The organism is Kribbella sp. NPDC005582, from assembly GCF_040605415.1.
Lineage (GTDB): Bacteria > Actinomycetota > Actinomycetes > Propionibacteriales > Kribbellaceae > Kribbella.
Genome location: NZ_JBEXCU010000001.1, coordinates 1,958,819 through 2,047,915, shown reverse-complemented (window position 1 = coordinate 2,047,915; position 89,097 = coordinate 1,958,819). Strand labels below are relative to the sequence as shown.

The following is an 89,097-nucleotide window of genomic DNA, read 5'->3' as shown; positions in this document are numbered from 1 at the left end:
GCCCGCTCGTCGACCCGCTCGGCGGGTCGCTCGTCCGCCTGCTCACGCGGTCGCTCCACTGCATGATCTGGTGCCCGCTCCGCCAGGCGCTCGTCCTGCTCCGCGAAGCGCACATCCGGCCGCTCGGTGGGGCGCTCATCCGTCTGCTCGACCGCTCGCTCGGTGGGGTGCTCGTGCGACGGCTCAACCGATCGGTCGCCTGGATGCTCCCCGGCGCGCTCATCAGCCCGCTCGACCGACCGCTCCATCGGCCCGTCGGCCGGCTGCTGCATCTGCTGCTCGTCCGGCCGTCCGACCGGACCATCCACCGGTCGCTCGACCGCCTGCTCCACCTGCCGCGGTTGCTCGGCCGCTCGCTCCACCGGCGGCTCGAACGGTCGCGCGGACTCAGCCGGATAGTCGCGGTACGCCGGCTGCTCGTCGTCGGCAGGCTCGGGGTGGTGCTGATCGCTGTTCCAGCTCGCGGTCTGGTCGGTCCGCCACTGCGATCCGGAGACGGACGGCGCAGCCGCGAAGTACGACGTACTGGTCGGCTGCTCGGGAAATCCGGTCGGCTCGGGCGCCGGGGGAGTCTGGCGCAGCGGCGGCTGGCCGGTCGGCAGCTCGGTGGCTGCTCGCTCGAGTTCGGTGCGGTATTCGTCCGGCTCGGCACGCGGCGCGAGCGGCTCGGGCATCGGAATCGGCAGCGACGGGCTGAGGTGGTTCTCCGGCCGCGGCCGGCGCGGGGCCGGCGGCGGGACCAGGAAGTCGAGCTGGTCCGGAGTCGGGGCGTGCGGAAGCTCGGAGCGGAAGTCGGTACCCGGCTCCGGACGCAGGTCGGCGTTCGTCGTACCGGGCTGTTCGCCGGAACCCAGCGTGTACCGGTTCAGCGGTGGTTCGCCGTCGCCGCGGTACTTGTCCTCAGGTTGGTCCACTCCTGTGTATTCCGCCGCCGTGTACTCCGTACCGGCGGAATGGTCCTCGACCACGCGTTGCTCCCCGAATCCATCGCTGCGGTGGCCGGTGCCCTCCGGAGGGTTCCTCCGGTGACGCGACCTTGGACCCGACACCGCGCTGTCCACACGGTTGTCCACAGTTGTGAACGACGGCTGGTTCGGGTTGGTTACCGATTGCGGAGTGCGGGACCTCTGGTGTGAGGGGCTGACGCTAACAAGTCCGCCCACGCTGCTTCAAGCCGTCATCCACAGGCTATGGACCGCAAATTGGGGGCAACCTGCGGCGTGTCGGGTGGACGCCGGAGCGTAGTCGTGGTGCGTGGTTGCAGTTGGTGATCAATCTGATCACTGTGTGACGACCCGCGTTTTCCCCAGCCGTCCACTATTCTGTCCACAGGGCCTGTGGATAATTCTGGGGATACCTGGTTTGACCTGTCCACAGGCGTCCACGTACCGTGGATCGGTCGGTGTTGAACCGGCCCTTTCGTGCTGCGCTCCCGGCGGGACCACCTCAGGATTCCGATGGCGTGCAGGACCGCATCAGCGGTAGATCCGATTCCTGGATCTACCGACCATCGAGTTCTCGAGTAACCGGAGTCATTCCAGTGAGCAAGCGGACGTTCCAGCCGAACAACCGTCGCCGGCACAAGAAGCACGGCTTCCGTCTTCGGATGCGCACCCGTGCGGGGCGCGCCATCATCGCCGCCCGTCGCAACAAGGGCCGTCAGCGCCTCGCGGCCTGAGCGACCCTCGACGGTGACCACCCCGTGTTGCCTGCGTCGAACCGGTTACGCCGGTCCGACGACTTCCGTCGCGCCGTCCGTGCAGGTCGGCGAGCCGGTCGGCGCACGGTGGTGGTCCATTTGTTGCCTCCGGCCGGACCGGACCACGCCCGGTCCGAACCCTCCCGTGTCGGATTCGTGGTGAACAAGGCGGTGGGCAACGCGGTTCTGCGTAACCGTGTCCACCGCCGTCTGCGCGCCGTGATGGCCGCGCGACTGTCCGAGCTGCCGCCCGGCAGCCTGACCGTCGTCCGCGCCCTGCCGTCGTCCGCTTCGGCGTCGTACGACGACCTGGTCGCGGACGTCGACGGCGCGCTGAGCCGGTTGTCGGGCCCACGATGACGTTCACGGCGGTTCTCCGTAATCCCGCCAAGAGTGGGATCATCGGTTTTCTGAAGTTGTACCGGCTGCTGATCAGCCCGTTGTACGGGCAGGTGTGCAGGTTCTACCCGAGTTGTTCGGCGTACGCCCTCCAGGCGGTCGAGCGCCACGGTGCGGTGCGCGGTAGCTGGCTGGCGGCGAGGAGACTCGCCCGCTGCCACCCGTGGAACCCCGGCGGCTACGACCCCGTTCCACCCACAGATGTCGACCACCGCGGAGACACGCTCTCCGCCAATCAGCCCGGGCCGTCGGCGGACGCCGGGCCTGTGCAGCGAGGTGCTTGAGTGATTGATCTGATTGTCCCCCAATTCGCCTTGTGGGACGGGATCGTAGACGTTTTCAACGCCGTCATGACGCCGCTGTACTGGGCGGTCTCGGCGTTGCTGGTCGGGTGGCACTGGCTGCTCTCCCAGGTGTTCGACAAGGACAGCGGCTGGGCGTGGGCGCTCTCGATCGCCGGTCTGACGATCGTCATCCGGACGCTGCTGATCCCGCTGTTCGTGCGGCAGATCCGCTCCAGCCGGAACATGCAGCTGCTGCAGCCGAAGATGAAGGAGCTGCAGAAGAAGTACGGCCATGACCGGGAGAAGCTCGGTCAGGAAATGATGAAGCTGTACAAGGAGACCGGGACCAACCCGTTCTCCTCGTGCCTGCCGCTGCTGCTGCAGTCGCCGATCTTCCTGGCCCTGTTCCGGGTGCTGGACTACGCCTCGAAGGGCAACGTCCACTCCGAGATCATGCGGCCGTACGTGAGCTCGCTGCAGCACGCGAAGATCTTCGGTGCGGAGATCTCGCAGACGTTCCTGAAGGCGAACGGACCGGGCGCCGGCAACGTCAAGGTCGTCGCGATCGTGCTGATCATCCTGATGACGGCGACGATGTTCACCACCCAGCTGCAGCTGATGCGCAAGAACATGCCGAAGGAGGCCCTCGAGGGCCAGGCGGCGCAGATGCAGAAGATCATGCTCTACGTCTTCCCGATCTTCTTCCTGATCGGTGGCTTCAACTTCCCGATCGGTGTGCTCATCTACTGGTTCGTCTCGAACCTGTGGACGATGGGCCAGCAGTTCTACGTGATCCGCCGCAACCCGGCCCCCGGCACGCCGGCGTACGACGCCATGGAGGCCCGCAAGCGTGAGCACAACAAGCGCGCCGGGCGTCCGGCCGACGAGGGCCTGGCCGGTGCCGCCGACGCGGACGGCGACACCCTGACCGACCGTCGTCCGGCTCAGCGTCAGCAGCCGAAGCGGCAGTCGCGGAGCACGCGGAAGACCGAGCCGACCACCGCCGCCAACGGGCAGACCGCCTCTGGTCAAAGCTCCGATGCGGAGACGTCGAAGCCTGCGCAGCAGAACGCTGCCAACAAGCCTCAGGCCGGTGCTGCCAAGAAGCAGCCGGCTGGCAAGAAGGGATCGGGTGCCAAGCGCCAGCCCGCGGCGAAGACCGCCGCGCAGCGTCGGGCCGCCCAGAAGAAGCCGGGCGGTTCGCGCTGACCCGCGCCTGCCGCTGAGCTTGCTGCTGTGCCCTTGTTGCTCTGATTGACCCTGGGTCCCCGTGGGGCGGGCCTCGACATGATGAAGGAGTTGCCGTGACCGACGGCCTGGACAAGACCGAGACGGCGAAACCGACCGCCGCGGACCGACTGAAGGCACTGGAGGCGGAGAGCGACATCGCCGCCGACTACCTCGAAGAGCTGCTGGACATCGCCGACCTGGACGGCGACATCGATATGGACATCGACGGCGACCGCGCCGCGGTGTCGATCGTGGGCGCCGACCTGAAGAACCTGGTCGGCGAGAACGGCAAGGTCCTGGAGGCGCTCCAGGAGCTGACCCGGCTGGCCGTCTACCGGGAGACCGGTGAGCGGTCCCGGCTGATGCTCGACGTCTCGAACTACCGGGCGAACCGGAAGGCCGAGCTGGAAGAGGTCGGTCGGAAGGCCGTCGACGAGGTGAAGGCCTCCGGTGCACCGGTCCGGCTCGACCCGATGACGCCGTTCGAGCGCAAGGTCGTCCACGATGTCGTGGCGGCCGCCGGCCTGACCAGCGAGTCCGAGGGCGAAGAGCCCCGGCGTCGCGTCGTCGTACATCCCGCGTGATCGTGTCGCTGTGACAGATTCCGTTTCACGTGAAACGCCGCCGCTCGTGGAGAAGTTGTATCCACGGGCGGCGGCGCCGCTTACGGCCTATGCCGAACTGCTCGCCACCGAGGGCACCCTCCGTGGCCTGATCGGCCCCCGCGAGGTCCCCAGGCTCTGGGAGCGCCACCTCCTCAACTGTGCGGTCCTCGAGCGACTGGTCCCCGAAGGCGCCTCGGTCGCCGACGTCGGTACCGGCGCCGGCCTCCCGGGCATCGTTCTCGCGATCGTTCGCCCGGACCTCCAGGTAGCCCTCGTCGAACCGTTGCTCCGCCGTACGACGTTCCTCGAAGAGGCAGTCGACGCGCTCGAGCTCGACAACGCCACCGTCGTCCGCGCCCGGGCCGAGGATCTACCTCGCGCGTCGTACGACGTGGTGACTTCGCGAGCCGTTGCTCCATTGGGCAAACTGGCAGGGTGGTGCCTGCCGTTGTGCGCCGAAGGGGGACTGATGCTGGCGATGAAGGGATCGTCCGCCGAGGAGGAGCTGGAGGCCTCCGAGCGCGAACTCGCGGCCCTGGGTGCCGAACTCTGGCACATTCATCAACTCGGCACGGATGAACTGGCCCAGCCGACGACTGTGGTGAGTATTGTGGCCGGACGTGCTGCAGGGGGTTCCCGGCACGGCGGACGCAGGAGGTGAGTGGGTTGGTGAGTCGTGCCCTCGGGTGGCCCGAGAAGAGCACCGGAGAGCCGCCGAAGTCACAAGGCATCGGCTGGCCCACCGCCCCCTCACCAACCACCCCCGACACGCCCACCTCCGGCACCGACTCGACCGCCCCCCAGGCAGTCACCCCAGAACCAACCGCGCCGGACGCCGTGACCTCCGACCCGCCCACGCAGGATCCGAACACCCCCGAGCCGGCCGCGGCGGACCTACCTGCATCAGAGCCAGCTGCTTCCGAGTCGGCTGCATCCGAGCCAGCTGCATTCGAGTCGGTTGTATCCGAGCCGGCCGCGTTCGAGTCGGCCACATCTGAGCCGGCCGCATCGGACTTACCGGCTTCAGCTGCGGCAGTGGACTCTGCGTCCGCCGATCCGGTGCCAGCCGACTTGGTGCGAATCGGCTCAACGCCGACCGACTCCTCGCCCCACGAAGGATCTGCCACGACGACAGCCGCGGACCCGACAGCACCGGGCCCCGACAGCGCCGGCCCCGCCGCACCCGGCTCCGCCTCCGCTGAGGCGACGCCCACTGAGCTTGCCTCCGCGGCGCCGGCCTCCGCCGAGGTGGTCAATGGGCAGCGCACCGTGGTCGAGCCCGCCCTCGTTCGTCCTGCCGTGGCGGAGTCCGCCGAGGCTCATTCTGCCGCCGTTCGCCCGGTCGTGGTCGAGCAGGCCGCCGTCCAGTCGGCCGTCGAGCCGGCGTCGACAGCGCCGGCGGGTGTCGAGTCGACTGAGGTTGCTTCGGCACCCGCGCCAGCAGGGCCGGCCGATGTCGCGCCTCCGGAATCGGCTTCGTCTGCCGCTGCTGACTTCCACTCAGGCTCTGATCGGTCGGCGCTTCGGGCCGCCGCGGCGAGTGGTCTCGATCTCACTCCGCCGTCCACGCCGGATCCTGTTTCACGTGAAACGGAGAGTTCGGGAGATGATGGCGTTTCACGTGAAACGGCGTCCCTTGTGGATGCCGACACGGACCTTCCCCAGTCTCCACTGCCTGTGGATGACGACCGCATGAAACTGCCCTCTTACACGGGGATTCATCCACAGAGGCCTGTGGATGAACCTGGGGGCAGACCCGCACCAACCCCCACTGACATCCTCTTCGGGCCAAGTCCCGCACCTATTGGAATGGGCGCTATGACTGCCGCACAGATCGCCGCGCGGGCCACGTCGGACGAGCTTCAACGACGACTTCTCGAGACTCCGATCGCCGCCGCCACCGAACGGACCCTGCTGGTGAATGAAGGACGCACAATGGGCCGCGAGTTCCCGCTGCCTGCCGAGACCCGGGTGTTCGTCGTGGCGAACCAGAAGGGTGGCGTCGGCAAGACGACCACGACGGTGAATGTCGCCGCCGGCCTCGCGCTGTACGGCGCGCGGATCCTGGTGATCGACCTCGACCCGCAGGGCAACGCCTCTACCGCTCTGGGCATCGACCACTCCGAGGGCACCCCCGGGGTCTACGAAGCGATCATCGAGAACGAGCCGCTGAGCAAGCTGCTTCAGCCGTGTGCCGAGCACCCCGGCATCCAGGTCGTCCCTGCGACGATCGACTTGGCCGGCGCCGAGATCGAGCTCGTCAGCATCGTGGCTCGGGAGAGCCGGCTGAAGCGAGTCCTCGACGCGCACCTGGCCGAGACCGAGGCCGCGGGCGAGAAGTACGACTACGTCTTCATCGACTGCCCGCCGTCGCTCGGCCTGCTGACGGTGAACGCGCTGACCGCGGCCCGCGAAGTACTGGTCCCGATCCAGAGCGAGTACTACGCACTCGAGGGTCTGTCCCAGCTGCTCCGCCACATCGACATGGTGAAGTCGCACCTGAACCCCGGGCTGGATGTCTCCACGATCCTGCTCACCATGTACGACGCTCGCACCAAGCTGGCCGGCGAGGTCGCCGCCGAGGTTCGTGGGCACTTCCGCGACGCCGTACTGCGGACCGCGGTCCCGCGCTCGGTGCGAATCTCCGAGGCTCCGAGCCACGGGCAGACCGTGCTGGCCTACGACCCGGCCTCGGCCGGTGCGCTGTCGTACCTCGAGGCCTCGCGTGAAATCGCCATGCGGAACAACCTCGAGGGAGCCCGATGAACACTCGACTCGGTCGCGGCCTGGGAGCGTTGATTCCCAGCAATCCCACGCCTGGTACCCCGATGACGCTCGGCACCAAGTCCAGCTCGATTCCCGGCGCACCGCCGGCGAAGCAGCCGGAGACCGAGCTGGCCGCCGTTCCGGGTGCCGAGTTCGCGGAGATCGAGGTCGGGAAGATCACCCCGAACCCCAAGCAGCCGCGCTCCGTCTTCGACGAAGAGGCGATGGAGGAGCTCGTCCACTCGGTGAAGGAGATCGGCCTGCTGCAGCCGATCGTCGTACGCCGGCTCGAGGACGACAAGTACGAACTGGTGATGGGGGAGCGCCGCTGGCGCGCCACCCAGGCCGCCGGCCTCACCACCATCCCGGCGATCGTGCGGGACACCTCCGACGACGTCATGCTCCGCGACGCGCTCCTGGAGAACCTGCACCGCAGTCAGCTGAACCCGCTCGAAGAAGCGGCCGCGTACCAGCAGATGCTCGACGACTTCGGCTGCACGCAGGAAGTCCTCGCCACGCGGATCGGGCGTTCGCGTCCGCAGATCTCCAATACTCTTCGGTTGCTGAAGCTCCCTGCCGGCGTCCAGCGTCGCGTTGCTGCCGGTGTTCTGTCGGCCGGTCACGCTCGCGCTCTGCTCGGGCTCCCCAGTGGTGACGCCATCGAGCGGCTTGCGCAGCGCATCGTCGCTGAGGGCCTCTCGGTGCGGACGGTGGAAGAGATCGTCGCCCTCGGCGACATGAACGCGGAGGACCCGACGCCGGCTCGGCGCCGCAAGAAGCCGATCGCGCCGCGCCTTGTGGAGCTCGGCGATCGGCTTTCCGACCGCTTCGAGACCCGCGTGAAGGTCGACCTGGGGAAGACCAAGGGCAAGATCACGGTCGAGTTCGCCTCGATCGACGACTTGGAGCGCATCGTCACCCTCATGGATCCCAACAAGCCTGAGAGCTAAGCCAGGCTTGCAGTAGCCGCTCGGATGGCGTGCAGACCGGTCGAGCGGCGCAACTGCGGCTCGCAGCAGCGGTGATGTGCAGCCTGCGGCGCTACTCGCCGAGGCGTGATGTGGTGCCCCCGGGCGCAGCGGCGATTCGCTTGGTCAGGGTTTGGGTCTGGGACTGATGTGTGGGGTCTGAGGCCGGGCCGGGCCATGCCGTTGGCGGGTTCCGGCTGAGCCGGTCGACCTGGTGACGATCCGGCTGCGAGTCGGCTCCCGCTTCGGCTATCGGGGTCGCGAGCTGCCGCCATCCAATTGTATCGAGCGGGCCAGCCGCCAACGGTCGGCGAGGCTGCGCAAGTCGACTGTGGCGGCGGCGGATGCGACGGGTCGGTCGGATGCGGTGGGGTGTGCTGGGGAGGTGGCGCGCTGACCTCGGCTCGCGGCCTGGCTGCTGGCCTCGGCCGCACCGTCGCCGAGTCTGTGTGTGTCGAAGTCCTTGGCCCGAGCGGGGCCGAGCGGGGCCGAGCGGGGCCGAGCGCGCTGAGCGGACTGAGTGGACTGAGTGGGCCGTGTGGGTCGAGCGGGCTGAGCGGGTCGAGTGGGCTGAGCGGGTCGAGTGGGCTGAGCGGGTCGAGTGGACTGAGCGGGTCGAGTGGGCCGTGCTGGTTTCTGGCGGACGGGCGCGCCGTACCGGGCCGCCCGCTGAGTGCGTGGGCTCTCGGGCCCTCACATGGTGGGTGGCACTCGCGGCCGAGGTGTGCGGAGGCAAGCGGGCGCGAGTCGGCTGAAGGTGAGTGGCCCGAGCGGAGTGGGGGCAGAGGCCGCGGGCACCGTTGGCGGGTAGTAGCCGGGCTGTGCTGAGCTGGTTGTGGTGGCAGCCTCGTGACCAAGCGCCTGGCCGACTTCGGCATCTCGCGAGGGCTGGTGCAACCGGCTGTGCAGGGGGTTGGTGCGCATAGCCGGCTGGTGATGAATGTCTCTGGCCGGGTCATGGGGTGGCCTGCCGATGGGCGTCCGACTGGCGACGGAGCGCTCGAGGAGGTGCACGGCGGCCTGGCGTCTCGGGTGGCTACCGAGGCACGGGGTTGGTGATGGGTCGAACGCGCAGGCTTGCGGGTCGGCGGCGGGGTGGTCTTCGGCGACCTCGGAATTCCTCTGGGAGACGGATTCTGCGGCGCCTACGACGGGTCCAGTTTCTGGCGGGCGGTTTGGTGGGGTGCTGAGGATCGCGTTCTCGGAGGAATATCGGCATCCGCCACCCTCGGTCTATATGTCGACAAAACTACTTGGTGATACGCGGCGTGGTTCCACGTGAAACATTCTTGGTGGCTCGGATGAGATAGGAGGCCGGCAAGTGGGTCGGGCTGGTGAGGCCGGCGTATATGTCGGGAACGGGAGACTCGGTGAAGTGGGTTAGGTAAAGGCCTGCCGACAGGAGGGCGGTGATGATGTCGGACGGGGGCCAGATGTAGGCGGTGAAGGTCGGCGGATTGGGAGCGTCGCGGGCGCCGGCGGGAAGCTTGGCGTTGTGGATGGTGGGGCGCGGGGTGGTGCGGCTGAAGTAGTCGGCGGTGAGGGTGAGGGTTTCGGGACCAGTGACGGCGAGGACTTCCCAGAGGGGGTGGTGGTCGGCGATGAGGACCGAGCCGTCGGGGTGGAGTCGGTCGGCGATGAGAGTGGCCCAGGTGGTGAGGTCGGGGACCCAGCAGATGGCGCCCCAGCTGAGGTAGATGAGGTCGAGGTCGGTCAGGTCGGCCGGGAGGTTGAACATGTCGGCTCGGCGGAAGTCGACCGGGATACCAGCTTCGACGGACTTCGCGCGGGCGAGGCCGATGGCGACCCCGGAGATGTCGATGCCGGTGACCGAGGCGCCCAGGGTGGCCCAGGAGAGCGCTTCGTCGCCGCAGGAGCAGGCGAGTTGAAGGACACGGCGGCCGGTCACGTCACCGGCGGCGGCGATCTCTTCGGCGCTGAGGGTCGAGCCGCCGGCGGCGAAGAACGCGGCCGGCCGGCCGGGGCGGGCGTGGTGGATCGCGTTCCAGCTGACCCTGTTAGCTGCAGTGACGTCGTGCAGTGCGGGGTGCGGTGAGCCGGTGTCGGCGGAGGGGTTCACGCCCCCGACGGTAGGGGCGTGGGCAGCAACCGCCCAACAGGTTTAGCGGCCGAGGAGTTCGTGGGTGGTCTTGCGCTCGGCGTAGAAGCTGAGGAACGGGATAGTGCCGGCGACGGCCATCAGGGCCAGGCGCGGGAGCGACCAGCGCACGCGGCGGAAGAGGTCGAAGGTGGCGAGGAGGTAGACCATGAACAGGAAGCCGTGCAGGGGGCCGATGACGTTCATGGCGCCGGGGTTGTCGGCGAAGTACTTCAGCGGCATCGCGACGAACAGCAGCAGAAGCAGCATCACGCCGACGATGTAGGCGATCACCCGGTAGCGGGTCAGCGCGCCGCGGACGGCGGGGGTGAGCTGCGAACTGGCGGTGGCGGGATCTGAAGTCACGCTGAAACGGTACCGCTCGACTCCACAGGCTCGGACGCCTGGTCCGGGTCCGGCTGGTCGTCGTCGTCCTCGGTCGAACCGCGGTGTGCGTCGAGGACCATTCGGGTCCACATCCACAGCGTGAACGCGGCGAAGATCCACCACTGGAAGGCGTACGCCACGTTGCGCAGACCGGCGTGATCCGTCGGGGGAGCGGGCGGCGTCACCGCGGCCGGCGCCGGTGCCGGCACCGAGCCCGCCTCCAGCGAGGTCTGTACGACGAAGGCGTCGTACAAGCGATAGTTGACCATGTGCACGAGCGTGGGGATCCGGAGCGATGACAGCACCCGGCCGCGTGCCGCATCACCGGATGAGTCGGCGGCCTCGGAGGCCACCACCGAACCGGACAGCTGCACCGGCCCACTCGGCGCCGTGACGGCGGGATCGTCCACCGATGCCACCCAGCCGCGGACGACCATCACGGCACCGTTGTCGAGCTTTACCGGGCTGACCACCCAGAACCCGTCCTGCGATCCGTTCCGCCGATCGGCGATGAAGACCTGGTCCGCCGCCGGACCCCAGGTCCCCGCAACGGTCACCCGTCGTCCGACCGCCTTCGCCGGCAAACCTTCATCGACGGAGAAGAGTGACTGCAAAGGGATCGGTGCAGCCAGAGCCTGCTTCGCCGTGGCCTCGGCGGTCTTCGACCGATAGACGTCGAGCTGCCACACCCCGAGCACAGACATCACCGCGGCGATCGCCAGCGCGAGCAGCAACAGCGCCGACCAGCGCGGTGACAGCGCCGTCCGCCACAGCGGCCGTGCGGGGTCGGGCGAGCTCATCTCAACGAGCCGCGGCCGCAGCCAGCAGGTCGCGGCACAGCACACCGAGCTCGATCCCGGCGGCCTCGGCGGCCAGCGGAACCAGCGACGTCTCAGTCATCCCCGGCGCCACGTTGACCTCCAGGAACCACGGCACACCGTCAGCGTCGACCACCAGGTCGGAGCGCGACAGGTCCCGCAGTCCCAGCGCCACATGCGCCGTCACAGCCGCAGCAGCGCAAGCGCCGGCGACATCAGCAGCCACCCGAGCCGGTACGACGAACTCCGTCGCACCCGCCGTGTACCGCGCCTCGTAGTCGTAAAAACCCGAGTCCGGCACGATCTCGACCGCCGGCAGCGCGCGCGGTCCGTCGCCGGTGTCGACCACCGTGACGGCAACCTCGATGCCGTCGATGTACCGCTCGATGAGTGCGACCGGTCCGTAGGCGTAGCAGTTCACCATCGCGGACGGCAGTTCCTCCGCGGAGCGCACGATCGACGCACCCAGCGCCGACCCACCGCGAGCCGGCTTCACCACGAGCGGCAGACCGATCTGCTGCACGACCGCCTCCATCAGCGCGGCCGCACCCAGCTCGCGGAAGGTGTCATGACCGAGGACGACCGACTCCGGCGTGTACAGCCCGGCCTTGCCGACCATCGTCGCCGCGACCGGCTTGTCGAAGGCCGTGCGGCAGGCGGCCGCGTCAGCGCCGACGTACGGAACGCCGTACAGGTCGAGGACCTGACGCAGGGCGCCGTCCTCACCGGTGACTCCGTGCAGGACGGGGAAGATCGCGTCCGGGGCGTCTTCGCGCAGCCGGTCGACCAGGCTCGCGTCGACATCCCGCTGCTCGACCTCGACACCGACGCTGCGCAAGGCTTCGGCGACCCGGCGGCCCGATCGCAGTGAGACATCCCGCTCATGCGACAGCCCGCCGGCCAGTACCAGCACTCGACCCAGATCACTCATCACACATTTCCCGATCACTAGAAGGCGACATCCGGCGGGCGCCGGTCCCGAGGCCCACTGGAACGGTACCGCTAGCGAATCGATGATCTCCCGCCGCCTGGAGATCCCTGGCAGAACCTTTGCCCAGAAGGGCTGACGCAGCAGGGCTAACTGAGCTCGGGCCCCGGCGCCTCGTAGCCGTGGCTCGTGCCGGGTTGCAGCGGCCCGAACGTGTGCCGGAGCTCCAGCTCCTCGTTGATCACCGCGGCCAGCCGCGACACACCTTCGGTGATCCGCTCCGGCGTCGGATGGCAGTACGACAAGCGCATGCACTGAGAGCCGAAACCGTCGGAGAAGAAGGCGGTTCCGGGCACATAGGCGACCCGCGCCGTGACGGCTCGCGGCAGCATCGCCTTCGCATCAAGGCCTTCCGGCAACGTCAGCCAGACGTAGAAGCCACCACCGGGCTTCGTCCAAGTCGTTGCCGCCGGCATCTTCTCGGTCAGCGCCGCGAGCATCGCGTCCCGGCGCTCGCGGTACATCTCGCGGAACTGCTTCACCTGGCCGAGCCAGTCGTGCCTACCCAAGTACGACGAGATGGCCAGCTGACTGAACACCGGCGGACACAGCGTGGCCGATTCCTGAGCCAGCACAAGCTTCTCCCGCACCGCGTGGGGTGCAACCACCCACCCGACCCGGAAACCCGGCGCGAACGTCTTCGAGAACGAGCCGAGGTAGATGACACCCTCACGGTCCTCGGCCCGCAACGCGCGCTGCGGCTCACCGTCGAAGCCGAGCAGACCGTACGGGTTGTCCTCGAGAATCAGCAGGTTCGCGGCCTGGCAGATCTCCAGCACCCGCTTGCGCCGCTCGTCGGACAGCGAAACCCCGGCCGGGTTGTGGAAGTTCGGAATCGTGTAGAAGAACTTGATCTTCTTGCCGGCCGCCCGCACCGACGCGATCGCCTGCTCGAGCGCCTCCGGTACGACGCCGTTGTCGTCCATCGCGACGTGGACGACCTCGCACTGGTACGCGCGAAACACGCCCAGCGCCCCGACGTACGACGGCGCTTCGCAGATCACGACGTCACCCGGATCGCAGAACACCCGCGTCACCAGGTCGACCGCCTGCTGGCTGCCGACCGTCACGCAGACGTCGTCGGGGTGCGCCTCGATGCCCTCGAGCCGCATCACGTCGCAGATCTGGTCCCGCAGGCCGGGATCGCCCTGGCCGGAGCCGTACTGCATCGCGGTGGCGCCGTGGTCGATCACCAGATCGCGGACGGCGCTACCGACGACGTCGAGCGGCAGACCGCCGATGTTCGGCATCCCGCCGGCCAGTGAGACCACTTCCGGCCGACTGGCGACCGAGAACAGGGCGCGGATCTCCGATGCGGTCATGCCCTTGGTCCGTGCTGCGTACCGGTCGACATAGCTGTCGAGACGGGTCTGCCGGACATCGGGCACGTCAGCGCTCACGGAGCCACTCCACAAAGGTCTACGAGGGGAAGGTCACCAGGCTAACCCCGATAGCCCGAACGCGCCTGGGCTGTGGAACGGCGCGACCTCTCACTACCATGCCTTATAGGGGCAGTACGGCGGAAGGTGGACAAGGATGAGCGTGGGCAAGGCAGCCGGCTGGACGCTCGGCGGGCTGCTGTTCGGGGTGCTGGCCGGCTTCGCCGGTGAGCTCTTCCGGCGGCAACCAGCCGCGAAGGTGCAGCAACGCTACGTCGCCCCGCAGGCGGCAGAGACCCCGGACGTGCGGCCTCCGGCCCCCGCTCCGGCTCCGGCGACCCGCTAGGACGACGGGCACTGAACGTGACCAACGTAACAGTCCGCAATTCGGTGACCAAGACGGAGTCCTGATGACTCGACGGCTGGAACCGCTGACACTCGCCACTCTGAGCGAGCTGCCTGCGCCATGCCGTGACTGTGTGTTCTGGGAGCTTGACCCGGTGGCCGCTCGGCAGGCCCGCCGCAACGCTGACACCGCGCTGGAGAAGGAAGCGTGGCTGTCCCAGGTCCTCCTCGACTGGGGATCGGCCGGAGTGGTGCTGTACGTCGACGACGAGCTCGCCGGGTATGCGGTCTACGCGCCGGCGGCGTACCTGCCGCGGACCCAGGCGTTCCCGACCGCGCCGGTCAGTCCGGACGCCGTCGTACTGGCGACGGGGAGGATCCTGCCGCGGTACCTCGGGCTCGGGCTCGGCAAGGTGCTGGTGCAGGCGGTCGCCAAGGACGTGCTCAAGCGCGGCTTCCGAGCCGTCGAGGCGTTCGGCGACTCACGCTGGGACGGACCTGGCTGTGTCTGGCCGACCGATTTCCTGCGCGCCGTCGGTTTCGCCGTGGTCCGCGAGCATCCACGGAACCCGAGACTCCGGCTCGACCTGCGGTCCGCGATCACCTGGCGCAGCGAGATGGAGGCAGCGGTCGAGCGCCTGATGGGCGCGATCCGGCCGGAGCCCGCCGCGCCGCCGGTGACGGTGCGCGAAGCCACACCGCCGGCCCGGACACACTGAGATGCAGTGGCGCCTCCTGGCGGACGTGATGCTGATCTTGCACGCCGCCTTTCTGCTGTTCTTCGTCCTCGGTGGCTTCCTGGCGTGGCGCTGGCCCAAGGTGATCTGGGCGCATCTGGCGGTCGCGATCTGGAGCGTTGCGATCGTGCTGATCGACTACGACTGCCCGCTGACCGGCGCGGAGAAGTTCTTCCTGCGTCGTGGCGGCGAGGACGTCTACGCCGGCGGCTACATCAACCACTACCTCGACGGCACGATCTGGCCCGAGGGCGGCACCCCGGTCGCGGAGAAGGTCGGCTTCGCGCTGATCCTGATCTCGTACGTCGGCTTCTTCGTCCTGCGCCGGCGATCGAGGGTCGCGTCAGTGGATTCCCCGAGGTGAAGAACCCGTCCAGGCCGGAGAATGGTCACCGTGTCCACGTCTGTCGATGACTACCTCACGAGTCTGGGCAAGGCCCTGCCTGGTCCGCGGCGGAAGAAGGCCGATCTGCTGGCCGAGGCGCGCGACCACCTGACCGACGCCACCGAGGCGTTCGAGGCCGACGGACTCGACCGTACGGCGGCCGAGCGGGCCGCGGTCGCTGATTTCGGCGAGCTGTCCGACGTGGTCCCGGCGTACCGGGAGGAGTTGTCGGTCGCGCACAGCCGCAACACGGCCGCCCTGCTGCTCGGAGTGATGCTGCTGCAGCCCTTGATCTGGCAGCCCGGCGTCTGGGCGTGGAACCAGGATGTGAACGGACCGAGCGAGCTGAGCGTCATTCTCGAGCAGCTGGTCCGCTGGATCGGCGGTGCCACGATCGCGGGAGCGGTGATCGCGGTGCTGGCCACGAGCTTCGGTCAGCGGTACGCCGTCGTACGGCGACACGGGACCCGCGCGACCGCAGTGTTCGCGTTCACGAGTGCGATCGTCGTGAGTCTCGGCGGAGTGTCGATGACGTTCGAGTCGAGCAAGACCTCCGGACACCTCGACGTGATCCCCGTCAGCGCGTTCGTCGTCGTACCGCTCTTGCTGGTTGCGCTGAAGTCCCTACGCCTCGTTCGGGCGTAGCACGCCTTCCACCACGGTCCGGAAGGTCAGCCACTCTTCCTTGCCAGAGGCAAGCATCTTCACCCCGGCCGGAGTCAGCTGGTACGTCCGCCGCTTCCGGCCGCCGACCGTCTGCCACTCGCTGACCAGATAGCCCGCACGCTCCAGCCGGCGCAGCGCCGGGTACAGCGTCCCGGTCGGCAGGTCGAGCGCACCGCCGCTGCGCTCGAGCAACGCCTCCATGATCGCGTACCCGTGCAGCGGCTCGTGCTCGACGACCGCGAGGATCATCGGATCCAGGTGTCCCCGCAGAACATCCGCTTTCATGTAGCCAGTCTACTCATATCGTGAGCTCCACACCCGAGCTTTGTAGATCTCCGCACCGGGAATCGTCCGGTGCGCGGTTCCCGGCACCGCGAAGTCGACCGTGTCGGTGCACCAAGTGGTCCGGCACCCGCTCTTCGGCTTGGTGCGGACCTCCTGGGCGTTCGGCATGCTGCTGATGCTCTTGATCCCGGCCTCGCTCAGCGTGGTCACGATTGTCGCGGTCGACTTGCTGATCTGGTAAACCTTCGAGCCCGTCGAGACCCACAGCAGGTCGTGATTCTCCAGGACCGGCGTGAGGTCGTGCCCGCCGGCGGTCAGCCCGGGTACCGACGTGACCTCGGTCAGCTTGGGGGCGGCCGCCGTACCGGTGATCTTCAGGGCCGCCAGCTTGCTCCCGCCGAGCACCCACAGCACCTGTCGTGCCGGATCCCACTGGACGCCGTGGGCGTCGGGCAGCGGATAGCTGACATAGGCGCCGGAGGACGAACCCTGCGAGGCTGTGTACACGCGGACGAAGCCGCCCGTGCTGGCCGCAACTGCCACGTTCCCGTCAGGAAGTAGTTCGACGCTGTGCGGATTGTTGGCCGAGCCGACGTTGACCGCCCACAGACGCTGGCCGCCGGGATAGCCGATCAGCGCGGCGAGCCCGCGCGAGTCCGACACGACGGCGACATAGGCGTCGCCCTTCATCCGAAGTTTCACGTCGGACGGCAGACCCCATGCGCCGGTCAGGCCGGAGAAGCCGTTGGCGCTAGTCGGGGACCACGTCCACTTCAGCGCGGCCGCCGTACTCCAGTCGGCCACAGCCGGATCCAGCAATCGGATCCGGGCAGCCGAGGGGTTGTCGTAGTTCTGGTCGGTCACTGCCACCAGGCGACCGGTTTCAGCGGCCTGCGCCGGTGGTGCCGCGGACAGGAGCGATGCGAGCACACAGATACTGCCAAGCAGGCGGAACATGGCAACCCCCAGGTCGGAATGTCCCGGCCAACGGTAGTGATGCCGTGACCCACTCACCACACCAACCGGCGGGGCGAGGACTCAGACGGTGAGCTGGCCGAAGCGCAGCATGCCGGTCGCGGCGTCCTGCTCCGGCGGCAGGTAGACGCGCTGGATGGCGACGACGATGGCCTCGGCGACGACGTCACGGAAGGCGGCGTCGGCCAAGCGGGCCGAGTCGTGCGGGTTGGTGACGTAGCCGATCTCGAGCCGGACCGCGGGCATCTTGGTCCGCCGCAGCAGATCCCAGGTCTTGGCGTGGGTGCGGCAGTTCAGCAGGTCGGTGCGGGCGACGATCTCGCGCTGGACGAGCCCGGCGAACTGCTCGCCGACGCTCGACGAGGCGCCGTGCAGGTCGTTGCCGTAGTAGTAGGTCGCGACGCCCTGAGCCTCGGGGTTCGCGGAGCCGTCGGTGTGCAGCGAGACGCACAGGTTGGCGTCGGTCTCGTTGGCGAAGGCAGCGCGGGCGAGCTCGTCCGGTCCCTGGTCGCGGCCGCGGGACAGATAAGCCCGTACGCCGGTTGCCCCCAAGCGGCCCTCGATCCGCGAAGCCAGGTCGTACGCGATGTCGGACTCGCGCAGGCCGTAGCCCTCCCAGCCGTAGTCGAAACCGCCGTGGCCCGGGTCGATCACCACGGTCTTGCCGGACAGCCGCGGTCCGGCGGCCCGAACGGCCTCGGAAGCGCGCAGAGCATCCGGCCGGCCGCCGGTCGCCATCGGCTTGATCCGCTGGAGTGCCTTGAACGTCGACGGGCCACAGGTGCCGTCGGCGGGCAGACCCATGTTGCGCTGGAACTCGGTCACCGCGCGCTGGGTGTCCGGTCCGAAGATGCCGTCGATCCGGGCCACGGCGAAGCCGAGCTCCTGCAGTTTGGCCTGCAGGGCCAGTACGTCGTCGCCGGTCAGCGGGTGCGAGACGACGTACGTCAGCAGCCGGTCGCCCAGCCGCCAGCGCGCGTCGTCGATCGCGCGGTACGTCTGCGGGCCGACGATGCCGTCGATCATCAGCCCGCGTTGCTGCTGGAAGCCCCGGACAGCGTGCGCTGTCGCTTCGTCGTAGACGTCATGACCGCCGGTCAGCAGCCCCAGTCGCTGCAGCTTGCCGATGATCTCGGCAACCGCCTCACCACTGTCGCCGATCCTGTACACGCCGTGCGGGCCTTCCATAGAAACTTCTCCTCGCCGTGGCGGACGGTGTCCTACCTAGTGGATCACGCCGTGAAGTCGGCGAGCTCCTTCAGCAGTGCCGCCTTCGGCTTGGCGCCGACGATCGACTTCGCGAGCTCACCGTTCACGTAGACGTTGATCGTAGGGATACCGGTGACGCGGTAGTTGCTCGGGGTGACCGGGTTCTCGTCCACGTTCATCTTCAGGAAGGTCAGCTTGTCACCGTGGTCCTGGTTCAGCTCCTCCAGGATCGGCGAGACCTGGCGGCACGGACCGCACCACTCGGCCCAGAAATCGACCAGGACCGGCTTGTCGCTCTTCAGCACGGTCTGCTCGAACTCGGCGTCGGTGACAGCGTTCATCTTCTCGCCCACGGCGATATCTCCTTCAGAGTGTTTTGTGTGAGGTTCAGACGGTGACGGACTCGGTGGCGGCCGCGGCCGCCACGGTGTGCTCGAACTCGAGGCTGGCCAGGAAGCGCTCCGCGTCCAGGGCCGCGGCACAGCCGCTGCCTGCCGCGGTGATCGCCTGCCGGTAGGTGTGGTCGACCAGGTCACCGGCTGCGAACACGCCCGGCTGGTTGGTCTCCGTGCTGCCCTCGCGAGTCAGTACGTACCCTTCCTCGTCCAGCCGAATCTGGCCGTGGATCAGTTCCGAGCGCGGGTCGTGACCGATCGCGATGAACAGGCCGGTGATCGGCAGCTCGCGGGTCTCGCCGGTCTCGGTGTCGCGCAGGACCACGCCGGTCAGCTTCTCGCCGCCCTTGATCTCGGCGACCTCGGAGTTCCAGGCGAAGTCGATCTTGTCGTTCGCGAACGCGCGCTCGGCCATGATCTTCGACGCGCGCAGCTCACCGCGGCGGTGGATCAGCGTCACCTTCGACGCGAACCGGGTCAGGAACGTCGCCTCCTCGATGGCGGAGTCACCGCCGCCGACGACCGCGATCTCCTGCTGCCGGAAGAAGAATCCGTCACAGGTCGCACACCACGAGACGCCGTGGCCGGACAGCCGGTCCTCGTGCTCGACGCCGAGCTTGCGGTAGCCCGAGCCCATCGCCAGGATGACCGAACGGGCCTGGTGCACGGTGCCGGCCGAGTCGGTGACCGACTTGATCTCGCCGGTCAGGTCCATCGACACGATGTCGTCGGCGACCAGCTCGGCGCCGAAGCGCTCGGCCTGGGTGCGCATCTCGTCCATCAGCGCCGGGCCCATGATGCCCTGCGCGAAGCCGGGGAAGTTCTCCACCTCGGTGGTGTTCATCAGCGCACCGCCGGCGGTGACGGAGCCCTCGAAGACCAGCGGCTCCAGCTGCGCACGCGCGGCGTACACGGCGGCGGTGTAACCGGCCGGACCGGAGCCGACGATGATGACGTTGCGGACCACGGACTCGCTCATGCAGGCGTTCCTCGAATCGTTGAGACGGGTACGTCGTACTCAACGGATCCTTGAGGCCGACCATTCCCACGGTACCGACTACGAGTCCGTGACGCGCGCGTGGCCCACCCGGTGTGATCAGCGGTTTCGGAGCGTCACCGTGGTCTGGTAGAACGACGTACCGGTGCCGCCACCGCCGTCACATCCGGTCAGCACGTAGACCTGGATCTCGCGCTTCGAATCGCCGATCAGGCCGACCACGGTCGCCCGGGCGCCGTCGACCTTGGCCGGCTGGACCAGCTGGAGCTGCGGGTTCGGGCGGGTGGAGGCGAAGGTCCGGGCGCAGTTGAGCTCGGCGGCGCTGCCGTTCAGCAGCGGGGCGTCGGTGTTCTCGAGCCACTTCTGCACCTGCGGGACGATCTGCGCGGTGCTCAGCGAGACGACACCGGTGGGCAGGATCGCGGTCGGGTTGGTGTTCGCCGCGTTCTCGCCGGCGCGGTCCTTGGTCGCCATCACGACCCCGACCCCGATCGCCGCGATCAGTACGACGGCCGCCGCCGCACCGAGCAGCTTCGGCACGTGCCGGCGCGGCTCCTCGCGGAGTTGCACCAGCGAGTGCACGCCGACCGTGGAGGCCCGCATCACGGCCTCGGACCTGATCACCGCGTCCAGGTGATCGGCGACGTCAGCCGGGATCGGGATGTCGGCCCGGCCCTCCTCGGCGAGATCCTCGGTCAGCTCCAGCAGCGCGTCGTACGTGAGCTGGCAGTCCGGACACGCTTTCACATGCTCACGAGCGCGGTGCGCCTCGGTGGCGGGCAGCAGGTTCTCGAGCAGATCGGCGATCGTGTCGACGTCGAGGTGCTCGAGGTGTTCGCTGGTCGGCAGACCGGAATCGGTCATCGTGAACTCGCCCCCTGACGGGACGTGCGCCTGCAGGCGCGCGTGGTGGTCATCGGAGTACTCCGGTCGAAGACGTCGGCAACGGGCCGCCAGAGTCGGGGCGAACCCCAGGCGACTCCGCTACGACGGCTGGGCCGGTCATTCGGTTCCCACGGCTTCGGCAGCTGTTGTGGCCGGAAGATCGTCGGTGCCGCCACGAGTCGTCTGCCAGTGCCGCAGCAACGGCAGTAGGCGGGCGCGGCCCCGGGCGCAGCGGGACTTCACGGTCCCGGGCGCGCAGCCGAGGATCGCGGCCGCCTCCTCGATCGAGTAACCCTCCATGTCGACCAGCACGAGCGCGCTGCGCTGGTCGGAGTTGATCTGCTTGAGCGCGTTCAGGACGTCGAGCCGACGCTCGCGCACCTCGGCGGCGTCCTCCTCGACCGGTCCGGCCAGCTCGGCCGCGCGGTCCTCGTCCTCGGGCAGCGGATCGGCCTGGCGGACCTGCCGCCGGCGGATCCGGTCCAGACAGGCGTTCACCACGATCCGGTGCAGCCAGGTGGTCACCTTGGCGTCACCGCGGAACGAATCGGCCCGGCGGAACGCCGAGATGAACGCCTCCTGCAGCGCGTCGGCCGCCTCCTCGGGTTCGCCGAGGGTCCGGATCGCGACCGCCCACATCCGGTCCCGGTGCCGCTTGACCAGGTAGCCGAACGTGTCCGGGTTGCCGGCCACGTGCAGCCGGAGCAGCTCGTGGTCGTCCAGCTGGTCGTAGCTGCCCGCCTGGACAGGCTGGGCGACCGGGTGCTGGGCGCCGATCCGGGGCGGTTGAGCCGGGTGCGGCTCCGAATCCAGGTGAGCCGTCATTTCTGGATCGAGACCTCCGCGATCGTGCCGCGGTACTTGCTACCGCTCTCCTTGGGGATCTTGGTCAGCCAGACCATGACGTACCGCGTCTCGGTCGGCGCGGACGGCGTCAGCGTCACCGCGCCCTCGGGCTGGTCCGCCTCGGTGGCGATCGGCTCCCAGCCGTTCACCGCCGCCGGCGACGTCGTCTTGTCGTCGCCCTTCGGAACCCTGATCTCCAGGCTGGTGCCGTCACCCTCGAGCGTCACGACCACCTTCGACACCGGGGTCAGCGCGCCGAGGTCGTAGATGATGCCCACGCCCGGCTTCTGACCGCCGAAGTTCGGCTTGTTGTTGTACGACTGGGTCTCCCAGACCGTACTCGTCTTGCCATCGTAGGTTTTCGGGACGTCGTCGGGATGTTCTTCGCCGTTGCCCGCGGGCTCCGGGTCGAAGTCCTTCGCGCCGACGATCTTGGCGGCCGCGCCGCTGGCCGTCGGCTTCGGCGTCGACGAGGCCGACGGCTTGCCGCCGGTCCCGGGGTCGTCGTTCTGGCCGCTGTTCAGACCGCCCTTGAGCAGGAACTGCGCCATCGCCACGACCGAGAGCAGTGCCAGGATCGCGAGCAGGATCAGGATCCGGCCACCCCAGCCGCCCTTCGGCTTCGGCTCGTCGGCGGCGCGCCGACGGCCGCCGTTTCCGTTCGACGGCGGGGGCGTCTGCCGGCGCGCGGCCGGCCTCGGCTCCACCGGCGCGTACGGCGCGGTCTCCGCGTGCCCGTTCGACGACTGGTACGCCGGGGCCGGGTCGAGCGCGGGCGGTGGCGCCTGCGGAACCACCTGGGTGGCGTCGTCGATGCTGCCGTGGTGCTGGGCGACCTGAACGGTCTCGTCCATCTGGTTCGGCGGCTCGTGCGAGCTGCCGACGACTCCGGACAGGGCCGCGGACAGGCCGGCCGCGCTGGTGATCGGCGGCGTGTGGTGCCGGGGCGGGTCGGCCAGCAGCCGGTCGCAGATGTCGTCGAGCGACCGCGGTACGCCAGCCCGAACCTGGCGCGGGCTCATCAGCCGGCCGTGCTCCAGCGGCGCCGGCTGCAGACCCCACGCGGGGGTCGTGTCGGGCCAGCGGCCGGTCAGCGAGGCGTAGAGCAACTGTCCGAGCGCGTGAACGTCCTGCTCGGCCGTGCCCGGGCCGCTCGAGCGCAGAGCGGCCTCGGTGGCCAGGCCGACCACCTTGATCGCACCGGCGTCGGTGACGACGACCGTCGACGGGCTGATCGAACCATGTGCGTGACCGATTCGGTGCAGGTTCTCCAGTGCTTCGGAGACCTCACGGGCCAACCAGCCCGCCTGCTGACCGGTCAGCGGTCCGCTCGCGAGCATCCGCTCCAGCGGACGACCGCCGGCCCACTCCCGGACGCAGTACGTGACGCCTTCGAACATGTCGCAGTCGAGCACCCGGAGGAAGCGCGGGTCGGCCGCCGCGGCAGCGCGCCGCGCGGCGTCGAAAAGCAGATTGGTCCGGGGGTCGCCGACCGGGAGGACGTCGACGACGACCGCACGGCTGAGCACCTCGTCCACGGCCCGCCACACGCGCGCACCGTCGATCTCCGCGAGGAGCTCGGCGATCCGGTACCGCCCGGCGAGCAGTGCACCAGGACTGACGGTCTGGTTCGACACGGTGTCTCTCGCCCTCCTGGATGCTGTGGTCGGCAGCCACCATCGTAGTGGCATCGTGATCCAGCGCCGGTGCACGAGTGCACAAGCTTTCCGATCAGCGGCGGCCAGGCAGCTTCGATGTGATCATGGACACCACGTCGTTGACCTCGTGGATCCTCAGTACCCGGGCCACTCCGGCGTACACGGGAAGCAGGACGATCCCGGCCACCGCCAGCTGCAGGAGTGCGCCGATCGGCCCGGAGAACTCCACGGCCTGGTCGACCGCCCACAGCACCAGCCGGCCGGCACCCGCGCCGAGTGCGGCGGCGATCACCATCGCGAGCAGCGGCAGCCCGATTCCCGCCCCGGTCACGCGCGGCACGCGCCGCCGCAACACCGGTCGCGAGATCAGTACGGCGACCGTGTACGCCAGCGCGAACGCCCCGCCGAGCATGACACCGGAGAACCGCAGGTGCTCCTTGTCCAGCAGCACCCGGACACCGATCAGCGCGGCGGCGATGTTCGTCGCCGCGATCACGCACTGCAGGAAGAACGGCGTACGGGTGTCTTCGAAGGCGTAGAACGTCCGCAACTGGAAGTACTGGATCGTGTACGGAACGACTCCGAATGCCAGCGTGACCAGCGTGTAGGCCATCAGTTGCAGGTTGTTCTTACCAGAGCCGTAGCCGGCGATCACCGTGACGATCGGGTAGGCGAACGCGATCATCGCCGCCGCAGCCGGTACGACGATCGCCAGCGTCTGGCGGATCGACCGCGCCGACAGCCGGGCCACCTCGGTGAGGTCGCGGTCCGCGGCGAGTGCCGACATCTGCGGCAGGGCCGCGGTCGCCAGCGAGACCGTGATGATGCCGTGCGGCATCAGGATGATCAGCATCGCCGTCTGGTACGCCGTCAGTCCGGCCTTCGCGCCGAGGTCGCCGGACGCGCTACCGGCGAGCGCGAGTTTCGTGACGACCACGAGCGTCACCTGGTTCACGGCGACGAACAGCATCGTCCAGATCCCGAGCTTCGCCGTCTGGCTGAGCCCGGTCCCGCGCAGCCCGAACTTCGGCCGGTAGGTGTGCCCGCTCGCCTTCAGATACGGCAGCAGCACCAGCAGCTGCACCGCGATCCCGGCCGTGTGCCCGAGACCGAGCAGCAACTGCTCGCCGTGGGTGTAGGTGGCCGGGGTGTCGCCGGTGCGGTAGACGAACAGGAACGTCACGATCACCGCGCAGGCGACGATGTTGTTCGCGATCGGCGCCCACATCATCGGCCCGAACCGGCGCCGCGCGTTCAGCACCTGACCGACCAGCACGAACGCGCCGTAGAAGAAGATCTGCGGCAGACACAGCTGGACGAACAGCACCAGGTTCGCCTTCTCGGCGATCCGGGACGGGTCGTGCAGTTCTTCGGGTGTGTAGAGGTTGGCGATCGCCGGCGCGAGCAGCACGCAGGCCGTCGTGACGACAGCCAGGATCACGAAGCCGAAGGTCAGGATCCGGTTGGTGAAGTCCTGACCGCCGTCGTCGTGGTTCTTGATCGCCCGCACCAGCTGCGGGACCAGGACGGTGTTGAACACACCGCCGGCCAGCAGGATGTACAGACTGTTCGGGATCGTGTTGGCAGCGTTGAAGATGTCGGCCCGCAGCGCGGTGCCGATGGCGGCCGCGATCAGGGCCAGCCGGACGAATCCGAGCAGGCGGGACAGCACCGTCCCGGCTGCCATCACCGCCGCGGAGCGCAGGGTGCGGTCAGCCATCCTTCGAGCCGACTCCTTCTTTCAGTGACGCGTCGGCCGGGAGACCGGCGTCGGAGTCCGTGGCGGGGGGTGCGGGGGCGGCCGGCAACGGAGCCGGGTGCAGCGGGTCGTGCTCGGGACCTGCCTCGGCCGCGGTCTCGTCGGCGGCCTGCGGGTTGCGGCGCTCGGCGCGGATCCGCCGGTAGATCCGGACGAACGACGTACCGAAGAGGAGGGCGCAGGCGGCGCCGACCAGGATCCAGCCGACGCTGCCGTACTGGCTGGCCTGGATCAGCATCGGCTGCGCGGGGCCGATCGGGTCGCCGTTCACGGTCACGACCTGCGCGGTGGCCTGGATGACACCGTTCTGCTCGGCGCTCGCGTTGATCCGGGGCGTCCACTTCTGGCCGGCGCGCAGGACGACGGTGTCGACGGTCCGCACCCGCAGGTCGGTCCGGTTCACCGACCGGACGACGACGCCGACCCGGATCGAGCGCTCCAGGTCGTTCGCGATCGTCAGCGGGAACGTGCCGTTGCTGCCGGCAAGGTTGACCTTGATCTCCTTGCCCTTGTCCAGGCTCGAGTTGACCAGGTGCACCCCGCGGAGCTGCCCGTTCACCGAGCCGAGCTCGACGTCGGCGTACTGGCCCGCCTGGTCGGCGTGCCCCTTCCAGCCGAGCGAAGCGGACTGCATCAGCCCCTTGGGCATGTCCGGGCTGACCGTGTCCGGCTCGGACAGCAGGCTCGTGTACGTCTTGATCGAGCCCGCGAGCCGCTTGATCTTGTCGAGCTGCGGACCGGTCAGGGTCCCGTTCGCCTTCGGTGCGGTCGGCGCGACGATCGCCCGCGGCCTGGGAGTGGCCTTGACGACCTGCTCGACGGTGACCGGTGTCAGCCACGGGAGGGCCATCGCCGCGGCGAGCGCAGCGGTCGACGAGCTGTCGGAATCCCACGCCCGCGGCGGTACGACGACCGCCGTGGGCGGAGTCTTGCCGGCGGAAGCGGCGAGCAGTGCGGTCTCGGCGATGAACCGCTGCCGGACCTGCAGCGCGTCCGGAGTGGGGTCCGCGTCCGGTCCACCGGCGGTCAGTCCGGAGTTGGCGACGACCGTCCGAGTCTGCTTCGCGGGGCCCTCGGGTGTCAGCACCTGGTAGACCGAGGTCCCCGGGGTCACCACCGTCGCGGCATCGCCGGTCCAGGCGGCACTGTTGACCAGATTCAGGTCCCCGGCCTCGTCGGCGCCGCGGAACCCGCTGGCGGCGAAGGCCAGGTAGCGGCTCGCCGCCGACCCGTTCTCCAGCCAGAGCCCGTTGGTCCGCACCGGGACACCGAGGTTCGCCTGCTCACTGGTCATCCGGGCCAGCCGGACCAGCTCCTTCTGCGTGCCACCGGCGTCGAACAGGCCGGCCACGTCCACGTCGCCGTACGGCAGCGCGACGACCTGGCTGCCGGCCGACTGGCTCGCCTCCAGATCCTGGAGCCAGCGCTGGGCAACCTTCCCGCCCGTGCCGGGGACGGACTGCTTGAAGCTCGTGCCGATCCGGTAGCCCGTGACCATCTGCTCGGCCGCGTCTCTCACCGCGGGGTCCAGCAGCCAGGTGACCCGGCGCTGCCTGCCCAGGTCGAGCGCTCGCCGCAGCCCGCCGCCGGGACCCATCTCCTGGGCCAGCGAGTCGTCGGCGAACAACACGCCGCCGACGAAGGTCGGCCGGTGCCGCAGCGGGATCACCAATGCAGTGCTCACCTTGGCCAGCGGCTTCGTGCCGAGCACCGGCATCAGGGTCCGGGCCCGGCCGGAGGTGATCCGTCCGCCGCCCTCGTCGTCGCGACGGAAGGTGACGCCGACGACGTACGTGCCGCTCTGCTTGCTGACCTTCCACTCGCTCCACGGCACGGTGAGCGTGAACTGCGCCTTCGCGTTCGGAGCCAGCTGGTCGCCGAGGACCTGATAGGTCGTCTCCGAGTTACCGATGCCCGAGCAGCTGTCCCGGTCCTTCATCGGGATGTCCTGCTCGTCCGGTACGGCGGCCAGTTCGGCGGCGGTGGTCAGCGGCTTGCGAGCGATACACGCGATCGCCTGCGGGTTGCGGAAGGTCGCCGTACTGGTGTTGGTGACGGTGCCTTTGATCGTGACGGTGTCACCGGCCTTCGGGGCGGCCGGAGCGAACGAGTCGATCGTCACGTCGACGGTCGGATCGTCGTCCACGGCCGCCGCCGGGACGGCCGAAATCGCTGCCGGGGCAACGATCAGCAGGCTCGCGGAGAGCACCGCTGAGAGCCTCAGTCGCCGTCTGAACACGCCGTCACCGTAACCTAGTTCCCCGTGTCACCTTTTGCCGACCAGTCAGCCCCTGCCGGATCGTTGTCCGCCGTACAGCGGCAAGGCGTCCAGTCACTGCTGGCGATCGCTCCTGTCGTGGACGAACTGGGTGCCCGGTTCGCCGCGGCCGGCCATGAGATCGCCCTGGTCGGGGGACCCGTCCGGGACATTCTCCTCGGCCGGGGGAGCAAGGATCTCGACTTCGCCACCTCGGCCCGTCCGGACGAGGTCGAGCGCCGGCTGGCCGGCTGGGCGGACCACATCTGGGACATCGGCAAGGCGTTCGGCACCATCGGTTGTCGTAAGGGCGAGTGGGTCCTGGAGATCACCACTTATCGGTCGGAGTCCTACGATCCCACCTCACGCAAACCCGAGGTGGCCTACGGCGACAGCCTCGAAGGCGACCTGGCCCGGCGCGACTTCGCGATGAACTCGATGGCTGTGCTGCTCCCGTCGCACCAGTTCGTCGACCCGTACGGCGGTATCGCCGACGTCGCGAACAAGGTGATCCGGACGCCCGGCAGCCCGGAGGACTCGTTCTCCGATGATCCGCTGCGGATGATGCGCGCGGCCCGGTTCGCCGCCCAGCTCGGCTTCACGCCGGACCCCGCCGTGGTCGCCGCGATGACGGCGATGGCCGACCGGATCACGATCGTGTCCGCCGAGCGGGTCCGCGACGAGCTGATCAAGCTGATCTGCGCCGACCACCCGCGGATCGGCCTCGACCTGCTGGTCAGCACCGGCATCGCCGACTACGTGCTGCCTGAGCTTCCCGCGCTGCGGCTGGAGAAGGACGAGCACCACCGGCACAAGGACGTCTACGAGCACTCACTGACCGTGCTCGACCAGGCGATCGATCTGGAGCCGCGACTCCCGTACCCGGCGCCCGACTTCGTGAGCCGGTTCGCCGCGCTCATCCACGACATCGGCAAGCCGAAGACCCGCCGCTTCGAGGACGGCGGCAAGGTGACGTTCCATCACCACGACGTCGTCGGCGCCAAACTCGCGCGCAAGCGGATGAAGGCACTCCGGTTCAGCAACGAGCAGATCGAGCAGGTCAGCACGCTGATCGAGCTGCACCTCCGCTTCCACGGCTACGGCGACGGCGAGTGGACCGATTCCGCCGTACGGCGTTATGTCCGCGACGCCGGCGACCAGCTCGAGCGCCTGCACGTCCTGACCCGCGCCGACTGCACGACGCGTAACCGTCGCCGCGCCGAGACGCTGCGATCGGCGTACAACGACCTCGAGGAGCGGATCGCCCGCCTCCAGGAGCAGGAGGAACTCGACTCCCTGCGCCCTGACCTGGACGGCAACCAGATCATGCAGATCCTCGGCCTGCCTCAGGGCCGTGAGGTCGGCGAGGCCTACAAGTTCCTGATGGAACTCCGCCTCGACCAAGGCCCGCTCGGCGAAGACCGAGCCCGCGAAGAACTCCTCCGCTGGTGGTCCGAGCGTAGCTAGACCGCCTGCGCCTCCTGGGAGGCGTAGGCGGCAGCGATCGTCTGCGCGGACGCCGGGTGTGGTGCGTAGGTGACCTCGCCGATCGCGGCGACCGGGAGCGCCGGATCGATGGAGTTGGTCAGATAGGCCGCATCGAAGCTGCCGAGCTCGCTGACCAGAATCCGCTGGGTCTCGAAGGACTCCAGTCCGCGCTGGAGCACCTGCTGGCGGATGCCGGCCAGCACCGGTGCGGCTGGGAAGACGATCTTGGTGCCGCGAGCGAAGCAGATGTTCCAGATCGACGCCTCAGAAACCTCACCGGCTGACGTGTGGAACAGCGCGTCGTCGTACCCGGCCGCAGCTGCCTGGCGGGCGTGGTAGATCAGGTCGAAGGTGCCGGTGTGCTTGAGGTGCGGTAGCGCGCGCTGGTGCTGGATCGGCCGCAAGCGCAGTGGTTTGGTCCCGGGCTCGACAGGATCGCTTCGGCGGATCAGCAGGTCGAGTTCGCCGTCCAGCGAGAAGACGTTGACGCGCAGACTGCAGTCGCGCTCGCGGCCGAGCGCCGTACGGAGATCTGCGCGGACGCGGTCGGCGTCGAGCGGTTGGCCGAACACCTCGCGGGAGCTGCGGTCCAGTCGATCGAAATGCAGGTCGAGCCCGTCGACCCGGCCGTCGCGGACCTGCATCGACGTGAAGTGGCCGTAGCTGGTTGCCCGAAGCAACTCACTCGTGACGGTAGGCAACAGTTCGCCGTTCAGCAGCAGGGAATCAGGCACTAGCCCAGTGTGACGGTCTAGGCTCGCGGCGTGGACGTGTGGAGCATCATCGGGTGGGGCGGGTCCGCGGTCGTGGTGGTCTCGCTGCTGCAGACGCGGATCCTGCGGCTTCGGGTACTGAATCTGGTCGGCTGCGTCGTCCTGGTCGGCTTCAACCTCGTGATCGGCGTCTGGCCGATGGTCGGCATGAACGCCGTCCTGGCGGTCATCAACATCGTCCACCTCTGGCGGCTGCTCCGGCACCGGCATGACGACGCCGAGTACGAGGTCCTCCGGGTCAACTCCGACGACGCCTACCTCGGTCACGTCCTGGCCACCCACAGCCGCGACATCACCCGCTTCAACCCCGGCTTCGTCCTCGGCGCGAGCCCGTACGCGTTCCTCGTCCAGCGCGGCGAGTCCACCGTCGGCGTCGTCCTCGCCCACGACGCCGGTGACGGCCGCGCCCAGATCGACCTCGATTACGTCCTCCCCGCCTACCGCGACTTCACCCCCGGCGAGTTCGTCTACCGCCGCAGCGACGTCTTCACCGACCAGGGCTTCCGCCAGGTGCTCGCCTCCCCCCGCATGCGCGACTCCGCGCCGTACCTCAACCGCCTCGGCTTCCACCCCGACGGCGAAGCCCTCGTCCTCGACCTGGACTAGAAATGTCGATCGGGTGCCGGTGAACTCGTCATCGTCACATGATCAGCATTTTTCAGAGCGTCACCCTGGACGGCGTCATGCAGGGCCTGGGCCGGGCCGACGAGGACACCCGCAAGGGCTTCACCCACGGCGGCTGGGGGAACGGCTACCAGGACGAAGTCTCGATGGCCTTCGCCGGCGAGGGGATGGCCAAGGAAGGCTCACTCCTGTTCGGTCATCGCACGTACGACGACCTGGTCGGCTGGTGGATCCGGAACCCGGAACCGAATCCGTTCACCGAGGTCCTGACCAACACCCGCAAGTACGTCGTCTCGCGGTCGGCGGACACGACGCCCGCCTACCCGAACTCCACCCTGCTCGTGGGAGAGGCGGTCGAGACGGTCGCGCAGATCGAGGGCGACGTGATGGTGCTGGGGTCGGGTGAGCTGGTGCGCTCGCTGCACGCCGCCGGGCTCGTCGACGAGTACATTCTGCTCATCCACCCGATCGTGCTCGGCTCGGGAACCAAGCTGTTCGGCCCTGGTGACCGGACGAATCTGAGCCTGCAGCGGACGATCCCGACCACGACCGGCGTGATCATCGCCCAGTACGCCGCCACCCGTTGAGGAGGTCGCGATGCGCTACACGCTGTTGATGCACTACCAGGAGAACGACGCGGAGTCGCTCGGCGCCGAGGTGATCGAAGCCGGGATGCAGGCGTTCGCCAGCTACGCCGCGACCCTCGAACAGGCCGGAGTGCTGATCGGTGGCGAGGTCTTGCAACCGTCGGTCAACTCCACCACGGTGACGCGCGCCGAGGGTCGGCTGCGGATCCAGGACGGCCCGTTCGCGGACACCAAGGAACAGCTCGGCGGCACGGTCGTCATCGACGTCCCCGATCTGGACGCCGCGATCCACTGGGCCGGGCAGGCTCCGCCGGCCCAGTGGGGCACGGTCGAGATCCGGCCCGGAGCGACGTACCTCGTGGACGGCGTGTGGGTTCCGAATCAGTGAACCCCGCCGAGCGAGCGGCCGCGCGGGCCGCCCGCACGTCGTACGGCCGGCTGGTCGCGTTGCTCGCCGCCACGACCGGTGACCTCGCGCTCGCCGAGGACTGTCTCGCCGGCGCGTTCGAGCAAGCGCTGCTCAGCTGGCCGGACGGAGGCGTCCCCACCAATCCCGAAGGGTGGCTGCTCACCGTGGCCCGCAACCGGCAACGCGACGTGTGGAAATCGTCCGCGCACCGCACCACCGAGCCGCTGGAGCTCGCGACCGAGCTGGGCCGCGATGCGATCTCCCCGCTCGACGACCTCGACCCCGACGCGATCGGCGACAAGCGGCTCGAACTGCTCTTCGTCTGCGCGCATCCCGCGATCGATCCGGGCATCCGTACGCCGTTGATGCTGCAGACCGTGCTCGGGTTCGACGCGGCCCGGATCGCGACCGCGTACGCCGTACCGGCGGCCGGTACGGCGCAACGGCTGGTGCGGGCGAAACGGCGGATCAAGGACACCCGGATCCCGTTCGCCGTTCCGGATCGGCACCGCATGCCGGACCGGCTGCCCGCCGTACTGGAAGCCGTTTATGGTTGCTACGCGATCAGCTGGTCGGCGCAGGACGAGATGGCTGACGAGGCGCGTCGGCTCGCGGTGACCCTGGCGAGCCTGCTGCCGGCCGAGCCCGAGACCTGGGGCCTCGCCGCGCTGATCACCTTCTCCCTCGCCCGCGCCGCGGGTCGCAGCGAGAGCTTTGTTCCGCTCGACGAACAGGACGTCAGCGGCTGGGACGCGGACCTGATCGCCGAGGGCGAGGCGTACCTGCGGCGTTCGTCGGCGACAGGTACGCCGGGCCGGTTCCAACTCGAGGCTGCGATCCAAGCCGTGCACTGCGCACGAGCCCGGACCGGCCAGACCGACTGGTCTGCGTTGCACACGCTTTACTCGGCACTCGTGACGATCGCCCCGAGCCTCGGCGCACAGGTCGCCCTGGCCGCAGTCACCGCACAGACCTCATCGCCGGAACAGGCGTTGGCAATGCTCGACAGTTTGTCCAGGGTCGATCGGTTCCAGCCGTTCCATGCGACGCGCGCCGAGCTGCTGGCGCGCGTCGGTCGCTTCACCGAGGCGGCCGCGGCGTTCGAGGCGGCAGCCGCGCTCACCGACGACGAGCAGCTCCGGGACTACCTCCTGCGGCGGGCCCGTCGTACGGACTAGAGGTCCTTGGCGAAGCAGAGCGAGGCTGTCTCGGTCTCGTACGGCGGGTACGGCGGGGTGGGGGTGTAGCCGTGGTTCGTGTAGAGGGCGAGGGCTTGGTGCTGGTGGGGGCCGGTTTCGAGGCGGAGCCGGGTGAGGCCGGCGGTGCGGGCCTGGGACTCGACCGCGTCGAGCAGGACGCGTGACAGGCCCCAACCGCGGGAGGCAGGCTCGACGTACATGCGCTTGAGCTCACCGAGGGTGGGGGTGATCGGCTGGAGGCCGACACAGCCGACGGCAGCACCGGCGACGAGGAGCAGGGTGAAGGCGATGTCGGGGTGCAGGGCGACCTGGGGTTGGTCGTCGCCGTAGACCGCGGCCAGCTCGGCCTGCTGCGCGGCGGCGAGGGCTTGTACGGCGGGATCGGTGCCCGGTACGGCGCGGAGTTCCAGGTCCTCGATCATGCGTCCGGACGGTAGCAAGACGCCGTGACGCAGCTGTTTCGGATTTCTCTCCGGGCGCTCGGAGGGCAGTGAGCACCGGAGGCTCCGATCCGGGCGGGGCAGCGCCCGGATCGGAACCGGATCAGCGGTAGATCCGGAGATCCGCCAAACTCCACCAGTGGTCGCTGGTGCTGTTCGCGGTGATCCGCAGATAGCGCGCGTACGACGGTTTCAGCTCGACCGTGGTGAGCTGGCCGGTCGACGTACCGGCGACCGGGTGCGACCAGTGCTGACTATCGTTGCTGACGGCAACTGACCACGACGCGGCGAAGTCACCGATCTGACCGCCGCTGTCGAGTGCGACCTGGCGGAAGACCTTCGACGAACCGAGGTCGACCTGGATCGACTGGCCCGGCGCCTGCGCGGTCTTGCTCGACCAGACGGTCGAACCGTCGGCGTCGATCGCTAGTGCCGCCTCGGCGTCGTTCACAGACGCCGTTGCGGTCGCGCCGGCCAGCGAGACCGGCGTCGGGGCGGACGGTCGCGAGGACGGCCAGGTGTACGTCGCGATCGAACCACCGGGCAGTTCGTACTCGAACGACTGGTCTCCGACCGCGACAGCGAACTTCCGTGGGTCGTCGTTCTCGTTGTGCACCACCAGTGCGGTCGACCCGTCCGGGTTCCGGAAGGCGGCCGACATCAGCTGCCCGTTCCATCCGGTCGTCCCGTACGACGTGCTTCCGATCCGCACCGCGCCCGGCTTCACGAACTTCGCCAGGTGGCCGATCGTGTAGTACTCGGCGTCCGTCGTGACCGTGCCATCGGTCTGCAGCGTGACGAGCCCGGTGCAGGTCCCGCAGCCGCCGAGGTGCGGACCGCCGGTGGAGTCGAGCGCGATGTTCCAGTTCACGACCGACTTCGCCCAGTTGCGAGTCGTGCCGAGCATGAGGTTGCGCGCGTGCCAGGTGAGCGTGCCGCGGAAGATCTGCGGCGGGGTGTCGTTCGGCCCGTGCGAACCGGAGCACTCGGTGAACCAGATGCCCTTGTCCGGGAAGGCGTTGTGCAACGCGGTCTGAGCCGCCGCGTTGCCCGAGTAGCAGTGGTACGCCGTACCGGCGATCCACTTGGCGGCCGAGGTCCGAAGCAGCTTGTACGGGTAGTCGGTCTCCGGGTCCTCACCGGGCGGCGTCGTACCGATGTCGCCGGGGTGGGTCGACCAGTTGTGGTCGTAGCCGAGGATCTTGGTTCGCGGGCTGGCCTTGTGCAGCAGCGGACCGAGCCGCGAGATCACCTCAGCCTCCTGACGAACCGGTACGTCGGTCCCCGGGTAGCCGCCGGGTTTGCGGTTCTGCGGCTCGTTCTGGATCGCCAGGAAGTCGACCGGTACGCCGGCCTTCGTGTACGCCTGGACGAACTTCACCAGATAGCGCGCATAGGCGTCGTACACCTGCGGGTCGTCCTTGAGGCGACCGCCGACGAGCGAGTCGCCGGTCTTCATCCAGGCCGGCGGGCTCCACGGCGAAGCCATCACCTTGAGCGCTGGGTTGAGCTGCTTGGCCCGACGCAGCAGCGGCAGCACCTGCTGCTCGTCGTGCTTGATGCTGAACTGCTTCAGCGCGAAGTCCGTCTGACCGGGCGCGACGTCGTCGAACGTGTAGTGCTCAGCCGCGGCGGTGAAGTCGGAGGAACCGACAGGCTGCCGCAGGAAGCTGACGCCGATGCCCTGGCGCGGATCGAACAGCTTCCGCATCGTCTCCTCGCGGAGCGCCGGACTCAGCCGGTAGAGCACGTCCGCCGACGAGTCGGTGATCGAGGCGCCGAAGCCGTCCATGCTCTGGTACGTCGTCCGCGGGTCGACCATGATCGTCGTCAGGTCGCTGCTGTCGCGTTGAAACGCAACCGGGGCGCGCTCATGGAGGAGCTCGGTGCGGTCGGGGGTGGTCACCCAGACGCGAGCCTGGGTGGTCGGGTGGTGCGCCTCAGCGGTCGGCACGGTCAGCAGACCGGTAGTGAGCGCCAAGGCGGTGGCGATCATCGGTGTTCGCATCGCACTCCTCAGGGGTGTGAAACACAAGTGCAACAAACGCCCTCAGGAAACGATCTGTGGCGAGCTCTGTCAATGCTCCGCCGCTCCCGGATAAGGTGCCGAGCGTGAAACAAAGCGATGTAACAAGTGCCTAGGCAGCGCGCAACGGTGCGCGAGGTCGCGGCCGCGACCGGAGTGTCGACCGCGACGGTCTCCCGGGTGCTCAACCAGCAAGGCAGCGTGGCGCCGGAGACTCGCCTCCTGGTCGAGCGTGCGGTCGAGGAGCTCGGCCTGCGCGCGCCGACTCCCCGCGGCGGTACGCCGAAGCCTGTCGCCGGCGCGGTCTACGTGCGCTGTCCGTATGTGCTGACCGACTACTTCGGTCTGATCGTCTCGTCCATCGCCGAGACGCTCGACCGGCACGGCCGCCAGGTCGTGCTCAACGCCGGCGAAGCCGCCGCCCACGAGCCGGTCCTGTCCCGGCTGCCCTCGCAGAGCGGTCTGGCCGGCGCGATCCTGATCCTGCCGCCCGAGTCGAGCGACGACCTCGTCCGCCTCGGCTCCCGCCGCTTTCCCTTCGTTGTCGTCGACCCGCGGACCTCGCTCCCGCGCGACATTCCCTCGGTCTCGGCCGCCCACCACTCCGGCGCCCGCCAACTGACCGCGCACCTGACCGCCCTCGGCCACACCCGGATCGGCGTCATCGCCGGTCCCCGCGAGTGGCTGGCCGCCGACGCCCGCCTCTCCGGCCACCACGCCGCCCTCGCCGATGCCGGCATCCTGCCCAACCCAGAGCTCGTCCGCCACGACCACCCCACCACCCCCGACGGCTACCGCGCAGCCCAAGACCTGCTCGCCCTCACCCCCCGCCCCACCGCCCTGATCGCCTTCAACGACAAAGCCGCCGTCGGAGCCCTCCAAGCCGCCACCGCCCAAGGCCTCTCCGTCCCGCACGACCTCTCCATCGCCGGCTTCGACGACCTGGACCTCAGCCGAGCCACCACCCCACCCCTCACCACCGTCCGCCAGCCCCTGGCCGAAATGGGCCGCATGGCGGTCTCCCTCCTCACCCGCCTCCTGGACCGCCACACCCTCGAAGCCCTCCACGTAGAACTAGCCACCGAGCTAGTAGTCCGCACGTCCACGGCAGGAGCCCCATAGCTACCCGCCTCCCACGTCTGTGGGCATGCGGCCGGGAGGGTAGGCGGAGCTTCTCGCCGCTGCGGCCGTTTGTTGTGTACGCGAGCCCGGCAGTTGTGGTTGCGGTGGGCTGTGGCGGGCGACGCTTCCGACGGGCGCGGGTGGTGTGAAAGGTTGAAGACATGAGGATCGGGATTGCCGGGATCGCCATCGAGTCCAGCACGTTCTCGCCGCATCGCGCCGGCGCGGACGACTTCGACGTACGGCGTGGTGACGCGTTGCTGCAGCGGTACGACTTCCTGGAGAAGGAGTGGGCCGACGGCGTCGAGTGGGTGCCGTTGGTGCATGCCCGGTCGTTGCCGGGTGGTGCTGTTGTCGCCGAGTTCTATGACGATCTGTCGGCCGAGATCATCGAGCGGATCGGTACGGCGGGTGACCTCGACGGACTGTTCTTCGACATCCACGGCGCGATGAGCGTGGTCGGCCGGGAAGACGCTGAGGGCGACCTGGCCACTCGGGTGCGGGCAGCACTCGGACCGGACGTGATGATCTCGACCTCGATGGACCTGCACGGGAACGTGTCCCGCGAGTTGGGCTCGGCCGTCGATCTGATCACCTGCTACCGGATGGCGCCGCACGAGGACGCGATGGAGAGCCGCGAGCGGACCGCGCGCAACCTTGTTGAGCGGCTGCGTTCCGGACTGGGCAAGCCGAAGAAGGCCTGGATCCAGGTGCCGGTGCTGCTCCCCGGCGAGAAGACCTCGACCCGGATCGAGCCCGCCGCCTCCATCTACAAGCGCGTCGGCGAGATCGCGGACGAGCCCGGCGTACTGGATGCTGCGGTCTGGGTCGGGTACGCCTGGGCCGACGAACCGCGGTGCCGTGCGGCCGTCGTCGTGATGGGCGACGACGAGGCGCTGATCACCGAGCGGGCGACCGAGCTGGCCAAGGCCTACTGGGATGCACGCGCCGACTTCGAGTTCGTGGCACCGACCGGGACGCTGCACGAGTGCGTCGAGGCCGGATTGAAGAGCACCGCACGGCCCTTCCTGATCAGCGACTCAGGTGACAACCCAACCGCAGGTGGCGCCGGCGATGTCTCGTGGACGCTAAGAGAGCTGCTCACGATCGAAGACCTGACCAGCGGCCGCGCGACCGCGATCCACGCCAGCATCACGGACCCTGATGCCGTTGCGGCCTGTGTCGCGGCCGGCGTCGGCAACCCGATCAGCGTGGCCGCGGGCGGCAAGGTCGACTCCGGTCCCGCGGGCCCGGTCGAGGTGACCGGCACTGTCTTCTCCCTCACCGAGGACCCGGTCGGCGGAACCGTCGCCGTGATCCAGGTCGGCGGACTGCACGCCATCCTCACCTCACGCCGCAAGCCGTACCACCACCTCGCGGACTTCACCCTGCTCGGCCTCGACCCGGCCGGCACCGATCTCGTGATCGTGAAGATCGGCTACCTCGAGCCGGAGCTCTACAACCTCGCCGCCGACTGGCTGCTCGCCCTCACTCCCGGCGGCGTCGACCAGGACCTGCTCCGCCTCGGCCACCACGGCGTCGTCCGCCCGCTCTTCCCCTTCGACCCCGACATGCCCGCCCCGGACCTCAAGCCGGAACTGATCTAGAGCTTGCGGAGGGTTTGGAGGGCCTCGAGGGTGTGGTCGACGAGTTCGTCGGCGGTCAGCGGGCGATTGGCCTCGGGGAGGCTGGACCACTCGATCGCGAGGTCCTCGGCGTAGCTGAGCCAGGCGTGGATCCGCAGGTACTCCACCGAGGAGCGGTTGTCGGCCACCTCCGGCGTACCGAGGAAGGTGAGGATCCGGCGGCAGAGGCCGACCCGGGTGTCGTCATAGACCTCGACGGCGTAGTCGTCACCGCCGGCGGCACCGCGGACGAATGAGATGTACGCCGTCCGCCGGCGCTCGATGAACGCGACAAACTGCACGAGCATCTCGCGCAGCGCTTCTTCGGGCGGCAGGTCCTCGGCGGGCTTGGTGACGCGGAGCAGCCGGCGACCGGCGGCCGAGATGACGGCGACGTAGTAGTCGCGCTTGCTCGGGAAGTAGTGGAACAGCAGGCTGCGGGAGATTCCGGCCTGGCCCGCGATGGCGTCGATCGACAGCTCGTGGATCGGCTGGTCGCGCAACATCATCAAGCCGATCTTGACGAGCTGCTTCTTCCGATCTTCCGCGGTCAATCTGTTGTCCACGCTGTTGAGCATTGCTCAAGACCTGCGCTACGGTCAAGCCGTACCCGGCGGTACCCCGCCTGGTCACCCTCGGAAGGAGTGCGATGGGGTTCGAACCGTCCGCCCGTGCGCAGGATCTGATCGGGCGGGTCGAAGAATTCATCCGGACCGAGATCGACCCGGTCGAGACGGAGCTGCATGCCGCCGTCCGGGCCGCCGCCGATCCGTGGCAGCCGCAGCCCGCGTTCAAAGAGCTGCAGGCCAAGGCCCGTGCCCAGGGTCTGTGGAACCTGTTCCTCCCACCCGCCGAGCCTGGCAACGAGCAGTACGGCGAAGGTCTGCCGAACCTCGACTACGCCCCGATCGCGGAGCTGACCGGCCGGTCGTTCATCGCGCCGTACATCTTCAACTGCAACGCGCCCGACACCGGCAACATGGAAGTGCTGCTGCGCTACGGCAACGACGAGCAGAAGAAGCAGTGGCTGGAACCGTTGCTGGACGGCACGATCCGGTCCGCGTTCTGCATGACCGAGCCCGGTATCGCCTCGTCGGACGCGACCAATATGGCCGCGACCGCGATCGTCGAGGGTGACGAGGTCGTCCTCAACGGCCGCAAGTGGTGGAGCACCGGGGTCGGCAACCCCGAGTGCGAGCTGCTGATCTTCATGGGCCTCACCGACCCGGACGCCCACCGGTACGCGCGGCACACGATGGTGCTGGTCCCCCGCAACCACCCCGGCGTGAAGGTCGAGCGGCTGCTGCCCGCGATGGGCCGGTACGACGAACCGTTCGGCCATGGCGAGGTGTCGTTCACCGATGTCCGGGTGCCGGCGAGCAATATCCTGGTCGGCCCGGGTCGTGCCGTCGAGATCGCCCAGGGCCGGCTGGGTCCGGGCCGCGTGCACCACTGCATGCGGCTGATCGGCCTGGCCGAGAAGTCCCTCGAGCTCGCGTTGCAGCGCGGTACGAGCCGGCAGGCGTTCGGCAAGCCGCTGGTCAACCTCGGCGGGAACCGGGAGCGCATCGCCGACGCCCGGATCGCGATCAACCAGGCCCGGTTGCTGGTGCTGCAGACGGCGTACCTGCTCGACACGGTCGGGCTCGCGGGTGCGCTCAGCGAGGTCAGTCAGATCAAGGTCGCCGTACCGCGGATGGCGCAGGACGTGATCGACATGGCGATCCAGCTGCACGGCGGTGGCGGACTCTCCGACGACACCCCGCTCGCGGCCGCCTGGACCAGCGCGCGAGCACTCCGCCTGGCCGACGGCCCGGACGAGGTGCACCGCGGTGTCGTCGCACGCATCGAACTGGCTAGCTACCTCGCCGTCCACAAGGAGGAAAAGGCATGAGCCGCGTACTCGTCACAGGTGGAGCCAGCGGACTGGGAGCGGCGCTGGTCGCGCAGTTTGTTGCCCAAGGCCACCAAGTGCTCCGCACCGACGTCGGTACGACGTACGACGGCGACGACGGTCCTTATCTGCGACTCGACGTCCGCAATCCCGCCGACTGGGAGGCCGCGGTCGCCTGGTGCGACGAGCACTGGGACGGTCTCGACATCCTGGTGAACAACGCCGGGATCGCGACCGGCGGCCGGATCGACGTCGAGACCCTGGACGAGTGGGACCGCGTCGTCGACATCAACCTGATGGGCGTGGTCCGCGGCTGTCGCGCGTTCACACCGGTGTTCAAGCGGCAGCGATCGGGCTACATCGTCAACACGGCCTCTGCGGCGGGGCTGGTCCACCCGCCGATGATGAGCTCGTACAACACAGTCAAGGCCGGCGTGGTCGCGCTCTCGGAGACGCTGTCGCACGAGCTGCGCCCGTTCGGCGTGACGGTGTCGGTGATCTGCCCGTCGTTCTTCCGCACCAATCTGGCCGATTCGCTCCAGGGTGCGGACGACGCCATGCGATCGGCCGCGCGCCAGCTGATCGACAAGTCGCCACGAACTGCCGACGACATCGCGGCGGTCGTGCTGGCCGGGATCGCTAAGAAGCGCTTCCTGATCATCCCGGACCGGCCCGCGCGGGCCGCGTATCTGACCAAGCGCTGGGCCCGTCCGCTGTACGACCGGCAGATGCGCAAGGTCGCGACCAAGGCTCATCGACGCGCGGAAGCTGCCGCCCCGCGCGCAGACACAGCCTCCGCCGCGGAATCGCCGACCGGCCCCACACATGGGTGATGGTGCTCGCGCGGTCCGCGACGAGGACGCCTTCGACGTCGCCGCGATGGACACGTGGTTGCGGCAGCGCACTGAGTTGGCGACCGGACTACCCGAGGTCAAGCAGTTCTCCGGCGGCGCGTCCAACCTGACCTACCTGTTGAGCTATCCCGGACACGATCTGATCCTGCGCCGCCCACCGGCCGGGACCAAGGCGAAGAGCGCGCACGACATGGGCCGCGAGTACCGGATTCAGGCCGCGTTGAAGCCGGTCTTCCCGTACGTCCCGACGATGGTTGCCCACTGCGCCGATGACGCGGTGATCGGTTCGGAGTTCTACGTGATGGAGCGGGTCGCCGGCACGATCCCGCGCCGCTCCGAGCTCGGCGTCGACCTGACGCCCGAGCGGACCGGCCAGCTCTGCCGCACGTTGATCGATCGACTTGTCGACTTACACGAGGTCGACCCCGCCGCGGCCGGCCTCGCCGACCTCGGCCGCGGTGCCGGGTACGTCGGCCGCCAGGTCAGCGGCTGGTCCGACCGGTACCGCAAGGCGAAGACCTGGAACGTGCCGAGTTACGAGAAGGTGATGGCGTGGCTCGCGGCGAACCAGCCGGCCGACGTCCGCACCTGCGTGATCCACAACGACTTCCGGCTGGACAACGTCGTACTGGCTCCGGACGATCCGCAGCGAGTGGCCGGCATCCTGGACTGGGAATTGGCCACGCTCGGCGATCCGCTGATGGATCTCGGCAGCGCGCTCGCGTACTGGGTGCAGGCCGATGACGACTGGGCGTTCCGCCGGTTCCGCCTACAGCCGTCGGACGCGCCGGGGATGCTGACCCGCGCCGAGGTCGTTGCCTACTACACCGAGCGGTCCGGGCTGAAGCCGGAGAACTGGGCGTTCTACGAGGTGTTCGGTCTCTTCCGGCTGGCGGTGATCGCGCAGCAGATCTACTACCGCTATCACCACAAGCAAACCCGCAACCCACGCTTCAAGAACTTCTGGCTCCCGGTGAACCTGCTCGAGCGCCGCTGCCGACGGATCATCCGGCAGGCCTGATGGCGGTCATCTATCTCGTCCGGCATGCGCAGGCGTCCTTCGGTGCGCGGGACTACGACAAGCTGTCCGATCTCGGTGAGCGGCAGGCGGTTGCTCTTGGCAACGTTCTGCGTACTCGCGGAGTGCGGCCGGAGCTGGTCGTCTCGGGATCGATGCACCGGCACGCGCAGACGGCCGAGCTGGCAGGATTCGCTCCGGAGATCGACCACGGGTACGACGAGTTCGACCACGACCAGGTGATCGTCGCGCACAAACCGGCGTACCGGGTGCGGGCGCTGATGATCGCGGACCTGGCCCGGACGGGGAACCCGAAGCGGGCGTTCCAGCAGATGTTCACCGCGGCGACCGACCGCTGGATCGACGGCAGCGACGGCTACACCGAGACGTTCCAGGCGTTCTGCGACCGCTCCGAAGACGCAGTACGGCGTACTGCCGGGCGGCTGGGCAAAGGGGAGACCGCGCTGGTCTTCACCTCGGGCGGACCGATCGCGGCCGTGGTCAGCCGGCTGCTGTCCGATGGCGACGGACTGTGGCCCAAGCTGAACCCGGTCACGATCAACACCGCGATCACGAAGGTCGTGTCCGGTCGCAGCGGACTGACTGTGGTCAGCTACAACGAGCACGGCCACCTCGATCAGCAGGAGCTCACCTACCGATGAGACGGAACATCTTGATCACCGGCGCGAGTGCCGGACTCGGCGAGGAGATGGCGCGGCAGTTCGCGGCCAAGGGACACAACCTCGCGCTTACCGCGCGGCGCGAGGACCGGCTCGCCGCCCTTCGCGACGAGATCCGCGGCAAGCATCCCGGGCTCACCGTCACGATCCACAAGCTCGACGTGACCGATGACGAGCAGGTGTTCACCGTCTTTCGCGAGGCCGACAAGGCGCACGGCCAACTCGACCGGATCATCGTGAACGCCGGCATCGGCAAGGGCGCGGCGCTCGGCACCGGCCGGTACGACGCCAACCGCGAGACCGCGATGACGAACTTCGTCGGCGCGCTCACCCAGGCCGAGGCAGCGCTGGAGCTGTTCCGGGAGCGGAACGCCGGGCATCTCGTGTTCATCTCCTCGATCGGCGGCCTGCGCGGCCTCCCGCGCTCGATCACCACCTACGCCGCGACCAAGGCCGGGCTGGCCTCGCTCGCCGAAGGACTGCGGATGGAGTTCCTCGGCCGGCCGATCAAGGTCAGCACCATCTATCCCGGGTACATCCGGTCGGAGATGAACGACCGGGTGCAGAACACTCCGCTGATCGTCGACACCGTGCCCGGAGTGCGGGCGATGGTCGCCGCCATCGAGGCGGAGAAGCCGAAGGCCTACGTGCCGGCCTGGCCGTGGGCTCCGCTGTCGTGGGTGATGCGCTTCGCCCCGCTGCCGTTGGTGAAGAGGTGGATGTGACTCGCTGGGGTCTGACCGTTCCGTTGACCGGGGTGCCGTTGCGTGACCACCGGCCGTTGATCACCGAGCTGGCGGCGCTCGGCTACACCGATCTGTGGTCGGCCGAGGTGGCCGGCGCGGATGCGTTCACGCCGCTGGTGCTCGCGTCCGAGTGGGACGACCAGTTGCGCTTGGGGACGGCCGTCGTACCGGTGCATACGCGGGGACCCGCTGCGCTGGCGATGAGTGCGGCGGCGTTGGCCGATCTCGCGCCCGGGCGGTTCGTGCTCGGGATCGGGGCGTCGTCGGAGACGATCGTGACCGGGTGGAACGGGATCGCGTACGACCCGCCGTACGCGCGGACTCGCGACGTACTGCGGTTTCTGCGGCAGGCGTTCGCGGGGGAGAAGGTCGACGGGACGTTCGACAGTTTCACGATCAACCGGTTCCGGCTGGAGAAGGCGCCGGATGTGCCGCCTGCCCTGATGCTTGCGGCGCTCCGGCCGCAGATGCTGAAGCTTGCCGCGCGGGAGGCCGACGGTGCGATCACCAACTGGCTGTCCGCGGACGACGTTCGCCAGGTCCGCGCCGAGCTCGGCCCCGACAAGGAGCTGGCCGCCCGGATCTTCGTCTGCGTCACCGACGACGCCGAGATGGCCCGCAACATCGGCCGCTACCTGATCGCCACCTACCTGACCGTCCCCGGCTACGCCGCCTTCCACGACTGGCTCGGCCGCGGTCCCGCGATGAAGCCGATGCGCGACGCGTGGGCGGCCGGCGACCGCAACGCCGCGATGGCCGCCGTACCGGTTGAGGTTCTCGACTCGCTGATCGTCCACGGTACGGCGGAAGAGTGCCGAGCCCACATCGATCGGTACGCGGCGAACGGCCTCGACACCCCGATCATCGCCACGCTGCCGACGGGTACGAGCCTGATCGAGACCGCCCGAGCCCTCGCGCCTAGGGGCGCAGAAGGAACGACTTCACGCACGGCCGACCAGTAATTTCCACCACGAGGATCCCGCCGGCGGCCGCATCCCTCATGCTGCCGCTCAGGGAGAACACCTCGATCGGCCCCGCCTTGCTGACCGCAGCCTTGCTGACCGTCAGCGAAGCCGGCTGCCGCACGAACTGCCGCATCACCACCGGAATCGACTGCTTGGTATCCGCACAGGCGAGCGCCGTCGCGCCGTCGGCATCGTTCGCGTTCAAGCGCGCCGCGAACCGCGCCGCGACCTGCGCCGAGTTGCTCGGAGCCGGCGTGACCGGGAGAGGCTTGACCGGAACGGGCTTCGCCGTGACCCTCGGCTTCACGGAGGTGGTCGGCCGCGGCTTGGCCGACGTGGTCGAGTTCGGTTTCGCGGACGTCGTCGGCTTCGGCGGCGGCGCGACCGAGGTGACCGGCGCCGGTGGCGGCGTCGATGGATCCGGCTTGATGCTCGAGACCACCTTGGTGGCGACATAGACGCCGGTACCGAGCACCGCGATCAGCAGCACCAGCATCAGCGCGATGAACAGGCCGGCGCGGTTCTTCCGGGGCGGGCGGCCGTAGTCGGGGGCGGCGATTCCGCCCGGCGGCGGGTAGCTCACAGGCGATGCTCCTTGAGCCAGTTGGTGGCCCGCCGGTTCGAGGCCCGCGACAACCAGGCGTCCTGAATGATCTCGGCCAGCTCCTGCTTCGACAGCTCACCGATCCGGCTCGCCCGCACCAGCACCGACGGGTGTCCGTCGAAGTGCGGCGTACTGAAGAACGGCGTCGCCGCGTCGGCGATCAACGCCAGCTTCTCGTCCTCGGACTCGGTCCAGATCATGATCACGTCGTCGTACTTCTCCCCGGTCTCCGGATCGACGGCGTCGGGCCGAGCCGTCCGGAAGAATACGAACGACTTCCCCCCGATTTGATACACCGGCCGCTCGGTCCCGTCGTCCCGCTCCCACACCGTCACGAACGGCATCGACCGAGCAATCGCATGCACGTCCGCCACCCGAGCCCGCCGCTCCGCCATGGCCCGATCGTACGGCGGGCTGTCGGTCCCGACCGCTAACCTCCCGCGCATGCTGCCCATCGCAAGACCGCTCGGTCCGGACGCCGACGGACAATGGGTACGCCGGTGGCTGTCGCCGGAGTGGAACCGCCTTGTCGATGCCTGGGTGGCGGAGCGGATTGACGGCCGGATCATCGGGGAGCCGCTGACCTACCGCGCGAGGCTTTGGTCCGTGACCAGGTGCTATCGCACGAGTGGCGGCGTGGTGTGGTTCAAGGAGAACAATCCGGGGCATCGGTTCGAGGCTGGGCTGGTGGACGAGCTCGCGCGGTTGGCGCCGGATCAGGTGATCGTGCCGCTGGCGGTTGACCGTGAGCGTGGGTGGTTGCTCGCGGCGGATCATGGGCCGACGCTGTGGCATCGCGATGTGGCGGACCAGGCGACGCGGCGCAAGGTCGTCGAGGCGCTGGCTCAGCTGCAATGCGCCGTACGGAAAGAGCTCGAGCCGCCGCCGGGGATGGTGAGGCTGGCACCGTGTGAGGCTGGCGATCGGCTGCGGGAGATCGCCCGGGCGTGGGCGGCGCTGCCGTCCGGGCATCCGCTCAAGCTGGGGGCCGGGGAGCTCCACCGGGCTGAGGCCGCGGCCGACGCACTGGACGAGCGGCTGGCGTCGCTCAGCGACAGCGTCCCGCTCGGCCTCGAGCTCAACGATGTCTACGCGGCGAACGTCTTCGCCGCCGGGCCACGCTTCTTCGACTTCGGCAACGCGATCTGGGGACACCCGTTCGTCTCCCTGCACAGCTTCCTCGCCTCGGTCGTCGAGTGGACCGGCGCGCCGCTGCCGACCAAGGATCGTGAGGAGCTGTACGCCATCTATCTCGCCCGAACAGGTGGTCCGCGTGCCGAGCTGGTGGCGACCGAGGCGCTGGAGCGCGTGCATCGGCTCGTCAGTTGGGTGCGGTTGATCCCGCACGCCGACCTGGTGGAGCTCCGCGCGCGGGCCGAGATCCCGCTCAAGTACCTCGCGGAAGCCACAGCGTGAAGACCGACCCTTCGCCGAGTTTGCTGGTGACGGTGATGCGGCCTTGGTGCGCCTCGACGAGGTGTTTGGTGATGGCCAAGCCCAGGCCGCTGCCGCCGGTCGAGCGGTTGCGGGACTGCTCCGCGCGGTAGAAGCGGTCGAACAGATGCGGGAGGTGCTGGTCGGCGATGCCGGTGCCGCTGTCGGTGACGGTGAGGTTGTAGCCGTCGGCGACGCGGCGGACGCCGACGACGACGGTGCCGCCGGTCGGGGTGTAGCGGATCGCGTTCGAGACCAGGTTGCCCAGGGCTTGGCGCATGCGGGCGCTGTCGATCGAGGCGACGGCCTCGGCCGGTACGTCGGCGGTCAGCGTGATGCCGGCGGTCTCGGCAGCCGGGCGGTGGGCGAGGACGACTTGCTGGGCGAGCTCGCTCAGGTCTCGCGGGGCCGGGTGCAGGCGGAGCATGCCGGCGTCAGCCAGCGCGAGGTCCTGCAGGTCGGCGACGAGGTGTTCGAGCAGGCCGGTCTCCTCCAGCAGCGAGGTGACGAGCTCTCCGTCGAGCGGTACGACGCCGTCCTCCGACGCGACCAGGTAGCCCTTGATATTGGCCAAGGGGGTTCGGAGTTCGTGGGCGACATCGCTCACCATGGCCTTCCGCTGGAAGTCGCTGCGCTGAATGGATTCGGCCATCGCGTTGAACGCGTGCCCGAGTCGCGCGACCTCGTCCTTGCCGGTCACCGGCACCCGCGCCGCGTGGTCGCCGTTCCGCATCCGCTGCGCCGCGCCGGTGAGCGCGACGATCGGCCGGACCAGCCGGCGTCCGGTCAGCAGCATCACCAGCGCCGCGATCAGCATCACGCCGAGCGCGGTCGCCGCGGTACGGAGCATGCCTTCACCGGAGAAGACGTTGAAGGCGCTCTTCGAGCCCAGATAGAGCTTCGCCGTCGGTGCCACGTACGGCGCCATGGCCTGTGATTGCGCGTTCGTTACGCACTGGACGAACTTGCCGTCGCGGTCCTCATACCCCTCGGCAGGCGTGACCACCTGCAGACCGTCCGGCGACGCGGCGCGGGTGAACGGAACTCCGGCAGTCTGCAGGCATTCGGAAGCCCGCCGGATCTGATCGTCGTTGACCAGCTTCGCCTTGGCGCTCGGCGCGTTCAGCTCCTTGGGATAGCAAGGATCCAGCCCGTCGTCGCTCTGCACCGCCAACGGAGCGGACGGCTGGACGGAGGCGCCGCCCGAAGCAGCGGAGTCGATCGCCACGAGCGGCCGGCCCGCACTGACCGTGATCGAGGCCCCCAGCCCGTTGGCCTGGTAGCAACGGTTCGCCGCTTCCGCGAGCAACTTGCGCTGCGCCTTCTCCGTGTCGCTGAGACCCCACTGCGAGTCGAAGGCCGAGAAGGTCGCTCGCGTGACGGTTGCCATCGGCATCATCGGTACGGCGACCGCCCGCCCCGACACCTTGGCCGACGTACCGGAGAACGCCACGCCGCCCGAGCCCCGGGCGTCAATGGTTGCCGCAGGCACCGAAGGAAGCTCCGGTGCGGCGCCGAGCATCCGGGCCGAATCCGCGATCACCGTGCCGTCGGGCTTGGTGAGCGCGATCCGGCGCCCGGTCTCGTCGGCGAGTCGATGGACCTCTTTGTCGACACCGGACCAGCTGGTGTGGTTCATCGCGTAGTCGCTCAGTTCGGCGTACACCTGACCGTCGACCTGCAGCTGGCCGGTGTTCGCGTCGATCTCGCCCTGGAGCTTCTCCTTCGTGCTGTACGTCGCGATCACCGCGGTGGCGAGCACCGCGCCGAGCGCGACCGCGAGCGAGAGGCCGAGGAACCGGACCAGCAGGCTACGACGCATCGGACACCACCTTGTCGGCGAGCTTGTAGCCCACGCCGTACACGGTCCGCAGGTACGCCGATCCGCCCAGCTTCTTCCGCAGATTCATCACATGGACGTCGATCGTCCGGTCGAACACGTAGTGGTCGAAGCCGAATGCGTGCTCGAGCAACTGCTGCCGCGAGTACGCCCGCCCGGGTGACGCGGCCAGGCACGCGAGGATTTTGAACTCCGCCGGCGTCACCTCCACCAGCTCTCCGCTCAGCCGCACCTCATGCCGGCTCGGGTCGATCTCCAGCTCACCCACGCGGTACACCTCACCCTCGCCGCGGTTCCGCGTGCGCCGCAGTACCGTCCGCACTCGGGCCACCAGTTCGCGCGGGTTGTACGGCTTGGTCAGATAATCGTCTGCACCCAGATCCAGCCCCAGCAGCAGGTCGTCCTCGGTGGACCGCGCGGTCAGCATGATGATCGGAACATCGCCGTCGGCCCGGAGCACCCGGCAGACGTCCAGACCGTCGACCTTCGGCATCATCACGTCCAGCACCAGCAGGTCGGGGCTGCGCCGGCGGGCCTCGTCGATGGCGGCCCGGCCGTCGTGCACGACGACGGTCAGATGGCCCTCCCGCTCGAGATAGCGCCGGATCAGCTCCGCCTGTTTCACGTCGTCTTCGGCAACCAGGATCCGGGCAGGCATGTTCCCCAATGTCCCTGAACATCATGAGAATCCGATGAAGATCGACTGAGAGCATCGAGTGCAAACCGGTCCTTCACAGGTTCTTCACGGCCCGGGCGGCACGCTCCAGCCCATGAGAACCTCACGGACCGCACTTGCCGCCCTGGCCGTTCTGGCGCTGGCAGCCTGCGGGAACAACCAGGACAAGGCGCCGGTCGCCGGCGACAGCAAGAGCGACAAGAGTCCGCTGGCCGAGTACATGGGCGACGGGTTCGTCAGTTCCGGCGGCGGGATGATGCGCGCGACCCGGGCCGGTGGCTCCGGAGAGTCGACCGAGGAGGATCTGGCCAAACAGCGCAAGGTCGAGGACTCGATCGTCGCCTGTATGAAGACCGCCGGTTTCGAGTACGTCGCCGTCCCGCCGGAGCAGAAGACGAAGGGCAAGTTCGCCGAGGCCTTCGACCTGCCGCCGGACAAGTTCGCCGAGCAGTACGGCTATGGCATCAGCACCATCGACTGGTCCAAGGCCGGCGCCGAGGACAACGCGAACGACCCCAACAAGAAGATCCGCGACGCCCTCTCGAAGACCGCACAGACGGCGTACGACGACGCCCTCAACGGGAAGGGCGCCGGCAACGGTACGGCGATCGCGATCTCACCGCAGGACGCGGGCAAGCCGATCGACATGGGGTGCCGCGGGAAGGCCTTCACCGAGGCGTACGGCGACCCGGCGAAGCACCAGGACGACTTCAAGAAGTACGAAGGCCTGTTCAAGGACCTCGAGGCACTGAACAAGCGGGTCAACAACGACCAGCGGGTCGTGGACGCCACCAAGGCCTGGTCGGACTGCCTGGCCGACGCCGGGCACGCCGGCTTCACCAAGATCGAGGACCCGCGCGCCTCGATCCAGAAGAAGCTGGACGAGCTGACCGGGAACAAGCCCCAGGACAAGCCCGGTAGCGGCCCGAACGTGACGATCGGCGGACCGCCGTCGTTCGACAAGGTCGACGCGGCGAAGCTGGGTGACCTGCGCAAGGCCGAGACCGAGCTGGCCGTGGCCGACCAGAAGTGCAAGGCCAAGTCGTACGACGCGCAGTTCAAGACCGTGCAGTACGAGCTGGAGAAGGAGTTCGTCGCCCAGCACAAGGCGGAGCTCGAGGCGTACCGCGACGGAATGGCGAACCGGTGACCGCAGGACCCAAGTCGCGGCGGCAGATCCTGGTCGGGGTGGCTGCGCTCGCGGCCACCTCGCTCGGGGTCGGCGTCGTGGCCGGCGCCCGGATCACCTCGCCGGAGGACGCGGCCGCGAAGACCGCCCCGCCGAAGGCGTCCCAGATCACGGTGCCGGTCGAGAAGAAGGCGCTGGCCAGCAAGGTGGTCGGCCGTGGTGACGCGTCGTTCGACGGCGCGGTGAACATCCGCGTCGAGACCAGCGGCCTGACCACTCCGGCGATCGTGACCGGTAAGGTGCCCGGGGTCGGTGCGACCATCACCGAGGCGAAGGCGCTCCTCGAGATCGTCGGCCGGCCGGTGATCGCACTGGCCGGCGTCCTGCCGATGTACCGGTCACTCACGCCGGGCAGCAAAGGGCCCGACGTACTGCAGCTGGAGCGGACGCTCGACCGGCTCGGGTTCGACCCGGGCAGTGTCGACGGCAAGTACGACTCCGGTACGGCGCGCGCCGTACGGGAGCTGTACGAGAAGGCCGGGTACGACGCGCCCGAGGCGGATCAGCAGCTGAAGGATGCCGCGGAGCAGGCCAAGAAGGCGACCGACGCCGCGAAGAAGGCGCTCCGGCAGGCACAGTCGCAGCTCGCCCAGGCCAAGAAGGCCAAGGCGCCGGACCTCACCGTCCAGAAGGGCGCGGTCACGGACGCCAAGGAAGCGCTGGAGGACGCCCGCGAGGCGCAGGACGAGGCCGAGCTGAAGGCGGAGACGCCGCTGCCGGTCGCGGAGGTCGTCTACGTGAAGTCGCTGCCGCGCCGGGTCGACAAGGTGAACGTCGAGCGCGGCGGTACGGCGAGTGGCGCGGTGATGTCGGCCAGCGGTGCGGCCCTCGTCGTCACGGTCAAGGTGGATGCGGCCGCCGCGGAGCACCTGAAGGCCGGGATGACGGCCGAGCTGACGCTGGGCGACGGCTCGACTGTGAAGGCGAAGGTGAAGCGCCTGACCCGCAAGGGCGATTCGTACGACGTTGTCGTCGGGCCGGACAAGCTCACTCCGAAGCAGCTCGAACAGCTCCGGGACGCGAACGTGAAGGTGACCATCCCGGTGAAGAGCACGAACGGCAAGGTGCTGACCGTGCCGGTCGCGGCGCTGTCGGCCGGTTCGGACGGCGGCTCCCGGGTCGAGGTCGTGCGCAACGGCAAGACCGAGCTCGTGCCGGTCAAGGTCGGGCTGACCGCCGACGGATACGCCGCGGTGACGCCGACCGGTGACGCCAAACTCGATGCGGGCGACCAAGTGGTGGTCGGCAAATGAGCACCTCGCTCGCAGTCGCGCTCCCAGCGCCCGTGGTGGAGATGATCGGCGTCCGCCGAGTCTTCCCCGGACCACCCGAAGTCGAGGCGATCCGGGACGTCGACCTCGTGATCCGGCAGGGCGAGTACCTGTCGATCGTCGGCCCATCAGGCTCCGGCAAGTCCACATTGCTGCATTTGCTCGGGCTGCTGGACAACCCGAGCAGCGGCGTCTACCGCCTGGACGGCGTCGACACGATGAGCCTTCGCGAGCGGCGACGCGCCGTACTGCGCGGGGAGCGGATCGGCTTCGTCTTCCAGTCGTTCCACCTGCTCGCCCACCGCACCGTGCTCGAGAACGTCGCGCTCTCGATGGTGTACGTCGGAGTCCCGCGCCGGGAGCGGATGGCCCGAGCCCGGGTCGCGCTGGAACGCGTCGGGCTCGCGCACCGGATGGAGTTCGGCCCGTCCACGCTCTCCGGCGGTGAACGCCAACGCGTCGCCATCGCCCGGGCCCTGGTCGCCGAACCCAGCCTGCTGCTCGCCGACGAACCCACCGGCAACCTGGACAGCGTCAACGCCGAAGCCATCCTCGAGCTCTTCGACGAACTGCACGCCGGCGGGATGACGCTCGCCGTCATCACCCACGACGACCACGTCAGCCAACGCGCCCAACGCCGCGTCCGCATCGTCGACGGGACGCTCCAGTGGTGACCCCACCAGCAGGCCCCCCGGCTGATCCCACCGGCGGGCCGTCCACTTCAGGTCATCGAGCGAAGCGGTCCAGGCCGGCGGTGCGCGACGTCCTGGACGAAGCCTTGGCGGGAGTTGCGGCTCGGCCGACTCGGCTGATCCTGACCACGCTCGGCACCGTCCTCGGCGTCGCGGCTCTCGTCGGGACGGTCGGGCTCGGGCAGACGGCGGCCGGGCAGATCAGTCAGAAGTTCGATCTGGCGCAGGCGACCCGGGTGGTGGTCGCGCCGGGGGAGAAGAACGGGCAGGAGGGCGAGGCGGCGACCGAGTTGCCGTGGGACGCGCCGGATCGGCTGGCGCGGCTGAACGGCGTCGATGCGGTCGGCACGGTCAGCGTCGTCGACGTCGGTGCCGATCTGGTGAGCAGTGTGGCCGGTCTGAACGGCGGTGAGGGCAAGGCCTTGACCGTGATGTCTGGTTCGGCGGGTCTGTTCGACGCGATCCGGGCCGTACTGAAGACCGGGCGGTTCTTCGACGCCGGGCACGACCAGCGCGCTGACAAGGTGGTTGTCCTCGGCAAGCATGCGGCCGAGCGGCTCGGAATCAACCGGGTCGACTCCGCACCCGCGATCTTCATCGGCGACGAGCCGTACACGGTGATCGGCATCCTCGATTCGGTCTCCGGCCGCGCCGAGCTCAACGACGCGGTGATCATGCCGAACGGGACGGCCAAAGCGGCGTACGGGCTGAAGTCGCCGGACGCGATCGAGATCCGGACCGCGGTCGGCGCGGCGCAACTGATCGCCGGTCAGGCGCCGAAGGCGATCCAGCCGAACGACCCGAGCACCCTCACGGTCGACGCGCCGCCGAAGCAGGGCGCCGTCCGGAAGGGGGTCGAGTCGGACCTGAACGTGCTGTTCCTGCTGCTGGGAGCGGTCGCACTGCTGGTCGGCGGTCTCGGGATCGCCAACGTCACGCTGCTCTCGGTCCTCGAACGGATCGGCGAGATAGGCCTGCGCCGAGCCCTGGGCGCCGCGCGACGACACATTGCCGCGCAGTTCCTGGTCGAGAGCGTGATCGTGGGGCTGCTCGGCGGTCTACTCGGTACGGCGGTCGGCGTACTGCTCACCGTCGGAGTGTCGTTCGCGAACGACTGGACGCCGATCCTGGACAACAAACTGGCGTTCGGATCACCCTTGCTGGGTGCGGTCATCGGCCTGATCGCCGGGACCTACCCCGCCTGGAAGGCCTCCGCCATCCAGCCGATCACCGCGCTGCGCGGCGCGTGAGTAGAGCACCGCGGTCAGCGCGAACCCGAGCACGATGAAGGCCAGCACCGGGTAGGACTTCCCGTTGTCGGGCAGGATCAGCGCACCGAGTGCGGCGGCGGAGACCTGCCCGACATTGAAGATCATGTCGTAGAGCGCGAAGACCCGGCCGCGGAAGACGTCGTCGACACCCGTCTGCACGAGGGTGTCGACGCTGATCTTCACGCCCTGCGCACAGAACCCGGTCAGGAACCCGCCGACGATCAGCGCCGGCTGCGTGAACAACCCGACCGGTACGGCGGTCACCACCGCCGCGGCCGCGAATAGCACCGTGATCCACCGCCGCAGCGTCATCACCCGCGTCGCCCACGGCGTGACCAGAGCGGCGACGAAGATGCCGGCCCCGACCATCCCGGTCGCGATCGCGAGCGCACCGAAGGCTTCGTCCAGCCGGTCCGGACCGTAGAAGTAGTTGCGGTAGAGCAGGATCATCGCGACCGTGATCAGCCCGAAGAAGAACCGCAGCGAGCCGATCGCCGCCAGCCCGAGCGCGGCCTGCCGCCGTTCCCGCAGATGCCGGCCGCCGTCGACCAGCCCGTGCGCGATCGTCCGGATCGCCTCGACCAGCCCGGGCTCGTCACCCTGCAGGTCCGGCCCGAGCTGGTTGCGGCCCAATCGCAGGGCGAGGAGCGCAGCACCGACGTACACGAGCACGGTCAGACCCAGTACGGCGAGATCCGAGTCGACCAGGAGTTTGACGCCGGCCCCGACGCCGCCGCCGACCAGGAAGGACGCCGTACCGGAGGTTGGGGTGACGGCGTTGGCCATCACCAGCTCGTCGCGCTCGACCACATGCGGCAGCCCGGCCGACAGCCCGGAGAGCAGGAACCGGTTAACGCCGAGCGTCAGCAGCACCGCCAGATAGAACGGCACCCCGGCGTTGCCCGCCGCAACGATCACGCCGACCACGCAGACCAGCGCCGCGCGGGTCAGGTTCGCGCCGAACAGGATCTGCCGCCGCGACCACCGATCCAGCAGTACGCCGGTGAACGGCCCCAGCACGGAGTACGGCAGCAACGCGACCGCGAACAACCCCGCGATCGCCGCCGCATCCGGCGCGCGCTCCGGCGAGAACAGCACGTACGACGCCAGCGCGACCTGGAACACCCCGTCGCCGAACTGCGACGACAAGCGCACCGCGAACAGCCGCCGGAAATCCCGCCGCCGCAACAACGTCCCGAGATCCCGGATGAACCGCACCCCCGAACTCTAGGCCCCCAGATAGTCGGCCAGCGCCGCCGGATGACCGAGCATCGGGAAATGCGCACCCGGCAGCTCGTCCGGTGTCACTCCTAGCCGCTCCTGGGTCACCCTGCGCAGGAAGTCCGCCGGGAACAATCGGTCGTCGCGCGCGATCGCCACCCGCGTCGGCACCTCTGGCCACGCGTCGAAGGCGCACGGATCGTCCAGCGGCCCAGCCGACTGCTCCCGCAGGTGCTGCCGGGCCTCAGCCGCCAGCGCCGGCGGCAGGTCGTGGAAGAACACGTCGCCATCCGCCGACTCGTAGCCCGTCTGCTTCCACCACTCGCTGATCCGCTCACCCGGCGCGGGAACCATCGCCGCCACCAGCACGAGCTCCCGCACCGGCAGGCGCTCACAGACGAGCACCCCGGTGAAGCCACCCAGCGAATGCGCCACCACAGTGACCGGCTCCCCATCCGGTACGGCGTCGACCACCGCATCGACGTACTGAGCCAGTCCGGCACTGGGATCGTCACACGGCAGGTCCGGCGCGATCACCGCGTGGCCGCGGTGGATGAGCTCCGCGGTGAGCCGGTGCCAGTGCCAGGACGAGCTGGCCGCACCGTGGATCAGAACCGAACGCATAAGGCCTTCCGGAGGAGTTCGCCGAACTCGGCGGGGTGCGTGGTCAGGCCAGTGTGCCCGCCGGGGAAGTGCAGAGGCTCCGTGCCGAGACGCTCAGCCAGGAAAGCGGCAGCACGATAGGGCAGCTCACCACGTGAGTCCTGGCCGCAGGCGAGCACGAGCCGGTCCGACAGTGCCTCCAGCCGGTCGAGGTCCGGGGCGTAGGACATGAAGCTGGGCACGATGTTCCCGACGAAGTACGGCAGGTTGGCCATTGTCCGCTCGGCACGTGCCGCTGCTTGCGGGGGAAGCTTGAGCTCGGCCTTCGGCTCGGTGGTATCGCTGGGCTTCTTCAGTCCCGCGGCGAACACGCCCATTGCCGGCATGAGCCCCTGGGTGCGGAGAGTTTCCTGCACGCGCGCGATGAGCGCGCGATGTACGGAGGCATCCGGCAGCACCTCCACTACTGGCGGCTCGTGCGCCACGAGGCGTTCGATGCGTTCGGGATGGGCGGCGAGTAGGTGCAGAGCGGCGATCGCGCCCGAGCTGGCGCCGAACACCCGAGCGGGCTCACCGGGCGACAGCAGCTCCAGCAGGCGGAACGCGTCGTCGGCGTGCTCGGCCACGTGCTGCTCGGCCCCGGGGTCGTCCAGTGTGCTTCGGGACATACCGCGCGGGTCGTAGGCCGCGACCGTGTACTCGGCGGCCAGGTCGTCGGCGACGCCATCGAAGGAGGCCGTGTCGCCCGCCCCGCCAGGTATCAGCAGCAGGAGCGGGCCCTGGCCGCGCACTTCGTAGTGCAGAGTCGCACCGTTCACGCGCAGGCTGCCGATGGTCGGGTCGGTCATGAGGGATCTCCTTCTCGGGATGAGGGCCAGTGCTCCAGGGTGGTGTGCAGGGCGTCGAGGACGCGGATCCAGGAATGTTGCGGCGAACGCTCGTGCGCAAACCCGCCCGCAGCCTCCAAGGCGACGAATCCGTGGAACGTGCTGCGCAGCAACCGGACCGCGTCGGTCAGATCCGGCTCGGCCAGCCCGTAACCGCGCAACATGCCGTAGGTCAGCTCGACCGCGCGCCGTGGTCCAGGCGCACTCGCGGCCAGCTCCGGGTCGATCTGGATCGGGGTCTGGGTCGCCATGTAGCGGCCCGGATGCCGATGGGCGTACTCCCGCCAGGCGTTGGCGAACGCGATCAGCGCCTCCTTGCCCGCCCGTCCGGCGGTCGCCTCCGCGATCCGGATGGTCTTGTCATCGGCGGCCAGCAGTGCGATCCGTCCGCGCAGATCCTCCAGACTGCGGACGTGCGTGTAAAGACTCGCGTCCTTCACGCCCAACCGCCGCGCCACCTGCGCCATGGTCACCTGCTCGAGCCCGATCTCGTCCGCCAGTTCGGCGCCCGCGATTGTCACCCGCTCCGCCGTCAACCCCGCCCGCGCCATGTTTCCTCCTCACCTTCCTAGGAGTCCTAGTTATAACCTAGGGATCCTAGGATACGCAAGCAGGAGACGACGCCCTTTAGGGTGGCTGGATGGACCGGGCCGGCTATCCGCACTTCCTGCCGATCACGCTGCGGTGGAAGGACAACGACGTCTACGGGCATGTGAACAACGTCGAGTACTACAGCTTCTTCGACACCGTGATCAACGACTTCCTGATCCGGGTCGGCGGGCTGGACATCCACAGCGGCGCGGTGATCGGCTTGTGCGTGGAATCGCAGTGCACCTTCAAGGCGTCCCTGGAGTTCCCGGGCGTGGTCGATGCCGGGCTGCGGGTCGAGCGGGTCGGCAACTCGAGCGTGCACTACGAGATCGGGCTGTTCGGCTCAGACTCCGCAGAGCCTGCTGCGACCGGGCGGTTCGTGCACGTGTTCGTGGATCGAAAAGACCGGCGGCCGGTGCCGATTCCGGACCGCCTTCGGGACGCGTTGGAGGGGATCACCGGATGATCGTGCGCGGCGCCGTACTGCGGGAGATGGGCCTACCCAAGCCGTATGCCGACTCGCGGCCGCTGCGCGTGGAAGAGGTCGAGCTGGCGCCGCCCGGGCCGGGTGAGCTGCTGGTGCGGATCCGTGCCGCCGGGCTGTGTCATTCGGACCTGTCGGTCATCGACGGCTCACGGCCGCGGGTGATGCCGATGCTGCTCGGCCACGAAGCGACCGGTGAGGTGGTGCAGTCGGAGGCGCCTGGCTTCGCAGTGGGCGACTCTGTCGCGTTCGCGTTCGTCCCGGCGTGTGGTGCGTGCGGTCCGTGTGCTGAGGGTCGGGCTGCGCTGTGTGAGCCCGGTGCGGCCGCCAATACCGCCGGCACGCTGCTGTCCGGCGTGCGGCGTCTGGACGGGGTGCACCACCATCTTGGCGTCTCGGGCTTCGCCGACCATGCGGTGGTGTCGGCGCGGTCCGCAGTGAAGATCGACCCGACACTGCCGCCGGAGATCGCTGCGCTGTTCGGCTGTGCCGTGATGACAGGTGTGGGCGCAGTGGTGAACACCGCGCAGGTGCGAGCCGGTCGAAGCGCTGTGGTCTTCGGGCTGGGCGGAGTGGGGCTGTCCGCCTTGCTGGGCGCCGCCCTCGTCGGTGCGCATCCGCTGGTCGCGGTTGACGTCGTACCGGAGAAGCTCGAGCTGGCCCTCGCCCTCGGTGCCACCCATGCGATTGCCGCCGGTCCGGACACGGTGGAGGAGGTGCGGGTCGCCACGTCAGGCGGTGCGGACTACGCCTTCGAGACGGTCGGCAGCGGCAAGGTGCTAGAGCAGGCGTACGCCGCCACGCGCCGCGGCGGGACCACCGTCACGGTCGGGTTGCCGCATCCGTCGCAGTCGTTCAGCGTGCCCGCGGTCAGCCTGGTCGCGGAGGAGCGCACGGTGAAGGGCTCGTACCTCGGCTCGGCGATCCCCAGCCGCGACATCCCGCGCTACATCGCCCTCTACCAAGCCGGCCGCCTCCCGGTCGACCGCCTGCTCACCGCAACTGTGGGCCTCGACAACCTCAACGAGGCCTTCGACACCCTCGCCGCCGGTACGTCGATCCGCCAGGTGCTAGTCCTCTGACCGGCGCTCGTCCAGGAGAGCGAAGGTGTGCGCCTCGCGCGCTCGCGCTTCCGGCGTGAAGTTGTCGCCGAAGTCGTCCGCCGTCGCGACCCGTCGCAGCTCGATGCCGGAGCTGTTCCCGTGGTCGGCGGCGAAGCACCGCTGCGCCCACAGCAGCGCTTCCTCGGGGGAGGCGACCTCGATCAGGCAGAAGCCGGCGATCAGCTCCTTGGTCTCCGCGAACGGTCCGTCGACCACCCGCGCCTTGCCGCCGTCGGGGACCAGCCGGAAGCCTTCCGAGCTCGGCAGCAGCCCCTCACCCGCGAGCAGCACACCCTTCTCGGCCATCTCGGCCATCACCTGGGTCATCTCGTTCAGGCTCTGTTCGCTGGGCTGCTCCCACGCCTCGGAGGCGGCGCTGGCCCGCATCATCATCACGTACCTCATGGGCCAATCAAACGTTAAATCCGCCGGAAAATGTATACACCGGGGTAACCGATCAGGCAGGCTACGCACAGTGCGGTCTCGCACACCGCTCGTGAGGCAATGTCAAGTGAGACACGCGGAGTAGTCCCTGAGGAGGACCCCTCTAATGCACACCCGCCCCCGCCGCATCGGTGCCATGGTCGGTGCCGGCGCCGTAGCGTTCGGCGCGCTCGCCGTGGTCGCCGGCAACTCGGCCGACGCTCAGCAGCAGCCCGCCCCCACTCCTGTCGAGACGTTGCTCGGCGGCAAGGAGCTCCCCGGCCGGGCCGCGCTCGGCCAGGTGCAGTCCCGGCTCGCAGAGCTCGCCGACCGCAACGGGATCGCCGCCGCCAAGCTGCAGGAGATCCTGGCCACCGACAAGACCAGCTGGCTCGACCGCGACGGCAAGCTGTTCTTCCGCGAGCCGACGACCGGTGCGAAGGCCGCGCCCACGGCCTCCCCGCGCTGGGCGACCAAGGCCGTCGCTGCCGCGACCGGTCCGGCGTTCGAGCTGCACAGCAAGCCCGGTTCGAACCGCGTGATCTACCTGGACTTCGACGGTCACACGATCACCGGCACCGCCTGGAACGGCAACGGCAAGCCCGCCACGGTCAACGTCACGCCGTACGACACCGACGGCAACACCGGCAACTGGAGCACGGCCGAGCAGGACGTCGTACGGGATGTCTGGAAGCGGGTCTCCGAGGACTACGCGCCGTTCGACGTGGACGTCACCACGCAGGCGCCGGCCGAGTCCGCGATCACTCGTTCCGGCTCGTCCGACCAGCAGTACGGCACGCGCGTCGTGATCGACCCGACCACCTGGTACCAGTCCGGCTGTGGCTGCGGCGGTGTCGCGTACGTCGGTGTTTACGACAACACCAGCCAGCACTCGTACTACCAGCCCGCCCTGGTCTTCACCAAGGGCGTCGGCACCGGCGCGAAGAACATCGCCGAGGCCGCGGCGCACGAGGCCGGTCACAACGTCGGCCTGAGTCACGACGGTACGGCGTCGGTCGGGTACTACTCCGGTCACGGCGCCTGGGCCCCGATCATGGGCGTCGGCTACTCCAAGGCGATCAGCCAGTGGAGCAAGGGCGAGTACTCCGGCGCGAACAACAAGGAAGACGATTTCGCGGTCATCGGCCAGAACGGGCTCGCCCTGCGCGCCGACGACCACGGCAACGCGACCAGCAACGCCACCGCGCTCGCCCTCGGTACGGCGACCTCCGGCGTCTACGCCAGTGACTCCGACGTCGACGTGTTCCGGATCGACCTGAACGCGGGCACGTTCAACTTCGCCGCCACGTCGGGTGGCGACCTGGACATCAAGCTCCAGTTGCTCGACTCGGCCGGCAACGTCGTCGTCACCGCCGACCCGGCCGCCGGCCAGTCGAACTCGGCGACCCCGACCGGTCTGAGCGCCAGCATCAGCCGCCAGGTCGCCGCGGGTCGCTACTACCTGCGGGTCGACAACACCGGCCACGCCAACCCGCTGAACACCGGCTACTCGACGTACGGGAGCCGTGGTGCGTACACGGTGCGTGTGACCGCCGGCTAGCAGGACCAGAGCTGCCCGGGGCCGTCGTTCCCACCGAGATCGACGGCCCCGGGTCCTGGGGGGACCAACCGCCCAACCCCTGGAGGATCCTCGATGAGGAAGCAACTTCGCCGTACCGGTGCGCTCGCGTGCACCGGCGCAGTCGTGTTCGGAGGCCTGGCCGTCGCGACCCGCGCCGACGCACAACAGCCGCTGCCGCTGCCTGAAGTCGCGGCGCGCAACGGATTGCCCACTGAGCAGCTGCAACGCATTCTGGCGACCGACAAGACCGCCGTACTCGACGCGGGTAGCCGCTTGTTCTATCGCGAACCGCAGCTCACCGCCGCGCAGAAGTCCGAAGAGGCCTCACCGCGCTGGGCCGCCGAAGCTGTCGAGGGTGCGACCGGTCCGGCGTTCGAGCTGCACAGCAAGCCCGGTTCGAACCGTGTGATCTACCTGGACTTCGATGGTCACACCATCACCGGTACGGCGTGGAACGCGTCGAAGGGCGTCGACCCGGTCAACGTCTCGGCGTACGACACCGACGGCGATCCGGCGAACTACAGCACTGCCGAGCAGGACGTCGTACGCGATGTGTGGGCGCGGGTTGCGGAGGACTACGCCACCTTCGACGTCGATGTCACCACGCAGGCACCGGCACAGTCCGCGATCGACCGCTCCGGTGCGTCGGACCTGCAGTACGGGACGCGCGTGCTGATCGACCCGGACACCTGGTACCAATCCGGGTGCGGCTGTGGCGGCGTCGCGTACGTCGGCGTCTACGACAACAGCAGCCAGCACGACTACTACCAGCCGGCACTCGTCTTCACGAAGGGTGTCGGGACCGGGGCGAAGAACCTCGCCGAGGCCGCGTCGCACGAGGCCGGGCACAACGTCGGCCTGAGCCACGACGGCACCTCGTCTGTTGGCTACTACCAGGGCCACGGCGCCTGGGCGCCGATCATGGGCGTCGGCTACTACCGCGGGATCAGCCAGTGGAGCAAGGGCGAGTATGCCGACGCGAACAACACGGAAGACGACTTCGGTGTCGTCGGCACGCACGGCCTGGCGCTGCGCACGGACGAGGCCGGCGACACGACGGCCGCCGCAGCTGCCCTGACCGTCGGTACGCCGGTCACCGGCTACATCGCGGCTGAAACCGACACCGACGTCTACAAGGTGACAGTCGATGCCGCAGGCAACTACACGGCGACCGCGAACGCCGCGGCCTCCGGTGCGAACCTGGACATCAAGCTCGACCTGCTGAACAGCGCCGGTACCGTCGTCGCTTCGGCCGACCCGGCCGCCGGCCAGACCGACGCGGCGACCCCGACCGGTCTCGGCGCCAGTGTCACCGCGAACTTGGCGGCCGGCACGTACTACCTGCGCATCGACAACGTCGGGTACGGCGACCCGCTGAACACCGGCTACTCGACGTACGGCAGCCGCGGCGCCTACACCGTCAAGCTCGCCACCTCCTGAAACCCCTGCGGCCGGCCAGCTTGCGCGGGCCGGCCGCAGGTCAGGTGAGGTGCGAGACCGCCAGCCCGGCGAGCGCCGCGGCCTGCAACGGCAACACCGCGTCGTCGAACCGGACGATGCTCGAATGGTTCGACGGCGCCTCAGCCGCCGGTACGTCGTCCGGCCGGGCGCCGAGCATGATGAACGTCCCGGGCACCTCCTGCAGCACCATCGAGAAGTCCTCGGCCCCCATCAACGGGTTTGCGATCGGCTGCACCTGCTCCGGCCCGAAGAGCGTCGTGAGCTCGGCGAGTGCGTGCTGAGTACGCTCCGCGTCATTGATCGTCACCGGGTACTGCAGATCGAGCGCGGCCTCGACGGTGCACCCGTGCGCCTTCGCGATCGACTCCGCCAGCGCGGGCAGCTCCCGGCTCAGCTGCGCGAACGTCTCGTTCGACAGCGTCCGAACGGTCGCGCCGAGCTTGGCCGAGTTGGGGATCACGTTGATCGCGACGCCAGCCGACAACTGCGTCACCGTGATCACGACCGGGTCGAACACATCCACCCGTCGCGTCACGTACGTCTGCAGCGCCGACACCAGCTCCGCCACCACCGGCACCGGATCCGCCGTCGTATGCGGCGTCGATCCGTGCCCGCCCCGGCCGTGCACGGTGATGTGCAACTGGTTCGACCCGGCCATCATCGTCCCCGGCCGGGTTTGGAACAGTCCCTTCGCCGCCAGTCCCCATACATGCACGGCGTACGCCGCGATCGGCTTCTCGCCACTCGCCTGGAGAAGGCCTTCGCGCAGCATGTAGCCCGCGCCACCCAGGCCCTCCTCACCAGGCTGGAACATGAACACGACGTTCCCTTGCAGCTCATCGCGGTGCGCACTCAACAGCTGGGCCGCGCCGACCAGCCCAGCCGTGTGGAGGTCATGACCGCAGGCATGCATGGCGCCGTTCTCGGACGCATACTCCAGCCCCGTCTCCTCGACCACCGGCAGCGCGTCCATATCCCCACGCAGCAACACCGTCGGCCCCGGGCGCCCACCCCGCAGTACGCCGACCACTGACGTCACCTCTTTGCCGGTGGAGATCTCCAACGGCAACCCGGCCAGGGCGTCCATCACCCGCGTCTGAGTCCGCGGCAAGACGAGTCCAACCTCGGGATCGCGATGCAGCTCGCGCCGCAGCTCGACCATCCCCGCGGCGTACTCGTCACTCTCGCGTACCAGCTCCATCGCCGTACCTCCACATTTCGCGCACACCGGAGCTCGCCACAGTACCTACTGCGCAGTGAGCTTCCAGAAGAAGTTCCGGAGGTCTTCGATCAGGAGGTCAGGAGCGTCCTGGGTTGCCCAGTGGCTGCCCCGGTCGTATTCGTTCCAGGACACGATGTTGGCGTGGTCCCGGTCGGCGAACCGTCGGAGCGGGCGGAAGTCGTAGGCGAAGCTGGCCAGGCCGGTCGGGGCAGTGGTCGGCTCGGTGGGGTGTTCGGCGTGGTGGTCCTCGTAGTAGAAGCGGGCCGAAGACGCTCCGGTGTTCGTCAGCCAGTAGATCGTCGCGTTGGTCAGCACGTGCTCCTCGCTGGTGCCGCCCAGGAGTTGCGCGATCCAGGCCAGCTGACCGCTTGGCGAGTCGGCCAGGGCGTGGGCGAGGGTCTGCGGCTGGGTCTCCTGCAGTTTCGCGTACGCCGACATGTCGTCCTGGAAGGTCTGCAGGAACTGCACGTACCCGAGTTCGGCTTCGGACAGGTCGGCCAGCTCGGCCGGATCGCCGGAAGGAAACGAGAACAGCTGGGTTACGTGGACGCCGATGACGTGGTCGGGGTCGATCCGCCCGAGCTCGGGTGCGACGAACGCCCCGGCATCGTTGCCGTGGGCCCCGTACTTGTCGTAGCCGAGCCGGCGCATCAGCTCGGCCCAGGCGCGCGCCGTACGGTACCTGTTCCAGCCCTGCTCGGCCGTCGGCCCGGAGAAGCCGAATCCCGGCAGGGACGGGATCACGACGTGAAAGGCCTGGCCGTCGGCAGGAGCGGTCAGCGGCTCGATCAGGTCGAGGAACTCGACCACACTGTTCGGCCAGCCGTGGGTTAGCAGTAGCGGAACGGCCGCCGGGTCCTCCGACCGCACGTGCAGGAAATGGATCTGCTGGCCGTCGATCTCCGTCACGAACTGCGGATAGGCGTTCAGGCGCGCTTCCCACTCACGCCAGTTGTACGTCGTCCGCCAGGCCTCGACGAGCCGCTGCACGTACCCGACCGGTACGCCGTACTCCCAGCCCGGCGGTACGGGCCCGGTCTGGACGGCGCCTTCGGTCTCCAAGGGCAACTCGTTCGCCCACCGGGTCCGGGTCAGCCGGTCCCGGAGGTCGTCGAGGTCGGCTTGCGGGATGTCGATCCGGAACGGGCGAATCTCGGTGTTTGTCGTCATGTCCAGAACACTATTTCGCCATTAGGCGAGCTAGCTTCCTAATGAGATGCCAGACTTTCTCCCATGATCGAGACCTCGGCACGACTGCTGAAGCTCCTGACGTTGCTTCAATCGCCGCGGGACTGGACCGGCGCCGAACTGGCCGGGAAGCTCCAAGTCAGTCCGCGCACCGTCCGCACAGACATCGAACGGCTGCGTGGGCTCGGCTATCCGGTCGACGCGACCCGCGGTTCCGTCGGCGGCTACCGCCTCGGGGCCGGCGGCTCGCTGCCGCCCTTGCTGCTGGACGATGACGAGGCCGTGGCCGTGGTGATCGGACTGCGAAAGGCCGCCGAGCTCACCGGACTCGAGGAGAGCTCACTGCAGGCCCTGACCAAACTCGAACAGGTTCTGCCGTCCCGACTGCGTCGCCGGGTCAACTCGCTCGCCACCTTCACCGTGCAGGTCCCGCACGACGAACCCGGGCCGCTGTTCGATCCCGAACTCCTCACCCAGCTCACCGCACTCTGCCGCGATCGCGAGCAGCTGACCTTCGACTACCTGTCCCACCGCGCCGACTCCAGCAGGCGCAAGGTCGAGCCGTACCGGCTCGTCAACTGGGGACGCCGCTGGTACCTGGTCGCGTTCGACCTCGACCGCCAGGACTGGCGAACCTTCCGGGTCGACCGCATCTCGCCCCGCATCCCCACCGGCCCCCGCTTCACCCCTCGCGAACTACCCGAGGACGGCGACCTCGCCAGCTACGTTTCCCGCCGAGTGTCCGCCGCCGCCTGGCGCTACCGCGCAACCGTCCTCATCCACGCCCCGGCAGACACTGTCGTCGCACAACTGCCGCCGGCCGCAGGCACCGTCGAACCACTCGACGACCACATCTGCCTGTTCAGCACCGGCTCCGACTCGGTCAAAGCCCTCGCCGTACACCTCGGCCTGCTCGACGCCGACTTCGAGATCCAGACCGGCCCACCCGAACTCCACGCGCACTTACAACAACTCGCCGAACGCTACGACCGGGCCTCTCGCGCCAGCTGAACCCGGGCGGAGTGGACAGCCGGTACCGATGCGGGTGGTGAGCACTCTCGCGCCAAGCTCGCCAGTCGGAGGTGGCCATTCACCGGTCCTAGTCATCGGAGTCCAGCACCAGGAAGTCGACGACGAGTGCGGCGATCGTGCCGTCCTCGGCCACGCCCCAGTAGCACGGGTAGGCGCCGTCGCCGTAGCCACTCATCACCATGACCGCATCGTTCACCTCGCCGGTGAGACTGAACACCACGCCCGCACCGTCCGAAAGCTTGAGGGAGTGCTCCTGAAACAACTCCTCGACCTGCTGAGCGCCGCAACGCACAAGCGTCGCGAGGTCGAGAATCGCCACGTTGCCGGCATCCACTCCGATGATGTGCGAATCGCCGGACACCTCAGCAGGATGCCAACTGACCGCCGGCGCCTCGGAGATCAGCAGCCGCAGTGCGACGTTCGTATCCGCGGCTGTGGAAACCTCGACACGGTAGGTACCACCGGGCAGCCGACGAGCCAGCGGTGCCAGGCCAAAGGCGCCGTAGCCGAAGTCTCGGACCGTCAGCGCCCCTGACCCGAAGGTCACCTCACCGAGCTGAACGACCTCGAGCGAGACCGCTTCGCCGAAGGGCGCGACCTGGCACCCGTGCGCGAACAGCCCCGCCACGTCGAGCTCCACGTCTGCTGGCAACTCGGGCAGCGCAGCGTCCAGGTTCGCTGAGTTCAGCAGGGCCTCGGCCTCGGCGGGATCGACCAGCGGCGCTCCCGGTGGGTCGAGGAAGCTGAGAAGCTGCCGGATCTTCCACTGCTCGCCCTCGCGCACCAGCCGGTATTCGTAGTAGGTCGGCATCGAACCGCCACCGCTGACCGAGCGAACGGTCGCGCGATCAGTCTCGACCTCCACCGCAGTGATGGTCTCCACCGAAGGATCGTGCGCCGCGCTCCCCTTGAGCACGTTCTCCTCGCCGGTGCTGGCTCCGGCCGTGAAATGAGCGCCGACAAGCACCGCCGGCTCGCCACGCCACGCCTCAACCACCTGGTCGATGTTCGAGGCGCTCGGTGGCTTGCCGGTCCGCTCCCAAGCTCTATAGAAGTCAGTGACGAAGGCCTCTACGCGTGCACGCACGCCATCCTGATTCACGGTCCGACGGTACTGGCCGCGGGGTGTAGAGGGTCAGGAGCTTGGGCCGGCGGCCGCGGTCCGGGGAAGCCGGAGCATCAGTACTGCGGCCAGGACATAGAGAACGACCTCGATCGGAAGGACGGCAGCGAACGCGTCGCTGAACACTTCTGCCCTTTCGCCTCCGGCGGCCGAGTCCAGCCGGCCGAAGAAGACCGTGCCCAGGACGGCGATTCCGGCTGCGCCGCCGAGTTGGTTCACGGTCGACAGAACACCACCAGCCGCACCCGCGTCCTTGCCTGGGACGCCGGCGAGGACGACATTGACCAGGATGGGGGCCGCCAGGCCGAGGCCCAGACCGCCGATGAACAACGACAACCCGATCAGCCAGAACCCGGGCGAGTTGTCGCCGCGGACGACGAACCACAGCAGCGCCTGCGATGCGGCCAGAAGGAGTGAGCCGGTGACCAGCAGCGCGCGGCCCGCTCGGGCGGCGAGGGCGACGCCGAGGCCAGAAGTGAGCATCGACCCGATCGCATAGGGCAGGATCACCAGACCGGTCTGCCAGGCGGAGCGCCCGGTGCCGCTCTGCAGGTAGATCGACAAGGTCAGAAAGAACGCGCCGATCGCGCCGAAGAAGAACAGCGACGCCAGTAGCCCGGCCCGGAAACTTCCGACCCGCAGCAGCTCCGGGTCGAGCACCGGCTGCCCGCCACGCCTGGTCACCGACCGCTCGTAGGCACCGAACCCGAGTAACAGCACGACTCCGGCGGCCATGATGGCAAAGCCCCACCAGGGCCATCCCCAATCACGACCCTGGATCAAGGGAAGCAACACCAGCAAGACGGCCACCGCCGACATCACCGCGCCGACCACGTCCAGCGGGGTGTGCGACTTGTTCGCGGACTCCGGCAGCACTCTGCGTCCGAGGATCAGCGCGATCACGGCGAGCGGGACGTTGACCCAGAAGATGGCTCGCCACCCCAATCCGAACAGATCGGCGTCGACCAGCAGGCCGCCGAGCAGCGGCCCCGCTACCGCGGCGATGCCCTGGACCGCGCCGTACGCTCCGAACGCCTTGGCCATCTGCGCGGGTTCGAACGAGGACCGAATGATGCCGAACACCTGCGGCACCATCAATCCGGCCGCCAGGCCCTGCAGCACCCGGGTCGCGATCAGCATCTCCGGCGTCGTTGCCAGCGCGCAGGCTGCCGAGGCCACGGCGAAGACGGCCAGGCTGGTGAGGAACACCCGGCGCCGACCGTAGTCGTCGCCGATCCGCCCGCCGGTGATCAGGCCCGCGCCAAGGGCGAGGACGTACCCGGCGAGCATCCACTGCAGTTGCGCTTCGCTGGACTGCAGTCCAGCCGAAATGGCTGGTGCGGCGACGGTGACGATCGTGGCGTCGAGGAGATCCATGAACGAGGCGAAGAGGATCACCAGCAGCGCGATCCCGGCAGCTTTGCCAGTCACCGTCCCGGCCTGGGAATCGCTGCGTGGAGCAGAATCAGAAGCATTGGTTGCACTCATGGGGCACACCGTGACACCGGTAGTGGACACGGGATGGCCACTACTTGATGGACGATGGCTTATGGCCAGGACCTCGTCGCGCTTGCTCGACCTGCTCTCACTGCTCGGCGCTCGTGCGATCTGGCCCAGTCACGAACTGGCCGAACGACTCGGAACCAGTACCCGGACCCTCCGCCGGGATCTGGACAGCCTGCGTGACCTCGGCTACCCGATCCGGACCGTCAAGGGCCCCAGCGGCGGCTACGCGCTCGGCGCCGCCGGAAAGCTGCCACCGCTGTTGCTGGACGACGACCAGGCCATTGCCGTCGCAGTCGCCCTCCAGACCGCACCCACCAGCGTGTCCGGCATCGACGAAGCCGTCGCCCGGGCGCTGACCAGTATCAAACAGATCATGCCCGCCCATCTGCGTGCCGAAGCCGACGCTATGCACCTCACCGCGATCCGGAACTCCTGGGAGTTCCCCGCGCCTCCGATCGCAGCAAGCACGGTGCGAGCGGTCGGCTACGCCATCCGCCTCGCACATCTGCTGGTCTTCGACTACCTCGCCGCCGACGGCCGCCGGCCCCAGCCGGGCGAGCCCGACTTCAGCCCACCGCTGCGGGTCGAACCCCATCACCTGGTCACCTGGGCCGGACGCTGGTATCTCGTCGCCTACCACCCGGCGACCGAAGACTGGGCCATCTACCGGCTGGACAGGATCCATCTCCACCAGCCCACCGGCACCCCGTTCCAGCGGCGAGAACTGCCACACCGAGATCTGGCCGGCTACGTCATGACCAGCTACGACCGCGGTGACACTCCTGCCCAATGGCAATGCCTCGGTAGCGTCGTCATGGCTCTACCCGCCCACGTGGTCGCTCGCTGGGCACCCGGCGGATCGGTCGTCGAACACCTCTCCGACACCCACTCCAGGGTCACGCTCGGCGCCTGGTCGTGGGCCGGAATCGCTGGTCTCCTGGCCACCTTCGACGCGCCCATCACCGACGTACAACCCGTAGAACTAAAAGACGCCTGCCGCACCCTCGCCCAACGCTATCGAGCAGCCAGCCGGTAGACCGCCGCGCGTGGCTACTGGAATGGGCGGAGTTCGACCCAGTAGCCGGCGGCGATCAGGCGCTCGTTGAACTCGCTGATGACGGGCTGCCGGTCGATGCTGCCGGGGTTTTCCTTGTCGTCGATGACGGAAACCAGATACTTCATGTACAGATCATTTCCTGTGCTCGAGATCAGGACTCTTGTGGTGCTCTGCGGGGGAGGAGCCCGACCGCCGGGATGCTGACGGCGATGACTATCAGCACGACGACCAGGCTGAGCTTCAGAGCGTGATCCAGCCCGGAGCCCGCGCCGTGGAAGAAGATCGTGGCGACCGCGGCCGAGCCGGCTCCCGATGCGAGTTGCTGGATCGAGCTGAGCGAGCCGCTGGCGCTGCCGGCTTCGTCAGGCGCCGTGTCGCCGAGCGCGATGGTGTAGATCATGCCGATTCCGCCGATGCCGACACCGGTGACGAACAACGCCGGAGCCAGCGTCCACAGGCTCACCTCCGTCCCGGAGTGCTGGACCAGGGCGAGGATCCAGGCGCAACCGGCGAGGACGCCGACCAGTCCGAGGAAGATCAGGGTGCGGCCGAGCTTGGCCATCAGGCCGGCCATTGCGGCGAAGGCGGTCGCGATGATGCCCACCGTGAGCGGTAGCAGAGCCATCGAGGTCTGCTGCGGCCCGGCGTGCAGCCCTTCCTGCAGGAAGAGGGACAGCACGTAGAGCAGGCCGGTGGTCGCGGCGAAGATGGCCAGACCCACGAGCATTCCAGCGCTGAATCCCCGGTTCCGCAGCAGCGAGGGCTTGATCAGCGGGTCGGCGGCGGTGCGCTGCCGGTGGACGAAAGCCGCCAGGAACAGGACACCGGCGGCGATCGAGGTGACAGCGGTGGCATTCCAACCGGTGGACGAGCCCTCGATCAGGCCGTACAGCAGCCCGAACATGGTCGCCGCCAGCAGACCGGAACCCCAGCCGTCGATCACAGTGGATCGGTCGCCGTCGTCGCGCGGCAGGATCCGGGTGGCGACGACCAGCCCGATACCGCCGAGGACGACGTTGATCAGGAAGATCGGGCGCCAGGACAGGCCGAGCAGATCGGCGCCGATGAGAAGGCCGGCCAGGACCGGACCGAAGATGCTGGTCGCCCCGAGCACCGGACCGAACAGCCCGAACGCCTTGGCGAGCATCTCGGGCGTGAACGCCTTGACCATGATGGCCATGCCCTGCGGGATGAGCAGTGCCCCGAACGCGCCCTGGGCGACGCGGGCCGCGATCAGCAGTGTCGGATCCGGCGACAGTCCGGCGACCGCCGAGGCCAGGGTGAAGCCGCTCAGGCCGACCAGGAAGAGCCGGCGCTGACCGAACTTGTCACCCAGCCGCCCGCCGACCACCAGCAGCACGCCCATGGCCAGCATGTAGGCCGTCCCCAGCCATCTGATCAGGCCTTCGCCACCATGCAGCTCACGAGCAATGGTGGGGGCGGCGATGTTCGTGATCGTCGCATCGATCACGTCGACGGCGTCGGCCAGCAGCACGAGCCCCAGAATCGCCCACATCGAGCGGCTGGAACGGTGTGCGCTGACTGTCGCCGATCTGGTCGAGGTAGTCATCTCTGGAGATCCTTCTGTTGTGCCCGGCCGCCCCTCCTGGGCTGCCTCTCATCCCTGCTACGAACCTCCCGGCACTGATCCGACAACCGCCGCCGAAATTCTCAGACTGCCCGGACGACACCGGCTTGACGGCCGTGCCCAAGCCGCCTGGCGCTCCCGGCCGGCGGCTGGGAACCGAGGTCGCCGCCGGCGCAGGGAGCAGGAAGCCCGGCGAAGGCCGTTCGCGTGGGATGGGGGATCTGGCGGTGGGTGTAGAGGGACTCGGCTCGGGTGATGTCGGTGTGGAGGCGGGAGAGCAGGGACTGGGTGGTGGCTTTGGCTCGGGCGGTGGCTTGGGGATGGGGGAGGAGTTGGTGGGGGTCGAGGGAGGCGAGGCCGGTGCGGAGGAGCGATTCGAGGTGGTCGCGGGTGCGGGGGCCGGAAGGTTCTAGGTCGGGGAGGCGGGTGGAGTTGTAGTAGAGGGTGGTGAGCAGGTCGAGCTGGTGCTCGGCGGTTTGGTTGTTGAGGACGGCGAGGACAGCGCCGGGTCTGAGGTCGGCGCGGGTGTCCAGGTCGGCGGTGAGCATGCGGACGGCGGTGACGTACGGGGCGTAGTGGCCGTTCGTGCGGAAGGAATCGATGCCTGGGGCAACTTTGTCGACGCCTAGGTGGTGGATGTAGTCGTCGAGGTGGGCTTGGGCCCAGGCTTCGGCGACGCCCTCTTCGAGTTGGCGGCTGCCGGGGCGGACGAAGGCAGCGCGGGCCGCTTCCTGAGTTGCGCCGGCAGGACCGAGGAAGTGTGAGTGCTCGTGGAGGATCGTGGCCAGGGCCTCGCGGTAGCGGGCGAGGTGGGCGGTCAGGTGTCGCTTGCCGGCCAGGGCGTACATCTCCCGAAGTGGATCGAGGATGTACTCGCGGTCGAGGTGCAGCGTCCCGTCCCAATGCGCCAGACCGAGGACGTCGTCGACCGACTCGACGATCCGGCCATTCCAGGCGGTGTGCTCCGCGCCGGACAGCTCGAGTGCTGCCTGTCCGCTGCGCAGCAGTAGCTCCTCCAACGAGGCAGGCGCAGCGACCGCGACGGTGCTCATGGCCGGTACGCCGTGGCGAGTCGGATCAGCGAGTCGGCGGAGCGTTGCAGGTTGGCTCGCTCGGCCGGATTCTCGGTGCCGGCGGCCATCCGTCGAAGCTCGGCAACGAGTGTCTCCGCGCGAGCCCGGTGCTCAGCCCCTGTGCTCCGAGCCATGGCGGCTCGCGGCGGCGCGGCGTTGCGCCGGGCTGCACCAGCGTTCAGGGGTGTCTCGATGTGCTCCATGGGTTTCTCCTCCGAGGTCTGATCTCGGCGGAGAACATACGGAGATTCACCCCGCTTCCAGCAGCAAACTTTCTGCCTGTGGATAACTCAGAACAGCGTCGGCGGTTCGACGGGGACCGGTTCGGGCAGGGGAGCCAGCTCGGGGAGGCGGGCGCGAACGGAGTCGTAGAAGAAGCGAGCGAGATTGAGCGCCTCGGCGTTGTCGGGCGTGTGCAGGAAGATCGTCGGCGAGCGGCCTTCGGTGAGCCAGGTGTGCACGAGCTCGACGAGATAGGCCCAGCCCTCGACGGTCTCGTCGACCGAGTCGCGGCCGATGTAGCGCACGATCGGAAACCCGGTGAGAGCGACCGTACGGCGCGCGACGCGGGGTTTCTTCATCCAGGCATCACGTTCGGCCAGGCTGGTCGCAGGGCGGCCGAAGAGGGTATCGGTGTCGAAGGGGACCCACTCGGCGCCGGTGCGCGACAAGATGGATTCCAGCTCCTGCGCGATGCGTGGATCGTCGAAGAAGGCGCGATGCCGGACCTCAACGGCGTACCGGTGCTCGCGGGGTGCGCCGCGTAGGAAGGCCTCCAGCATGGGCAGATCGCCGGGGGCGAACGATGCGGGGAGCTGCACCCACATCGCGTGGTTGCGGGGGCCGAGTGGCTCGACCGCGGCGGCGAAGGCGTAGAACTCGGTCGCGATGCTGCTCAGGCGACGTTCGTGCGTGATGGTCTGCGGCAGCTTCATGACGAAGCGGAAGTCGGACGGCGTCTGCGCGGCCCAGTTCTCGACCGACGAGCGGGAGGGAATTCCGTAGAACGTGGTGTTGCCTTCGACCGCGTTCACCCACGACGCGTACGACGCGAGCTTGTCGCGGGGCGGTTGCGGCCACGCGGGATGTGTCCACTGAGCACATCCCACGTGGAGCCGCATTCAGAAAATCTAGCGCTCGACCTCACCGCGGATGAACTTCTCCACCAGGTCGCGGCAGACGTCGTCGGCGTACTGCTCCGGCGGCGACTTCATGAAGTACGACGACGCGGACAGGATCGGGCCGCCGATGCCGCGGTCCTTGGCGATCTTCACGGCGCGGATCGCGTCGATGATGATGCCGGCCGAGTTCGGCGAGTCCCACACCTCGAGCTTGTACTCCAGCGACAGCGGGACGTCGCCGAAGTTGCGGCCCTCGAGCCGGATGAAGGCCCACTTGCGGTCGTCCAGCCAGGCCACGTAGTCCGACGGGCCGATGTGCACGTTGCGCGGGTCGATGTCGTCGACCAGCTGCGACGTGACGGACTGGGTCTTGCTGATCTTCTTGGACTCGAGCCGGTCGCGCTCCAGCATGTTCTTGAAGTCCATGTTGCCGCCGACGTTCAGCTGGTAGGTCCGGTCGACGGTGACGCCGCGGTCCTCGAACAGCTTGGCCAGCACGCGGTGCGTGATGGTGGCGCCGATCTGCGACTTGATGTCGTCGCCGACGATCGGCACGCCGGCCTCGGTGAACTTGTCCGCCCACTCCTTGGTGCCCGCGATGAAGACCGGCAGCGCGTTGACGAAGGCGACCTTCGCGTCGATCGCGCACTGCGCGTAGAACTTGGCCGCCTGCTCGGAACCGACCGGCAGGTAGCAGACCAGTACGTCGACCTGCGCCTCACGCAGGGCGGCGACGACATCGACCGGGGCCGCGTCGGACTCGGTGATGGTCTCGCGGTAGTACTTGCCGAGACCGTCCAAGGTGTGACCGCGCTGCACGGTGACGCCGGTCGGCGGCACGTCGCAGATCTTGATCGTGTTGTTCTCGCTGGCGCCGATCGCGTCGGCGAGGTCCAGACCGACCTTCTTGCCGTCCACGTCGAACGCGGCGACGAACTCGACGTCGCGGACGTGGTAGTCACCGAACTGGACGTGCATCAGACCGGGGACGCGCTCCTCAGGCTTCGCGTCACGGTAGTAGTGCACGCCCTGAACGAGCGAGCTGGCGCAGTTGCCGACGCCGACGATCGCTACCCGGATCGAGGTCATCTGGAATCTCCTTGGTCAGGCGGTGGGGGATGGGGGGAGGAAGAGTGTTGCCGCCGCTCGCCGTCGATCAGTTCGTTCAGCCAGCGGACCTCGCGCTCGGCCGACTCCAGGCCGTGCCGTTGCAGCTCGAGGGTGTAGGCGTCGACCCGCTCGGCGGTCCGGCTCATCGCGGCCCGGAAGTTCGCCAGCCGCTCCTCCATCCGGGCGCGCCGGCCCTCGAGGATGCGCAGCCGGGTGGCCGGATCGGTCCGGCCGAAGAACGAGAACCGGACGCCGAACGTGTCGTCCTCCCAGGCCGATGGACCGGCATCGTGCATCGCGTGCGCGAAGTGGTCCTTGCCGTCGGCCGTGATCGTGTACACGATCTTCGGCCTGCGCCCCGCCTCCGGCGTACCGGGGTCGGCGGTGATCAGGCCGGTGCGGAGCATCGCCTTCAGACACGGGTAGAGCGATCCGAACGACAGCACGCGCCCCCACCCGAACTGGGCGTTGACGCGCTTGCGGAGCTCGTAACCGTGCATCGGCGCTTCGTGCAGCAGGCCGAGTACGGCGAGCTCCAGGACTCCACTGCGGTTTCCCATGACCCACCTCCTCGACCCAGTTTGTCAGAACCTGATGTATCGGTTCGATACATCGTGGCGTCACTATAAGCAGAGCTCCGAGCTGTGGACAACTCATGACAAAGGTCGGCTTTGTCACCTTGACGCTCGGCGCGCGCTCAGGAAGCTGTTACGTCAGGCGCCGATCTGCGTTAATCGGAATGACACCTAGCGTCGCGATCCAGGAGCACAGCGTCATGACCGACCACGGAAAGCACGCCAAGCACGAGCTCGAGGCCGAGAGCCCGCTGGCGCGGGTGGCGCTGCGGTTCACTGCGGTCACCGAGAAGTGGCTGCCGGACGCCTTCGGCTTCGTGCTGGTCGGCACCTTCGTGGTGCTGCTGTTCGGGCTCGTCACCGGCGAGCCGCTGCTGAAGCGGCCCGACGATCCGGCCGCGACCAAGGGCTTCGGGCTGGTCGATGCCTGGGGCATCGGGTTCTGGAGCCTGATCACGTTCACACTGCAGATGGCGATGATCATCATCGGCGGGTACGCCGTCGCGACCAGCGGACCGATCGCCCGGCTGATCACGCGGCTGGCGCGGATCCCGAAGAACCCACGCTCCGCGGTGGCGTTCGTCGCCGCGGTCGCGATGCTGGCGTCGTACCTGAACTGGGCGTTCAGCCTGATCTTCGCGGCGATCCTGGCCCGCGAGGTGGCCCGCAACGTGCCGAAGGCCGACTACCGCGCCCTCGGCGCGATGGCGTTCCTGGGACTCGGAACCGTGTGGGCGCAGGGCCTGTCGGGGTCGGCCGCGCTGCAGGTCGCGAGCGCGAGCAGCAGCCCGGCGCCGGTGCAGGAAGTGATCAAGGCTGGCGGTCGCGCCAGCGGGCTGATCCCGCTGAGCGAAACCATCTTCACCTGGCAGGCGTTGCTCGCAACGCTCTTCGTGTACGTCGTCGGTGTCGCGATGGCGTGGTTCATCGCGCCGGGAGAGGGCAGTTCGCGGACCGCGACCGACCTCGGCATCGAGCTCAAGCCGCTGATCGGGCGTGGGTCGGCTTATAACGGTCAGAGGGAACAGGGCGCGCAGCGCAGGCCGGGTGACTGGCTCGAGCACTCGCCAGTGTTCAGCCTGTTCATCGTGGCGCTCGGTGTGACCTATCTCGTGCGCTACTTCGACGGCAAGAGCTTCTTCAGCGCACTCGACCTCAACACGGTCAACCTCATCCTGTTCCTGCTCGCGTTGCTGCTGCACTGGCGTCCGTGGCGGATGGCCCGCGCTGTGCGCGACGGCGCGCCCGCCGCGGCCGGCGTACTGCTCCAGTTCCCCTTGTACGGCGGCATCTTCGGCATGATCGCGTACACCGGAATCTCCGCCCGGCTGGCCGGATGGTTGGTCCAGGCAAGTAGTCAGTTCCTGTTCGCCCCGTTGGTGGCGATCTACTCCTGCATCCTCGGAATCTTCGTGCCCAGCGGCGGCAGCAAGTGGGTGATCGAGGCGCCGTACGTGCTGCAGGCGGCCAACGAGTTGAACGTGGACGCCGGCTGGATGGTCATCGTCTACGACCTGGGCGAGGCGAGCGCGAACTTGCTGCAGCCGTTCTGGATGTTGCCGACGCTCGCTATTTTGGGGCTCAAGGCCCGCGACATCATGGGCTACACGTTCACGATGTTCCTGGCCTGCTTCCCGGCAGCACTACTGGCAGTGACATTCCTGGCGCCGCATGTGACCGGATGATTCGATCCGGTTCGCTCGGGCACCCGGGAGTTGGTACCCTCCGGAGCGGATTCGGGCCCGTTACCACACCCGCCGTAGTCTGTGGGGCAATGACTTCCGCGAGATCGTCGAGGATTGCACTGTGAGTGAAGCTCGTAGAAAAGCCGCTCCGCCGCGCCGAACCAAGCGACATTGGGCGCTCCGGGTCCTCGGCTGGCTGACCGCTTTCGGCTGCCTCTGCATCATCCTCGGCACCGCCGCGTTCTTCATCATCTACCAGCAGACCGAGATCCCGGACGTCAACAAGGAGTTCGAGGCCAACACCACCACGGTCACGTGGAGCAACGGCAAGACGATGGGCGCGTTCTACGAGCAGAACCGGACCTCGGTCCCGCTGAGCAAGATTCCGAAGCGGGTCCAGGACGCCGTCCTGGCCGCCGAGGACCGGACCTTCTGGACCAACCCGGGTATTTCGCCGCAGGGCATGGTGCGCGCCGCCTACAACATCGCCAAGGGCGAGCAGTTGCAGGGCGGATCGACGATCACGCAGCAGTACGTGAAGATCATGTACCTGAACCAGGACCGCACCGCGTCCCGGAAGTTCAAGGAACTGTTCATCGCGACCAAGCTCAGCCGTCAGCAGGACAAGAGCAAGACCCTCGAGGGCTACCTCAACACGATCTACTTCGGTGAGGGCGCCTACGGCATCTCAGCCGCCGGCAACGCCTACTTCAAGGTCGCGGACCCGAGCAAGCTGACCGTCCCGCAGGCCGCCTTCCTGGCCACCGTGCTGAACAACCCGACGCTGTTCGACATCGACAAGAAGGCGAACCACCAGCGCATCCTCGAGCGGTACCGCTACGTCCTGGACGGGATGCGGCTGAGCGGCACGATCACCGAGGCCGAGCAGACGAAGTACGCCAAGGCGCTGCCGGCGATCAACAAGCCGAAGAAGAGCAACAAGTACAGCGGGCCGAAGGGCTTCCTGCTCGACATGGCCAAGAAGGAATTGCTGCGCCGGGGCTTCACGGAGAACCAGATCACCGGCGGCGGCTTCAAGATCGTCACCACCTTCGATTCCGACCTGCAGGCGGACATGGTCAACGCCGCGGAGAACCGGCTGCCGAAGAAGCGCGACGGGCTCCATGTAGGGATGGCCGCCGTCCGGCCCGGCAGCGGCGAGCTGCTGGCCATGTACGGCGGTCCAGACTTCCTGAAGAGCCAGTTGAACTGGGCAACCAGCCGGGCCCGTCCGGGCTCGTCCTTCAAACCGTTCGCCGTCGCCGCGGCCCTCCAGGACAACTGGAACCTCAACGACCCGTTGCAGGGTGACAGCCCGATCGAGATCCAGGGCCAGGAGCTCAACAACGAGTTCAACAACGACTACGGCGAAGTCAAGCTGAAGAAGGCCACCGAGCAGTCGATCAACACGGCGTTCTACGACCTGATCGACAAGCAGATGCAAGACGGCCCGCGCAAGCTGGTGGAGGCCGCCGAGGCGGCCGGTATCCCGAAGACCAAGGCGCTCGAGATCGGCAAGAACAACCCGTCGACGGTGCTCGGGCCCGATCCCTACGCTTCCGCGGTCGACATGGCCAACGCCTATGCGACGTTCGCGGCGAACGGCAAGGCCTTCGAGCTGCACACGATCAAGTCGATCACCAACCGCGACGGCAAGGTGATCTGGAGCGAGAAGTCGAAGATCAAGTCGAGGCAGGCCTTCGACCCGGAGCTGGCCAAGAAGGTCAACGACATCCTGAAGAACGTCGTCGACAAGGGCACCGGTGAGGGTGCCCAGGCGCTGGACCGGGAGGTGGCCGGCAAGACCGGCACCGCCGGTGGTGTCGCCGCCGAGCACCGTGCCGAGAACAAGAAGTGCAACGGTTGCAAGGACGGCGAGGACACCCTGACCTCCTGGTGGACCGGGTACACGCCGAACCTCTCGACCTCGGTCGTCTACCGGGCCGGCAAGGACGGCGAGTCCGACCTCGACCCGTACTCGAAGGACAAGGCGTTCTTCGGTGGCAACTGGCCGCTGAAGACCTGGCTGGAGTTCATGGAGCCAGCCGTCAAGAACCTCGCGGACGTCAACTTCGACGAGCCCGAGGACGACGACGGGTTGCGGAACGAGGTCACCCCGACGCCGACCCCGACCCCGACGCCGACCAACACGGTGTCGAACACCCCGACCCCGACTCCGACCCCAACGCCGACGCCGACCAACACGCCGACCGGCCCCGGCAAGCCGACGAAGACGCCGACCGGTCCCGGCAAGCCGACGAAGACGCCGGGCTGGCCGACCATCACACCTCCGGGAGACCCGAACGACACGGAGAAACCCGGCGGCGGTGGTCAGTAGTCCATCCACTCCGCCTCCGGAGCCGTCCTCGCCCGCCGTTGAGGCGCGGCCAGGACGCGCCCGGCGGGCGCGGGTGGAGGGGGTCGGGCTGCGGCGGTGGTTGCCGGCGGCCATGACGCGGGAGGTGCTCGGGTGGTGGTTGGTCACCCGGGTGGGGTTGTTGGTGTTGTCGGTGTCGGCGCCGTTGCTGTTCAACCGGGGGAGTGACTACCCCAATGTGTGGCGGGCGTGGGTGCAGTGGGACGTCTGGCATCTGAAGGCGCTCGCGGAGTTCGGATACAACAACGGGGAGCCGTCGCAGGCGCCGTTGGCCGCGTTCTTTCCGGGGTTCCCGCTGCTGGTGCACATCGTGCAGTGGAGCGGCGTCGGGTACGTCGGAGCTGGGATCGTCGTGTCGGCCGTGGCGAGTGCGGTCGCCGGGGTCTACCTGGCGCGGCTGGCGCAGTACGAGTTCCCGGAGCTCAAGAACCTCGGTCCGAACGCGGCGGTGGTCTGGTACGGCGCTCCGGTCGGCGTTTTCCTCGCGGCTGGATACACCGAGGCGCTGTTCTGCGCGTTCGCCTTCCCGGCCTGGCTGGCCGCGCGGCAGGGTCGCTGGGCTCGGGCCGCGGTGTTCGTGGCGCTGGCCGCGACGGTTCGGGTCTCCGGAATTTTCCTGGCCTTCGCGCTGGTGGTCGAGTTCGTCACGTCGAAGAAGCGGGACTGGCCGTCGGCGCCGTGGCTGCTGCTGCCCGCCGTACCGGTCGTCGGGTTCATGGCGTACCTGAAGGAGATTCACGGCTCGTGGTTCGCCTGGCAGGACGCGCAGGAGAAGGGCTGGCAGCGGAAGTTCACCTGGCCGTGGACGTCGCTCCAGCACACCTTCGACGCCGCGTCCACCGGCTACTTCGGCGGGGACCGCAGCGACTGGACCTGGATGTTCCGGGCCGAGCTGGTCGCGCTGGTAGTGGGCCTGATCGTGCTCGGCTGGCTGCTCTGGCGGCGCTCGTGGGGTGAGGCCGCCTGGATCGCAGCCACGGTCGGAGCCTTCTGTACGTCGTACTGGGTCTACTCGCTCACTCGGGCGACCCTGCTGTGGTGGCCGCTCTGGATCGGCCTTGCGGTGGTGCTGCACCGGCACCGCTGGCTCGGCCGGCTCTACCTCAGCGTCGCGATACCCCTCGCCGCGATCTGGGCGGCCGGCTTCTTCACCGGCCGCTGGACCGGCTGAGTAGTTCTCCTCAAGACCGGGAGGCGGCGCCCGCCTAGCGTGACTCCATGGACACGCGGAGGCAGTCGATCGGCAGGGTGCTCCAAGCGGTGGGGGTCGGCCTGGCGGTCGGGCTCCTGTACGCCGTGTTGTTCCAGCTTCGCGTGCCGTTGTGCGCGCCGAGCGCGGAGGGCTGTGCCATCGAGCGCCTGGGCCCGCTGTTCGCCGTCCCGCTCGGAGGGGTCGCGATGGCGCTGTGGGTCCTGGCCAGGCGCCTCAGCCGGTGAGTTTGTCCGCCATGTGGACTCTTTGCGGCGAAAGGCAACCCGTCGCCGGCTCCGGCCGTCGATAGGGGTGAAGGGGTGGCAGTCCGGGCGGGGACCGCCACCCCTCCTCAATTTCCGGCGGAACCTCTCAGGGGCAGGCTCCGCCGGGTTTTCTTGTCCTAGCCGTAGTTGCGGTCGATCGACTGCGACGGGGTCGGGGTGGGCCGGCTCTCGGCGATCCGGCGGTCGCTCGGGTGCGTGCCGGTCTCGATGCCCTTCAGCGTGCCGAGCAGCTCGAACTCGGCCAGCGTGACTCCGTCGGCGCCTGCAGGCGTGAGCACCAGCCGGTACTGCGTGTACGCCCTCGGCGACGCGACGCTGAAGGACCGCGTGTACGACGTCCACGGCCACGTCACGCCGGACCGCTTGTCGACCGTCGACCAGGTGGTCCCGTCGTCCGACCCTTCGAGCACCCAGCCGGACGGCGCCGTACCGGTTGCGCCGCTGGTCAGCGTGTACATGCCGACCGGCCGGCCCTGCTGGAGGGCGACCGTCACCGTGGGCTTGTCGCCGGTGAGCGTGACCTGGGTCTTCGCATCGTTGTCGGTCAGCGCAGCGATATCGGCCGAGCCGGTGACCACGGCACCCTCGTCGGAGGTGGAGTCCCGCCAGGTGCTCGGGTCCTCGCCGGGGGTGGTGATCGACGGCGGGGCGTCGTTGCGCCCGGTTCCCCAGCTCGAAGGCTTGTCGGTCATCTCGAACTCGATCTTGCCGCCGCTCGCGATCAGATCGTGCGGGAGGTTGGTCGACGTCCACTTCTTGCCGTTGATCCGGACGCTCTTCACGTAGACGTTCTTCGCGCTGTTGTTCGGCGCGCTCACCACCAGCTTCTTGCCGCCCGGCAGCCGGACGGTCGCCTTCTTGAAGAGCGGCGACCCGATCGCGTACGTCGGCGATCCGACCTGCAGCGGGTAGAAGCCGAGCGAGCTGAACAGGTACCACGCGGACATCTCACCGTTGTCCTCGTCACCCGGGTAGCCCTGGCCGATCTCCGAACCCAGGTAGAGCCGCGACAGGGCCTCGCGGACCAGCGCCTGCGTCTTCCACGGCTGACCTGCGAAGTCGTACATGTAGGTGATGTGGTGCGACGGCTGGTTGCTGTGCCCGTACTGCCCCATCCGGACGTCGCGCGCCTCGAGCATCTCGTGGATCGTGCCGCCGTACCCGCCGGTGTGCAGCGCGTCCTCGGGCGTCGAGAAGAACTCATCGAGCTTCTTGGCCAGCCCGTCGCGGCCGCCGTACAGCGCGGCGATGCCGGCGCCGTCCTGCGGAGCGGAGAAGGCCATGTTCCAGGCGTTGGTCTCGGTGTAGTCGTGACCCCAGTCGCGCGGGTCGAACTGCGCCGGTGACGTGCCCCAGACGCCGTCCGGTCCCTTGCCCTGGAAGAAGCCCAGGGTGGGGTCGAAGAGCGTGACGTAGTTGCGGGCGCGGTTCAGGAAGTACTTGTAGTTGTCGAGGTACTCCTGCTTGCGCGGATCGCCCTTCTTGGCCTTGTCGTAGAGCGCCTTCGACAGGTTCGCGATGCCGAAGTCGTTGATGTAGCCGTCCATCGACCAGCTGTAGCCCTCACCGGTGGTGTTGGCCGTGTAGCCGTTGAAGGTCGAGCGGTCCATCCCCTTCCGGCCGACGTTCTCCGTCGGCGGTACGACGGTCGCGTTCTTCACCGCGGCGTCGTACATGGCCTGGACGTCGATGCCCTTGATCCCCTTCAGGTAGGCATCGGCGAAGGCCACGTCGGACGACGTACCGACCATCAGGTTGGCGTAGCCGGGCGAGGACCAGCGGGAGATCCAGCCGCCGTCCTTGTACTGCTGGACGAAGCCGTTCACCAGGTCGGCCGCCTCGTCCTGCGCGAACAGCGAGTACGCCGGCCACACGGTCCGGTAGGTGTCCCAGAAGCCGTTGTTCACATAGGTCTGACCGGCGACGATCTTGGAGCCGGTTGTGGTCGGAGTGTCCGCACCGACCTTCGGTGAGGTCGGCGAGGCGTAGCTGATCACCGGCTTGGACTTGGTGCCGGTGTTCTCCGAGCCGTTGTTCGGGTAGAGGAACAGGCGGTACAGGTTCGAGTAGAGCGTGGTCAACTGGTCCGCGGTGGCGCCTTCGACCTCGATCGTGCGCAGCTTGGCGTCCCACAGGGCCTGGGCCGCGTCCTTCACCTTGCCGAACTTCGAGCCCGCCGGCAGCTCCTGCTCGAGGTTCTTGCGTGCTTGCTCGGTGCCGATCAGCGAGGTCGCCAGCCGCAGCTGCACCTGGGTGACCTTCGGGTCGAAGCCGAAGTAGCCGCCGACATTCGCGCCGCCGCCGTTCGACAGCTTGCCGGAGGCAACGACCTTCTGGTCGACGACGCCGTACACGAACAGCCGGCCGGCGCCGGTGGACAGACCGCTCTTCACGTCGCTGAAGCCGGTCACCACGCCGGTCTCCGGGTCCAGCGTCAGGCCGCCCTCGTTGGTCACGTTGTCGAAGACCAGCGACGCGCCGCCCTTGGGGAAGCTGAACCGCAACATCGCCGCGTGATCGGTCGGCGCGATCTCCGCCGCGTTCCCGTTGTCGAACTCGACACCGTAGTAGTACGGCCGGGCGACCTCGTTGTCATGGCTGAACGTCCACGCGCGGGCCGCTCGGTTCGCGGTCGGCGTGTCAGCGGTCGACGGCATCACCTGGAAGGTCTGCCGGTCACCCATCCACGGGCTCGGCTCGTGACTGATCGAGAGTGCCTGGATCGACGGCTTGTTGTCGGCGTTGTTGCCCTTGGCGTAGTCGTACAGCCAGGAGCGGGAGCCGGCGTTCGTCACCGGGGTCCAGAAGTTGAACCCGTGCGGTACGGCGGTCGCCGGGAAGTTGTTGCCGCGCGAGAACCCGCCGGTGGCGTTCGTGCCGCGGGTGGTCAGGGCCAGGTCGGACGGGTGCTTGGCGGCCGTGCGCGCGGCCGCTGCGTCCGGGTTGACGGCGGCGGCGATCCGGATGTCGTCCACCCAGCCGCGGAAGTCGGCCGGTCCGGTCGGCTTGTCGTAGCCGACCAGGATCCGCTTGATGGTCTTGCCGGCGGCGACCCGGCCGAGCTCGGCCTCGACGTTGTTCCACTGGTTCGTGGACAGGCCCTTGGCGTCGCCCTGGCCGCGTGGGCTGAGCTCGAAGCCGTGGTGGTCCTTGGCCCGCAGATCACTCAGGTAGGTCCCGTCGGAGAACGCCAGGTCGATCGCGGCGTACGTGCTGGGATAGCTGAGGTCGCCCTCGATGTGCTCGGGGAAGATCTTGTACGACAGCCGGGTGTCCCGGCCGATCTTCAGGTCGACGTCCGAGATCTTGTTCCAGGTGTAGCCACGGCCCTCGGCGGTCTGGTGCCCGGCGTACCGGAACGACTTCACGCCGGTGAAACCGACCCGGGCGCGGGCGTTGTAGGCACTCGTCGGGCCCGAGTCCAGCCGCGACTCGGCGACCGGCCCCGGTGGCGGCAGCGGAGCGCCGTTCGACAGGTACCAGTCGGCGAGCTGGACGATGTCCTCGCCGTGGTTCAGCGTGATGTCGAGCCGGAAGAACTTGTACGCCGTCTCGTTCGTGAAGCTGTATTCCTTGGTCTGGAACCGGTTCTCGAAGCTCTGACCGGTCTGCGTGTCGAGCACGGTCCAGTCGGTGCCGTTGTTCGAGCCCTGCACGGTCCAGTTCTGCGGGTCGCGGCCGTCGGCGTCGTTGGCCGAGGTCAGCGCGTACTTGCGGATCACGACCGGGGCCGACGTCTCGTAGTTCAGCCAGCCGGTCTTGGCGAAGACCAGCCACTTGGTGAACTTGTCGCCGTCGGCGGCGTTCGAGGCGATCTCGCCGCCGCCGGTGTTCTCACCGCTGGCGGTGATCGTGGTGACCTTGTCCATCTCGCTGCCGCCGACCCCGGTCGGCGTCGGCCCCTGGACGCCGCCCGCGCGGGGCGTCCCGTCCGGGCCGGTCTCGACGGTGTCGGTGTAGCCGGGCTGCGGCTGCCCGGACTCGAACGAGGTGAAGAACGAGGCCCCGCCCACCACTGGCTCGTCGTGGCTGGCCGAGGTGTTCGGAGGGACGGCATGAGCTGACGTCATAACGGGTGACATTGCCACAACTAGCCCGAGCGACGCGACGACCCCTAGTGGGCGGCGGAGTTTCATCAACGCTCCTTGCACGGCCGGCCGACGCGACGGCCCGAGCCGCCGTGCCGGAGGGTTTACGCGGCCCCGATGACAAGGTTGTCAGCCCGCGTCCGGGGTGATCTTCCCCATCTTCCTGACTCTTGGTCAAGGCCTCGTCGCAGACCGCTTCCGGCTGGGCCTCGGTTGCTCACCCGACTGCTCACTCGGCGTAGGTTGATCGCCATGGCGGAACGGGTGCTGGTCACGGGTGCGGCAGGTTTCATCGGGCGGGCGGTGGTTCGCGCGCTGCGGGAGCGCGACGTACCGGTGACCGCGGTGGATCGGGAGCCGCCGGACCCGACGTGGGACGACGGCGTGACGGTGGTGACCGGCGACCTGGCCGACCAGGAGGTCTGTATCGGCGCCTTCGAGACCCGGCCGACCGCAGTGGTCCACCTGGCCGCGCTGACCTCGGTGCAGCGCTCGGTGGAAGCGCCGATGGCCACCTTCGCGCAGAATGTCACCATCACCCAGGTCCTGCTCGAGCTCTCCCGGGGCAGCGGTGTCGACCGGTTCGTGCTCGCCTCTACCAACGCGGTCGTCGGCGACGTCGGTACGGCGACGATCACCGCGGATCTGCCGCTGAGCCCACTCACGCCGTACGGCGCGACGAAGGCGGCCGGCGAGATGCTGTTGTCGGCGTACTCGGGTAGCTACGGGCTGGCGACCGCCGCACTGCGGTTCACGAACGTCTACGGCCCGGGCATGTCGCACCAGGACGGCTTCGTTCCGCGACTGATGCGTGCCGCGCTCGCCGGGACCGGGGTGCAGGTGCACGGCGACGGCTCTCAGCGCCGGGACCTCGTGTACGTCGACGACGTGGTGAACGCCGTACTGCTGGCGCTGGAGACCGGCTACAACGGCCGCGCGATCATCGGCTCCGGCCACTCGCTGTCCGCGCTCGAGTTGGTCGAGGCGGTCCGGGCGATCACCGGCAAGCCGCTACCGGTCGAGCACGTCGAAGAGCCGGCTGGAGAGGCCTCGGCAGCGGTCGTGGATATCGCCAATGACCTCGGCTACGCGCCGACCGTTTCGCTCGACGAGGGCCTTGCCCGGACCTGGAGTTCGGTGGCCGGGGTGGCGAACACCCAGTTGTCGAAGAGCCAGAACTTCACCACGAACAGCGCGGCGAAGGTGAAGAAGTAGGAACTGCTGACCAGCATGGTCTGCCAGAACAACGAGCCGATCCAAGCCTGTGCGGCTTTGTCGGTCAGGCTGGTCACGACCGCTGCGACAGCAGCGTTACCGACGACGATGATTGCGTAGGGCAACATCTGGCCGCGGCGTCCCCAGGCCCAGCGACGGCTGAGCAGGTAGTTCGGGATGCCGCCGGCGATCCAGGCGATCACCGTGGCCAGCAAGGGGTTCGCGCCGAACCAGTAACACAACGCGAAGGCGATCTGACTCACCGCGGTGGAGATCGCCGAGGAGGCCGAATACTTTGCCCACAGCACCATTCGGCTCCGGCGCAGACCGAAGCGCGCCGCGAGCCTTCTGTGGATACGCACGGCATCCATTGTGCACTGGGGTCTTGATCGCTGAATCCGCAGGTAACCGTGCTAGCGCCGCGCGCCGATCAGCAGGCTCGGAAGCACCGCCAGGAAGCGGTTTCCGCGACCGCGTGCCTCTTGCTCGGCCAACCAGCCGTCGGCGTCGTCCCGCGTGATCAGCGCTTTGTCGACAGCGGCGGTCGCGGCCGCGGCGAGTTGCGGAGCCAGCTCGGCATGGTCGGTGACGACATCGTTGTGGACGACGACCTCGGCCTCCTGGAAGCCGGCGTCGAGCAGAAGGTCGCGGAGGTTGCGGACGGCACGCGGCGCGGCCGAGCGCGACTCGAGGCCGAGCAGGATGACGTCGGTCAGATCCTGGTCGGAGCTGTCGATCAGCAGGAAGCCGTAGTCCTGGCCGCCGACCACGATTCGGCCGCCGGGGCGCAGAACCCGATAGGCCTCGGCGATCGTCGGAACCGGGTCGTCGAGCAGATGGAAGAGCCGCAGCGCGCGATAGCCGTCCATCGACTCGTCCGCGAGCGGCAGGTCGTCGGAGCGTGCCACGTGAAACATTGCGCCTGGGACCCGAGTCCGGGCCGCGTCGATCGCCTCCGGGGCGACGTCCAAGCCGGTGACCTTGAGCCGCTTGGCGGCCAGTTCCCCGGCGGCGTGCCCGGCGCCGCAGCCGACGTCGACCACGCTCGCACCGCGGCGCAGACCCAGCAGCCGGTACGACTCGGCCCGAAGCTCCGCAGCTCCGGGCCGCTCCTCGATCCGTTCCAGAAAGCTCATGACCTCACGCTGCAACTTCAGGTGCACCTGAAGTCAAGCGATCAGTCCATCGACACCCGGTCGAACGACGTGGTGGTGAAGCGGACGTCGACGCCGATGGTGTCGCCCACCGCGGGCGGGGCGACCGACGACGGCAGGAACAGCATGCTGGCCTGCATGTGCGGCGGCTCGGCGAACCAGCGCTGCTTGCCTTCGATCGTGAACGGCGAGAGCGCCATGCCGGCGGCGTCCAGGCTGCCCTTGGCCATCGCGATCGCGCGTTGGCGAACCGTGGCCGCTGCCGTCGGAGCCTCGAGGCCGACGCCGTGTGCGGTGCCGCCCGAGACGACTAGGATGTGGCCGTCGCCGCTGACCCGGCGCTGGCGGTAGCCGACTCGCTCACCGCGGCGGACCGAGTGCACGTCGAGCACAGTCGCGCGGACCGTCAGCGCACCGCGGTCGCCGAGCCAGAGCGCCGTACCCATGCGGAGCTTGACATCCTCGCCGATGTCACCGAGCTTCTGTGCCGGGACATGCGAGACCCACAGCGGCCCACGCCGTACGTCGGTCGCCGCCTTGGCCAGGTTGGCCGCCTCGCGGACGTTGCCTGACGTACCGCCGGCGCCCATCGGGAAGTGCAGCGACCAGCCCTCGAAGCGGATCCGGTCCAGAGCGTTCAGCAGCATCGTGTGCCGCAGTTCGCGGGCGCCGATCCCGTGCCGGCGCATCGACGTCTGGACCTCGATCAGCACCCGGCTGCCGGCCGGGATCGAGACCAGATCGGCCAGCCGGCTGACCGTGTGGATCACGTTCTTGCTCGGCGACATTTCCAGGAACGGCCGCCACGGCGTCAGGACGACGACATCCTCACGCGGGTCCGCGGGCACCTCGAAGTACGTGCCGACGGCGACCGTGCGGGCGCCGAGGGCGCGCGACTCGGCGATCAGGCGGTGGTTGCCGAAGCCGTAGCCGTTGCCCTTGGCGACCGGGACGATGTCGGGGTTCCACGTGGAACGAAGGTGGTCGCGCCATCGATCGGAATCGACGTGCAGGGTCAGGGGCATGGTGTCAACGCCGTCTCATGTAGAGGTCGAATGCGGTGTAGAGCGCCTTGTTCAACGGCAGATCCCACTCACCGACGTACTCGACGGCCTCGCCGCCGGTGCCGACCTTGAACTGGATCAACCCGACGTGCGGGTCGTTCGGGTCCAAGGTGTCGGTGATGCCCCGTAGGTCGTACACGGTCGCACCCTCGGCGAGTGCGTCCGACATCATGCGCCACTGGATCGCGTTCGATCCGCGCACGTCCCGCTTGGCGGTCGAGCTGGCTCCGTAGGAGTACCACGAATGACCGCCGACCCGGATCCAGATCGTCGACGCGACCAGATCGCCCTCGTGATGGGCGTTGTAGAGCCGGAAGTCGCAGCACTCGCCGGGCTGGTTGTCCATCGCGGCGTACATCTTCTCGAAGTACGGCAGCGGCCGCGGCGTGAAGTGGTCCCGCTCGGCCGTCTCGACGTACAGCTGGTGGAAGGCCTTCAGGTCCTCGGGGCCGCCTTGGGAGACCTCGACGCCCATCTTGTCGGCCTTCTTGATGTTGCGCCGCCAGAGCTGGTTCATGTTCTTCAGCAGGTCGTCCGGGCCGTAGCCGGCGAGCGGGACCTGGAACACGAACTGCGGCTGCCCGGCCGCGAAACCCTCGCCGGTCCGCGGGGCCTTCCAGCCCAGCGCGGTCAGCTGGTTGGTGACGGTCGCGCCGGACGGCTCGATCACATCGGGGCGAACGTCGCGAAGCCGCGGCTGCTGACCGGCGGCGATCGCGTCCTTGATGGTCTTGGCGGTCCAGCGCCGGGTCGGAACCGGCGGGCCCATCCGGATGCCGAACGCACCCTGGCCGGCCGCGTGTTCGGCCAGCGGCCGCAGGTAGCGGCCGAGGTCGATCGCGTCCCAGTCGATCACCGGACCCTCGGGCAGGTACGCCAGATACCGCTTCACCTTCGGCATCTGCCGGTACAGCACCAGACCGACGCCGACCAGCTCGGCCGGATTGCCCGGCTCGTACCAGCCGAGTGACTCTGCCTTCCACTCGCTCTTCACCGCCGCCCACCCAGGCGTCTGCAGGAAGCTGGCCGACGGACGCGCCGCGATGAAGGCGGCGTGTTCGTCGGCCGAGATGATCCGGATGCTCAAGTCACTCACGGTCGGTCAGGTTACCGGCCCAACCTGAGGAACCCCAGCCGAGCCGGTCCCGTGATCAAACCAGTTGCTCGGACAGCTCCCACAACCGAGTGGCGGACTCCGGATCCAGCGCGTACGGCGCGACTCCCGCCATCGGATTGCCCTCGACCGCGAGCTCGGCCTCGTTGCTGTCCTCGAAGTACCGGCCGGAGACCCCCTGCACCAGCGGAGAGGCGGCCAGCAGGACCGAGGTCGCCGCGCCCTGCTCGGGCGTCTTCCAGCGGTACTGGTCCTCCCACTGCGCAACGGTTCCGGCGTCGACGTGGCGCTGCAGCGCGGTCCTGATTCCGCCCGGCATCAGGGCGTTGGCGGTGATGCCGGCACTCGCCCAGCGCTTCGCCGCCTCGACCGCGAACAGGATGTTCGCCGTCTTCGACTGCCCGTACGCCGCCCACTCGTCGTACGGGCGGTTCTCGAAGTGGACGTCGTCGAAGACCACGTCGGACATCTGGTGTGCACTCGAACTGACCGAGACGATCCGGGCGTCGCCGGCCGCGGCCAGGGCGTCGTACAGGCCGAGTGCGAGACCGAAGTGGCCGAGGTGGTTGGTGGCGAACTGGTGCTCCCAGCCCTCGGGGGTGCGATTCAGCGGCTCGGCCATCACGCCGGCGTTGTTGACCAGGATGTGCAGCGGCCCGGTCCAGCTCGCCGCGAACGCCCGCACCGAGGCGCGGTCGGCCAGCTCGAGCGGAGCGACGTACACGTGGCTGTTGCCGGTGTCGTCCATGATGCCGGCGGCGACCCGCTCGCCGACGACCTGGTCGCGGGCGGTCAGCGTGACCTCGGCGCCGGCCTTGGCCAGCGCCCGGACGGTCTCGACGCCGATCCCGGAGGCGCCACCGGTGACGACCGCACGGCGACCGGTCAGGTCGACGCCCGCGATCACCTCGGCGGCGGTGGACTCATATCCGAAGGGAGTGGTGACTCTGCTCATCAGGGTTCGTCCCGTTCTACGAGCTACTGTTGATCCGGAGGAGCCTCCGGTTAAATCCAGTTAAGCGGAGGCACCTCCGGATATCAAGTCCGCTAGGTTCAGGGCGTGAGGAGGGGGAGATGACCGAGCCGAAGGCACGGCCGCTGCGGGCCGACGCGCAACGCAACCGCGACCAGGTGCTGGCCGCGGCCGCCCGCGCGTTCGCGAAATGCGGGCTGGAAGCGACGCTCGAGGGCATCGCGAAGGACGCCGGCGTCGGCATCGGCACGCTCTACCGGCACTTCCCGACGCGCGAGGCGCTGATCGAGGCGGCGTACCGCAAGGAGCTGGCGACCGTCTGCGAGGCGGCGCCCGAGCTGCTCGACAGGCTCCCGCCCGCCGAAGCGCTGCGCGCCTGGATGGACCGTTTCGCCGACTACCTCCACACCAAGATGGGGATGGCCGACGCCCTCCGCGCGATCATCGCGGCCGGTGCCAACCCTTACGACCACAGTCTCGAGCTCCTCGTCGGCGCGATCGAACCCCTCCTCGCGGCCGGCATCGCCTCCGGCGACCTCCGCTCGGACGTC

Annotated in this window: 86 protein-coding genes and 2 pseudogenes (1 of these 88 running past the window's edge); 42 read left to right on the top strand and 46 right to left on the bottom strand. The window is 68.6% G+C overall.

The window, feature by feature from the left end; genetic code table 11:
* The coding region (locus ABZS29_RS10170; RefSeq protein WP_355460359.1) for a hypothetical protein at positions 1 to 968 on the bottom strand (968 nt) is incomplete at its 3' end.
* A gap of 572 nt (positions 969 to 1,540) precedes the next feature.
* On the opposite strand from ABZS29_RS10170, the gene rpmH reads away from it, so the two are divergent.
* From rpmH to ABZS29_RS10130, 8 genes and pseudogenes are all read left to right on the top strand, one after another.
* The gene (gene rpmH, locus ABZS29_RS10165) at positions 1,541 to 1,678 is read left to right on the top strand and encodes a 50S ribosomal protein L34 (protein ID WP_132165595.1); all 138 of its coding nucleotides are present in this window, start codon (positions 1,541 to 1,543) and stop codon (positions 1,676 to 1,678) included.
* A 24-nt stretch (positions 1,679 to 1,702) separates the two neighbouring features.
* Entirely contained in the window at positions 1,703 to 2,059 is a 357-nt protein-coding gene (rnpA, locus tag ABZS29_RS10160) for a ribonuclease P protein component (RefSeq protein WP_355460357.1), read from the top strand.
* On the top strand, positions 2,056 to 2,382 hold the full coding sequence (gene yidD, locus ABZS29_RS10155; protein ID WP_355460355.1) for a membrane protein insertion efficiency factor YidD: 327 nt from the start codon (positions 2,056 to 2,058) through the stop codon (positions 2,380 to 2,382). The genes rnpA and yidD overlap by 4 nt, the downstream gene beginning before the upstream one ends.
* A 3-nt stretch (positions 2,383 to 2,385) precedes the next feature.
* Positions 2,386 to 3,369: pseudogene (gene yidC / locus ABZS29_RS10150) on the top strand (membrane protein insertase YidC); the annotation flags it as partial.
* A 317-nt stretch (positions 3,370 to 3,686) separates the two neighbouring features.
* The gene (locus ABZS29_RS10145; protein WP_355460353.1) at positions 3,687 to 4,196 is read left to right on the top strand and encodes a R3H domain-containing nucleic acid-binding protein; all 510 of its coding nucleotides are present in this window, start codon (positions 3,687 to 3,689) and stop codon (positions 4,194 to 4,196) included.
* 46 nt (positions 4,197 to 4,242) lie between these two features.
* Positions 4,243 to 4,878 (top strand): 16S rRNA (guanine(527)-N(7))-methyltransferase RsmG, encoded by a 636-nt coding sequence (gene rsmG, locus ABZS29_RS10140; protein WP_355460854.1) that lies wholly within the window; start codon positions 4,243 to 4,245, stop codon positions 4,876 to 4,878.
* A 1,157-nt stretch (positions 4,879 to 6,035) separates the two neighbouring features.
* Positions 6,036 to 6,983 carry an AAA family ATPase gene (locus ABZS29_RS10135; RefSeq protein ID WP_272949644.1) on the top strand — a complete coding sequence of 316 codons (948 nt, stop codon included), beginning with the start codon at positions 6,036 to 6,038 and terminating at the stop codon, positions 6,981 to 6,983.
* Positions 6,980 to 7,933: a ParB/RepB/Spo0J family partition protein gene (locus ABZS29_RS10130; RefSeq protein ID WP_355460350.1), complete on the top strand. Its 954-nt coding sequence runs from the start codon at positions 6,980 to 6,982 to the stop codon at positions 7,931 to 7,933. Before ABZS29_RS10135 ends, ABZS29_RS10130 begins: the two co-directional genes overlap by 4 nt.
* A gap of 1,267 nt (positions 7,934 to 9,200) precedes the next feature.
* On the opposite strand, the gene ABZS29_RS10125 is transcribed toward ABZS29_RS10130, so the two are convergent.
* The 5 genes from ABZS29_RS10125 to ABZS29_RS10105 all read right to left on the bottom strand — a co-directional run bounded on the left by ABZS29_RS10125 (position 9,201) and on the right by ABZS29_RS10105 (position 13,642).
* Complete coding sequence (locus ABZS29_RS10125) at positions 9,201 to 10,031, bottom strand: methyltransferase domain-containing protein (protein ID WP_355460348.1); 831 nt, start codon at positions 10,029 to 10,031, stop codon at positions 9,201 to 9,203.
* Between the two features lie 42 nt (positions 10,032 to 10,073).
* Positions 10,074 to 10,415, bottom strand: coding sequence for a DUF3817 domain-containing protein (locus tag ABZS29_RS10120; protein ID WP_355460346.1), 342 nt, complete (start codon positions 10,413 to 10,415; stop codon positions 10,074 to 10,076).
* A complete protein-coding gene (locus ABZS29_RS10115; protein WP_355460344.1) occupies positions 10,412 to 11,236 on the bottom strand; it encodes an SURF1 family protein in 825 nt (274 codons plus the stop codon). Before ABZS29_RS10115 ends, ABZS29_RS10120 begins: the two co-directional genes overlap by 4 nt.
* 1 nt (position 11,237) lies before the next feature.
* Positions 11,238 to 12,185, bottom strand: a complete 948-nt coding sequence (locus ABZS29_RS10110; protein WP_355460342.1) for a D-alanine--D-alanine ligase — start codon at positions 12,183 to 12,185, stop codon at positions 11,238 to 11,240.
* Positions 12,186 to 12,331: 146 nt separating this feature from the next.
* A complete protein-coding gene (locus ABZS29_RS10105) occupies positions 12,332 to 13,642 on the bottom strand; it encodes a PLP-dependent aminotransferase family protein (protein ID WP_355460341.1) in 1,311 nt (436 codons plus the stop codon).
* 136 nt (positions 13,643 to 13,778) lie between these two features.
* Here ABZS29_RS10105 and ABZS29_RS10100 point away from each other — a divergent pair, with 136 nt between their 5' ends.
* The 4 genes from ABZS29_RS10100 to ABZS29_RS10085 all read left to right on the top strand — a co-directional run bounded on the left by ABZS29_RS10100 (position 13,779) and on the right by ABZS29_RS10085 (position 15,733).
* Complete coding sequence (locus ABZS29_RS10100; protein WP_355460340.1) at positions 13,779 to 13,967, top strand: hypothetical protein; 189 nt, start codon at positions 13,779 to 13,781, stop codon at positions 13,965 to 13,967.
* Between the two features lie 64 nt (positions 13,968 to 14,031).
* Positions 14,032 to 14,685 (top strand): GNAT family N-acetyltransferase, encoded by a 654-nt coding sequence (locus tag ABZS29_RS10095; RefSeq protein WP_355460338.1) that lies wholly within the window; start codon positions 14,032 to 14,034, stop codon positions 14,683 to 14,685.
* 1 nt (position 14,686) lies between these two features.
* Positions 14,687 to 15,067, top strand: coding sequence for a DUF2784 domain-containing protein (locus ABZS29_RS10090; protein ID WP_355460336.1), 381 nt, complete (start codon positions 14,687 to 14,689; stop codon positions 15,065 to 15,067).
* A 30-nt stretch (positions 15,068 to 15,097) separates the two neighbouring features.
* Positions 15,098 to 15,733: a permease prefix domain 1-containing protein gene (locus ABZS29_RS10085; RefSeq protein ID WP_355460335.1), complete on the top strand. Its 636-nt coding sequence runs from the start codon at positions 15,098 to 15,100 to the stop codon at positions 15,731 to 15,733.
* Here ABZS29_RS10085 and ABZS29_RS10080 read toward each other — a convergent pair.
* The 10 genes from ABZS29_RS10080 to ABZS29_RS10035 form a co-directional block, all read right to left on the bottom strand.
* Complete coding sequence (locus tag ABZS29_RS10080) at positions 15,713 to 16,039, bottom strand: helix-turn-helix transcriptional regulator (RefSeq protein ID WP_355460333.1); 327 nt, start codon at positions 16,037 to 16,039, stop codon at positions 15,713 to 15,715. The two genes, ABZS29_RS10085 and ABZS29_RS10080, sit on opposite strands and share 21 nt — an antisense overlap.
* Positions 16,040 to 16,048: 9 nt before the next feature.
* A complete protein-coding gene (locus ABZS29_RS10075; protein ID WP_355460331.1) occupies positions 16,049 to 16,996 on the bottom strand; it encodes a DUF6528 family protein in 948 nt (315 codons plus the stop codon).
* 81 nt (positions 16,997 to 17,077) lie between these two features.
* On the bottom strand, positions 17,078 to 18,202 hold the full coding sequence (locus ABZS29_RS10070; RefSeq protein ID WP_355460330.1) for an N-acetylmuramoyl-L-alanine amidase: 1,125 nt from the start codon (positions 18,200 to 18,202) through the stop codon (positions 17,078 to 17,080).
* A 44-nt stretch (positions 18,203 to 18,246) separates the two neighbouring features.
* Complete coding sequence (gene trxA / locus ABZS29_RS10065) at positions 18,247 to 18,564, bottom strand: thioredoxin (RefSeq protein ID WP_355460852.1); 318 nt, start codon at positions 18,562 to 18,564, stop codon at positions 18,247 to 18,249.
* Between the two features lie 46 nt (positions 18,565 to 18,610).
* Positions 18,611 to 19,597 carry a thioredoxin-disulfide reductase gene (gene trxB / locus ABZS29_RS10060; RefSeq protein WP_355460328.1) on the bottom strand — a complete coding sequence of 329 codons (987 nt, stop codon included), beginning with the start codon at positions 19,595 to 19,597 and terminating at the stop codon, positions 18,611 to 18,613.
* Between the two features lie 117 nt (positions 19,598 to 19,714).
* A complete protein-coding gene (locus ABZS29_RS10055) occupies positions 19,715 to 20,479 on the bottom strand; it encodes a hypothetical protein (protein ID WP_355460327.1) in 765 nt (254 codons plus the stop codon).
* A 138-nt stretch (positions 20,480 to 20,617) separates the two neighbouring features.
* Positions 20,618 to 21,325: an RNA polymerase sigma factor SigM gene (gene sigM, locus ABZS29_RS10050; protein ID WP_355460325.1), complete on the bottom strand. Its 708-nt coding sequence runs from the start codon at positions 21,323 to 21,325 to the stop codon at positions 20,618 to 20,620.
* The gene (locus ABZS29_RS10045; RefSeq protein WP_355460324.1) at positions 21,322 to 22,983 is read right to left on the bottom strand and encodes a protein kinase family protein; all 1,662 of its coding nucleotides are present in this window, start codon (positions 22,981 to 22,983) and stop codon (positions 21,322 to 21,324) included. The genes sigM and ABZS29_RS10045 overlap by 4 nt, the downstream gene beginning before the upstream one ends.
* 94 nt (positions 22,984 to 23,077) lie before the next feature.
* A complete protein-coding gene (gene murJ / locus ABZS29_RS10040; protein ID WP_355460322.1) occupies positions 23,078 to 24,724 on the bottom strand; it encodes a murein biosynthesis integral membrane protein MurJ in 1,647 nt (548 codons plus the stop codon).
* On the bottom strand, positions 24,717 to 27,002 hold the full coding sequence (locus tag ABZS29_RS10035; RefSeq protein ID WP_355460320.1) for a hypothetical protein: 2,286 nt from the start codon (positions 27,000 to 27,002) through the stop codon (positions 24,717 to 24,719). Before ABZS29_RS10035 ends, murJ begins: the two co-directional genes overlap by 8 nt.
* A gap of 63 nt (positions 27,003 to 27,065) precedes the next feature.
* Between ABZS29_RS10035 and ABZS29_RS10030 the strand changes: the two genes are divergently transcribed.
* On the top strand, positions 27,066 to 28,487 hold the full coding sequence (locus tag ABZS29_RS10030; protein ID WP_355460850.1) for a CCA tRNA nucleotidyltransferase: 1,422 nt from the start codon (positions 27,066 to 27,068) through the stop codon (positions 28,485 to 28,487).
* Here the strand turns inward: ABZS29_RS10030 and ABZS29_RS10025 are convergent.
* The gene (locus tag ABZS29_RS10025) at positions 28,484 to 29,242 is read right to left on the bottom strand and encodes an aminotransferase class IV (protein WP_355460318.1); all 759 of its coding nucleotides are present in this window, start codon (positions 29,240 to 29,242) and stop codon (positions 28,484 to 28,486) included. The genes ABZS29_RS10030 and ABZS29_RS10025 overlap by 4 nt on opposite strands.
* Before the next feature lie 30 nt (positions 29,243 to 29,272).
* Between ABZS29_RS10025 and ABZS29_RS10020 the strand changes: the two genes are divergently transcribed.
* The 4 genes from ABZS29_RS10020 to ABZS29_RS10005 are packed head-to-tail and all read left to right on the top strand — an operon-like array spanning position 29,273 to position 32,079.
* Positions 29,273 to 29,887, top strand: a complete 615-nt coding sequence (locus ABZS29_RS10020; protein ID WP_355460317.1) for a hypothetical protein — start codon at positions 29,273 to 29,275, stop codon at positions 29,885 to 29,887.
* 38 nt (positions 29,888 to 29,925) lie between these two features.
* On the top strand, positions 29,926 to 30,492 hold the full coding sequence (locus ABZS29_RS10015; RefSeq protein WP_355460316.1) for a dihydrofolate reductase family protein: 567 nt from the start codon (positions 29,926 to 29,928) through the stop codon (positions 30,490 to 30,492).
* 10 nt (positions 30,493 to 30,502) lie between these two features.
* Positions 30,503 to 30,880 carry a YciI family protein gene (locus ABZS29_RS10010; protein ID WP_355460314.1) on the top strand — a complete coding sequence of 126 codons (378 nt, stop codon included), beginning with the start codon at positions 30,503 to 30,505 and terminating at the stop codon, positions 30,878 to 30,880.
* Complete coding sequence (locus tag ABZS29_RS10005; RefSeq protein WP_355460313.1) at positions 30,862 to 32,079, top strand: DUF6596 domain-containing protein; 1,218 nt, start codon at positions 30,862 to 30,864, stop codon at positions 32,077 to 32,079. The genes ABZS29_RS10010 and ABZS29_RS10005 overlap by 19 nt, the downstream gene beginning before the upstream one ends.
* Here ABZS29_RS10005 and ABZS29_RS10000 read toward each other — a convergent pair.
* Both ABZS29_RS10000 and ABZS29_RS09995 read right to left on the bottom strand, forming a co-directional pair.
* Positions 32,076 to 32,522 (bottom strand): GNAT family N-acetyltransferase, encoded by a 447-nt coding sequence (locus ABZS29_RS10000; protein WP_355460312.1) that lies wholly within the window; start codon positions 32,520 to 32,522, stop codon positions 32,076 to 32,078. The genes ABZS29_RS10005 and ABZS29_RS10000 overlap by 4 nt on opposite strands.
* 121 nt (positions 32,523 to 32,643) lie before the next feature.
* The gene (locus ABZS29_RS09995) at positions 32,644 to 34,548 is read right to left on the bottom strand and encodes a glycoside hydrolase family 30 beta sandwich domain-containing protein (RefSeq protein ID WP_355460310.1); all 1,905 of its coding nucleotides are present in this window, start codon (positions 34,546 to 34,548) and stop codon (positions 32,644 to 32,646) included.
* A 126-nt stretch (positions 34,549 to 34,674) separates the two neighbouring features.
* Between ABZS29_RS09995 and ABZS29_RS09990 the strand changes: the two genes are divergently transcribed.
* Both ABZS29_RS09990 and ABZS29_RS09985 read left to right on the top strand, forming a co-directional pair.
* Positions 34,675 to 35,688: a LacI family DNA-binding transcriptional regulator gene (locus ABZS29_RS09990; RefSeq protein WP_355460308.1), complete on the top strand. Its 1,014-nt coding sequence runs from the start codon at positions 34,675 to 34,677 to the stop codon at positions 35,686 to 35,688.
* A gap of 161 nt (positions 35,689 to 35,849) precedes the next feature.
* Complete coding sequence (locus ABZS29_RS09985) at positions 35,850 to 37,295, top strand: M81 family metallopeptidase (RefSeq protein WP_355460307.1); 1,446 nt, start codon at positions 35,850 to 35,852, stop codon at positions 37,293 to 37,295.
* Here ABZS29_RS09985 and ABZS29_RS09980 read toward each other — a convergent pair.
* Entirely contained in the window at positions 37,292 to 37,879 is a 588-nt protein-coding gene (locus ABZS29_RS09980) for a TetR/AcrR family transcriptional regulator (RefSeq protein ID WP_355460306.1), read from the bottom strand. The two genes, ABZS29_RS09985 and ABZS29_RS09980, sit on opposite strands and share 4 nt — an antisense overlap.
* Before the next feature lie 83 nt (positions 37,880 to 37,962).
* Here ABZS29_RS09980 and ABZS29_RS09975 point away from each other — a divergent pair, with 83 nt between their 5' ends.
* The 6 genes from ABZS29_RS09975 to ABZS29_RS09950 are packed head-to-tail and all read left to right on the top strand — an operon-like array spanning position 37,963 to position 43,467.
* Complete coding sequence (locus tag ABZS29_RS09975) at positions 37,963 to 39,207, top strand: acyl-CoA dehydrogenase family protein (protein WP_355460304.1); 1,245 nt, start codon at positions 37,963 to 37,965, stop codon at positions 39,205 to 39,207.
* The gene (locus ABZS29_RS09970; protein ID WP_355460303.1) at positions 39,204 to 40,040 is read left to right on the top strand and encodes an SDR family NAD(P)-dependent oxidoreductase; all 837 of its coding nucleotides are present in this window, start codon (positions 39,204 to 39,206) and stop codon (positions 40,038 to 40,040) included. Before ABZS29_RS09975 ends, ABZS29_RS09970 begins: the two co-directional genes overlap by 4 nt.
* The gene (locus ABZS29_RS09965) at positions 40,033 to 41,082 is read left to right on the top strand and encodes a phosphotransferase family protein (RefSeq protein WP_355460302.1); all 1,050 of its coding nucleotides are present in this window, start codon (positions 40,033 to 40,035) and stop codon (positions 41,080 to 41,082) included. The genes ABZS29_RS09970 and ABZS29_RS09965 overlap by 8 nt, the downstream gene beginning before the upstream one ends.
* Positions 41,082 to 41,741: a histidine phosphatase family protein gene (locus ABZS29_RS09960; RefSeq protein ID WP_355460300.1), complete on the top strand. Its 660-nt coding sequence runs from the start codon at positions 41,082 to 41,084 to the stop codon at positions 41,739 to 41,741. Before ABZS29_RS09965 ends, ABZS29_RS09960 begins: the two co-directional genes overlap by 1 nt.
* Entirely contained in the window at positions 41,738 to 42,484 is a 747-nt protein-coding gene (locus tag ABZS29_RS09955) for an SDR family oxidoreductase (RefSeq protein WP_355460298.1), read from the top strand. Before ABZS29_RS09960 ends, ABZS29_RS09955 begins: the two co-directional genes overlap by 4 nt.
* Entirely contained in the window at positions 42,481 to 43,467 is a 987-nt protein-coding gene (locus tag ABZS29_RS09950; RefSeq protein WP_355460296.1) for an LLM class F420-dependent oxidoreductase, read from the top strand. The genes ABZS29_RS09955 and ABZS29_RS09950 overlap by 4 nt, the downstream gene beginning before the upstream one ends.
* Here ABZS29_RS09950 and ABZS29_RS09945 read toward each other — a convergent pair.
* Together ABZS29_RS09945 and ABZS29_RS09940 are read right to left on the bottom strand one after the other, a co-directional pair.
* On the bottom strand, positions 43,424 to 44,053 hold the full coding sequence (locus ABZS29_RS09945; RefSeq protein WP_355460294.1) for a hypothetical protein: 630 nt from the start codon (positions 44,051 to 44,053) through the stop codon (positions 43,424 to 43,426). The two genes, ABZS29_RS09950 and ABZS29_RS09945, sit on opposite strands and share 44 nt — an antisense overlap.
* On the bottom strand, positions 44,050 to 44,469 hold the full coding sequence (locus ABZS29_RS09940) for a hypothetical protein (protein WP_355460292.1): 420 nt from the start codon (positions 44,467 to 44,469) through the stop codon (positions 44,050 to 44,052). The genes ABZS29_RS09945 and ABZS29_RS09940 overlap by 4 nt, the downstream gene beginning before the upstream one ends.
* Positions 44,470 to 44,518: 49 nt before the next feature.
* Here ABZS29_RS09940 and ABZS29_RS09935 point away from each other — a divergent pair, with 49 nt between their 5' ends.
* Positions 44,519 to 45,490 carry a hypothetical protein gene (locus ABZS29_RS09935; protein ID WP_355460290.1) on the top strand — a complete coding sequence of 324 codons (972 nt, stop codon included), beginning with the start codon at positions 44,519 to 44,521 and terminating at the stop codon, positions 45,488 to 45,490.
* On the opposite strand, the gene ABZS29_RS09930 is transcribed toward ABZS29_RS09935, so the two are convergent.
* Together ABZS29_RS09930 and ABZS29_RS09925 are read right to left on the bottom strand one after the other, a co-directional pair.
* The gene (locus ABZS29_RS09930) at positions 45,462 to 47,330 is read right to left on the bottom strand and encodes an ATP-binding protein (protein WP_355460288.1); all 1,869 of its coding nucleotides are present in this window, start codon (positions 47,328 to 47,330) and stop codon (positions 45,462 to 45,464) included. The genes ABZS29_RS09935 and ABZS29_RS09930 overlap by 29 nt on opposite strands.
* Complete coding sequence (locus ABZS29_RS09925; protein WP_355460286.1) at positions 47,320 to 48,006, bottom strand: response regulator transcription factor; 687 nt, start codon at positions 48,004 to 48,006, stop codon at positions 47,320 to 47,322. Before ABZS29_RS09925 ends, ABZS29_RS09930 begins: the two co-directional genes overlap by 11 nt.
* A 112-nt stretch (positions 48,007 to 48,118) precedes the next feature.
* On the opposite strand from ABZS29_RS09925, the gene ABZS29_RS09920 reads away from it, so the two are divergent.
* The 4 genes from ABZS29_RS09920 to ABZS29_RS09905 all read left to right on the top strand — a co-directional run bounded on the left by ABZS29_RS09920 (position 48,119) and on the right by ABZS29_RS09905 (position 52,426).
* Positions 48,119 to 49,174 carry a hypothetical protein gene (locus ABZS29_RS09920; RefSeq protein WP_355460284.1) on the top strand — a complete coding sequence of 352 codons (1,056 nt, stop codon included), beginning with the start codon at positions 48,119 to 48,121 and terminating at the stop codon, positions 49,172 to 49,174.
* The gene (locus ABZS29_RS09915; protein ID WP_355460282.1) at positions 49,171 to 50,466 is read left to right on the top strand and encodes a peptidoglycan-binding protein; all 1,296 of its coding nucleotides are present in this window, start codon (positions 49,171 to 49,173) and stop codon (positions 50,464 to 50,466) included. Before ABZS29_RS09920 ends, ABZS29_RS09915 begins: the two co-directional genes overlap by 4 nt.
* Positions 50,463 to 51,158 carry an ABC transporter ATP-binding protein gene (locus tag ABZS29_RS09910; RefSeq protein ID WP_355460280.1) on the top strand — a complete coding sequence of 232 codons (696 nt, stop codon included), beginning with the start codon at positions 50,463 to 50,465 and terminating at the stop codon, positions 51,156 to 51,158. Before ABZS29_RS09915 ends, ABZS29_RS09910 begins: the two co-directional genes overlap by 4 nt.
* An 80-nt stretch (positions 51,159 to 51,238) precedes the next feature.
* A complete protein-coding gene (locus ABZS29_RS09905; protein ID WP_355460278.1) occupies positions 51,239 to 52,426 on the top strand; it encodes an ABC transporter permease in 1,188 nt (395 codons plus the stop codon).
* Here ABZS29_RS09905 and ABZS29_RS09900 read toward each other — a convergent pair.
* Genes ABZS29_RS09900 through ABZS29_RS09885 form a run of 4 tightly spaced genes read right to left on the bottom strand, consistent with a single transcriptional unit; the run spans position 52,328 to position 55,709 of the window.
* On the bottom strand, positions 52,328 to 53,665 hold the full coding sequence (locus ABZS29_RS09900) for an MFS transporter (protein ID WP_355460276.1): 1,338 nt from the start codon (positions 53,663 to 53,665) through the stop codon (positions 52,328 to 52,330). The two genes, ABZS29_RS09905 and ABZS29_RS09900, sit on opposite strands and share 99 nt — an antisense overlap.
* A 9-nt stretch (positions 53,666 to 53,674) precedes the next feature.
* Complete coding sequence (locus tag ABZS29_RS09895; RefSeq protein WP_355460274.1) at positions 53,675 to 54,292, bottom strand: alpha/beta fold hydrolase; 618 nt, start codon at positions 54,290 to 54,292, stop codon at positions 53,675 to 53,677.
* Entirely contained in the window at positions 54,277 to 55,119 is an 843-nt protein-coding gene (locus ABZS29_RS09890; protein WP_355460272.1) for an alpha/beta hydrolase, read from the bottom strand. Before ABZS29_RS09890 ends, ABZS29_RS09895 begins: the two co-directional genes overlap by 16 nt.
* Complete coding sequence (locus ABZS29_RS09885) at positions 55,116 to 55,709, bottom strand: WHG domain-containing protein (protein WP_355460270.1); 594 nt, start codon at positions 55,707 to 55,709, stop codon at positions 55,116 to 55,118. The genes ABZS29_RS09890 and ABZS29_RS09885 overlap by 4 nt, the downstream gene beginning before the upstream one ends.
* An 89-nt stretch (positions 55,710 to 55,798) precedes the next feature.
* On the opposite strand from ABZS29_RS09885, the gene ABZS29_RS09880 reads away from it, so the two are divergent.
* Entirely contained in the window at positions 55,799 to 56,215 is a 417-nt protein-coding gene (locus ABZS29_RS09880) for a thioesterase family protein (RefSeq protein WP_355460269.1), read from the top strand.
* The gene (locus ABZS29_RS09875; protein ID WP_355460268.1) at positions 56,212 to 57,315 is read left to right on the top strand and encodes a zinc-dependent alcohol dehydrogenase family protein; all 1,104 of its coding nucleotides are present in this window, start codon (positions 56,212 to 56,214) and stop codon (positions 57,313 to 57,315) included. The genes ABZS29_RS09880 and ABZS29_RS09875 overlap by 4 nt, the downstream gene beginning before the upstream one ends.
* Here the strand turns inward: ABZS29_RS09875 and ABZS29_RS09870 are convergent.
* Positions 57,304 to 57,741: a YciI family protein gene (locus ABZS29_RS09870; RefSeq protein ID WP_355460266.1), complete on the bottom strand. Its 438-nt coding sequence runs from the start codon at positions 57,739 to 57,741 to the stop codon at positions 57,304 to 57,306. The genes ABZS29_RS09875 and ABZS29_RS09870 overlap by 12 nt on opposite strands.
* Positions 57,742 to 57,886: 145 nt before the next feature.
* Between ABZS29_RS09870 and ABZS29_RS09865 the strand changes: the two genes are divergently transcribed.
* Positions 57,887 to 59,320 carry a PPC domain-containing protein gene (locus tag ABZS29_RS09865; RefSeq protein ID WP_355460264.1) on the top strand — a complete coding sequence of 478 codons (1,434 nt, stop codon included), beginning with the start codon at positions 57,887 to 57,889 and terminating at the stop codon, positions 59,318 to 59,320.
* A gap of 93 nt (positions 59,321 to 59,413) precedes the next feature.
* Positions 59,414 to 60,781: a M12 family metallo-peptidase gene (locus ABZS29_RS09860; RefSeq protein WP_355460262.1), complete on the top strand. Its 1,368-nt coding sequence runs from the start codon at positions 59,414 to 59,416 to the stop codon at positions 60,779 to 60,781.
* A 40-nt stretch (positions 60,782 to 60,821) separates the two neighbouring features.
* Here ABZS29_RS09860 and ABZS29_RS09855 read toward each other — a convergent pair whose 3' ends face one another.
* Together ABZS29_RS09855 and ABZS29_RS09850 are read right to left on the bottom strand one after the other, a co-directional pair.
* Positions 60,822 to 62,003, bottom strand: a complete 1,182-nt coding sequence (locus ABZS29_RS09855) for a M20 family metallopeptidase (protein WP_355460260.1) — start codon at positions 62,001 to 62,003, stop codon at positions 60,822 to 60,824.
* Positions 62,004 to 62,048: 45 nt separating this feature from the next.
* A complete protein-coding gene (locus ABZS29_RS09850) occupies positions 62,049 to 63,194 on the bottom strand; it encodes an epoxide hydrolase family protein (RefSeq protein ID WP_355460258.1) in 1,146 nt (381 codons plus the stop codon).
* Between the two features lie 63 nt (positions 63,195 to 63,257).
* Between ABZS29_RS09850 and ABZS29_RS09845 the strand changes: the two genes are divergently transcribed.
* Positions 63,258 to 64,223: a YafY family protein gene (locus tag ABZS29_RS09845; RefSeq protein ID WP_355460256.1), complete on the top strand. Its 966-nt coding sequence runs from the start codon at positions 63,258 to 63,260 to the stop codon at positions 64,221 to 64,223.
* 88 nt (positions 64,224 to 64,311) lie between these two features.
* Here the strand turns inward: ABZS29_RS09845 and ABZS29_RS09840 are convergent, their stop codons facing one another.
* Both ABZS29_RS09840 and ABZS29_RS09835 read right to left on the bottom strand, forming a co-directional pair.
* Positions 64,312 to 65,331: a DUF4241 domain-containing protein gene (locus ABZS29_RS09840; RefSeq protein ID WP_355460254.1), complete on the bottom strand. Its 1,020-nt coding sequence runs from the start codon at positions 65,329 to 65,331 to the stop codon at positions 64,312 to 64,314.
* Positions 65,332 to 65,379: 48 nt separating this feature from the next.
* Positions 65,380 to 66,855 carry an MFS transporter gene (locus tag ABZS29_RS09835; RefSeq protein ID WP_355460252.1) on the bottom strand — a complete coding sequence of 492 codons (1,476 nt, stop codon included), beginning with the start codon at positions 66,853 to 66,855 and terminating at the stop codon, positions 65,380 to 65,382.
* A 61-nt stretch (positions 66,856 to 66,916) separates the two neighbouring features.
* On the opposite strand from ABZS29_RS09835, the gene ABZS29_RS09830 reads away from it, so the two are divergent.
* The gene (locus ABZS29_RS09830; protein WP_355460250.1) at positions 66,917 to 67,909 is read left to right on the top strand and encodes a WYL domain-containing protein; all 993 of its coding nucleotides are present in this window, start codon (positions 66,917 to 66,919) and stop codon (positions 67,907 to 67,909) included.
* 14 nt (positions 67,910 to 67,923) lie between these two features.
* On the opposite strand, the gene ABZS29_RS09825 is transcribed toward ABZS29_RS09830, so the two are convergent.
* From ABZS29_RS09825 to ABZS29_RS09795, 7 genes are all read right to left on the bottom strand, one after another.
* Positions 67,924 to 68,055 (bottom strand): hypothetical protein, encoded by a 132-nt coding sequence (locus tag ABZS29_RS09825; protein WP_355460248.1) that lies wholly within the window; start codon positions 68,053 to 68,055, stop codon positions 67,924 to 67,926.
* Between the two features lie 26 nt (positions 68,056 to 68,081).
* Entirely contained in the window at positions 68,082 to 69,500 is a 1,419-nt protein-coding gene (locus ABZS29_RS09820) for an MFS transporter (RefSeq protein ID WP_355460246.1), read from the bottom strand.
* A gap of 101 nt (positions 69,501 to 69,601) precedes the next feature.
* Positions 69,602 to 70,570 (bottom strand): hypothetical protein, encoded by a 969-nt coding sequence (locus ABZS29_RS09815; protein ID WP_355460244.1) that lies wholly within the window; start codon positions 70,568 to 70,570, stop codon positions 69,602 to 69,604.
* On the bottom strand, positions 70,567 to 70,794 hold the full coding sequence (locus tag ABZS29_RS09810; RefSeq protein ID WP_355460242.1) for a hypothetical protein: 228 nt from the start codon (positions 70,792 to 70,794) through the stop codon (positions 70,567 to 70,569). Before ABZS29_RS09810 ends, ABZS29_RS09815 begins: the two co-directional genes overlap by 4 nt.
* An 87-nt stretch (positions 70,795 to 70,881) precedes the next feature.
* Positions 70,882 to 71,712 carry a DUF72 domain-containing protein gene (locus ABZS29_RS09805; protein WP_355460240.1) on the bottom strand — a complete coding sequence of 277 codons (831 nt, stop codon included), beginning with the start codon at positions 71,710 to 71,712 and terminating at the stop codon, positions 70,882 to 70,884.
* A gap of 9 nt (positions 71,713 to 71,721) precedes the next feature.
* Entirely contained in the window at positions 71,722 to 72,801 is a 1,080-nt protein-coding gene (locus ABZS29_RS09800) for an inositol-3-phosphate synthase (RefSeq protein ID WP_355460238.1), read from the bottom strand.
* Positions 72,798 to 73,382, bottom strand: a complete 585-nt coding sequence (locus ABZS29_RS09795; protein WP_355460236.1) for a PadR family transcriptional regulator — start codon at positions 73,380 to 73,382, stop codon at positions 72,798 to 72,800. The genes ABZS29_RS09800 and ABZS29_RS09795 overlap by 4 nt, the downstream gene beginning before the upstream one ends.
* Before the next feature lie 215 nt (positions 73,383 to 73,597).
* Between ABZS29_RS09795 and ABZS29_RS09790 the strand changes: the two genes are divergently transcribed.
* The 4 genes from ABZS29_RS09790 (at position 73,598) to ABZS29_RS09775 (ending at position 78,896) form a co-directional block, all read left to right on the top strand.
* Positions 73,598 to 75,082 carry a TIGR00366 family protein gene (locus ABZS29_RS09790; RefSeq protein ID WP_355460235.1) on the top strand — a complete coding sequence of 495 codons (1,485 nt, stop codon included), beginning with the start codon at positions 73,598 to 73,600 and terminating at the stop codon, positions 75,080 to 75,082.
* A 121-nt stretch (positions 75,083 to 75,203) separates the two neighbouring features.
* On the top strand, positions 75,204 to 77,420 hold the full coding sequence (locus tag ABZS29_RS09785) for a transglycosylase domain-containing protein (protein ID WP_355460233.1): 2,217 nt from the start codon (positions 75,204 to 75,206) through the stop codon (positions 77,418 to 77,420).
* A gap of 112 nt (positions 77,421 to 77,532) precedes the next feature.
* Positions 77,533 to 78,630, top strand: coding sequence for a mannosyltransferase family protein (locus ABZS29_RS09780; protein WP_355460232.1), 1,098 nt, complete (start codon positions 77,533 to 77,535; stop codon positions 78,628 to 78,630).
* A gap of 47 nt (positions 78,631 to 78,677) precedes the next feature.
* On the top strand, positions 78,678 to 78,896 hold the full coding sequence (locus ABZS29_RS09775; protein WP_355460230.1) for a hypothetical protein: 219 nt from the start codon (positions 78,678 to 78,680) through the stop codon (positions 78,894 to 78,896).
* Between the two features lie 158 nt (positions 78,897 to 79,054).
* Here ABZS29_RS09775 and ABZS29_RS09770 read toward each other — a convergent pair whose 3' ends face one another.
* Positions 79,055 to 83,008 (bottom strand): GH92 family glycosyl hydrolase, encoded by a 3,954-nt coding sequence (locus ABZS29_RS09770; protein ID WP_355460229.1) that lies wholly within the window; start codon positions 83,006 to 83,008, stop codon positions 79,055 to 79,057.
* 270 nt (positions 83,009 to 83,278) lie between these two features.
* Between ABZS29_RS09770 and ABZS29_RS09765 the strand changes: the two genes are divergently transcribed.
* Positions 83,279 to 84,241 carry an NAD-dependent epimerase/dehydratase family protein gene (locus ABZS29_RS09765; RefSeq protein ID WP_355460228.1) on the top strand — a complete coding sequence of 321 codons (963 nt, stop codon included), beginning with the start codon at positions 83,279 to 83,281 and terminating at the stop codon, positions 84,239 to 84,241.
* Here the strand turns inward: ABZS29_RS09765 and ABZS29_RS09760 are convergent.
* From ABZS29_RS09760 to ABZS29_RS09740, 5 genes and pseudogenes are all read right to left on the bottom strand, one after another.
* Positions 84,238 to 84,552 (bottom strand): annotated as a pseudogene (locus ABZS29_RS09760) (GtrA family protein); the annotation flags it as partial. The gene ABZS29_RS09765 and the pseudogene ABZS29_RS09760 sit on opposite strands and share 4 nt — an antisense overlap.
* Positions 84,553 to 84,654: 102 nt before the next feature.
* Entirely contained in the window at positions 84,655 to 85,377 is a 723-nt protein-coding gene (locus ABZS29_RS09755) for a methyltransferase domain-containing protein (RefSeq protein ID WP_355460226.1), read from the bottom strand.
* 41 nt (positions 85,378 to 85,418) lie between these two features.
* Entirely contained in the window at positions 85,419 to 86,420 is a 1,002-nt protein-coding gene (locus tag ABZS29_RS09750; RefSeq protein ID WP_355460224.1) for an alanine racemase, read from the bottom strand.
* A gap of 4 nt (positions 86,421 to 86,424) precedes the next feature.
* Positions 86,425 to 87,555, bottom strand: a complete 1,131-nt coding sequence (locus ABZS29_RS09745; protein ID WP_355460222.1) for a peptidoglycan bridge formation glycyltransferase FemA/FemB family protein — start codon at positions 87,553 to 87,555, stop codon at positions 86,425 to 86,427.
* 55 nt (positions 87,556 to 87,610) lie between these two features.
* Complete coding sequence (locus tag ABZS29_RS09740; RefSeq protein WP_355460220.1) at positions 87,611 to 88,528, bottom strand: SDR family NAD(P)-dependent oxidoreductase; 918 nt, start codon at positions 88,526 to 88,528, stop codon at positions 87,611 to 87,613.
* 119 nt (positions 88,529 to 88,647) lie between these two features.
* Here ABZS29_RS09740 and ABZS29_RS09735 point away from each other — a divergent pair, with 119 nt between their 5' ends.
* Positions 88,648 to 89,097, top strand: partial view of a TetR/AcrR family transcriptional regulator gene (locus ABZS29_RS09735; RefSeq protein WP_355460218.1) — the 5' portion only. 117 nt of this gene lie beyond the right edge of the window; 450 of the gene's 567 nt are visible here — the first part of the coding sequence; it begins with the start codon at positions 88,648 to 88,650; its stop codon lies beyond the right edge, outside the window.

What these genes read in the sequence shown, in the direction of transcription:
- ABZS29_RS09805 (WP_355460240.1), bottom strand. Translation starts at nt 71,712, where the DNA reads ATGCGGCTCCACGTGGGATGTGCTCAGTGGACACATCCCGCGTGGCCG.
- ABZS29_RS10130 (WP_355460350.1), top strand. Translation starts at nt 6,980, where the DNA reads ATGAACACTCGACTCGGTCGCGGCCTGGGAGCGTTGATTCCCAGCAAT.
- ABZS29_RS10095 (WP_355460338.1), top strand. Translation starts at nt 14,032, where the DNA reads ATGACTCGACGGCTGGAACCGCTGACACTCGCCACTCTGAGCGAGCTG.
- trxB (WP_355460328.1), bottom strand. Translation starts at nt 19,597, where the DNA reads ATGAGCGAGTCCGTGGTCCGCAACGTCATCATCGTCGGCTCCGGTCCG.
- ABZS29_RS10010 (WP_355460314.1), top strand. Translation starts at nt 30,503, where the DNA reads ATGCGCTACACGCTGTTGATGCACTACCAGGAGAACGACGCGGAGTCG.
- ABZS29_RS09880 (WP_355460269.1), top strand. Translation starts at nt 55,799, where the DNA reads ATGGACCGGGCCGGCTATCCGCACTTCCTGCCGATCACGCTGCGGTGG.
- ABZS29_RS10090 (WP_355460336.1), top strand. Translation starts at nt 14,687, where the DNA reads ATGCAGTGGCGCCTCCTGGCGGACGTGATGCTGATCTTGCACGCCGCC.
- ABZS29_RS10135 (WP_272949644.1), top strand. Translation starts at nt 6,036, where the DNA reads ATGACTGCCGCACAGATCGCCGCGCGGGCCACGTCGGACGAGCTTCAA.
- ABZS29_RS09770 (WP_355460229.1), bottom strand. Translation starts at nt 83,008, where the DNA reads ATGACGTCAGCTCATGCCGTCCCTCCGAACACCTCGGCCAGCCACGAC.
- ABZS29_RS09755 (WP_355460226.1), bottom strand. Translation starts at nt 85,377, where the DNA reads ATGAGCTTTCTGGAACGGATCGAGGAGCGGCCCGGAGCTGCGGAGCTT.
- ABZS29_RS09830 (WP_355460250.1), top strand. Translation starts at nt 66,917, where the DNA reads ATGGCCAGGACCTCGTCGCGCTTGCTCGACCTGCTCTCACTGCTCGGC.
- sigM (WP_355460325.1), bottom strand. Translation starts at nt 21,325, where the DNA reads ATGACGGCTCACCTGGATTCGGAGCCGCACCCGGCTCAACCGCCCCGG.
- ABZS29_RS09965 (WP_355460302.1), top strand. Translation starts at nt 40,033, where the DNA reads ATGGGTGATGGTGCTCGCGCGGTCCGCGACGAGGACGCCTTCGACGTC.
- ABZS29_RS09865 (WP_355460264.1), top strand. Translation starts at nt 57,887, where the DNA reads ATGCACACCCGCCCCCGCCGCATCGGTGCCATGGTCGGTGCCGGCGCC.
- ABZS29_RS09985 (WP_355460307.1), top strand. Translation starts at nt 35,850, where the DNA reads ATGAGGATCGGGATTGCCGGGATCGCCATCGAGTCCAGCACGTTCTCG.
- ABZS29_RS09825 (WP_355460248.1), bottom strand. Translation starts at nt 68,055, where the DNA reads ATGAAGTATCTGGTTTCCGTCATCGACGACAAGGAAAACCCCGGCAGC.
- ABZS29_RS09835 (WP_355460252.1), bottom strand. Translation starts at nt 66,855, where the DNA reads ATGAGTGCAACCAATGCTTCTGATTCTGCTCCACGCAGCGATTCCCAG.
- ABZS29_RS09975 (WP_355460304.1), top strand. Translation starts at nt 37,963, where the DNA reads ATGGGGTTCGAACCGTCCGCCCGTGCGCAGGATCTGATCGGGCGGGTC.
- ABZS29_RS09845 (WP_355460256.1), top strand. Translation starts at nt 63,258, where the DNA reads ATGATCGAGACCTCGGCACGACTGCTGAAGCTCCTGACGTTGCTTCAA.
- ABZS29_RS09955 (WP_355460298.1), top strand. Translation starts at nt 41,738, where the DNA reads ATGAGACGGAACATCTTGATCACCGGCGCGAGTGCCGGACTCGGCGAG.
- ABZS29_RS09895 (WP_355460274.1), bottom strand. Translation starts at nt 54,292, where the DNA reads ATGCGTTCGGTTCTGATCCACGGTGCGGCCAGCTCGTCCTGGCACTGG.
- ABZS29_RS09875 (WP_355460268.1), top strand. Translation starts at nt 56,212, where the DNA reads ATGATCGTGCGCGGCGCCGTACTGCGGGAGATGGGCCTACCCAAGCCG.
- ABZS29_RS09815 (WP_355460244.1), bottom strand. Translation starts at nt 70,570, where the DNA reads ATGAGCACCGTCGCGGTCGCTGCGCCTGCCTCGTTGGAGGAGCTACTG.
- ABZS29_RS10055 (WP_355460327.1), bottom strand. Translation starts at nt 20,479, where the DNA reads ATGACCGATTCCGGTCTGCCGACCAGCGAACACCTCGAGCACCTCGAC.
- ABZS29_RS09855 (WP_355460260.1), bottom strand. Translation starts at nt 62,003, where the DNA reads ATGGAGCTGGTACGCGAGAGTGACGAGTACGCCGCGGGGATGGTCGAG.
- ABZS29_RS10015 (WP_355460316.1), top strand. Translation starts at nt 29,926, where the DNA reads ATGATCAGCATTTTTCAGAGCGTCACCCTGGACGGCGTCATGCAGGGC.
- yidD (WP_355460355.1), top strand. Translation starts at nt 2,056, where the DNA reads ATGACGTTCACGGCGGTTCTCCGTAATCCCGCCAAGAGTGGGATCATC.
- ABZS29_RS09930 (WP_355460288.1), bottom strand. Translation starts at nt 47,330, where the DNA reads ATGCGTCGTAGCCTGCTGGTCCGGTTCCTCGGCCTCTCGCTCGCGGTC.
- trxA (WP_355460852.1), bottom strand. Translation starts at nt 18,564, where the DNA reads ATGAACGCTGTCACCGACGCCGAGTTCGAGCAGACCGTGCTGAAGAGC.
- ABZS29_RS09780 (WP_355460232.1), top strand. Translation starts at nt 77,533, where the DNA reads ATGACGCGGGAGGTGCTCGGGTGGTGGTTGGTCACCCGGGTGGGGTTG.
- ABZS29_RS09765 (WP_355460228.1), top strand. Translation starts at nt 83,279, where the DNA reads ATGGCGGAACGGGTGCTGGTCACGGGTGCGGCAGGTTTCATCGGGCGG.
- ABZS29_RS10100 (WP_355460340.1), top strand. Translation starts at nt 13,779, where the DNA reads ATGAGCGTGGGCAAGGCAGCCGGCTGGACGCTCGGCGGGCTGCTGTTC.
- ABZS29_RS09995 (WP_355460310.1), bottom strand. Translation starts at nt 34,548, where the DNA reads ATGCGAACACCGATGATCGCCACCGCCTTGGCGCTCACTACCGGTCTG.
- ABZS29_RS09790 (WP_355460235.1), top strand. Translation starts at nt 73,598, where the DNA reads ATGACCGACCACGGAAAGCACGCCAAGCACGAGCTCGAGGCCGAGAGC.
- ABZS29_RS09740 (WP_355460220.1), bottom strand. Translation starts at nt 88,528, where the DNA reads ATGAGCAGAGTCACCACTCCCTTCGGATATGAGTCCACCGCCGCCGAG.
- ABZS29_RS09750 (WP_355460224.1), bottom strand. Translation starts at nt 86,420, where the DNA reads ATGCCCCTGACCCTGCACGTCGATTCCGATCGATGGCGCGACCACCTT.
- ABZS29_RS10115 (WP_355460344.1), bottom strand. Translation starts at nt 11,236, where the DNA reads ATGAGCTCGCCCGACCCCGCACGGCCGCTGTGGCGGACGGCGCTGTCA.
- ABZS29_RS09960 (WP_355460300.1), top strand. Translation starts at nt 41,082, where the DNA reads ATGGCGGTCATCTATCTCGTCCGGCATGCGCAGGCGTCCTTCGGTGCG.
- ABZS29_RS09970 (WP_355460303.1), top strand. Translation starts at nt 39,204, where the DNA reads ATGAGCCGCGTACTCGTCACAGGTGGAGCCAGCGGACTGGGAGCGGCG.
- ABZS29_RS10070 (WP_355460330.1), bottom strand. Translation starts at nt 18,202, where the DNA reads ATGGAAGGCCCGCACGGCGTGTACAGGATCGGCGACAGTGGTGAGGCG.
- murJ (WP_355460322.1), bottom strand. Translation starts at nt 24,724, where the DNA reads ATGGCTGACCGCACCCTGCGCTCCGCGGCGGTGATGGCAGCCGGGACG.
- ABZS29_RS09890 (WP_355460272.1), bottom strand. Translation starts at nt 55,119, where the DNA reads ATGACCGACCCGACCATCGGCAGCCTGCGCGTGAACGGTGCGACTCTG.
- ABZS29_RS09800 (WP_355460238.1), bottom strand. Translation starts at nt 72,801, where the DNA reads ATGACCTCGATCCGGGTAGCGATCGTCGGCGTCGGCAACTGCGCCAGC.
- ABZS29_RS10000 (WP_355460312.1), bottom strand. Translation starts at nt 32,522, where the DNA reads ATGATCGAGGACCTGGAACTCCGCGCCGTACCGGGCACCGATCCCGCC.
- ABZS29_RS09820 (WP_355460246.1), bottom strand. Translation starts at nt 69,500, where the DNA reads ATGACTACCTCGACCAGATCGGCGACAGTCAGCGCACACCGTTCCAGC.
- ABZS29_RS09910 (WP_355460280.1), top strand. Translation starts at nt 50,463, where the DNA reads ATGAGCACCTCGCTCGCAGTCGCGCTCCCAGCGCCCGTGGTGGAGATG.
- ABZS29_RS09870 (WP_355460266.1), bottom strand. Translation starts at nt 57,741, where the DNA reads ATGAGGTACGTGATGATGATGCGGGCCAGCGCCGCCTCCGAGGCGTGG.
- ABZS29_RS10080 (WP_355460333.1), bottom strand. Translation starts at nt 16,039, where the DNA reads ATGAAAGCGGATGTTCTGCGGGGACACCTGGATCCGATGATCCTCGCG.
- ABZS29_RS09935 (WP_355460290.1), top strand. Translation starts at nt 44,519, where the DNA reads ATGCTGCCCATCGCAAGACCGCTCGGTCCGGACGCCGACGGACAATGG.
- ABZS29_RS09775 (WP_355460230.1), top strand. Translation starts at nt 78,678, where the DNA reads ATGGACACGCGGAGGCAGTCGATCGGCAGGGTGCTCCAAGCGGTGGGG.
- ABZS29_RS09940 (WP_355460292.1), bottom strand. Translation starts at nt 44,469, where the DNA reads ATGGCGGAGCGGCGGGCTCGGGTGGCGGACGTGCATGCGATTGCTCGG.
- ABZS29_RS09925 (WP_355460286.1), bottom strand. Translation starts at nt 48,006, where the DNA reads ATGCCTGCCCGGATCCTGGTTGCCGAAGACGACGTGAAACAGGCGGAG.
- ABZS29_RS10110 (WP_355460342.1), bottom strand. Translation starts at nt 12,185, where the DNA reads ATGAGTGATCTGGGTCGAGTGCTGGTACTGGCCGGCGGGCTGTCGCAT.
- ABZS29_RS10075 (WP_355460331.1), bottom strand. Translation starts at nt 16,996, where the DNA reads ATGTTCCGCCTGCTTGGCAGTATCTGTGTGCTCGCATCGCTCCTGTCC.
- ABZS29_RS09920 (WP_355460284.1), top strand. Translation starts at nt 48,119, where the DNA reads ATGAGAACCTCACGGACCGCACTTGCCGCCCTGGCCGTTCTGGCGCTG.
- ABZS29_RS09850 (WP_355460258.1), bottom strand. Translation starts at nt 63,194, where the DNA reads ATGACGACAAACACCGAGATTCGCCCGTTCCGGATCGACATCCCGCAA.
- ABZS29_RS09795 (WP_355460236.1), bottom strand. Translation starts at nt 73,382, where the DNA reads ATGGGAAACCGCAGTGGAGTCCTGGAGCTCGCCGTACTCGGCCTGCTG.
- ABZS29_RS09885 (WP_355460270.1), bottom strand. Translation starts at nt 55,709, where the DNA reads ATGGCGCGGGCGGGGTTGACGGCGGAGCGGGTGACAATCGCGGGCGCC.
- ABZS29_RS09810 (WP_355460242.1), bottom strand. Translation starts at nt 70,794, where the DNA reads ATGGAGCACATCGAGACACCCCTGAACGCTGGTGCAGCCCGGCGCAAC.
- ABZS29_RS09860 (WP_355460262.1), top strand. Translation starts at nt 59,414, where the DNA reads ATGAGGAAGCAACTTCGCCGTACCGGTGCGCTCGCGTGCACCGGCGCA.